General features: G+C 38.3%; 94 protein-coding genes and 1 tRNA gene (1 of these 95 running past the window's edge). 70 read left to right on the top strand and 25 right to left on the bottom strand.

What is annotated here, in order from left to right:
- The 17 genes from JL102_RS08250 to JL102_RS08170 all read left to right on the top strand — a co-directional run.
- Nucleotides 1-866, top strand: the final stretch of a protein-coding gene (locus tag JL102_RS08250) for a SusC/RagA family TonB-linked outer membrane protein (protein ID WP_202243912.1). The gene continues 2,248 nt to the left of window position 1, outside the view; only the last 866 of its 3,114 coding nucleotides appear in the window; its start codon lies off the left edge, out of view; the stop codon is at nt 864-866.
- Between the two features lie 22 nt (nt 867-888).
- Nucleotides 889-2,517 carry a RagB/SusD family nutrient uptake outer membrane protein gene (locus JL102_RS08245; RefSeq protein ID WP_202243911.1) on the top strand — a complete coding sequence of 543 codons (1,629 nt, stop codon included), beginning with the start codon at nt 889-891 and terminating at the stop codon, nt 2,515-2,517.
- Between the two features lie 199 nt (nt 2,518-2,716).
- Nucleotides 2,717-6,007: a SusC/RagA family TonB-linked outer membrane protein gene (locus tag JL102_RS08240; RefSeq protein WP_202243910.1), complete on the top strand. Its 3,291-nt coding sequence runs from the start codon at nt 2,717-2,719 to the stop codon at nt 6,005-6,007.
- 18 nt (nt 6,008-6,025) lie between these two features.
- Nucleotides 6,026-7,828 carry a RagB/SusD family nutrient uptake outer membrane protein gene (locus JL102_RS08235; protein WP_202243909.1) on the top strand — a complete coding sequence of 601 codons (1,803 nt, stop codon included), beginning with the start codon at nt 6,026-6,028 and terminating at the stop codon, nt 7,826-7,828.
- A gap of 24 nt (nt 7,829-7,852) precedes the next feature.
- Nucleotides 7,853-9,487: a DUF4957 domain-containing protein gene (locus JL102_RS08230; protein ID WP_202243908.1), complete on the top strand. Its 1,635-nt coding sequence runs from the start codon at nt 7,853-7,855 to the stop codon at nt 9,485-9,487.
- Nucleotides 9,488-9,559: 72 nt separating this feature from the next.
- Nucleotides 9,560-10,942 carry a pectate lyase family protein gene (locus JL102_RS08225; protein WP_202243907.1) on the top strand — a complete coding sequence of 461 codons (1,383 nt, stop codon included), beginning with the start codon at nt 9,560-9,562 and terminating at the stop codon, nt 10,940-10,942.
- Nucleotides 10,939-12,261, top strand: coding sequence for a glycoside hydrolase family 88/105 protein (locus tag JL102_RS08220; RefSeq protein WP_237390516.1), 1,323 nt, complete (start codon nt 10,939-10,941; stop codon nt 12,259-12,261). Before JL102_RS08225 ends, JL102_RS08220 begins: the two co-directional genes overlap by 4 nt.
- Nucleotides 12,262-12,266: 5 nt before the next feature.
- Nucleotides 12,267-13,313: a pectinesterase family protein gene (locus JL102_RS08215; protein WP_202243905.1), complete on the top strand. Its 1,047-nt coding sequence runs from the start codon at nt 12,267-12,269 to the stop codon at nt 13,311-13,313.
- Between the two features lie 119 nt (nt 13,314-13,432).
- Nucleotides 13,433-14,686, top strand: coding sequence for a DUF4861 domain-containing protein (locus JL102_RS08210; RefSeq protein WP_202243903.1), 1,254 nt, complete (start codon nt 13,433-13,435; stop codon nt 14,684-14,686).
- A 15-nt stretch (nt 14,687-14,701) separates the two neighbouring features.
- Entirely contained in the window at nt 14,702-16,432 is a 1,731-nt protein-coding gene (locus JL102_RS08205; protein WP_394369236.1) for a glycoside hydrolase family 28 protein, read from the top strand.
- Between the two features lie 6 nt (nt 16,433-16,438).
- On the top strand, nt 16,439-17,179 hold the full coding sequence (locus JL102_RS08200) for a rhamnogalacturonan acetylesterase (protein ID WP_202243901.1): 741 nt from the start codon (nt 16,439-16,441) through the stop codon (nt 17,177-17,179).
- 3 nt (nt 17,180-17,182) lie between these two features.
- Nucleotides 17,183-17,977 (top strand): rhamnogalacturonan acetylesterase, encoded by a 795-nt coding sequence (locus JL102_RS08195; RefSeq protein ID WP_202243899.1) that lies wholly within the window; start codon nt 17,183-17,185, stop codon nt 17,975-17,977.
- Between the two features lie 24 nt (nt 17,978-18,001).
- The gene (locus JL102_RS08190) at nt 18,002-19,015 is read left to right on the top strand and encodes a pectinesterase family protein (RefSeq protein ID WP_237390515.1); all 1,014 of its coding nucleotides are present in this window, start codon (nt 18,002-18,004) and stop codon (nt 19,013-19,015) included.
- Between the two features lie 118 nt (nt 19,016-19,133).
- Complete coding sequence (locus JL102_RS08185; RefSeq protein ID WP_202243898.1) at nt 19,134-20,192, top strand: oxidoreductase; 1,059 nt, start codon at nt 19,134-19,136, stop codon at nt 20,190-20,192.
- Nucleotides 20,161-21,141, top strand: a complete 981-nt coding sequence (locus tag JL102_RS08180; protein WP_202243897.1) for an alpha/beta hydrolase — start codon at nt 20,161-20,163, stop codon at nt 21,139-21,141. Before JL102_RS08185 ends, JL102_RS08180 begins: the two co-directional genes overlap by 32 nt.
- Before the next feature lie 101 nt (nt 21,142-21,242).
- The gene (locus JL102_RS08175) at nt 21,243-21,629 is read left to right on the top strand and encodes a VOC family protein (RefSeq protein WP_202243896.1); all 387 of its coding nucleotides are present in this window, start codon (nt 21,243-21,245) and stop codon (nt 21,627-21,629) included.
- Nucleotides 21,630-21,718: 89 nt separating this feature from the next.
- Nucleotides 21,719-23,173, top strand: coding sequence for a bifunctional metallophosphatase/5'-nucleotidase (locus JL102_RS08170; RefSeq protein WP_202243895.1), 1,455 nt, complete (start codon nt 21,719-21,721; stop codon nt 23,171-23,173).
- Between the two features lie 21 nt (nt 23,174-23,194).
- Here the strand turns inward: JL102_RS08170 and JL102_RS08165 are convergent, their stop codons facing one another.
- Complete coding sequence (locus JL102_RS08165; protein ID WP_202243894.1) at nt 23,195-23,632, bottom strand: acyl-CoA thioesterase; 438 nt, start codon at nt 23,630-23,632, stop codon at nt 23,195-23,197.
- An 80-nt stretch (nt 23,633-23,712) separates the two neighbouring features.
- On the bottom strand, nt 23,713-24,744 hold the full coding sequence (locus tag JL102_RS08160) for a sodium:calcium antiporter (RefSeq protein WP_202243893.1): 1,032 nt from the start codon (nt 24,742-24,744) through the stop codon (nt 23,713-23,715).
- A 173-nt stretch (nt 24,745-24,917) separates the two neighbouring features.
- Between JL102_RS08160 and JL102_RS08155 the strand changes: the two genes are divergently transcribed.
- Entirely contained in the window at nt 24,918-25,505 is a 588-nt protein-coding gene (locus tag JL102_RS08155) for a porin family protein (RefSeq protein WP_202243892.1), read from the top strand.
- Between the two features lie 60 nt (nt 25,506-25,565).
- Nucleotides 25,566-25,994 (top strand): nucleoside deaminase, encoded by a 429-nt coding sequence (locus JL102_RS08150; protein ID WP_202243891.1) that lies wholly within the window; start codon nt 25,566-25,568, stop codon nt 25,992-25,994.
- A gap of 115 nt (nt 25,995-26,109) precedes the next feature.
- Here the strand turns inward: JL102_RS08150 and JL102_RS08145 are convergent, their stop codons facing one another.
- Both JL102_RS08145 and JL102_RS08140 read right to left on the bottom strand, forming a co-directional pair.
- The gene (locus tag JL102_RS08145; protein ID WP_202243890.1) at nt 26,110-27,756 is read right to left on the bottom strand and encodes a UxaA family hydrolase; all 1,647 of its coding nucleotides are present in this window, start codon (nt 27,754-27,756) and stop codon (nt 26,110-26,112) included.
- A 174-nt stretch (nt 27,757-27,930) separates the two neighbouring features.
- Nucleotides 27,931-28,620, bottom strand: coding sequence for an NUDIX hydrolase (locus JL102_RS08140; RefSeq protein ID WP_202243889.1), 690 nt, complete (start codon nt 28,618-28,620; stop codon nt 27,931-27,933).
- Between the two features lie 281 nt (nt 28,621-28,901).
- Here JL102_RS08140 and JL102_RS08135 point away from each other — a divergent pair, with 281 nt between their 5' ends.
- The 11 genes from JL102_RS08135 (at nt 28,902) to JL102_RS08085 (ending at nt 47,023) form a co-directional block, all read left to right on the top strand.
- Nucleotides 28,902-32,015, top strand: a complete 3,114-nt coding sequence (locus tag JL102_RS08135; protein ID WP_202243888.1) for a SusC/RagA family TonB-linked outer membrane protein — start codon at nt 28,902-28,904, stop codon at nt 32,013-32,015.
- A gap of 19 nt (nt 32,016-32,034) precedes the next feature.
- Nucleotides 32,035-33,600 carry a RagB/SusD family nutrient uptake outer membrane protein gene (locus tag JL102_RS08130; RefSeq protein ID WP_202243887.1) on the top strand — a complete coding sequence of 522 codons (1,566 nt, stop codon included), beginning with the start codon at nt 32,035-32,037 and terminating at the stop codon, nt 33,598-33,600.
- 367 nt (nt 33,601-33,967) lie between these two features.
- Nucleotides 33,968-35,941, top strand: a complete 1,974-nt coding sequence (locus JL102_RS08125) for an alpha-L-arabinofuranosidase C-terminal domain-containing protein (RefSeq protein ID WP_202243886.1) — start codon at nt 33,968-33,970, stop codon at nt 35,939-35,941.
- Nucleotide 35,942: 1 nt separating this feature from the next.
- A complete protein-coding gene (locus JL102_RS08120; protein ID WP_202243885.1) occupies nt 35,943-36,938 on the top strand; it encodes an arabinan endo-1,5-alpha-L-arabinosidase in 996 nt (331 codons plus the stop codon).
- Between the two features lie 13 nt (nt 36,939-36,951).
- Entirely contained in the window at nt 36,952-37,941 is a 990-nt protein-coding gene (locus tag JL102_RS08115) for a glycoside hydrolase family 43 protein (protein WP_202243883.1), read from the top strand.
- A gap of 143 nt (nt 37,942-38,084) precedes the next feature.
- A complete protein-coding gene (locus JL102_RS08110; protein ID WP_202243881.1) occupies nt 38,085-39,644 on the top strand; it encodes a family 43 glycosylhydrolase in 1,560 nt (519 codons plus the stop codon).
- A 313-nt stretch (nt 39,645-39,957) separates the two neighbouring features.
- Nucleotides 39,958-41,655, top strand: a complete 1,698-nt coding sequence (locus tag JL102_RS08105) for a ribulokinase (RefSeq protein WP_202243880.1) — start codon at nt 39,958-39,960, stop codon at nt 41,653-41,655.
- Entirely contained in the window at nt 41,648-42,349 is a 702-nt protein-coding gene (locus JL102_RS08100) for an L-ribulose-5-phosphate 4-epimerase (RefSeq protein ID WP_202243879.1), read from the top strand. Before JL102_RS08105 ends, JL102_RS08100 begins: the two co-directional genes overlap by 8 nt.
- Before the next feature lie 32 nt (nt 42,350-42,381).
- Nucleotides 42,382-43,890, top strand: a complete 1,509-nt coding sequence (gene araA, locus JL102_RS08095) for an L-arabinose isomerase (protein WP_202243878.1) — start codon at nt 42,382-42,384, stop codon at nt 43,888-43,890.
- Nucleotides 43,891-43,975: 85 nt separating this feature from the next.
- Nucleotides 43,976-45,157 (top strand): aldose epimerase family protein, encoded by a 1,182-nt coding sequence (locus JL102_RS08090; RefSeq protein ID WP_202243877.1) that lies wholly within the window; start codon nt 43,976-43,978, stop codon nt 45,155-45,157.
- 252 nt (nt 45,158-45,409) lie between these two features.
- Nucleotides 45,410-47,023: a sodium:solute symporter gene (locus JL102_RS08085; protein ID WP_202243876.1), complete on the top strand. Its 1,614-nt coding sequence runs from the start codon at nt 45,410-45,412 to the stop codon at nt 47,021-47,023.
- An 82-nt stretch (nt 47,024-47,105) separates the two neighbouring features.
- Here JL102_RS08085 and JL102_RS08080 read toward each other — a convergent pair whose 3' ends face one another.
- From JL102_RS08080 to rpsT, 8 genes are all read right to left on the bottom strand, one after another.
- Nucleotides 47,106-47,762, bottom strand: coding sequence for an HAD family hydrolase (locus JL102_RS08080; protein ID WP_202243875.1), 657 nt, complete (start codon nt 47,760-47,762; stop codon nt 47,106-47,108).
- A gap of 70 nt (nt 47,763-47,832) precedes the next feature.
- Nucleotides 47,833-49,398, bottom strand: a complete 1,566-nt coding sequence (gene rny / locus JL102_RS08075; protein WP_202243874.1) for a ribonuclease Y — start codon at nt 49,396-49,398, stop codon at nt 47,833-47,835.
- Nucleotides 49,399-49,596: 198 nt separating this feature from the next.
- A complete protein-coding gene (locus JL102_RS08070) occupies nt 49,597-49,881 on the bottom strand; it encodes a cell division protein ZapA (protein WP_202243873.1) in 285 nt (94 codons plus the stop codon).
- An 11-nt stretch (nt 49,882-49,892) separates the two neighbouring features.
- Nucleotides 49,893-50,189 (bottom strand): hypothetical protein, encoded by a 297-nt coding sequence (locus tag JL102_RS08065; RefSeq protein WP_202243872.1) that lies wholly within the window; start codon nt 50,187-50,189, stop codon nt 49,893-49,895.
- Nucleotides 50,190-50,301: 112 nt separating this feature from the next.
- Complete coding sequence (gene pheT, locus JL102_RS08060) at nt 50,302-52,719, bottom strand: phenylalanine--tRNA ligase subunit beta (protein ID WP_202243870.1); 2,418 nt, start codon at nt 52,717-52,719, stop codon at nt 50,302-50,304.
- A 292-nt stretch (nt 52,720-53,011) separates the two neighbouring features.
- On the bottom strand, nt 53,012-53,617 hold the full coding sequence (locus JL102_RS08055; RefSeq protein ID WP_202243868.1) for a DUF1684 domain-containing protein: 606 nt from the start codon (nt 53,615-53,617) through the stop codon (nt 53,012-53,014).
- A gap of 3 nt (nt 53,618-53,620) precedes the next feature.
- Complete coding sequence (gene radC, locus JL102_RS08050) at nt 53,621-54,316, bottom strand: RadC family protein (protein WP_202243866.1); 696 nt, start codon at nt 54,314-54,316, stop codon at nt 53,621-53,623.
- Between the two features lie 113 nt (nt 54,317-54,429).
- Nucleotides 54,430-54,681 carry a 30S ribosomal protein S20 gene (gene rpsT / locus JL102_RS08045; protein ID WP_202243865.1) on the bottom strand — a complete coding sequence of 84 codons (252 nt, stop codon included), beginning with the start codon at nt 54,679-54,681 and terminating at the stop codon, nt 54,430-54,432.
- A gap of 123 nt (nt 54,682-54,804) precedes the next feature.
- Here rpsT and JL102_RS08040 point away from each other — a divergent pair, with 123 nt between their 5' ends.
- The gene (locus tag JL102_RS08040) at nt 54,805-55,782 is read left to right on the top strand and encodes a zinc dependent phospholipase C family protein (protein ID WP_237390513.1); all 978 of its coding nucleotides are present in this window, start codon (nt 54,805-54,807) and stop codon (nt 55,780-55,782) included.
- Between the two features lie 4 nt (nt 55,783-55,786).
- Here JL102_RS08040 and JL102_RS08035 read toward each other — a convergent pair whose 3' ends face one another.
- Nucleotides 55,787-56,308, bottom strand: coding sequence for an SRPBCC family protein (locus JL102_RS08035; RefSeq protein ID WP_202243863.1), 522 nt, complete (start codon nt 56,306-56,308; stop codon nt 55,787-55,789).
- Nucleotides 56,309-56,429: 121 nt separating this feature from the next.
- Between JL102_RS08035 and JL102_RS08030 the strand changes: the two genes are divergently transcribed.
- A complete protein-coding gene (locus JL102_RS08030) occupies nt 56,430-58,310 on the top strand; it encodes an ABC-F family ATP-binding cassette domain-containing protein (protein WP_202243861.1) in 1,881 nt (626 codons plus the stop codon).
- A gap of 124 nt (nt 58,311-58,434) precedes the next feature.
- Here the strand turns inward: JL102_RS08030 and JL102_RS08025 are convergent, their stop codons facing one another.
- Nucleotides 58,435-59,901 carry a S8 family serine peptidase gene (locus JL102_RS08025; protein ID WP_202243859.1) on the bottom strand — a complete coding sequence of 489 codons (1,467 nt, stop codon included), beginning with the start codon at nt 59,899-59,901 and terminating at the stop codon, nt 58,435-58,437.
- A 46-nt stretch (nt 59,902-59,947) separates the two neighbouring features.
- On the opposite strand from JL102_RS08025, the gene JL102_RS08020 reads away from it, so the two are divergent.
- On the top strand, nt 59,948-61,237 hold the full coding sequence (locus JL102_RS08020; protein WP_202243857.1) for an aminopeptidase P family protein: 1,290 nt from the start codon (nt 59,948-59,950) through the stop codon (nt 61,235-61,237).
- 41 nt (nt 61,238-61,278) lie between these two features.
- On the opposite strand, the gene JL102_RS08015 is transcribed toward JL102_RS08020, so the two are convergent.
- A complete protein-coding gene (locus tag JL102_RS08015; RefSeq protein WP_202243855.1) occupies nt 61,279-61,485 on the bottom strand; it encodes a hypothetical protein in 207 nt (68 codons plus the stop codon).
- 56 nt (nt 61,486-61,541) lie between these two features.
- Between JL102_RS08015 and JL102_RS08010 the strand changes: the two genes are divergently transcribed.
- A complete protein-coding gene (locus JL102_RS08010; protein WP_202243853.1) occupies nt 61,542-61,964 on the top strand; it encodes a RidA family protein in 423 nt (140 codons plus the stop codon).
- A 98-nt stretch (nt 61,965-62,062) separates the two neighbouring features.
- Nucleotides 62,063-63,904, top strand: coding sequence for a hypothetical protein (locus tag JL102_RS08005; RefSeq protein WP_202243851.1), 1,842 nt, complete (start codon nt 62,063-62,065; stop codon nt 63,902-63,904).
- Nucleotides 63,905-63,956: 52 nt separating this feature from the next.
- On the opposite strand, the gene JL102_RS08000 is transcribed toward JL102_RS08005, so the two are convergent.
- Nucleotides 63,957-64,283 carry a HesB/IscA family protein gene (locus JL102_RS08000; RefSeq protein ID WP_202243849.1) on the bottom strand — a complete coding sequence of 109 codons (327 nt, stop codon included), beginning with the start codon at nt 64,281-64,283 and terminating at the stop codon, nt 63,957-63,959.
- Between the two features lie 12 nt (nt 64,284-64,295).
- The gene (locus JL102_RS07995; protein ID WP_237390511.1) at nt 64,296-64,709 is read right to left on the bottom strand and encodes a hypothetical protein; all 414 of its coding nucleotides are present in this window, start codon (nt 64,707-64,709) and stop codon (nt 64,296-64,298) included.
- A 117-nt stretch (nt 64,710-64,826) separates the two neighbouring features.
- Between JL102_RS07995 and mce the strand changes: the two genes are divergently transcribed.
- Complete coding sequence (gene mce, locus JL102_RS07990) at nt 64,827-65,237, top strand: methylmalonyl-CoA epimerase (protein ID WP_202243847.1); 411 nt, start codon at nt 64,827-64,829, stop codon at nt 65,235-65,237.
- Nucleotides 65,238-65,591: 354 nt separating this feature from the next.
- Nucleotides 65,592-66,626 carry a thiamine-phosphate kinase gene (gene thiL, locus JL102_RS07985; protein WP_202243846.1) on the top strand — a complete coding sequence of 345 codons (1,035 nt, stop codon included), beginning with the start codon at nt 65,592-65,594 and terminating at the stop codon, nt 66,624-66,626.
- A gap of 57 nt (nt 66,627-66,683) precedes the next feature.
- On the opposite strand, the gene JL102_RS07980 is transcribed toward thiL, so the two are convergent.
- Both JL102_RS07980 and JL102_RS07975 read right to left on the bottom strand, forming a co-directional pair.
- Nucleotides 66,684-67,052, bottom strand: coding sequence for a hypothetical protein (locus tag JL102_RS07980; RefSeq protein WP_202243845.1), 369 nt, complete (start codon nt 67,050-67,052; stop codon nt 66,684-66,686).
- Between the two features lie 88 nt (nt 67,053-67,140).
- Nucleotides 67,141-67,725: an acyl carrier protein phosphodiesterase gene (locus JL102_RS07975; RefSeq protein ID WP_202243844.1), complete on the bottom strand. Its 585-nt coding sequence runs from the start codon at nt 67,723-67,725 to the stop codon at nt 67,141-67,143.
- 612 nt (nt 67,726-68,337) lie between these two features.
- On the opposite strand from JL102_RS07975, the gene JL102_RS07970 reads away from it, so the two are divergent.
- From JL102_RS07970 to JL102_RS07950, 5 genes are read left to right on the top strand one after another with little or no spacing between them, the layout of a single operon-like run.
- Nucleotides 68,338-69,030: a class I SAM-dependent methyltransferase gene (locus JL102_RS07970; RefSeq protein ID WP_202243843.1), complete on the top strand. Its 693-nt coding sequence runs from the start codon at nt 68,338-68,340 to the stop codon at nt 69,028-69,030.
- Nucleotides 69,031-69,063: 33 nt separating this feature from the next.
- Nucleotides 69,064-70,401 (top strand): ethanolamine permease, encoded by a 1,338-nt coding sequence (eat, locus tag JL102_RS07965; protein ID WP_202243842.1) that lies wholly within the window; start codon nt 69,064-69,066, stop codon nt 70,399-70,401.
- Between the two features lie 4 nt (nt 70,402-70,405).
- Nucleotides 70,406-71,785, top strand: coding sequence for an ethanolamine ammonia-lyase subunit EutB (locus JL102_RS07960; RefSeq protein ID WP_202243841.1), 1,380 nt, complete (start codon nt 70,406-70,408; stop codon nt 71,783-71,785).
- A 2-nt stretch (nt 71,786-71,787) separates the two neighbouring features.
- The gene (gene eutC, locus JL102_RS07955; RefSeq protein ID WP_202243840.1) at nt 71,788-72,549 is read left to right on the top strand and encodes an ethanolamine ammonia-lyase subunit EutC; all 762 of its coding nucleotides are present in this window, start codon (nt 71,788-71,790) and stop codon (nt 72,547-72,549) included.
- Nucleotides 72,550-72,584: 35 nt separating this feature from the next.
- Nucleotides 72,585-73,862: a metal-dependent hydrolase family protein gene (locus tag JL102_RS07950; protein WP_202243839.1), complete on the top strand. Its 1,278-nt coding sequence runs from the start codon at nt 72,585-72,587 to the stop codon at nt 73,860-73,862.
- 37 nt (nt 73,863-73,899) lie between these two features.
- Here the strand turns inward: JL102_RS07950 and JL102_RS07945 are convergent, their stop codons facing one another.
- The gene (locus JL102_RS07945; RefSeq protein WP_202243838.1) at nt 73,900-74,433 is read right to left on the bottom strand and encodes a DUF4924 family protein; all 534 of its coding nucleotides are present in this window, start codon (nt 74,431-74,433) and stop codon (nt 73,900-73,902) included.
- A gap of 169 nt (nt 74,434-74,602) precedes the next feature.
- Here JL102_RS07945 and lepA point away from each other — a divergent pair, with 169 nt between their 5' ends.
- From lepA to JL102_RS07835, 22 genes are all read left to right on the top strand, one after another.
- The gene (lepA, locus tag JL102_RS07940; RefSeq protein ID WP_202243836.1) at nt 74,603-76,387 is read left to right on the top strand and encodes a translation elongation factor 4; all 1,785 of its coding nucleotides are present in this window, start codon (nt 74,603-74,605) and stop codon (nt 76,385-76,387) included.
- Nucleotides 76,388-76,421: 34 nt separating this feature from the next.
- Nucleotides 76,422-77,315, top strand: a complete 894-nt coding sequence (locus tag JL102_RS07935) for a bifunctional 5,10-methylenetetrahydrofolate dehydrogenase/5,10-methenyltetrahydrofolate cyclohydrolase (protein ID WP_202243834.1) — start codon at nt 76,422-76,424, stop codon at nt 77,313-77,315.
- A gap of 61 nt (nt 77,316-77,376) precedes the next feature.
- Nucleotides 77,377-79,284: an OmpA family protein gene (locus JL102_RS07930; RefSeq protein ID WP_202243832.1), complete on the top strand. Its 1,908-nt coding sequence runs from the start codon at nt 77,377-77,379 to the stop codon at nt 79,282-79,284.
- A gap of 164 nt (nt 79,285-79,448) precedes the next feature.
- Nucleotides 79,449-82,466: a SusC/RagA family TonB-linked outer membrane protein gene (locus JL102_RS07925; RefSeq protein ID WP_202243830.1), complete on the top strand. Its 3,018-nt coding sequence runs from the start codon at nt 79,449-79,451 to the stop codon at nt 82,464-82,466.
- Nucleotides 82,467-82,478: 12 nt separating this feature from the next.
- Nucleotides 82,479-83,909 carry a RagB/SusD family nutrient uptake outer membrane protein gene (locus JL102_RS07920; protein WP_202243819.1) on the top strand — a complete coding sequence of 477 codons (1,431 nt, stop codon included), beginning with the start codon at nt 82,479-82,481 and terminating at the stop codon, nt 83,907-83,909.
- Complete coding sequence (locus tag JL102_RS07915) at nt 83,909-85,147, top strand: hypothetical protein (RefSeq protein ID WP_202243817.1); 1,239 nt, start codon at nt 83,909-83,911, stop codon at nt 85,145-85,147. The genes JL102_RS07920 and JL102_RS07915 overlap by 1 nt, the downstream gene beginning before the upstream one ends.
- 617 nt (nt 85,148-85,764) lie before the next feature.
- Complete coding sequence (locus JL102_RS07910; protein ID WP_202243816.1) at nt 85,765-88,896, top strand: SusC/RagA family TonB-linked outer membrane protein; 3,132 nt, start codon at nt 85,765-85,767, stop codon at nt 88,894-88,896.
- Nucleotides 88,897-88,909: 13 nt separating this feature from the next.
- Entirely contained in the window at nt 88,910-90,499 is a 1,590-nt protein-coding gene (locus tag JL102_RS07905; protein WP_202243814.1) for a SusD/RagB family nutrient-binding outer membrane lipoprotein, read from the top strand.
- A 69-nt stretch (nt 90,500-90,568) separates the two neighbouring features.
- On the top strand, nt 90,569-91,516 hold the full coding sequence (locus tag JL102_RS07900; protein ID WP_202243811.1) for a DUF1735 domain-containing protein: 948 nt from the start codon (nt 90,569-90,571) through the stop codon (nt 91,514-91,516).
- A gap of 345 nt (nt 91,517-91,861) precedes the next feature.
- Nucleotides 91,862-92,338 (top strand): Lrp/AsnC ligand binding domain-containing protein, encoded by a 477-nt coding sequence (locus JL102_RS07895; protein ID WP_202243810.1) that lies wholly within the window; start codon nt 91,862-91,864, stop codon nt 92,336-92,338.
- A 115-nt stretch (nt 92,339-92,453) separates the two neighbouring features.
- Entirely contained in the window at nt 92,454-93,899 is a 1,446-nt protein-coding gene (gene sufB, locus JL102_RS07890) for a Fe-S cluster assembly protein SufB (RefSeq protein ID WP_202243809.1), read from the top strand.
- Nucleotides 93,900-93,973: 74 nt separating this feature from the next.
- Nucleotides 93,974-94,735: a Fe-S cluster assembly ATPase SufC gene (sufC, locus tag JL102_RS07885; RefSeq protein WP_202243808.1), complete on the top strand. Its 762-nt coding sequence runs from the start codon at nt 93,974-93,976 to the stop codon at nt 94,733-94,735.
- Nucleotides 94,736-94,747: 12 nt separating this feature from the next.
- Nucleotides 94,748-96,079 (top strand): Fe-S cluster assembly protein SufD, encoded by a 1,332-nt coding sequence (gene sufD, locus JL102_RS07880; protein WP_202243805.1) that lies wholly within the window; start codon nt 94,748-94,750, stop codon nt 96,077-96,079.
- 3 nt (nt 96,080-96,082) lie between these two features.
- A complete protein-coding gene (locus tag JL102_RS07875; protein WP_202243804.1) occupies nt 96,083-97,330 on the top strand; it encodes an aminotransferase class V-fold PLP-dependent enzyme in 1,248 nt (415 codons plus the stop codon).
- Nucleotides 97,330-97,764, top strand: coding sequence for a SufE family protein (locus JL102_RS07870; protein WP_202243803.1), 435 nt, complete (start codon nt 97,330-97,332; stop codon nt 97,762-97,764). Before JL102_RS07875 ends, JL102_RS07870 begins: the two co-directional genes overlap by 1 nt.
- 12 nt (nt 97,765-97,776) lie before the next feature.
- Entirely contained in the window at nt 97,777-98,106 is a 330-nt protein-coding gene (locus JL102_RS07865) for an SUF system Fe-S cluster assembly protein (protein ID WP_202243802.1), read from the top strand.
- Nucleotides 98,107-98,132: 26 nt separating this feature from the next.
- Entirely contained in the window at nt 98,133-98,549 is a 417-nt protein-coding gene (locus JL102_RS07860; RefSeq protein ID WP_202243801.1) for a BrxA/BrxB family bacilliredoxin, read from the top strand.
- Nucleotides 98,550-98,639: 90 nt separating this feature from the next.
- Complete coding sequence (locus JL102_RS07855; protein ID WP_202243800.1) at nt 98,640-99,593, top strand: ion channel; 954 nt, start codon at nt 98,640-98,642, stop codon at nt 99,591-99,593.
- 170 nt (nt 99,594-99,763) lie between these two features.
- Nucleotides 99,764-100,486: a carboxypeptidase-like regulatory domain-containing protein gene (locus tag JL102_RS07850; RefSeq protein ID WP_202243799.1), complete on the top strand. Its 723-nt coding sequence runs from the start codon at nt 99,764-99,766 to the stop codon at nt 100,484-100,486.
- A gap of 207 nt (nt 100,487-100,693) precedes the next feature.
- Nucleotides 100,694-100,993 (top strand): hypothetical protein, encoded by a 300-nt coding sequence (locus JL102_RS07845; protein WP_202243798.1) that lies wholly within the window; start codon nt 100,694-100,696, stop codon nt 100,991-100,993.
- A 2-nt stretch (nt 100,994-100,995) separates the two neighbouring features.
- Nucleotides 100,996-102,882, top strand: coding sequence for a TonB-dependent receptor domain-containing protein (locus tag JL102_RS07840; protein ID WP_202243796.1), 1,887 nt, complete (start codon nt 100,996-100,998; stop codon nt 102,880-102,882).
- A 22-nt stretch (nt 102,883-102,904) separates the two neighbouring features.
- Nucleotides 102,905-104,386, top strand: coding sequence for a hypothetical protein (locus tag JL102_RS07835; protein ID WP_202243795.1), 1,482 nt, complete (start codon nt 102,905-102,907; stop codon nt 104,384-104,386).
- A gap of 58 nt (nt 104,387-104,444) precedes the next feature.
- On the opposite strand, the gene rfaD is transcribed toward JL102_RS07835, so the two are convergent.
- A complete protein-coding gene (rfaD, locus tag JL102_RS07830) occupies nt 104,445-105,407 on the bottom strand; it encodes an ADP-glyceromanno-heptose 6-epimerase (RefSeq protein WP_202243793.1) in 963 nt (320 codons plus the stop codon).
- Nucleotides 105,408-105,499: 92 nt separating this feature from the next.
- On the opposite strand from rfaD, the gene JL102_RS07825 reads away from it, so the two are divergent.
- Nucleotides 105,500-105,916 carry a 6-pyruvoyl trahydropterin synthase family protein gene (locus JL102_RS07825; protein WP_202243792.1) on the top strand — a complete coding sequence of 139 codons (417 nt, stop codon included), beginning with the start codon at nt 105,500-105,502 and terminating at the stop codon, nt 105,914-105,916.
- Nucleotides 105,917-105,923: 7 nt separating this feature from the next.
- The gene (gene lpxB / locus JL102_RS07820) at nt 105,924-107,033 is read left to right on the top strand and encodes a lipid-A-disaccharide synthase (RefSeq protein WP_202243790.1); all 1,110 of its coding nucleotides are present in this window, start codon (nt 105,924-105,926) and stop codon (nt 107,031-107,033) included.
- Between the two features lie 16 nt (nt 107,034-107,049).
- On the opposite strand, the gene clpX is transcribed toward lpxB, so the two are convergent.
- From clpX to JL102_RS07800, 4 genes are all read right to left on the bottom strand, one after another.
- Nucleotides 107,050-108,285: an ATP-dependent Clp protease ATP-binding subunit ClpX gene (gene clpX / locus JL102_RS07815; protein ID WP_202243788.1), complete on the bottom strand. Its 1,236-nt coding sequence runs from the start codon at nt 108,283-108,285 to the stop codon at nt 107,050-107,052.
- 6 nt (nt 108,286-108,291) lie between these two features.
- Nucleotides 108,292-108,963 (bottom strand): ClpP family protease, encoded by a 672-nt coding sequence (locus tag JL102_RS07810; protein ID WP_262896851.1) that lies wholly within the window; start codon nt 108,961-108,963, stop codon nt 108,292-108,294.
- 131 nt (nt 108,964-109,094) lie between these two features.
- Nucleotides 109,095-110,432, bottom strand: coding sequence for a trigger factor (gene tig / locus JL102_RS07805; protein ID WP_202243786.1), 1,338 nt, complete (start codon nt 110,430-110,432; stop codon nt 109,095-109,097).
- A 94-nt stretch (nt 110,433-110,526) separates the two neighbouring features.
- Nucleotides 110,527-110,608: transfer RNA gene (locus tag JL102_RS07800), tRNA-Leu, on the bottom strand.
- 99 nt (nt 110,609-110,707) lie between these two features.
- On the opposite strand from JL102_RS07800, the gene JL102_RS07795 reads away from it, so the two are divergent.
- The 4 genes from JL102_RS07795 to JL102_RS07780 are packed head-to-tail and all read left to right on the top strand — an operon-like array spanning nt 110,708 to nt 115,111.
- Complete coding sequence (locus JL102_RS07795; protein WP_202243784.1) at nt 110,708-112,918, top strand: RelA/SpoT family protein; 2,211 nt, start codon at nt 110,708-110,710, stop codon at nt 112,916-112,918.
- Nucleotides 112,919-112,976: 58 nt separating this feature from the next.
- Nucleotides 112,977-113,450: a Fur family transcriptional regulator gene (locus tag JL102_RS07790; protein ID WP_202243783.1), complete on the top strand. Its 474-nt coding sequence runs from the start codon at nt 112,977-112,979 to the stop codon at nt 113,448-113,450.
- A gap of 17 nt (nt 113,451-113,467) precedes the next feature.
- Complete coding sequence (locus tag JL102_RS07785; protein WP_202243782.1) at nt 113,468-113,812, top strand: STAS domain-containing protein; 345 nt, start codon at nt 113,468-113,470, stop codon at nt 113,810-113,812.
- Nucleotides 113,813-113,827: 15 nt separating this feature from the next.
- Nucleotides 113,828-115,111, top strand: a complete 1,284-nt coding sequence (locus JL102_RS07780) for an adenylosuccinate synthase (protein ID WP_202243780.1) — start codon at nt 113,828-113,830, stop codon at nt 115,109-115,111.
- The last annotated feature ends 232 nt before the right edge of the window (nt 115,112-115,343 follow it).

Genomic DNA, 115,343 nt, shown 5'->3' with positions numbered 1-115,343 from the left:
AAACCGGATATTCAGCCATAAATTCTAATGCCGCATCAGTAAGGAATAGTGGTGTAGAAGTGCTGTTGACTACCACTAATATTAGAAATGAAGCGCTTACCTGGGAAACCACTTTCACCTTTACTAAAAATACCAATGAAATCTTAAGTATATATGGACAAAAAGAAAATGATGATGTGGCCAATGGCTGGTTTATAGGAGAGTCTATTGATGCCCATTATAATTATGAGTTTGCAGGTATATGGCAGGCTGATGAAGCAGATCAGGCAAAGGCTTATAACCAAACGGTAGGACAGGCAAAAGTGACTGATGTTAATAATGATACAGAAATCAAACCTGAGGATGATAGAATTATTTTAGGTAGCGCTAACCCTGATTGGACCGGAGGGCTTATCTCGCGCTTAAATCTTTTCAATTTTGATTTTACCTTCTCATTATCAGCTGTACAAGGAGTGCTGGCCTATAGTAACTTCCATTCTAATTTTGAAGATGTGAGAGATAGAGGTCGCCAGAAGCTAGATATAGCTGATTGGTACATTCCGGAGAATAATGTAGGCGTACCTGCTCAAACATCTAATTCTTACCCTCAACCCAGAAATGAAGGAGCCTATTGGAGAAATAATGGAGTAGGGTATTATAAAGATGCTTCATATGTGAAAGTGAATAATATATCTCTGGGGTATACCATTCCTCAAAACCTATTAAATAGATGGAATGTGGAGCAATTGAGGGTATATGTAAATGTGCTGAACCCATTTGTTTTCACAGATTATACCGGTTATGATCCAGAATGGGCGGGTGCTTCTTTAGGAGTTGGCCGTGTAAGTAGTGTTACTACTCAGTTTGGTCTTAGTCTGAAATTTTAATCCTCAAAAAAAGTAAAAAGACATGAAAAGAATAGCAATAATATTCATGATGGCGTTAACGATATTCTCTGGGTGTTCAGACTTTCTTGAAGAGGAGAATAAAAGTTACATTACAGCGGAAGAGTTTTATATTACTTCAGCCGGATATAATAGTTTAATCACCTCTAACTACACCATGTTAGGGCAGATTTTCGGTCAGGACCCTTGGCTCTTTATGGCAGGTACTGATATGTATATGGAAGGTAGAAATGCTGAGCCCGTAGGCTTGAGTCAGTATACGGAGTTAAACTCACAGTCTGAAGGCATAAGCTTTTTATACAGTTTGTGTTATCAGGCTATACAAAGAGCAAACACGGCTATTTACTATGCTGATATTACAGAGAAGACCGATATGGTTGATAGATATGTGGCCGAAGTAAGATTCTTAAGAGCTCTTTCCTATTTTATGCTAGTGCAAACATATGGTGGTGTGCCTATGGTGGAAGACTACTATGATGGGAAAGAATTAGTTTTTGAATTTGCCGGAGCTAGTGCAGAGAAGATCTATAGTTACATCATCTCAGAGATGGAAGCGGTACTACCAGTGCTTGCAGTAAGTAATAAAGATGGAAGAGTGAATAGCAGAGCTGTGCAGCATTACTTAGCTTTAGTCTATTTAACCCGAGCCTACGAAAGCTTTGCGGCGTCTGATGACTTTGAAAAAGCCGCTACTTATGCAGATGAGGCCATTGCAGGTCAGCCATTAGATATTCCATTCGATCAGCTATGGAAACCAGGGAATGAGCGAAATGCAGAGGTGCTATTTTCTGCCCAATATAGTCAAGCTTCAATAAGTACTGACCCTCAGAATTTGGGTAATCAGCAACAAAACTTCTTTGGTCCTTATCTTGGAGGTAATGAAGTGAATGGCAAAGCACCTTATAAATCATATACTTTATGCCCTACCAGGCATGCTATTGATCTTTTTGAAGAAGGAGATGAGCGTTGGGATGCTACCTTTATGGTAGAAGTGTATACTCCTTATTATGCTTATTTCAGAGAATCGGATTTGTCTGAAATACCAGTAGCTCACTTTTATGAGCCTAAGTGGTTTGATGCTACAGACAGTATCAATTATAGATTAGAGCATCCGGATGCTGAGTATCATTCTTATGGTACTTATGACCCCGAAGGAGGCAATGTGTCGCTAGACTATAGTACTATAATAGTGAAGAAGTTTGATGATCCTAATTCTATTTATGCTGGTGATGGAGGTAGAACTAGTGCTCGTGATTTTATAATGGCTCGTTTGGGAGAAACATATCTTATTGCGGCAGAGGCTTATCTGGGAGCAGGTGATGCAGGTACTGGTTTATTGAGATTAAATGAAGTAAGAAGGCGCTCAGGAATGCCAGAAGCACTTATTTCTGACTTTAATATTAATTATATACTAGATGAACGCGGCCGTGAATTATTAGGTGAGTACAAGCGGTGGTTTGATCTGAAGAGAACGGGTAAGTTGGTGGAAAGAGCTTCTGCTTATAATCCATTGATAGAGCAAAGTAACTTTAGCGGTAACGGAGGAGAGCTTAAAACCCTAAGACCTATTCCTCAAGATGCTTTAGATCTTAATAGAAATGATAGCTTTCAACAAAATCCTGCATATAAATAGGCTTTGACTTAGGTGACGATTGCACGATGACTTAATGTTAACATTTTGTTAAATATTAATTGTGCAATCGTTTACATTTCTGTTGAAAATTAAATTTTATTTTATACTTTTATATACTCTCAAAATGAAAATAAGCTGCTTTTATTTATGAAATCGATTGCGCAAATGAATCTATAGTTTTAACGCAACCTTACACGCTATGAGTAAAATACTACTACTGTTAAAAAATGAACTTATGGTACTTATCCTGCTTTGTGCTTGCCTACTGCCTTATACAGGTAGTGCTCAAAGCAGCATGGTCTCAGGTACTGTGAAGGATACCGAAGGAGAAATACTTCCGGGTGTTTCTGTAATTGTAAAGGGCACTACTAATGGCACTACTACTGACTTTAGTGGTGAGTTTCATGTTAAAGTGAAATCAGGAGATGTTCTGGTTTTCTCTTTTATTGGTATGCAATCCCAGGAAGTGGAGGTAGGTAGTCAATCTACTTTAAATATAACCCTGGAAGAAAACGTAACCCAGCTCGATGCTGTAGAAATAGTAGATGTAGGCTATGGAAAGGTAAAAAAGACAGATCTAACGGGAGCTGTAGCCTCTGTAAGTGCCGAAACGCTGCAGAAAATACCGGTAGCTAGTGCTGCGGAAGCCATTACGGGTAGGCTACCAGGGGTAAGGGTACAAACCGCTGATGGTTCACCTGATGCAGAAATAGTAATTAGAGTAAGAGGTGGAGGCTCCATAACACAAGATAACACGCCTTTGTATGTGGTAGATGGCTTTATTATGGAGAGCATCAGAGATATTCCACCTACAGATATTGCCAGTATAGACGTATTAAAAGATGCTGCCGCTACTGCTATTTATGGCGCCAGTGCTGCTAATGGTGTGATCATTATCAATACCAAAAAGCCTAAAACAGGCCGACTTTCAATTAATTATAACGGCTTTGGCAAGTTCAACACCTTTCCTAAAAACAGAAAATACGATGTCCTATCTCCTTATGAATATGTGATGGCTAACTACGAAAGGGCCAAGCTAAGATCAGATCAGGATGTGGAAAATTTTGAAAAATATTATGGTAAGTATGATGACCTTGAGCTTTATAAGCAAAAACGTGCCACCGACTGGCAGGATGAGCTTTTTGGAGATACCCGCTTCTCTCAATACCATAATTTATCATTAAACGGAGGTACTGAAAAAACTAAAATATCACTAAGCCTTACTAATAATGATGAGGAAGGACTTCTTTCAGGATCTGGATTTACCCGTAACTCACTCAATTTTAAACTTGGGCAAGAGGTAAGTAAAAGGTTGAATTTTGATTTTGGAGCCAGGGTAACCTACACCCAGGTAAATGGAGCCGGAACATCTGGAGGCTCTCAGTTGAGGGTGAAAGATGCGGTGTTGGCCAGACCTGTGAATGGAGTGGCTGACGAATTGGATCTTGACCTTAATCAGATTGATGGTAATGATGATTACCAATCCTTCTTATTAAGCCTAATTAACCCTAATGAGCTGGCAGAGCAAGATTGGAGGAAAAGATCAGATAAAAATTATGCTTTTAATGCTGGGATAGAATGGAACGTCATAGATGGGCTTACCTTTAATACAGTACTAAACGGTACTACTAAATTCAGAGAAGACCTAAGGTTTTATGGGCCACTGACCAGCCGTGCTCAGCAAGAGGGAAGTGGCTTGCCTATTGGTATGAAAACCGACCGTGAAAACTGGAATTACAGATGGTATAATACCGTTAATTATGATTTTTCAAACCTGGGTAGGCATAAGCTTAATGTACTTCTGGGGCATGAAATTAATGCCTCTGGAGGTAACGCTGAATCTATTACAAGAGAGGAATATAGGGTTTCTATAACTCCTGAAGAGCTTTTTGCCAACATGCAGCTGGGAGAGGGAGATATATTTCATAACACTGAGGAATTTCTGAAAGTAAGCAAGTTTTCGCTATTTGGAAGGGTTAACTACCAGTTTAATAACAAATACCTGTTAACAGCCACTATCCGTAGAGATGCCAGCAGTAGGTTTTTGAAAGATAATAGAGTAGGCGTTTTCCCTGCGCTCGCCTTGGGTTGGAAGATCAACGAGGAGTCGTTCATGTCAAACGTATCCTTTGTGGATCAGCTTAAGCTCAGAGTGAGTTATGGTGAGATAGGAAACGACAATGTAAATGCTGATGCTACTCGTTTGCTATTTAGCCCAGCTACTGATAACGGACCTGGTTTTGGTAATGAATACGGTATTTATTATTCACCCTCGTCTGATATTTTATATAACCCATTTATAATCTGGGAAACTACTATAAGTAGAAATGTTGGGGTTGACTTTTCTTTATTTAAGGCCAGGGTAACAGGTAGCATAGATGCTTATTATAACTCTACTACAGACTTACTTTTAGATAAAGCAATAGCCCCAAATTCTGGTTTTAAAACGCAGTGGGATAATATAGGAGAGACTTCTAATAAAGGGATTGAAATGGGACTTGAAGGCTATATCATAGATAAGTCTGATTTTTCTCTTTCAGCTAATGTAAACTTTGGCGTCAATCGATCTACTATCGAAAAGCTGGATGGTACCAGTGAACGTTTTTTCCAATCTAACTGGGCCAGTACCGACCTCAAAGACCGAAATGATTACCTCCTAAGGGTAGGAGAAAGTATAGGCCTTATTTATGGTTATGTAAGTGATGGCATGTATACCGTAGATGATTTTTCTGGCTATAATGAAGCCACAGGACAGTATACTTTAAAAGAAGGGGTGCCTAATAGTGGAGCCACCTTGGGAGTAGGAACTGATGGTTTAAGGCCGGGCTACATGAAAATCAGAGATATTAGTGGTGACGGAAAAATAACCAGTGAAGATAGAAAAGTGATAGGAAATGCGCTACCTAAAGCGCAAGGTGGTTTTGGTTTTAATGCCCGCTATAAAGGTTTTGATGCTTCTATATTCTTCAACTGGTCTTATGGTAATGATATTTATAACACCAGTAAAATCGAATTTAACCAAATGTATCGCACCACTTATGGAAATATGCTAAACACCATGAATTCTAATAATCGCTTTACTTATATAGATGTAGATGGCTCTTATACCGGTACCGCCGGTGAGGTAGTTACTGATCTGGAACAGCTGCGAAAAATGAATGAGGGTAAAACCATGTGGAGTGGGAATAATTCATTTAATAGTGCTACACCTGTACTTACCGATTGGGCAGTGGAAGACGGTTCTTTTATTAGGCTTAATAACCTAACCATAGGTTATACGCTGCCAGTTTCATTAATCTCTAAATATAAAATCACACAGTTTAGAATTTATGCCACAGGCTATAATCTCGCTTTGTGGACTAACTACTCGGGTTATGACCCCGAAGTAAGCACCAGTAGTGGAGCCTATCAGCTGCTCACTCCTGGGGTAGATTATTCTTCTTACCCCAGAAGTAGATCATATACAGTAGGTGTCAATATCACTTTTTAAGGCAAAAAAATAGAGGATATGAAATTGAAATATATACTTATCACCCTTCTGGCATTGTCATCTTTTTCATGTGACGATTATTTGGAGTCAGAACCCATCTCTTATTTCGATTTGGATTATGTGTATTCTAATTCGGAAGAGGCGAGAAGAGGCGTAAATTCTATTTATGTGCACTTTAGTCATGATGGATTTCGCTCAAGGTTATCTAACAATATGACGGGTAATACAGATATTGAACATCAGAGTGGATGGAGTAGTGATGGTGCTCGTTATCAGATTTGGGATCTTAATGCGCAAATAAATAATGGGGACCTTGATTATGTGTGGACCATAGCCTATCAGGCTATCAGAGATGCCAATTTTGCCATAGAGGCTATACAAGCTAGCGAACCTTATAATTCTACTGATGCAGTGGAGGTAGAGAAAATGAGTCATTTGCTGGGCGAAGCTTATACCCTGAGAGCATACTGGTACAGCATATTGGTTTTCTATTTTGGAGATGTACCTTTTCTGGTAGAGGCACCTAAACCAGGGGTAGAATTTAATGTGGCTAAAACAGATAGAAATGAGATCCTGTCCTATGTGATTCATGATATGATTAAAGCTGAAGAGGGAATGTATTGGGCATCTGAGGCTCCTTATGGTATAGAGCAGGTGAACCGTGATTATACCTTGGGTATGATTGCCCGGCTGTCGCTCCAAAGAGGAGGCTGGTACCTTAAGCCAGACTTAACCATGGATAGACAATCAGACTACCTTAGCTACTATGATACGGCCAGGATGTACTCTAAAAAGCTGATTGACCTGCAAGATCGTCAGTTACCGCAAGACTATAAACAGATGTTTATGAATCTGGCCAAATTTAATCAGCCTGCAGGAGATGCCAGTGATATTCTTTTTGAAGTGCCTTTTGCCATAGGAGAGGGTGATGTCGGTTGGAATATCGGTGTTAAGGTGGAGTCAGGGCCATATGGAACCAGTAGTAATTATATGAGTATTCCTGCTACTTATTATTATTCATTTGATTCTTCAGATGTACGTAGAGATGTTACCTGTGCTTTATACCAATACCCCAATGAAACTACCAATACCGAAGATTTGGAGCCCCAGGAGTTGGTTGGTATTAATGGTATTGCTCAGGGTAAATTTAACAGAGTGTGGTTAGACACCCCTCCGGGGTCAAATACCAATAAAGGTACGGGTATCAACTGGCCTATGTTAAGGTATGCCGATGTATTGCTTATGTATGCTGAAGCAGAAAACGAAATCAATGGCCCTACGGCAGATGCTCAGGAGATGCTAAAAAGGGTAAGACAAAGGGCATTCCCAGAAGCAGAGAGGTCTGCCAAAGTGGATGATTATGTGAATGCCGTTTCATCTAGCAAAGAGGCCTTTTTTGATGCGCTGGTTGATGAACGGGCATGGGAGTTCGGAGGCGAGATGATTCGTAAATATGAACTAATTAGATGGAATATATATGCAGAGAAGGTTCAGGAAACAGTGGCAGGACTTAAGCGCATGGCCGATAATGCTGTTGCTGGAACAGGGCAGTATCCTGCTCGCCTATGGGTAAGAAATGAGGGTGACGAACTGATTATTTATGATACCGATACTAAAGCGGTGCCTGCTGATATTGAGAACTGGGAGCAGAGAGATTGGCTTTTGGGTCTTTCTGATGACGCTCAGCCAGATGGCTATCAAGAATGGATAACTCATGACTGGGCCAGGTATACTCACCCCGTAAGGTATATATTTCCTATCCCTGCTATTGGTATTGATAATAGCCAGGGAGTATTGCAAAATGATGGTTATGGCTTTTGAGAATAGAACAGAATTGAAAAGGTTATGAAAAAATTAATAAATATATCCAAAATTTGTTCGCTACTGGCCTTGATGGTACTGCTGTTCAATGCCTGTAAGGATGATGATGAAAATTTCGAAAGAACCCGTCTCTTTAGACCGGTTTTGAATGAGACTTTGTATACAGAAGGGAATACTATCATTGTAAATATGGGTTCGCTCAGACAAGCGGTGTCCTATACCATGGAGGTAAGCAGAGATACTTTTCAAACTATAGATTATTCCTTTTCTTCAGATACTAGTTATATGGAGATCAACGGCAGTTTGGTGGGTGAAGAATTATTATGGAATACTTATTATCAGGTGCGAGCTACTGCTCATGCCGAAGATGCTCAGTATGATAGCAGACCGTCAGATTTAGGGAGTGTGAAAACTAAAAAATTCCCTGGTCCTCAAGGTACTCCCAATATGCAGTTTGATGTTACTGATACCCGAGCCAGGGTATTTTGGACTGCATCGGGAGCTCCCATTGTCAAGGTCAAAGTCTTTGCTGGTAATGATTTAAGGCTAAAGTCACCCTTGCAGGATCTTGATTTGACTGATGAGCAAATAGCTATCAATGAAGCTGTAGTAGCGGGGCTTACTCCTGCTACAAAATATCAAATAGCCATATACTCTGAAGATACTATCAGAGGCTGGGAAGTATATGAGACTAAGCCCACCCTGGATTTTGGAGATGCTCCTGTTTACGACCTAATAGGTATAGATAATGAAATGATTCTTTATGATACGCTTGCTGATGTAGAAAATGGGGCCGTAATTATTCTGGACCCAGGTAGAACCTATCAGACGGGAGGATATGCTTTTAATAAGTCGGTACTAATAGTTAGTGGTTATGGTTTTACACCTTCCTTACCTATAATCGAATGTACCCCCAATTATAACATTGAGGCTGGTGCAAGTTTAGATTCAATAACTTTTAAAAATATTAGGTTCCAGGGCAGGTTTAAGGATGATTATGTGTTCAATATTGATCAATCAGGGACTCTTGGAGAAATAAAATTTGAAGGTTGTCAGATGCATTCGCTGAGAGGAGTTACCCGCATCAAAGGAGGTACAGGTACTATTCAGGATTATACGGTGGTAAATTCTGTAGCGGATAGTATTAGAGACTACGGTATATTTTATGTAGATACTGATGGGTGGCAGGCGAATAATGTTTCGCTCACTCATTCCACGTTCTCAAAAATGCAATATTTCCTCGCTAGTAGAACTAACACAACAGGATCTATTGATATAGAAAGTTGCACCATAGACCAAGCTCCTGAGCAAGGTAGGCAAATGTTTAGATGGAGAGGAGGAGATGGCAAGGATAATGTTTTAGGAGGCATCAAAATCAGTAATACCATTTGGGGGCCAGGCTGGAATATGAGCGGAGGAGAAATTTTTGCTGTGGTAGGTACTGAAGGGTTGGGCTCAACATCTTTCAATGTAGTGAATAGTTGGGTTACTTCTGATTTTGAATTTTCTTCGAATGAGATTTCGGGCTTTCCATCATTTATCTACAATGGTTCCGCCAATGGCTTATGGGAAGATCGAGAAAACCTTGATTACAGTATAAAAGACAGAAGCTTCTCCGCTAGTAATAGCGCGGGAGACCCCCGATGGAGACCAGAATAATAGTTTAGTTTCTCATGTAAGAAGTGTGGCTGTAGCGGCCACGCTTCTTTGTTTATTACTCATTACCGTTTCATGACATTGAATTTTCTAACCATACATGTTTTATTATTGAGTCTGCTTTTCTTTAAAAGTGATAAAGACTCAGGTGATGAATATGACCATGCTCTAGCTGAGTCAGCAAGTGGGAGGAAGGTTGCTTCAGGAGGGACTTTAGCGTTTCCGGGAGCTGATGGTTTTGGGAAATATGCAACAGGAGGCCGAGGCGGCAAGGTATTAGTAGTTTCAAATCTGAATGATCAAGGAGAAGGAAGTCTTAGAGAAGCTATAAAATCTAAAGGCCCCAGAATAATCATTTTTTCGGTTTCAGGTACAATAGAGTTAGAGTCAGAGCTGCCTATCGATAATGGCAATATTACTATTGCCGGACAATCGGCCCCAGGGCAGGGTATATGCATAAAGAATTATCCCATAAGAGTATCTTCTGATAATGTGATTGTGCGATATATGCGCTTTAGACTAGGCACAGATAAAAAAATAGAGGAAGATGCCTTTAATGGCCGTCGACATAAAAATATTATTATAGATCATTGCTCCATGAGCTGGTCTACTGATGAGTGTGCTTCCTTTTACGGAAACGCAGATTTTACCATGCAGTGGTGCATTATTTCAGAAAGCCTTAATAATTCAGTTCATCATAAAGGTGATCATGGCTATGGAGGCATTTGGGGTGGAAAAGGAGCTTCTTTTCACCATAATTTACTGGCCCACCACAGTAGTAGAAACCCACGTTTCAGTGGTTCGGCCACAACCCCTAATACAACCGATGAGGTAGTGGATTTTAGAAACAATGTAATTTATAACTGGGGGCATAATAGTGCCTATGGAGGAGAAAAGGGGAAGTATAATATGGTGAATAACTATTACAAGCCCGGGCCAGCTACCAAAAAATCAATAATGGATAGAATTATAAATCCTAGCGAGCCTTACGGTAAGTTTTTCGTGAAAGGGAATGTGATTATTAATAATGAAAAAGTGAGTGCTGATAACTGGAATGGGGGGGTGCAGTGTGATGATCCTACCGCCGCCAAGGCTAATGAACCTTTTGATACGATGCCTTTAAAATATGAAGAAACGGCTGAGGAGGCTTTCTCCTCAGTGTTGAAATATGCAGGTGCTAGTCTCAAAAGAGATGGTGTAGATGAACGGATAGTGAAAGAAGTGCGAACAGGTACAGCTACTTATGGAAATGGTATTATAGACACCCCTCAGCAGGTGGGTGGGTGGCCTGTACTCCTAGCTGAAGAGGCTCCCATAGACAGTGATAATGATGGCATACCTGATGCTTGGGAGATGGTGCATAAGCTCAACCCTGAAGATAGTAGTGATGCCGCTATTTTTAGCCTAAATAAGGATTATACTAATGTAGAAATATATTTAAATGAACTTGTGAAATGAAAAACCTATTCCTTGCTATATTTTATTTTTGGAGAGCAACCCGTTTACAACGGATGGCTAAGAGTTTTTATTTTTTAAAAGCCTTTACCTTCATGGGGTTGGGCATAATTACATTAATTTCCTGCTCAGGATCACGATCAGAATCAGCTCAAAGCTCTGATCATACGGCTTCCGGCCCAGTACAGTCAACTAAGGCAGAGCATACAGATATGGCAGTGCTAATGGCTGAGTCTGAAATGAAACGCACACCAGACCCCCAATATCTTGACTTCAGGCCGAAGCCTAAATGGGAATATACCCACGGCCTTATTTGCTCAGCTATGCTTAAAGTATGGAAGAAAACAGGTGATGAAAAGTTCTTTAACTATGCTAAATCTTATGCTGATTCTATGATCAATAAAGAAGGCGAAATTAAAACCTATAAGCTTACTGATTATAATATTGATAGAGTGAATCCCGGTAAGTTTCTTATTGATTTATACAAAGAAACAGGCCAGGAAAATTATAAAATAGCTATAGAAACATTGCGTAGTCAAATGAAAGATCACCCCAGAACCTCAGAAGGAGGCTTTTGGCATAAAAAGCGTTACCCTCATCAAATGTGGTTAGATGGCATTTATATGGGATCTCCCTTCTTAGCCAAGTATGCAGTTAATTTCAATGAACCTCAGCTTTTTGATCATGTGGCTAACCAGATTTATCTCATAGACAAGCATAATTATGATTCAGAAACAGTCCTTTACTATCATGGATGGGATGAGAGCCGTGAGCAGAAATGGGCCAATAAAGAAACCGGGTTGTCAGAAAATTTCTGGGGCAGGGGTATGGGCTGGTTGGCTATGGCTTTGGTAGATGTGTTAGACTATTTTCCTAAAGATCATCCCAAAAGAGAAATGATATTGCAGGTAGCTGATAGAATGGCCCAAGGCATTGTCAAGTATCAGGATGAAAATAGTGGCGTGTGGTATCAGGTGCTTAATAAAGGAGGGCAGGAAGGTAACTACCTTGAGGCTTCTGCTTCAAGTATGTTTTGCTACTTTTTGCTAAAAGGAACCGCGAAAGGTTACATCGATGAGAAGTACGTACAAGCTGGGGTAGCAGGTTATCAAGGCATATTAAAAGAGTTTATAGCCGAAGGTGCTGACGGAAATATTAACATTACTAATGTGTGTGCTGTGGCAGGTTTAGGCGGAGACCCCTACCGCAGCGGCACTTATGAATATTATATTAATGAAACCAAAAGAGATAATGACCCCAAGGCGGTAGGCCCTTTTATTATGGCATCTCTATGGTATGATCAGCTAAACGATAAAATGTAAGTGAAATGAAAAGACTTTTGTTTTTCGTATTTCTTCTGAGTACATCTTCATACGGCTTTTCAGCTAGGGCTGGGCATGATTTCAATTCTGAAAATGCACATCAAGGCAATATTAAATTCAGGCCGAATGTTCTCGCCATAAAGTATGATTTTGTTGTAGCTGCTGATGGCAGTGGTGATTATACTACCATTCAAAGTGCTATTGATGCAGTGCCAGATATGAGAAAGAAAGAGACAATAATTCTTATAAAACCAAGCACTTATAAAGAGAAATTAGTGCTTCCGGCATCTAAAACTAATGTTACCTTTTTAGGAGAAGATAATAAGAAAACTATTATCACTTATGATGCTTATGCTGCCAAAAAGAATGTTTTTGGTGAAGAAATTGGCACTTCTGGTTCTTCGGGCTTTTATGTTTTTGGAGATGGGTTTATGGCCAGAAACATCACCTTCGAAAATTCATCAGGTCCGGTAGGGCAGGCAGTAGCTGTTCGGGTAGATGGTGACAAGGTGATTTTTGATCACTGCCGCTTCCTTGGCTTTCAAGATACGCTCTATCCTCATGGTGATGATAGCAGGCAGTACTATAAGGATTGCTATATAGAAGGAACTACTGATTTTATTTTTGGCTGGTCTACTGCAGTATTTGAAGATTGTGAGGTTTTCACTAAAGAAGGAGGCAGCTATATTACGGCTGCGTCCACGCTTGACGATACAGAATATGGCTTTGTATTTATTAACTGTAAGCTCACTGGTAATGCTCCTGAGCAGTCGGTCTACTTGGGCAGGCCTTGGCGTCCTTTTGCGCAGACTGTATTTATAAACTGTAATATGGGCAAGCATATTAAGCCGGAAGGCTGGCATAACTGGAATAAACCAGAAGCAGAGCAAACTACCTTTTATGCAGAATATCAGTCAAAAGGCCCTGGCGCTGGAGGTGAAAGGGTGTCATGGTCTCACCAGCTTACGGACTCACAGATGGAGAAGTACAACCTGGAAACAATATTTAGAGATTGGAATCCGAAAGATAAACTGGAGAATGAAATGAATTGAAGGACTTCCATGCATTTTAATACTATAAACCTATTCTTAACCAGTGAAATAAGAAAATCAACTATTCAGAATATGCCAATTACGATTGGTTCCGAGTTAAACCTATAAAATAATTATCTATGAAAAGAAACTTGATATTAGCATCGTTTATAGTGCTGTTGGGGTGTAATAACGCATCAAAAAAAGAGAGCCAAGAGACCTCAGATTTAGAAGCGCTCTCTTTTAATGTGAATGTTGCTAATCCGACTGCCGCTGATAGGACAGGCGTACTGGTTATGGTTAAAGAGAGTGAGCTGCCATCAGATTTTAATCATCAGGCCTTCACGGTTATGGATGGAGAGACTGAAATCCCTTCACAGTATAATGAAAAAGGAGAGAAAGGATTAGCCTTTGTGATTGATGAGTTAGCAGCAAGTGCAAAAAAAGAATACACTGTAGAGTATGACAAGGAAGGCGCCAGAACACATAACTATACTAAGAGAACGCAAGCGGAACTTTCTATTAAAGAAGGTGGGGAATGGAAAGGTAAAGAATATATAGGAGGCACTTTCAAAAATGTTGATTCTCTTAGAAAGCCAGATGAGCATACAGATCATTCCTGGTATATCCGCTACGAAGGTCCGGGCTGGGAGTCTGATCTTGTAGGATATAGGTTTTATCTCGATTGGAGAAATGCTACTGACGTATACGGTAAAACAGGAAGAGACATGGAGCTACAGCACGTGGGGCAAGATGGCTTTGATTCTTACCATAATTTTAATGACTGGGGCATGGACGTGCTGAAAGTAGGTAAGTCTCTTGGCGTGGGCTCTATTGCTACTTTCCAAGAAGGAAAAGCTATGCGAGTGGCTGAAACAGATAGCATTATCAGTAAAATTTCAGAAAATGGCGATGTGTACTCAGAAATACAGACAGACTATTACGGTTGGAAAGTGGCTGGTAAAGATCTCGATCTAAAGTCGGTAATTAGTATTCATGCGGGTACGCGCCTTTCAAAAGAGCACCTGGAATTAGAAAAGGAATTAGAAAATATTGCCACAGGCTTACATAAAGATGAAAATGCTAAACTGTTTTCTTCTGAGGGAGATGCTAATAGTTGGGGCTACCTGGCCACGTATGGAGCTCAAAGCTTAAATCAGGATAACTTGGGTATAGCCGTGCTTTTCTCAAACAGTGATTTTATGAGTTTTGAAGAAGATGAGTTCAGTCATATAGTTACGCTAAAACCTACAGGCAAAAAGGTTGATTATTACTTTTTGGCAGCCTGGGAAAAAGAGAATGGAGGCATTACCACAGAAGAAGAATTTCTTCAATACCTGAAAGATACCGCTGCAGAGCTGGCTAAGCCAGTACAGGTGTCCATTACACAATAAAATACTGTGAATTGCATGACTAAACTACTTTCAATACCTATTTCAGATACGAATATAATCATCCGCTTGCTAAGTCGGCGGATGGTTAATTTGCTATTAGCAGCTGCTACACTCATGGCTGCTAGTACCCTAGCTCAGGCTCAAACCGAACAAGACTTGTATGATCAAGTGGAGTTTGATATGCCTAAGGTGGTAGAGCCTACTTTTCCTGATAATAAGGTTTCTATTGCTGATTATGGAGCTATAGGAAATGGCCTTTTTGATAATGCTGAAGCCTTTGCCAAAGCTATTGCAGCTGTAGCAAAAAAAGGTGGGGGCAAGGTAATAGTGCCTAACGGTATTTGGCTCACAGGACCTATAGAATTCAAGAGCAATATCAATCTGCATACAGAGCAGGGAGCCCTTATCATTTTCAGTGAAGATAAAAGTAAGTATCCTGTAATAGGCACCAGCTTTGAAGGCCTGGAAACTTACCGGTGTCAATCTCCTATTTCGGGCAGAGACCTGGAAAATATTGCCATTACAGGGAAAGGTGTGATAGATGGTTCTGGCGGCGTATGGAGACCTGTGAAAAAGGATAAAATGTCTCCTTCTCAATGGAAAGCTTTAGTGAAGTCTGGAGGAGTGCTGAGTGATGATGAAAAGGTATGGTATCCTTCTAAAGCCTATGAAAAGGCCAATAAGCTTACTAAAAACTTTAATGTGCCTCCTTTTGAGACCAGAGCTGAGTTTGAAGCTATTAAGGATTTCCTAAGACCGGTAATGGTCAGTTTTATTCATTGCAAAAAAGTACTTTTAGACGGTCCTACTTTTCAGAACTCACCCGCCTGGAATTTACACCCATTAATGTGCGAAGATGTGATCATCAGAAATGTTACTGTTCGTAATCCATGGTATTCTCAAAATGGAGATGGCCTTGACTTGGAGTCTTGTAAAAATGCACTTATCTACAATAATACTTTTGACGTAGGTGATGACGCTATCTGTATTAAGTCAGGTAAAAATGAAGATGGCCGCAAGAGGGCAATTCCTACAGAGAACGTAATCATAAAATACAATACCGTTTACCATGGTCATGGTGGCTTTGTAGTAGGTAGCGAAATGTCAGGAGGAGTCAAAAATCTTAAAGTTTCTCACTGCACTTTTATAGGTACGGATGTTGGCCTAAGGTTTAAAAGCACCAGAGGTAGAGGCGGAGTAGTAGAGAATATTTACATCTCTGATATTGATATGATCGATATTCCTACTGAGGCTATTCGCTTCAATATGTTTTACGGTGGAGAATCTCCCATACCTGAAGAAGGACAAGATGGTATAGCTGCGGAAGAAGTGCCTGCCGTAGAGGTAACAGTAGAAACGCCTTCCTTTAAAAATATTTTCATGAAAAATATAGTGGCTACAGGGTCTGGTACTGCTGCTCTGTTTCAGGGCCTACCCGAAATGAAACTCATGAACGTGAAATTAGAAAATGCCCTTTTGGAAGCTGAAAGTGGCATCACTATGATAGATGCAGATCAGCTAGAGCTCAAAAATGTTAAAGTAATCAATAAAAAGGGAAAGACCCTTACCATATACAACAGTGCTAATGTGGCGGTAGATAAATTTTCTTTCGAAAGTAACTCTAACCAAGCTATCCTTGTGATAGGGAGTCAATCCAATAAAATAAGCTTTACCAATAGTGAGGTGAAAGAGGAGTCTATCGTAAAAGGTAAAGAGGTGAAGAAAAAGGCAGTGAAGCTAAAATAGAAAATCATGAAAAGCTTTATACTGTTAATATTTTTAATGCCTTTGAGTATCCTTTGGCAAGGAAATGATATTACCATTTTTCTGGTAGCAGACTCCACGGTGGCCGATAAACCTTATAAAGATGGTAATCCTGAAAAAGGTTGGGGACAGGTCTTTCCGCTCTATTTTAAAGAAGGAATACAGGTTGATAATCATGCTGTAAATGGCAGAAGCACTAAAAGCTTTATGGATGAAGGACGTTGGGATAAGGTTTTGTCATTAATAGAACCGGGCGACTACGTAATCATAGAGTTTGGGCATAATGATGAGAAAGAGCATGATCCTAACCGATATGCAGACCCTGATAATGCTTACCGCGCTAACCTGAAAAAATACATAGCTGATGCCAGAGTCAAGGGAGCCAAGCCAATTTTAGCCACCCCAATAGTGAGAAGGAAATTCAATGAGCAAGGAGAGTTTGTGGAGTCTCATGGTAAGTATCCTCAGGTGGTGAGAGAAGTGGCTAAAAGTGAGAAAGTGCCTCTGCTAGATATGCAGCGAGAAACCAAAGCATTGCTGATGACTTATGGAGAAGAAGGTTCAGAAAAGCTTTTCTTACATATAAAACCAGGAGAATACCCATTATTGCCAGAAGGTAGAGATGATGATACTCACTTGTCACCTTATGGAGCCTTTAGGGTAGCAGATTTGGTAGTAGCAGAGATTAAAAAGAATGTGCCTGAATTGGCCTCGTATTTAAAAGAATAGCAGATGAAATTTTGTATAGCATTCATTTTAATGTTAGTGCCTCAATGGCTTTTTGTAGATGATGTTGTGCACATATATCTTATTGGAGATTCTACAGTGGCTAATTACGCTGATAACTATGATCCAGGGAAAGATTATATGAAAACCAGATATCCGGTTACGGGCTGGGGGCAAGTTTTTCAGCCTTATGTTACTGCTGATAGCTTAAGCAGCATTTCCATTATAAAGGCCGATAGTGCTGTGGTAGATGACAGAGCCAGAGGAGGCAGAAGCACCAGGACCTTTTTTCAGGAAGGTAGGTGGAGGAGTGTCTACAAGCAGTTAAAGAAAAATGATGTAGTCATTATGCAGTTTGGTCATAATGATGCTGCGGAAAACAAGCCGGAGCGATACGTGGACATAGAAGGTTATAAGGAGTTTTTGCGTCTTTACATAGAGCAGACTTTACAGAAAGAGGCCATTCCGATAGTGTTGACTCCCGTTTGTCGTAACTATCCTTGGGAGAATGGGCACCTGGAAAATGTGCATGGAGAATACCCTGACGCTGCTAAAGAAGTGGCTAATGAATATGATGTTCCGCTTATAGACCTTAATCAGCTCTCTATGGATGCTTTTAGCAAAAAGGGTCAGGAATATGTTTCTGAGCATTATTTTATGAATTTACCAGCAGGAAAATATGAAGCTTACCCTGATGGACAAAACGATAATACTCATTTTCAACCTGAAGGAGCTAAGATAATTTCACAATTGGTGTTCAATGCTTTGAAAAATATACAATGGGAGTATAAATCTTTTTAAATTGATTGTAAAAGAAATCGAATTATGAATACTCTTGAAAAATGTATAGGCCTAAGTAAAGTGTTTACAGTAGTTCTGCTATTGATTCCTCTTTTGTTTTTACAATCAATGAAGGCTAAAGCAGCAGAAATTGATTACTACATCACTGTGGCAAAAGATGACTCTGGTGACTATACTACCATTCAAGAAGCTATCAATAGTGCTAAGGCTTTTCCTGATAAACGCATTACTATATATGTGAAAAAAGGCATTTATCATGAAAAGGTGAAAATACCCTCATGGAATAATCTTATCACTATTCAGGGCGAGCATCGAGATAGCACTATCATTACTTATGATGATTATTTTGATAAAATAGACAAAGGCAGAAATAGTACTTTCATCACTCCAACCATGCTGGTTCAGGGCAGAGATTGCGTTTTAGAAAACTTGACTATAGAAAATACAGCAGGGCCTGTAGGACAAGCGGTAGCACTGGCCATAGAAGCTGATCGCTGTGTGGTAAAGCAGTGTAACCTGATGGGTAATCAGGATACTTTTTATGCTGCAGGTGAGGGCAATCGTCAGTATTTGATTAACTGCTACATAGAAGGTACCACTGATTTTATTTTTGGGGAGGCTACAGTGGTTTTTGAGAAATGTCAAATTCATGCTAAATCCAATTCTTATATCACGGCAGCTTCCACGCCACAGCACGTGCCTTATGGTTTTGTTTTTTTAGACTGCGGCCTTACAGCAGATAGAGATGTGAATAAAGTATACTTGGGTAGGCCTTGGCGCCAGTATGCTAAAACCGTGTTTGTTCACTGTAACCTGGGTGACTTTATATTGCCAGAAGGGTGGCATAACTGGTCTAACCCAGCCGCAGAGCGCACTGCCTTTTATGCTGAATTTCAAAATAATGGAAATGGCTACCATCCACAGAAGAGGGTGCCATGGTCTCACCAGTTAAGAAAGTCGGAGGCAAAAAAATATACAGTAGATCAGATATTAAACATCAAAACATTGAAAAATGAAAAAGGGTGGTACCTGAAATAAGTAGAAAATGTAACCAAAGCGTAAGTGTGCTAGTTGGTATAAAGATGAAAGAACTGTTCTCAGTGAGCAGAAAATTGAACTTACGCTTTGATTAACAGAGGGTACTAACGATTTAATTATGGAAAGAATAAAAGCAGGCTTAATAGGATTTGGATTAGGAGGTAGAGTGTTTCATGCTCCCGTTATAGATTTTTTAGAGGAATTTGAGCTGGTAAAAATCAGAGAGACCAAAGAAGATAAAATTCAGATCATAGAAAAAAGATATCCTGAGGTAGATATAGTCTCCGATTCAGATGAGATTATCAATGATCCTGAAATTGATCTGGTAGCCGTAATCATTCCTAACAAAGCACATTATAGTGTAGGTAAAGCAGTGTTGGAAGCAGGGAAGCACTTGGTGATAGATAAGCCATTTACCGTAACCACAGCAGAGGCAGATGATCTTATTGCTTTAGCTAAAGAAAAGAATAAGCAAATATTTGTATTCCAAAACAGAAGATGGGATAGTGATTTTCTGACCCTGAAAAAACTGATATCTGAGGGGGAATTAGGGAGAATTGTAGAGTTAGAAAATCATTTTGATCGTTTTAGAAATACGCTCAAAGAGAATAGCTGGAAGGAAGAAGGAGACCTGGGTACGGGATTAGTCTACGATCTGGGATCACACCTGATTGATCAGGCACAAGTGCTTTTTGGTTTACCTAATGCCGTAACCGCCTTTATGGCTAAGCAGCGTACTAACAGTAACATAACCGATAATTTTGAGCTGCTGCTTCATTATGATGATCTAAAAGTAACCATCAAATGTGGCATGCTGGTGAAGGAACCCTTGCCTAAATATATTTTATTGGGTGAACAAGGTTCTTTTGTGAAATATGGATTAGATATACAGGAAGCCACATTAGATAAAGCCGAAAAATCCTTATCAGATGCTGATTGGGGAGAAGAGCCGGAAGAGCAATGGGGAGTGATACACTATGAAGAAAATGGAGAGAGTATAAGGAAGAAAGTGAAAAGTGAGCGAGGAAATTATCCAGCCTTTTATGAAAATGTCTATCAGGTAATAACAGAGGGAGCAGAGCAGAAGGTAAAACCTGAGGAGGCTAGAAATACCATAAGAATAATAGAGTTAGCCATACAAAGTGATGAAGAAAAACGTACTATACCGTTTTCATAAAGAAATAATAATAACCACTATTTTATTGCTGAGCATATGTTCCGCACGTGCTCAGCAATACCCACGGGATACATCTTATTCTATTCACAGTGCCTATCTTAAGATCAAGAAGAACTACCCTGAAGTTACGCCAATAACTCCTCAAAAATTAACGACAATAAAAGAAAAAAGAGATGAGGTTTATGCTCATGTAGGCGGTAGAGACCTTACGCTAGATGTTTTCTACCCTAAAAAGAAAAGAAAAGGTGGATACCCGGGTGTAATCCTTGTTTTTGGAGGAGGCTGGAGCTCAGGATCAAAAGCGAACCAAGTACCTATGGCGCAAAAACTGGCTGATGCAGGGTATGTAGCTGTGGTGCCTGAATACCGGCTCAGTCCGGAGATTGCCTACCCGGCTGCAGTACATGATTTGAAAGCTGCCATCCGTTATATGCGTGCTCATGCTGATAAGTATAATTTAGATACCACTCAAATAGCCTCTTTGGGCTGTTCGGCAGGAGCTCAATTAGCCACTTTGCTGGGCGTAACCGGTGATTTGCCCAAGCTGGAAGGGGATGAAGGTAATAATGACCATTCTTCTGATATTCAAGCTATTGTGAATATAGATGGCATCGTCTCTTTCATTCACCCTGAATCGGAAGAAGGGACATATGCAGCTAGATTTCTCGGCGGAACTAGAAAGGAAGCCCCCGAAATATGGAAAGAGGCTTCCCCCTTGGAGTATGTAGGGCCAAGCACACCGCCCACCTTATTCATCAACAGCTCCCAACCTCGCTTTCATGCAGGGAGAGATGATATGATTAAGATTCTAAATGATAACAATATTTTCAACCAAACCCTTACATTAAACGATGCTCCACATTCATTTTGGCTGGTTAACCCCTGGTTTGAACCTACCTTTAAATACACAGTGGAGTTTTTGAATAGTGTTTTCACTAAGGCTTTCTAATAGCCTTATTGAAGGCTAGAGATATTTTGTTTCACACCCTTACGTTGCAACCCATTTAATTTATATATAGCTTTAAAACCGAACTATAAAACCAAAATTCAATGAAATTAGAACATTTTGCTGTTAACGTGAAGGAGCCTGTGGCTATGGCTCAATGGTATGTAGAAAACATGGGTTTAACCATAGTAAAACAAGTGAAGGAAAGTCCATTTATGACTTTCATGGCGGATGATAGTGGGCAAATAATGATAGAAATCTATAGTAATCCAGCGGCAGCTGTGCCTGATTATAAGAATCAAAGTCCACTTATAGTACATTTTGCTTTTGTTTCAGAAAAGCCTGAGGAAGATAGCAAAAGGCTGCAAGCTGCAGGAGCGGAAGAAGTGACAAATGATCAATTTGAAGATGGATCACATATAATAATGATGCGCGACCCTTGGGGCATTCCCCTGCAATTATGCAAGCGAGGCGTACCAATGTTGAAATAAATAACAAAATGATAACATAAGGGTCAGGTGCTGTAACCTTAATTTATGGAATGATTTATATATCCTTGCACCTGTTTTGATTAATTATCATGAGATTATCCATTTCCATAATTCTTATCTTTTTCATAAGGTTAACCTCTCTTAGCTTTATTGAGAATATTAGCCCTACTACATCTGCTGACCCTGCAGATGAAAATCCGGTTGCTATAGTAGACTCCCTCACCATTTTCTTTATGAATGATATGCATGGGGAGATTCGAAATTTTGCCAAAGCTAAGCACATTATTGATAGAGAACGTGAAAATAAAGAAGTGCTAGTGCTGTGCGCCGGCGATATATTTTCTGGTAATCCGGTAGTAGATCAGTATGACCCTAAAGGAGAACCAATGGTAGCTATGATGAATGAAATAGGTGTGGATGTAGCTGTGCTGGGCAATCATGAATTTGATTATGGAATAGATGTGCTGAAGGATCGCATGGAACAGGCTCAGTTTAGCTGGATTTGTGCTAATATGAATACCGAAGGTTCGGTATTACCTCAAACAGAGCCTTATGCTATCAAAGATATTGATGATTTGAAGATAGCCGTGTTGGGCGTGGTAGAAACCAATGGAAAAGAAGGAGATACCATTCCGTTAACGCATCCTTGGAGAGTAAGAGATGTGCAATTTACCCCTTATAATGTGGAGCTTTCCAAATATGGTAGTCTTGAAGCTGATACTGATGCTGATTTATCTATACTTCTTACTCATCTGGGTTCTTCTGTGGACAGTCGAATAGCGGAGGGAAATCATAATTTTGATATAATAGTAGGTGGCCATTCGCATGAGGTGATAGATCGTAAAGTTGATGATATTCCTGTGGTGCAGGCTGGTGCTAACTTTGAGATGCTAGGACGGATGGATCTGATAATTTCGGAGGGTACTATAGCAAGCAGCGAGGTCCGCTTTATAAATTTAGGAGAATACGAGCAGTATGATGAAGCTCTCCAGGCTAAAATTGATGACTATATAGGAGAAGTACATTTAGATGAAGTGATTGGGTATTCGAAGAATGATATGAGTAAGCCTAATATGGGATGTTTTTATACTGATGCGCTAATGAATTATCTTCAAACAGATGTGGCTTTGCAAAATACAGGTGGAGTGAGGTCTACTTTCGATGCAGGAGACATTACCATGGGAGAGGTGTTCGATATGGATCCGTTTAGCAATCATTGCGTTATATTTAAAATGGCGGTTAGTGAGCTTGAAACCTTTTTCATGAATGCTGACGAAGGATTTCATGTGAGTGGAATGCAATTCGGCACTGATCATACAGGTTTTGCCCTTTATGATACTGAAGGACATGTGCTATCAGAGACCGACTCGTTAATGGTTGGAGTGAATGATTATATCCCGGCTGTTCATGACAGGTATTTTCCTTATGATAGGGCTGATATTAAAGACTATACTACGGCTGAAGCTATAATTAAATACCTGCAAAATGCATCTGAGGAGATTGATTATGCAGGGTGTGATAATTACCAGAGATATAGGAATTAATCAATAAGCTGGAGAGTTGATCTATTCTTCAATAGAAAACTCTTCAGCTTTTGGTAAGCTCAAAAATTTCTCGCCCCAGTCTTCTGGTAAAGCAGCAAGTTTCCTTTTAGTTAGGTCTAACCATGCTCCGTCTACATTGATTTGAGCTGCTTTTACACCATCACTTCTAAAAATTTCATGCTTTATACTCCACCTGGAACCGTCTTTCCTGCATTTCACCATTTCTACACTTACTTGAATCGTATCATTGGGAGTAACTTCTCTTAGATAAATCATTTCTTCACGAAAGAGGATAGGTCCTATTTTTAGTTGATGAAAAACCTTCATATCAAAGCCGATACTTTCTAAGGCTATAACCCTGGCTTGAGCTCCAAAGTCTGCATAGGCGGAATGTCTTAAGTGCTGATTAGCATCTATTTGAGACCAAAGAATACTGAAGGGATAAGTGGTTTTACTCATAAGAAAAATTGTTATGCATGACGAGCAAATATAACCTAAATATTTTCATTTTCAGTAGCTGAATACTGGAAAAGCAAAGATTAACCGCCTTGGCTTTCACTCAGTAATGACATGCCTCCAAATGTTTCTAATATCATCCAGACGATAAACAGCACATAAAGCAATAGTAAAATCCAGCTTTCTGCACTAGAGAGTATGAGCTTAGTACGCAGCATGGCGAATAGCAAAATAGTGGCAAAAGTAAGGAAGAGCATTAGAGGAACTGCCAGGGCAAAATCTACTTCAGATGAGCCTGCAATTAAAACACCTACAGGTATGGCTACAAGTAGGTCGAAAATGTTGCTTCCAATTACGTTAGCCAGACTTATTATTCCTTCGCCCTGTCGAGCCATTTTCACACTCACAAAAGCATCTGGTATACTTGTGGCGGCAGCTATAACAGTAATACCCCAAAAGAAACTAGGTGTTTCTAAATACTCCCCAAGAAAGAGCGCTCCTCTAACCAGTCCTTCAACACCACCTACTATAAGTATCAAGCTGCCCAGGAGCTTGAGCCATTCTTTACCTGCTTTTATGTTCTCAACCTTGTCTTTAGATTTACTTTTTTGGTAATCAGCCGTTTCCTGTTGCTGAAGAAAAATATATAGAACATATAATAAAAGAGGAACCATGGCTATTTCGCGAGTCATGCTTCCCACCAGCTCCTTATTAGGCACCGGGTGATAGATTACAGCCAGTGAAAAGGTCAGTAAAAGTACCGCAACCGAAGTGATGTAAAACTGAGCGTCTTTATAAATTAAAATTCTGTCTGCGGATAGTTTTTTGCTGGTTAGACCAGACAAGGCCGGTATCATAAGTATATTGAATATAGCTGAGCCTACAATAGCTCCCACCCCCAGCTCAAATTCTCCATGCAGTAGGGTAGACAGTACCGTAGTGGATAACTCTGGGAAGCTGGAACCAATAGCAGTAATGATAGCACCTTGCACTACCGCAGGTAACTTATAATAGGTAGCCAACCGCTGAGAACTGCCTTCCAGCAAGTCACTACTTTTCCATACTACAATAGTTGAAATTATTATTAAGCCTATGTATAAGAGTAAAGTGGTCAAAGCAATCTGTTTAAAAGTCTTAATTGGTTAACTTCTTATAAGTGAAACAGTTTTTAATTCTTTCACTTTAAAACTATTTCAACCCATGTTGGAATAGTTACTGATTTCAGTTTCTTAATCGGTAATATTTGTATATCATTACAGCATAATTCATAAAATGTAATAGAGATTAAATGAAGAAGATTGTACTTACGTTGTTTGTTGCTGCGGCTTTTTTTTCAGCAGTTAAGGCTCAGGTTTCAGGAGGAGTAAAGGGTGCTTTGAATTTTGCTACCACCGTTTCTCCAGAGAATGATTTTGATACCGATACTAAAATAGCGCCCGCAGCAGGTGGCTTTATCGAGTTTGGTTTGGTAGATAAATTGTCTTTTCAACCAGAATTGCTATTGTCATTTCAAGGGTCAAGAACCAAAAGTGGTGGAACCACATCTAAGCTGAATTTGACATATATCAACATTCCACTCATATTTAAATACGAAATAGTAGGTGGTTTACATGCTGAGCTAGGTCCTCAGCTGGGGTTTCTTATAGCGGCTCATAGTAAAGTTAAAAATGATGGTTATGAAGAGAAGAGAGATGTTAAGGATAACCTTGAAGGAACTGACTTAGGATTAAATATTGGTCTTGGATATGAAGTGCAGAATCTGATCTTTGATTTAAGGTATTATTGGGGTTGGTCTAAAATTTATGAAACAGGTAGAAACAATGAACCTGTCAGAAACTCTTTATGGCAACTAGGAGTTGGCTACAGATTATTCTAATAAGAAATAAAATAGAGGAGCATGAAAAGTGCTCCTTTTTTATGCTATAAAAATTAGTCAATGAATTATTATAAAGAAGCATTAGCACAGGCTAAAAAAAGCTTATCAGAGGGCGGTATTCCCATCGGTGCAGTTTTGGTTCAAGAGGGTGAGATAATAGGCAAAGGGCATAATCAACGTGTACAGCAAGATAATCCCATACTCCATGGAGAAATGGATTGCATGCAAAATGCAGGAAGACAGCAAAGCTACGCTGGTGCTACCATGTACACCACGCTTAGTCCGTGTATGATGTGCACTGGCACTATTTTGCAATTCAAAATCAAAAAAGTAGTGATTGGTGAGAATGTTAATTTTGAAGGGAACATACCTTTTTTACAATCTCAAGGAGTAGAAGTAGAGTTGCTGAATGATGAAGAAACTATTAATATGATGGCTACCTTTATTAAAGAAAACCCTACCCTCTGGAACGAGGACATTGCTGAATGATATTGAGCTACCCTGGTATGTTCTATCTGCACTTTGAAGATAAATTGCCATTCTAAGTCATCATAAAAAAAGCCACTTCTTATAGAGAGTGGCTTTTCAATATGGATCGAAATAATTAAAGCGATACCCCTCGCTTCCAGGGTATGAAATCAGCCTGATCAAGTTTCATAGCCTTAGTTTTTATATTACCGCTGGCTACCTCAATAATATGATCTAATAAAACTGTTCCCATTTCTTCTATCGTTTTTTCACCAGCAATTACTGGTCCTGTATCTACATCTATAATGTCAGGCATTTTCTCGGCTAACTTAGAGTTAGAAGATACTTTAATTACAGGTGTAACAGGATTGCCAGTAGGTGTGCCCAGTCCTGTGGTAAAGAGAATGATATTGGCACCAGAACCAGCCATAGCTGTTGTGCTTTCTACATCATTTCCAGGTGTACAAAGCAGGTTAAGCCCTGGTTTGGAGGCATATTCAGTATAGTCAAGCACATCCACTACAGGAGAAGTGCCTCCTTTTTTAGCCGCTCCGGCTGATTTAATAGCATCGGTAATAAGGCCATCTTTAATGTTGCCTGGGCTGGGGTTCATATCAAATCCAGAGCCAACCGCTTCGGCAGCATGTGCATAAGCGCGCATAAGTTCAGAGAATTTGTCCGCTGTCTTATCATCTACGCATCTATTGATTAGTTCCTGCTCTACACCGCATAATTCAGGGAATTCAGACAAGATGGATTTGCCTCCCAGAGCTACAATAAAGTCAGATACTTGGCCTACAGTAGGGTTTGCGGAGATACCTGAAAAACCATCAGAGCCACCACATTCCAGCCCTATTACCAGCTTGCTTAAAGGAGCCGGTTCTCTTTTAAGTTTATCAGCTTCTATTAGTGCCAAAAAGGTTTTTCTTATGGCCTTGGCTAGCATTTCTTGTTCAGTACCTTCTTGCTGTTGTTCAAGAATGATTACTGGCTTGTTAGGGGTGTCGTTAAGCTTGTTTAGTTTTTCTTCTAATATGCTTATTTGGGCATTTTGGCAGCCAAGGCTGAGTACAGTGGCCCCAGCTACATTAGGATTATTGATATAGCCCGCTAATAAGCCACAAAGCATTTCAGAGTCTTGCCTGATGCCCCCACAGCCTCCTTCATGTGTTAAAAATCGGATGCCATCAATATTGTCAAACAATTTGCTCTGCTGGCTGAGCTCGGTTTCTTGAAATGGTAATGTTTCTATTTCGGCCGTTTTACCAGATTGATATAGAGATACCATTTGTTGTACGTATGATTTATACACATCCTGATGACCAAAACCCAGTTCATCCATAAAAGCCTGCTTGATGGTGTTTACGTTTCTGTTTTCACAAAACACCAGTGGTATCACCAGCCAATAATTAGCAGTACCTACCTGTCCATCCGCTCTGTGAAAACCCATAAAAGTTTTGTCCTTCCACTTGCTTACGTCTGGAGCTGACCATTGGAAGCCATCAGTACGTTTGGTGAAGGAGGAGGCTTCATGTTTTACATTAGAGGTAGTTAAAACTTCCCCTGATCGGATATTTTCTACGGCTTTGCCTACCAAATTGCCATACATTAATATTTTATCTCCAGGTGTAAGATCCGATTCTGCAAATTTGTGCTTAGCAGGTACCGCATAGACAAGTGTTATTTCCTTACCGTTATAAAGTACTTTTTCGCCAGCAGACAAATCGTCTAATGCTACTATGGCATTATCCTTAGGGTGTATTTTTAGTATTTTGTGAGCCATAATGAGAATGGTTGAAATTATGCGCAATCGATTGCGCATATACAATAATACAAATATTTTGAAGAATAGAAAATTCTTTTACCGCTAGTTAGTTACTTAAATAAAGGCAAGTACAAAATGGAATGCTGCAGAATGGGCAGAGCAGGTTAATCGAGTACCTATAAAAAGGTCAATCTATACTTTGAAGGAAAAGCCATCCATTACTTTCTTTTTATATTTCTGTTCATCAAATTTAAAAAGGAAAGAGCCTTTTTTAGAGGAGGTCATATCTTTTTCATCCAGCCTCACTAAAAGATCCATCGCGTTAATCTTTTTAGTGAAGTTCCTTTTATCCAGTTCATGATCAAATATAGCCTCATAAAGCTTTTGCAATTGGCGCATGGTAAATTTTTCAGGCAATAGCTCAAAACCAATGGGTTGGGTCGCCGTACGGTACCTGAGCCGCCTTATAGCATGTTTTACCATAGCATTATGGTCAAATATGAGTTCGGGCATGTCTTCTAAACCAAACCACTGAGCCGAGTGGCTTTCTGATAGCTCGCTATTGTGATCTGCTATATTAATTAAGGCAAAATAAGCTACGGAAATGGTACGCTCCACAGGGTCACGATCTATTTTACTGAAGCTATATAACTGCTCCATATATACATCGTTTAAACCCGTTAGGTGCTGCAATACCCTGCTGGCGGCTTCGTCCAGCACTTCGCTTTTCTTTAAAAAACCTCCCATCAAACTCCACTTTCCCTTTTCGGGTTCGAAGTCTCTTTTGATTAAAAGAAGCTTGAGCTCTTCATTGTCAAAGCCAAAGATTATACAGTCAACAGCTAATAACACTTTGTCTTCGTCTTTATATTGATTTATCATCAGAGTGCAAAAAAATTAAATCTAAAAGTCAAATGCCAGTTAAATTAAAGATTTAATCATTAGAGAAGGTAGGGAATATTCAGCGGTTTAGCTATAGTTTCGATAATAAAAAAACAAAATTAAATCTTCTCACAATTTTAATGTAGATCGTTTGTTAGTAATGAATTGTCAGTATCAAACGATTGCAAATTGAATAATTTCAAATATTCATTTGTATTTATGGAAAATCTTTAAGTAATTTATAAATGTAATTAATACACTTATTTATAAACGCTTAATTTATGATGAAAAATCTACTACTAAGTTTTTTCTCTTATCCATTCCATCGATGGTCGATGGTTCTTGGGGGACTTATATTTTTATGTTTCTCAGAAGTGATGGCCCAAGAGGGTTCTATGGTATCAGGTAAAGTAATATCTGCCGAAGATAAAGAGCCTCTTCCGGGAGTGAATGTTTTAATAAAAGGCACTAGTAAAGGAACCGTAACTAGTGTTGATGGATCTTTTAGCTTGAAGGCTAGCGGTTCAGATGTTCTTATTTTTTCTTTTGTAGGCTATTCTAGTCAGGAAGTGGAAGTTAGAAATCGTACTCAAATTGATGTTGAACTTCAGTCTGACCTCAAGGCATTAGATGAAGTAGTAGTGGTGGGGTACGGTACTCAGCAAAAATCTGATATCACAGGTTCTGTGGGTATAGTTGATGCTGTTGAAATGAAAAAGTTTGCTACTAGTGATGTATCACAGCTCATGCAAGGTAGGGTAGCAGGGGTGCAGGTCAATAGCGATGGGCAGCCGGGAGCCGCTCCAAGCGTACGCATTAGAGGTTATAGTACCTTTGGGAATGCCCAACCACTGTATGTTATTGATGGTGTTCCTATAGGCACCTCACCAAGAGATTTTAACCCTAATGATGTTGAATCAGTTCAAGTGCTAAAAGATGCTTCGGCAGGAGCTATTTATGGATCTAGAGCTGCTAATGGAGTTATCATCATTACCACAAAAAAGGGAAAGCAAAATATGCCCTTGAAAATTAGTTACAGTGGTTATTATGGTATAGATAAAGTATGGCAAAGGATTCCTGTGCTGGGTAGGGAAGACTATCAGATGATTGTAAATGAAGTAAGAACTAACGCAAATTTACCTTTGTTGCCAGGAAATGACCCTTCTTCACCTCTTTTTATAGACGATATCAATACAGATTGGCAGGAGGAAGGATTAAAAACCGGTTCCAGACAAAATCATAATATAGGTTTTACAGGAGGCGGGGAGCACATGACCTATAATGTCTCTCTTGATTATTTTGAGAACAAAGGAACTTTTGTAGGTAATGGGCCAGATTATAAGAGATATTCGGCGAGAATAAATACCACTACAGAAAAAGGCATATTCAAATTTGGTCAGTCTTTTTACTATGCACATTCGCATGAAAATACCTTAAACTATAACAATACCGTGCTAACAGGAGGTAGACCCCCATTGATTGTAGATTTAGTGGAATCCGTACCTACTATGCCTATTTATGATGAAAATAATGAAGGTGGTTTTGGGGGTACAGAAGCCGAAATTCATAATGTCATATCCCTTAATGGTATCGGTATGAATAGTTTGTTCGAAAATTATACAGATGTAGATAGGATTTTGGCTTCTGGTTATGGAGAGCTCCAACTTATAGATACAGAGAAGCATAAGTTAAAGTATAAACTTAATTTGAGCTATGATAAAACTATAGCACACGATTTCTCATTCATTCCTGCTTTTAGACTTGGCTATTTCTTCAGCCTTAATGATGCCCAATTAGACGAAGGAAATAGAACTTATACCACAGGCCTGGTAGAAAATACGCTAAACTATAATTTGTATTTAGGGAAGCACACTTTTGATATACTAGTAGGCCAAATGTATCAAAATAATCAATTTTATGATGCTTTTGGTCATACAGAACAACTCCCAAAACCTTATTTTCCTGTTTTGGATAATGGCACTAATAAGGTATCTGCAGGAACTAAGACCGAGGCAGTCCTATCTTCCTATCTAGGTAGGGTTAATTATAATTATGATGAGCGTTACTTAGTTACCGCTACCTTTAGGAGAGATGGCTCTTCAAGGTTTTCTCCAGAAAACAGGTTCGGTAACTTTGGTTCAGTAGCAGTAGGATGGAGAGTTTCCAATGAAGAATTTATTTCGTTGCCTGAATTTGTTGATAACTTGAAATTAAGAGCAAGTTATGGTCAATTAGGTAATCAAAACATTGAGGATTACCTATACTCACCCTATATCAACTCTAATATTCCCTATAATTTTAATGGAGAAAAAGTTGTAGGGGGCTTACAGACAAGTGTGGTTTCCGATTCCATTAAATGGGAGGTGAAAACATCTTCTAATATAGGTTTTGACTTATCCATGTTTAATGGTAAAATAGACTTCTCTGCAGAATATTATAATAGTAAAACAGAAGACCTTTTAGTAGGGGTACCTATTCCTTTTTCTGTAGGTTCTGTAGATTTTACCCCTCTGGTGAATGCCGGAAGTATGCGTAACCATGGTTTTGAGTTTGTGCTTGGCTATCACGAGAATAGCGGAGACTGGAGTTTTGATGTTTCTGCTAATTTAACAACACTTAAAAATGAAGTCCTCTCATTAGGAGGAAATAACGAACCTATTTATGGAACAGGCTCTAAAACAGAGGTGGGCAGTGAGGTAGGCCAGCACTTTGGTTATGAAGCTATAGGTATTTTTCAAAGTGAAGATGAAGTAGCCAACCATGCTATACAAGAAGCTGGTACTGCCCCAGGAGATATTATATTTAAAGATCAGCTTACTGTAGATACTGATGGTGATGGCATACCAGATGCTCCTGATGGTAGAATTGATCAAGCGGATAGGGTCTTTCTAGGGAGTGCTATTCCCAGTTTAAACTATGGGCTAAACCTTACGGTGGGCTATAAGAATTTTGATTTAACTGTATTTACTTCTGGAGCTTCAGGCTTTAAGATAAATAGTAGAATGTATAGAGATCTTATGCTTACTACAGATTATATCAACAGGCACGAAGATATATTAGATAGATGGACTCCTGAAAATACAGATGCAGATTACCCTAGAGTTATAAATGGTGATCCAAATATAAACCAGCGAAATTCTGACAGAAAAGGGTATTTACAGGATGGTAAATATTTAAGAATTAATACTGTTTCTATAGGTTATAACTTGCCAGATGGTTTAATCAAAGGAATAACAAGTGCACGAGTTTATTTTACAGCTCAAAACTTATATACCTTCCAGGCATATAAAGGGTATAATCCTGATTTTACTTCAGATGTATTTTCTCCAGGATTCGATTTTGGATCATTTCCAAAACCAAGAACTCTAATGTTAGGTGTTCAATTAAGTTTATAATTATTAGATCATAAGAACAATGAAATTTATAAAATACAAATTACTCTTTGTGGTGCTGATAATGATAGCATCAGCTTGTGATGACAAACTAGATGTGGTTAATCCTAACTCACAAACAGCAGAGAATTATTGGAAGAATCAGGATCAGGCCGTAGCTGCGGTAAATGCAGTGTATACGGGCTTCATTACAGATGGAGGGTATATGAGAATGTATCCTGCATTAACAGATGGAAGAGGTGATGATTTTACAGGAGATAGCCCTTGGCAAGATTTAGTTCAAGTAGCTAATTTCACCATATTTCCTACCTCAGACCCGGTTAGATGGATCTGGGAAGCTCATTATCAGATTGTATACAGAGCAAATCAGGTTTTAACTTATGTTCCTGATATAGAGATGGAAGAAGACTTGAAGCAGAGACTATTAGGACAGGCCTACTTTTTGAGAGGACTAGCCTTTTTTAATTTGGCGAATACTTATAAAGAAATTCCCATAATCACTGTGATACCTGAGTTTCAAGATGATTATTATCCTGAAACAGATACTGAAGAGGTAATTTGGTCGCAGATTTTTGATGACTTTGAGAAGGCTAAATCTCTTCTTCCGATTTCTTACAATAGTGTGGTAGGACCCGATCAGGGACAAATGGGAAGAGCTACAAAGGGAGCGGCTACGGGCATGCTGGGAAAAGCCTTACTTTATAGAAAGGAATGGAAAAGAGCGATAGAGGAATTTAAACTTTTGGTAGAAGGCCCTGAGTTGAATGTCTATAGCTTAGTTCCTGATTATAGAGATAATTTTAAACCATTTAATGAGAATAATTCAGAGTCATTATTTGAAATTCAATTTGCTGATCCTAATACAGTAGGGGGCTCAATTTATAATTATGGAGGAGAGCCTCAGGCTAATTGGAGGCAGGTGAGTTCCGTTGGACATACTTACGCTATGGAGGGTGTAGGCTATTCAGATTTTCTTCCTACTCACTGGATTTTCGAAGAATTTAAGGAAGAGAAAACTCTAGATGGAGATTATGACCCCAGGCTTTTTTCTACTATTTCTTTTTATGAAGAAGGTGTGTCAGAAATCGCATATGGAGGTAGATGGATCAACCCGGAAACTAGTATTTATCCCAAAAAATACACACATGATGGTATAGAAGGTTATACTAATGAAAACAACGGTACAGAAAACTCTGGTATCAACTATAGGATTTTGAGATATGCAGATGTACTGTTAATGTATGCCGAAGCATTGAATGAAGATGGTAGAACGGACGAAGCATATCAGTATATTCAAGAGGTTAGAGATAGGGTAGAATTACCAGATTTGACAACTGTAAGACCTGATATGACAGCGGAAGAGATGAGAGATCAGATTGCTCATGAAAGAGCTCTTGAATTGGCCATTGAAAGCATTAGGATTCATGATATTATTAGATGGGGATGGCTCTACGACTCTGAAAAACTAGCAGAATTGAAAGCTCACGATAGCGATTTTGACAGTTGGACACCAGGAAATGAGTATTTACCTATACCTCAGATAGAATTGGATGTTAACAAAAACTTAAAGCCTAATTCCGCTAATTAAGTAATGGCAATTAAGTCCTCATGTTGAGTTATAAACTGAGGACTTAACTCTGCTATTCAATTATATCTTAATGGAATTAGAGATCAAAAGATTAAAGAAAAGTGATAGATGTAAATAAGGCTAAGTATATCCACGTATAGTTTATGAGCGTATATTAGTGATTGGATTTATATCTATTATTGAAAATTTCAAATTCAAACCAGAAAATTAAGTTTAAAAAGGAAGTCGTATCAAAAGAAACTGTTAAGTCAGATTGTGGCTCTAAATCATCTCTATTTCAAAGATATTATGGCCAGGAGCTTCTATCTGAAATTCATAAAGTTGCTGCTTTTGATACAGCCTTATAGTGTTAAAATAAACGTTAAATATGAGAATAACTAAATATATTGTTGCAGCCCTAATTGGCGGCTGGGGCGGTTCTGTTTTCGCTCAGGATGCCCAATGGCAACTAGATCCTAAGCCTGTAGCTAAGATACAGCCCACCATGTATGGTATCTTTTTCGAGGATATCAACTTTGCCGCTGATGGAGGTATCTATGCCGAATTGGTTAAAAACAGGTCTTTTGAATTTGATGAACCCATGATGGGCTGGAAAGAGCCCAATAGTGACAGGCATTCCCTGAATGAGAAGTCTGGTATGGCCAAGGTTATAAAAGAAGGTAATGAACCAAATAACCATTTTGCTAGAATCGAGGTGAAAGATGCTAATGGTTATAAGCTGATCAATGAAGGCTTCAGAGGGATGGGACTTAGTGAAGGAGCTAACTACAATTTATCGCTTAGGGCCAAGGCCAACCAGCCGGGTATTAAAAAAATCAATATCGCCTTAATAGCTGAAAATAATAAAGCTATAGGAACTGCTACCATTACCCCTGAAGGGAAAAGCTGGGAGGTTTATAAGGCTAGCATTACTGCTACAGCTACGGTTTCAAAAGCACGAATGCTCATCACGTTTGAAGGAAATGGAGAGATAGACTTAGATATGATTTCTCTCTTCCCAGAAGACACGTGGAAGGGAAGAGAAATGGGGCTCCGCAAAGATTTAGTACAGTTGCTAGATGATCTTAACCCTGGTTTTTTAAGGTTTCCCGGAGGCTGTATTGTAGAAGGTAGAACCTTGGATAAGCGCTACCAATGGAAAAAAACGGTGGGTGACGTAGCAAATAGAGAAATGATCGTTAACCGCTGGAATACCGAGTTTGGACATAGACCTACTCCAGATTACTATCAAAGTTTTGGCGTGGGCTTTTTTGAATATTTTCAATTAGCTGAAGATATGGGAGCAGAACCTTTGCCTATTCTAAGCTGTGGTATGGCGTGTCAGTTTAATACAGGTGAGTTGGCTCCACTGGAGGAACTAGACCCTTATGTGAATGATGCGCTGGATCTGATAGAGTTCGCTAACGCTGATGTGGGTACGAAATGGGGGAAAGTAAGAGCCGATATGGGCCACCCAAAACCTTTTAATCTTAAATATATAGGAGTAGGTAACGAGCAGTGGGGTCCTCAGTATTTCGAAAGGCTTAAAGTCTTTATCAAAGCGATAAAAAGTCAGTATCCTGAAATGATTATTGTATCTGGAACAGGGCCTTTTCCTGAAGGGGAGCAATTTGAATACGCTGAGAAGGAGCTAAAGAAACTAAATGCTGAAATAGTAGATGAGCACTATTATAAAGATCCTGAATGGTTTCTGGATAATGCTGATAGGTATGATGACTATGATAGAGATAGTTATAAGATTTTTGCAGGAGAGTATGCGGCTCAAAGTGTAGACATAGCTAGCCCAAAAAATAAAAACAGCTGGCAGTGTGCCCTATCAGAAGCGGCCTATATGACAGGGCTTGAAAGAAATGCTGACATAGTTTATATGACTTCTTATGCTCCATTATTCGCTCACGTAGATGCCTGGCAGTGGACACCGGATTTGATATGGTTTGATAACCTTAAATCATACGGCACACCCAATTATTACGTGCAAAAGCTCTTTTCAACCAATAGCGGCACAGACCTACTTTCTTTAACAGGAAACAATCAACCGGTGAAAGGGCAAGAGAGGTTATACGCTTCGGCTGTTATGGATGAAAAATCTGGTGAGGTGATTATAAAAATGGTAAATGCTAATGCTGCAGCTAAAGAAATATCACTGGTTCCTAAAGGAAAGAAATTCGCCTCTAAGGCTACACAGCTGCTACTAAAGTCTGATGACTTGGATGCGGTTAACTCATTGGATACACCAAAAAATGTGAGCCCGGAGAGCAGCGAAATAAAAATTAAAGGCGGAACCTTGAAAATGACATTAGCGCCCAATGCTTTTTATGTCATCAGAGCTAAGCTCAAATAACATGAAAAGAACAATAATATTATTGTCATTTATCTTGTTGCTGCCATTGTTAGGTTGCACACAGAGCAGTGATATTATAGTGCATGATCCAGTGGTGGCACAAGAAGGAGGTAAGTATTATCTGTTTTGCACCGGCTGGAGTATTGCTGTTTATAGCTCAGAAAATATGAAAGATTGGAAGAAGGAGGCCTCGGTTTTTGCCGAGCCTCCTTCTTGGGCCTTAGAAACCGTTAAAGAATTTAAAGGTCACATCTGGGCACCTGACATTTCCTATCATAACGGCTGGTATTATTTATATTATTCTGTTTCTGCTTTTGCTAAAAATACATCTGCCATAGGGGTAGCTGTGAACAAGAGTTTAAACCCTTCTGATAAGGATTTTAAATGGGTAGATAAAGGGATGGTGGTGCAATCAGTGCCTAACCGTGATTTTTGGAATGCCATAGACCCTAATTTGGTGGAAGATGATGAAGGAAATCCTTGGATGAGCTTTGGCTCTTTTTGGGGAGGACTGAAGTTGGTTCGGCTTAATAATGACCGTACTTCTCTGGCTGAGCCTCAAGAATGGTATACTATAGCTGCTCGCAAAAGAACGGATTTTTTGGATGATAGTGCCCCGGGAGATGCTGCCATAGAAGCGCCCTTCATCTTTAAAAAGAATGGATATTATTACCTGTTTGCCTCTTGGGATTATTGCTGTAGAGGTGCAGAAAGTACTTACAAAATGGTTGTTGGTCGTTCTCAAAAGGTTACAGGTCCATACCTAGATAAAGAAGGGAAAGATATGGCCAAAGGGGGAGGTACAATACTATTAAGAGGAAACAAAAAATGGCCCGGAGTAGGGCATAACTCCACCTATACTTTTGATGGAAAGGATTATCTGGTATTTCATGGTTACGACATGAATGATGACGGTAAACCAAAATTAAAAATCACTAAAATTAACTGGGATAAAGACTTCTGGCCAATGGTAGATCAGAGTGTTTTGTCCAAATAAGAATTAAAGAACTATGAAATTAAATATATGCTATTTAGTACTGTTGGTAACTGCTTTATGCTCTTGTAAGAATAAGGAAAAATCCAAGGAGGATACATCAGTTGAAAAGCAAGATAGCGTGAAAGCTTATAATCCTGTTATTAAAGATGTATATACCGCTGACCCTGCTGCCATGGTTTATAATGACACAGTATACCTATATACTGGGCATGACGAGCAGGAAGCAGGTAAAGATGGATATTTAATGAATGACTGGTTGCTCTTCACTTCTACAGATATGAAGAACTTCGAAAATCATGGTCCAGTATTAAAAACTACTGATTTTTCGTGGGCCAAAGGAGACGCCTGGGCTGCTCATGTAGTAGAAAAAGGAGGCAAGTTTTATTGGTATGTTACTTTGGAGCATGCTGCTGTACCTGGTAAATCTATAGGTGTAGCGGTGGCAGATAGCCCAAGGGGTCCATTTAAAGATGCTATAGGTAAAGCTTTGATTACTAATGATATGACAACTCAAACAGATATTACATGGGATGATATAGACCCAGCGGTATTTATTGATGATGATGGTCAGGCTTATATTTATTGGGGCAATACAGTATGTAAATGGGCTAAGCTTAAAGACAACATGATAGAGATAGAGGGGGATATCCACGTGATTGATTTACCTAAATTTACCGAAGCCCCATGGGTGCATAAAAGAGGTGAATACTATTACCTAAGCTTTGCTGCTGATTTTCCTGAATACATAGATTATGCTATGGCTACAAGCCCAGAAGGACCGTGGGAATACAAAGGCCGATTAAATGACCGTGTACCTAATTCTGGCACTAATCATCAGGCTATAGTGGAATATAAAGATGATTGGTATTTCATCTATCATAACGGTAAACTTCCTGATGGAGGAGATTTCAGACGTTCAGTATGTGTTGATCATCTTTATTATAATGAAGATGGTACCATCAAACAAATTGTACAAACAGAAACAGGTATTCATCCTGATTAAAGCTAAACCTGTAAGCAGTGCTTACTTCAAGTACCATTAAGATGTTTTTAATGTTCAACCAATATAAACCTAAGATGATGGGAAAATTTAAAAACAAATCAATTCAATGTTTTAGGAAATGGCTATTCGTTATTTCCTTTTTAATGATTGCGGTCGCCTCTTGGGCTCAATACCCACCAAGTCATGATCCTTCCACAATGGTCAGAAATGTCGATGGAAGATACTGGATTTTTACCACAGGAAATGGCATTTGGGCCATGTCATCCAGTAATGCTAATTTTAGTGACTGGAGACCAGAGCCAACACCTTTTGCTCCAGGTACCTGGCCAGGATGGATAAGCAATTATGTAGAGGGCTTTAATGGGTTTTTCTGGGCACCAGATGTGATTAAAGTAGGTAATACGTACTTTCTTTACTATTCATGTGCAGGCAATGGGGCTCCCGCAGCTATAGGAGTGGCTACTGCTACTAACCTTGCTGGTCCGTGGACAGATAGAGGTATGGTCGTGGCAGGTAATAACGCCATAGATCCAGCTTTACTTTTAGATAATGGAAGACTATGGATGTCTTGGGGAAACTGGCAAAGTGGAATAGATATAATTGAGTTAAGCACTAGTACAGGAAAACCAATATCAGGCAGTACCCATTTAGTATCCGGCCAAGTAGAGGGGCCAGGTCTATATAAATCTGGAGGTTATTACTATCTATTTTACCAAAGAGGATTATGCTGTAATGGCGTAAATTCTGGTTATTACATGGTGGTAGCCCGTTCAACCAATATTACAGGGCCATACACAGGAGAAAGAGTGTTTTTGCCTAATAGAAATGGAAACATTATAGGACCGGGACATTTTGGATATGGACAGGGAAGACTTACTTACCACTTTTATGACGGAAATGATAGCGGTAATGCCAAACTCATGGTAAGATCAGATTTTGGAGTTGCAAACGGATGGCCCTATGTAGGTACACCGCCTTCAGGTCCTGGAGTACCTTCAGGTACATACCGTATTACACCAAGACATAGCGGAAAAGCGCTAGATGTAGTAGACTGTGGTAACACAGACGGAACTAATGTACAACAGTGGTCTTGGTTGAATAATAATTGTCAAAAATGGAATTTTACGCAAATGGGAGGGGGTTACCGTATTTCTCCGGTCAGTGCTCCAAATCAAGCACTTGATTTAGAAGATTGTAATAATGCCAATGCGACCAATGTTAGACTTTGGAGCTGGCTCAATAATGATTGTCAAAAATGGGAATTGGTAAATAGAGGTAGTGGCTATTATTCTATTAGATCAGTGGCTACTGGCAAATGTTTAGACGTAAACAGTTTCTCTACTGATGATGGTGCTAACGTGTTTCAGTATGATTGTAACTCACAAAGTACTAATCAGCAATTCAGAATGGATGCTGTATCTGCCAGTTTACAGACTGTACGCTTAGATCAAGGAGAAGTCAGTAGTGAGCCTTCAGGCGTTTATCCTAACCCTGTTATTGATCAGGTTAATATTTTATTGCCTAAAGCAAGCGAGGGAGTTACTACGCTTAAAATTATGGATGTAGAAGGTAAGCTGATGAAACAAGAGAGCTTTAAAGGAAAAGCTCATCAAATAGATGTCTCTGCTTTACCAAAAGGAGTATACATTCTTTCTTATGAAAATATAGATGGTTCATACGTGAAGAAAATCAGTAAACAATAAAATTAGATTTAATTAAGAAAAGGTATGGATATGAATCCTTAGCTGTAAGTTAATTTTAATTTATTCGGCTTATCATAAGCCAATATTGGATGTGTGCTGGCAATCTTAAGTTTTTGACCAGCTCGCATCCTTTTTCTTTGTAATCTCATTAGAGATGATACCCAATCAAACAAAGTTAAAATTTGATTTATTTCAATTTGCGAGGTATGATTGATCGGATTGAATGTACAATTAAATTTTAATTGTAAAAAATACACTTATTTAATTATTTTTCTTACTTTAGAAAAAAGTAAATAATTTTTGAGCAAGCGCTATGAAGAATGACTACGTAATAGGTCTTGATTTCGGGACTGATTCAGTACGTGCTGTATTGATCAATGCAGCTAATGGAGAGGAGTTGGCCTCTCATGTTCATTGGTATGAAAGGTGGAAGCAAAAAAAATATTGTAAGCCAGAGGATAACCAATTTCGTCAACACCCTTTAGATCATATAGAAGGATTAGAAGCTACTATTAAAGAAGTAGTGAAGCAATCTAAAATAGCACCTGAATTGATCAAGGGTATTTCTATAGATACTACCGGTTCATCTCCGGTTCCTATGTATAAAGATGGTCGGCCACTAGCGCTGGTAGAAGGTTTTGAAGAAAACCCTAATGCCATGATGGTACTTTGGAAGGACCACACCGCTATAGACGAAGCCGCGGAAATAAACCAATTAGCAAAAAGCTGGGGCGGAGAGGACTTCACTAAATACGAAGGAGGTATATACTCTTCTGAGTGGTTTTGGGCTAAAATTTTACATATCATAAGAGAAGATCAATCCATAAGTGATAATGCCTGGACCTGGATGGAGCATTGTGATTTGATGACTTACTGGATTATTGCAGATACAGATATGCCTTCTTTCAAAAGAAGCCGCTGTGCTGCCGGACATAAAGCCATGTGGCATGCAGACTGGGGAGGTCTTCCAGAAGATGATTTTCTTTCTAAGTTAGACCCTCGCTTAATCACCCTAAAAAGTAACTTGTACAAAGAAACCTATACCTCTGATCAGGTAGCAGGCAAGCTTAGCAAAGAGTGGGCTGAGAAGTTGGGACTCACTGAAAATACAATAGTGACTGTAGGTACTTTTGATGCTCACTCTGGAGCTGTAGGTGCAGAGGTAGAGGAGCATACTTTAGTAAGAGTAATGGGTACTTCTACCTGTGATATCATAGTGGCTTCTAATAAGGCAGTAGAAGATAAGTTGGTAGAAGGTATCTGCGGACAGGTAGATGGCTCTGTAATACCGGGTATGGTAGGGCTAGAAGCAGGTCAGTCTGCTTTTGGTGATGTTCTGGCCTGGTTCGGAGATATTCTTAACTGGCCTGTTAATCACTTACTTGCTCAGTCTGAATTAATAGATGAAGATACTAAAACTAAGCTGGTTGCTGAGATCAAGAATAACCTGATCAAAGATTTGTCCTTGGCTGCTGAAAAGATATCTGTTTCCGAGAGTGCGCCTGTAGCGCTTGATTGGGTAAACGGAAGAAGAACTCCTGATGCGAATCAGGCTTTGAAAGGCGCCATGATGAACCTTACCTTAGGTACGCAGGCTCCCCATATTTTCAGAGCACTGGTAGAAGCTATTTGCTTTGGAGCTAAGAATATAGTAGACCGCTTTGTAAATGAAGGGGTAAGAATAGATAAAGTGGTAGGCATAGGGGGAGTGGCTAAAAAGTCGCCTTTTATAATGCAAACCCTGGCTAACGTTTTAAATATGCCGATTAAAATAGCCGTTTCGGAGCAGGCACCTGCTCTGGGCGCGGCTATGTATGCTGCTGTTGCTGCTGGCGTTTACTCCAACATACAAGAAGCTTCTCGCCATATGGGTAGCGGCTTTGAGGCTGAATATTTGCCTCAGGCTGATCAGGTAGAGCTTTATAAAGGCCTCTTTGATAAGTATTCCAAGCTTGGAGCCTTTGTAGAATCAATGACGTTGAAAAATCAAAAAGAACAAATACATGAGTAAATATAAAGAGCTGAAAAGGGAGTGCTATGAAGCTAATATGCAGCTTCCTGCTCTTGATTTGGTAATATACACTTTTGGAAATGTGAGTGCAGTAGATAGAGACGAAAGCGTATTCGCCATTAAACCGAGCGGTGTTCCTTATGATGATTTGAAACCTGAGGACATTGTAATTGTAGACTTTGAAAATAACTTGGTAGAAGGATCAATGAGACCTTCATCAGATACTAAGACTCACGCCTATCTCTATAGCCAGTGGGAGGATATCGGAGGTATAGCTCATACACATGCTACTTACTCAGTAGCTTGGGCCCAAGCACAACGAGATATACCTATTTTCGGCACTACCCATGCAGATCATTTGGTGGCGGACATTCCCTGTGCACCTCCTATGCCTGATGAATATATTGAAGGAGACTATGAGCACATGACTGGGAAGCAGATATTAGATTGCTTCGCAGACAAGGGCATTTCTCATAAAGAAGTAGAAATGGTGCTACTCGGTAATCATGGACCATTTTCATGGGGTAAAACTGCTGCTAAAGCGGTGTATAATAGCAAAGTAATGGAAGAGCTGGGCCGTATGGCATATCTCACTTTGCAAATTAACCCAGAAGCTCCTCGCTTGAAAGATGCCTTAATCAAAAAGCATTATCAAAGAAAACATGGTAAGAATGCTTACTATGGACAAAATTAAACAGTAATTAATAAAACAGATTATAAAATAAGATGATCGATATTTCTCAAAATGAAGTATGGTTTGTAACAGGAAGCCAGCATTTATACGGAGACGAAGCACTTAAGCAAGTGGCCTCTCATTCTGAAGAGGTGGTAAAGGGGCTTAACGGCAGCAGTAGAATACCAGTGAAAATCGTATACAAGGGGTTGCTTACAACTCCTGAAGAGATACAAAAGCTTATGCTTGAAGCAAATTCTGCTACAGCATGTATCGGTATTGTAGCTTGGATGCACACTTTCTCTCCTGCTAAAATGTGGATCTCAGGACTGAATATTCTTAAAAAGCCAATGGTGCATTTGCATACACAGTTTAATGCTGAGATCCCATGGTCTACCATTGATATGGACTTTATGAACCTAAACCAATCGGCTCATGGAGACCGTGAGTTTGGTTTTATGATGTCTCGTATGAGAAAGAACCGAAAAGTAATAGTAGGTCACTGGGAGAGCGATTCTGTACAGAAGAAATTAGGAATATGGTGCCGCGTAGCCTCAGGCTGGGCCGACTGGCAAGGAGCTAAATTCGCACGTTTGTGTGATAACATGAGAGAGGTAGCCGTAACCGAAGGAGATAAAGTAGAAGCTCAAATGAAATTTGGCTTTTCTGTAAATGGTTATGATATTCCTGATCTTGAAAAGCACTTGAACGAAGTGACCGATGATCAATTGAAAGCCTTGCTTGAAGAATATGAGTCTTCATATAAACTTACTGATGCTTTGAAAGCTGGCGGAGAAAAAAGATCTGCATTGGAAGAATCTGCTAGGATAGAGTTAGGCCTTAGAGCATTCTTAAAAGCTGGTAACTTCAAAGGGTTTACTGATACTTTCGAGAGCTTAGGTGGTCTCAAGCAACTTCCAGGGTTAGCTGTGCAAAGGCTTATGGCTGATGGATATGGTTTTGGTGCTGAAGGAGATTGGAAAACAGCTGCCTTGCTAAGAGCTATGAAAGTGATGAATGCCGGCCTTGATGGTGGTACGTCTTTCATGGAAGATTATACTTATCATTTTACTCCTCATAAATCATACGTTTTAGGTTCTCATATGCTTGAAATATGTGAATCTATTGCAGAAGGAAAGCCTTCGTGTGAAATTCACCCATTATCAATAGGAGGAAAAGAAGATCCTGTTCGTTTGGTATTTAATACCGCACCAGGAGATGCTATCAATGCATCATTGATAGACATGGGCAATAGGTTCCGTTTGGTGGTGAATGAAGTAGAAGCCGTAAAACCAATGGGCGAATTACCAAAATTACCGGTAGCTCGCGTACTGTGGGATGCTAAGCCTAATTTAGAAGTAGCTGCTACTGCATGGATTTTAGCAGGTGGTGCTCACCATACTGTATTCAGCCAGGCACTTACTACAGAGTATATGGAAGATTTTGCAGAAATGGCAGGTATTGAGCTGCTGGTTATCGATGAAGATACTAAAATCAGAGACTTTAAAGATACTGTGCATTCTAATGAAGTATATTATCACCTTTTCCAAAATGGTATGTAAATAAATATTATGCCACTATAAATATGTGATTTCCCTTCGGGAATCATATATTTATGGCTCGGCAGATCATTAAACTATGAACCTTATGAAAACTAAATCTGCTGTTTATGCGATAGTTTTATCGCTACTAACTTGTTTTATGATAACTTCATGCTCTAATAATTCCAGTAATAAAGAGCAGAAAACAACATCTTCAGATATGAAAAAAGACAGTACTGCTATCTCCAAAAGTGATTTTGGAACTACTCCTGATGGAAAGAAAGTTGAACAATATACACTAACCAATGCAAATGGCATTGAAATGAGTGTAATTACTTTAGGTGGGATTATTACTACTTTAAAAACTCCGGATAAGGATGGAAATATGGGTGACATAGTACTAGGTTTTGATAACGTAGATACTTATTTGGAGAGCCCTTACATTGGAGCATTAATAGGTCGTTTTGGAAACAGAATAGCCAAAGGAAAATTTAGTCTTGATGGAGAAGAGTACACATTGGCTACTAATGACGGATCTAACCATCTGCATGGCGGAGATAAAGGCTTCGATAAAGTAGTATGGGAAGCTCAGGAAATTACTAATGCCAGTGGTGTAGGTCTTAAGCTTACTTACTTGAGTAAAGATATGGAAGAAGGTTACCCTGGTAACTTAGAGGTGACTGTTACCTATATGCTTACTAATGAAGATGATTTAGAAATAGATTATACTGCTACTACAGATAAAAAAACAATAGTAAACCTAACTCAGCATACTTACTTTAACTTGTCTGCAGATCCTTCTCAAGATATATTGGATCATGTGCTTAGTGTAGATGCTTCTGCATTTTTACCAATAGACGGTACGCTTATTCCTACAGGAGAGCTAAGAGATGTAGCCGGAACTCCTTTTGACTTTACGTCACCTAAAAAAGTAGGAAAAGAGATAGCCGTTGATAATGAACAGTTGAAGCTGGCAAAAGGATATGATCACTGCTGGGTACTAAACGGCGATGGAGGCATGAAAGAGGCAGCTACTCTTTATCATGAAAAGAGCGGAAGGTTTATGAAAGTACTTACCACGGAACCTGCTATTCAGGTGTATACAGGAAACTTCCTGGACGGAACACTTACAGGAAAAGAAAAGGTGAATTATGCAGAAAGATCTGCTATATGCCTTGAAACTGAGCATTATCCAGACGCTCCCAATAAAAGCGAATTCCCTAGTGTAGTGTTAGAACCCGGCCAGACATATAATACTAAAACCACATATAGCTTTTCTTTAAAATAGGTGAAAATTTTTTTGAAGAAAATTCCTATTAAGTTTTTTGCAATCGTTTGTTTTTAACATATTGCACATCGTTACATATACTTATGGTCAAAAGTACCAAATAAGAAAAGTTTCATAAATTGAAGCTATCATCGGTGCACTATGACAGAATTATTTAAACTAATTAACTCATGAAATAAGCTTACTCTTTAATTAATGGATTCTCATAGTTAAAGTTTGTCGCCATTTCTAAGTGACCTAAATTAATTTTATATGAAAACATTAGACACCCTCGATTGGGTATTTATTGGTATTTATTTTCTGGTGCTCTTTGGGGTAGCCGTCTGGGTTATTTTAAAGAAGCAGAAAAATACAGAAGATTACTTTTTAGCGGGAAGAAATGTGGGGTGGTTTGTAGTAGGAGCGTCAATATTTGCTTCTAATATTGGATCTGAACACGTAGTGGGGCTGGCAGGTGCCGGAGCCGGAGATAAGTTCCCAATGCTCATTTATGAGCTACATGCTTGGGTCGTACTTATGTTAGGTTGGGTTTTCTTGCCTTTCTATGCACGTAGTGGTGTATTTACTATGCCGGAGTTTCTGGAAAAGCGATTTAGTGCTAAGTCCAGATGGTTATTGTCAGTATTTTCTTTGTTAGCGTATGTGCTTACTAAGATCTCTGTTACTATTTATGCTGGTGGTGTGGTAGTGTCTGCACTGTTAGGTATCAACTTCTGGGTAGGAGCCTTGGCAACGGTTATTCTTACCGGACTTTACACCGTTTTAGGTGGTATGAGAGCTGTAATTTATACTGAGACATTACAAACTATAGTGCTAATTATAGGTGCGGCTACGCTTACCGTAATGGGGGTAAATGCTGTTGGTGGTTTCTCTAGTATGAAAGAGACATTAGGACCAGAATATTTCAATATGTGGAGGCCCGCCACCGATCCTGATTTCCCTTGGCCTAGTTTATTAATGACTAGTACCATTGTAGGTATATGGTATTGGTGTACTGACCAGTATATAGTGCAGCGAGTTTTAACGGCCAAAAATATAAAAGAAGGTAGAAGGGGTACTATATGGGGTGGATTCTTGAAATTATTACCAGTTTTCTTATTCTTAATCCCTGGTGTGGTAGCTTTAGTATTAAAGCAAAGAGGTGAGTTGCAATGGGATTCTCCAGATGAGGCTTTCCCTGTTTTGATGAGTAATCTATTGCCCTCTGGTTTAAGAGGCCTTGTAGCAGCAGGACTTTTGGCGGCTCTTATGAGTTCACTAGCTTCAGTATTTAACTCTTGCTCTACTTTATTTACAGTAGATATTTATAAAAAGCTTAAGCCAGATACTCCTGAGCATGAGCTTGTTAAAATCGGCCAGATTGCTACTGTTATTGTAGTGATTTGTGGTATCGCCTGGATTCCTATTATGGCTAACATCTCAGGTGTACTTTACGAATACTTGCAAAGTGTACAAAGTTATATAGCTCCTCCAATTACAGCGATTTTCTTACTAGGGATATTCCTTAAGAGGATAAATGCTGCAGGAGCCTATACTACTCTAGTAGTAGGTTTGATAGTAGCTGCCATAAGAATTACTTTAGAGTTGGTAAAATCTAATTTGAGTGGATTTTTGTTCGAATTGGCCGATATGAACTTCCTTACTTTCGGAGCTTATTTCTTCTTATTCTGCGTGGCACTTACTATTGTAGTAAGTTTAGCTACAGCTCCTCCTCCTGCAGAGAAAACAGCAGGGCTTACTTTTGGTACGCTTAGTGAACAAGATAAGAAAGATAATAAAACTAGTTATGGATGGGTAGATATCGCAGCTTCTCTTGTAGTGCTGGCGATGGTAATAACCGTTATGGTTTACTTTAACGGAAAATAAGAGCTGTATTCGTTTAACAATAAAAAAGTTCTGACTGGGCAACCGGTCAGAACTTTTGTTTTTTAAGGGCAGTGAAAGATCACTACATGATGTTTTCTAATGCAGAAGGTGTGAGCATACTAAAATCTCTAATGATCAAATCGCAATGTTCTAATTCTTTCTCAGTGTGGGTAGTAGTAATGCCTACTACTTTGCAACCTGCCGCTTTTCCTGCCTCCACTCCCGATAAAGAATCTTCAAATACAATGCAATTTTTGGGATCATAACCTACTGCATGACATGCCTTCAGGTATATCTGTGGATCTGGCTTACTCTTGGTTACATGTGCTGAATGTAATATGGTTTCGAAATAGCTTTCTATATCTAGTCCTTGTAATATGAAATCAGCGTTCTCTACTGGTGCAGAAGTGCCTACTGCCATTTTAATGTCATCTTGCTTCAGATGAGCTAGAAATGCCTTGATGCCTTTTACTGGTGCTAGGTCGGCTCTGTAAATCTCTCTGAAGAGCTCTTCTTTTTCATCTGCATAAGCTTTAAGCTGATCATGCTCCAGCTTGCCAAATACTTCTGGTATCCAATCTTCATTGGTTCTTCCATATACCTTTTCCTTAAGGAAGTTATCAGAAACATCTTTACCATATTTTTGGCAGAATTGCTTAATAGATTTTTGATGGAATGGGTTGGTGTCAGCGATTACGCCATCCATATCAAAGATGGCTGCACAAAATTTTTTAGACATGGTATTTCTTAAAATTAAAAAAGCTGTTTTATCTCTAAAACAGCTTTAAAATATAATGGTTTTGAAAAGATTATTTAGCGTAAGCTACTGACCTCATTTCTCTGATTACGGTAATCTTTATTTGCCCAGGATACTGCATGTCTTTCTCTATCTTCTGAGATATATCAAAAGATAGCTGGCTTGCTCTGTCATCGCTCACATTGTCAGCATCTACCATAACTCGTAATTCTCTACCTGCTTGTATAGCATAGCATTTATGTACACCGTCAAAGCTAAGGGCTAGCTGCTCAAGCTCTTTAAGACGCTTAATATAGCTTTCCATTACTTCTCTTCTGGCTCCTGGCCTAGCGCCAGAGATGGCATCACAAGCCTGTATGATAGGGGCAATCATAGAAGTCATTTCAATTTCGTCATGGTGAGCTCCAATAGCATTACATACAATAGGGTGCTCTTTGTATTTTTGAGCTAGCTCCATACCTATGATCGCGTGAGGCTTTTCTGGCTCGTCTGGCCATACTTTACCAATGTCATGGAGTAATCCTGCTCTTTTAGCTTGTTTAGGGCTTAGACCCAGCTCTGAGGCCATTGTAGCGCAAAGGTTAGCTACTTCTCTGGAGTGTTGTAATAGGTTTTGTCCGTATGATGATCTGAATCTCATACGACCAACCATCTTAATTAGCTCTGGGTGCAAACCATGGATAGCAAGATCAATCACTGTTCTTTCACCAATTTCAATGATCTCTTCTTCTATGTTTTTCTTGGTCTTAGCTACAATCTCTTCAATTCTGGCTGGGTGAATACGGCCATCTACTACTAATCGGTGTAATGATAGTCTGGCTATTTCTCTTCTTACAGGGTCGAAACCTGAAATGATGATAGCTTCAGGGGTGTCATCAACTATAATTTCAACACCGGTAGCAGCTTCAAGAGCTCTGATGTTACGTCCTTCACGGCCAATGATTTTACCTTTGATATCATCACTTTCAATATTGAATATAGAAACGCAGTTTTCAATAGCATGCTCAGTAGCGGTACGCTGAATGGTTTCTAATACCACCTTTCTGGCTTGTTTTGTAGCAGAAAGTTTGGCCTCTTCTAAAATATCTTTGATGAATGATGACGCCTTGGTTTGGGCTTCATCTTTAAGTGATTCTACCAGCTGCTCTTTAGCCTCTTCCGCTGTGAGGTTAGAGATTTTTTCAAGAATGGCTACTTTTTGTTGGTTGAACTTATCTAGTTCAGCCTTTTTATTGTTTACCACGTCTATCTGTGCTGCAAGCTTATCTTTTAGCTCTTTTATCTCAGACTCTTTTCTCTTTACCTGTTCAAACTCTTTAGAGAGATGCTGCTCTCTTTGTTTAAGCTTGTTTTCATTGGTAATAATAATGTTCTTCTTTTTAGATGCCTCTTCTTCAAACTCAGCTTTTAGTTTTAAGAATTTTTCTTTTGCTTCTAAAATCTTGTTCTTTTTGATGTTTTCGGCAGATAGTTCTGCCTCTTTTACAATACTTTTTGCCTTCTCCTCAATTTCAAGCTCTTTTTGGGCGTTTATTTTATTAATAAGAGACTTGCCTATCATTATACCAATACCCAGGCCTACTACAGCTGCGAGTATTACATAAATTATTTCTGCCATTATTTATACGTTTATTATGTTAGGTTGTGGTGTGGGTAAGACAGAAGCTAGGCAGATAGCCCAATAAGCTAAATTGGTTAGATTTACCTTTATTTTTATAAATGTATAAGCCATATATTTCCTTTCCTTCTGTAACTAACACGCACTGTTAATCGAATTACAGAAAAAGGTAAATCCAGCTAAAGTGGAAGGAAAAATTTATAAAGATTGGTTGATCAGGTTGTTAAGTTGTTTTACTTTATCAACTACACTGTCGTCTATATTATGTTGTTTTTCATCAGACTCCATTTTGTCAACCAGACAATCGAATGCTACCATGGCTAATAGATCTTGTTTATCATCTATGCCAAATTGTTCTCTATAAGATCTAATTCTTTCATTAATTTGCTTACCGGCACGGCGCACCCTAGCCTCATCCTCCACCTTTACCTTCATGGGGTATTCTCTATCGGCAATTTTTATTCTTATTGAAAGTTCGTCCATATGGAGCGGTATTATTTACTTAAGTGTACAATACACTTATCAATCTCCTTTATATAATCGTCTATCTTCCTCTTTAACTCAGAAGTGTTACCTTCTTCCGTATCTATATTATTTACAATCTTACTAATTTTAATCTTATTTTGAAAGTTGTTGATCTGCTCATCTTTCTGCTTAAGCATACTATGCAACTCTTGGTTTTCTTCCTGAAGCTTAGAAACCTCCAGTTTTAGCGCTTTATGGTCACCCAATAATAAATTAATCTTGCGTTCAAGAGTTTGTAAACTAGCTTTGAGCTGATCGTTGTTCATTGTTATTTATAATTGACCTCCATTATTACATTTTGAGTGTTCTAGTGTAAGCATTATCAACCAATGTTACTAGTAATTTAAAATGTAAATTAAAGATTAAACTTTACTTATCCTACTTCCGGATAATAGCATTAAGATTATTTTCAAATAACCGGATCAAATTGTTCATTGTTTTATCAATGACCTTATCTGTTAAGGTTTTTTCTTTATCCTCTAAAGTGAAATTGATAGCATAGGCCTTTTTGTCTTCGCCAATGTTTTCACCTTCATAAACATCAAAAACATTAATAGCCTTAATAAATTTCTGATTTTTTCCGGTAGCAAGGGCTTTGATCTCTTCAAAGGTTACTTTTTTGTCTATCACTAATGAAAGATCTCTTCTTACCTCAGGGAATTTGGATACTTCTTCAAAAGTTACGCTATTAGAAGCCTTTTTCATTAAAAGGTTCCAATCTATCTCAGCATAGAATACTTCTTGTTTGATTCCTGCTTTTTTACAGGTGGAGGCATTTACTTTTCCAATTTTTGCCAATTCCTTCTGGCCTAGTTTTATTACTAAACCGTATGCAAAAGGTGAATCATGAGTAACATCGGTGGTTACTTCTTTAGCGATTAAACGGCTAATAACAGAGGTCACGGTTTGGTATAGGTCTTGGAAAGTGACTTTTCTGCTCTTGTTAATCCAGTTTTCGCTTTCAATATCTCCGGTAAGATAAATGGCAAGCTTCTGTTTTTCTACATAACTATCTTCAATATGGAAGTAGCTTTTGCCAAATTCAAAAAGCTTTAAGTTAGACTGTCTTCTGTTGATATTGTAAGCCGCTACTTCAAGTCCGGTATGCAGTAAGCTTTGTCTTAGTACAGCTAAATCTTCACTAAGCTTATTAAGAATTTGTACGCTCTCTTTTTCATCAAGCTCAGGAGCATTGGCTGCATACTGGGGCTTAGTGAGAGAGTTAGTTAAAATCTCATAGTACCCTTGGCTTACCAGCATTTCAGTGATGGTTTTCTGTATTTTATCCTTGTCACTAGCAGGGAACTCTGCTAAATAATCACTTTGTACATGATCTGGCAGGTCTACATTATTAAAGCCATATACTCTTAGAATCTCTTCTACTATGTCAGCTTCTCTCTGCACATCAACTCTAAACGGAGGAACTAGCGCTAAGAAGCTGTCTTCTGTTTCCTCAGTTATTTTGATGTCAAGAAGTGTTAATATTTCCTTTATTCTATCCTTATCAATATCCTTACCTATGAGTCTGTGAATATTTTTATATTTCACAGGTACTTTAAAGTCTTCGATAGGAGTAGGGTAAATGTCAGTAATTTCAGAACTGATTTCCCCTCCGGCCAATTCTTTTATAAGTAATGTAGCTCTTTTTAAAGCATATACGGTTATGTTCGGGTCCGTTCCTCTTTCATAGCGGAAAGAAGCGTCAGTTTTAAGCTGATGGTGTTGAGCAGTTTTACGAATGTAGTCAGGAGAGAAGTAGGCACTTTCGAGAAATACATCGGTAGTGCTTTCTTTAACGCCAGATCCTTTTCCTCCAAATACTCCGGCGATACACATGCCATTGCCTTCGCCATCACAGATCATAAGATCGGTAGCTTTTAATTTTCTTTCTTTATCGTCAAGAGTAGTGAATTTGGAGCCTTCAGTTAATGTTTTTACTACTACTTTATCCCCTTTTATCTGGCTGGCATCAAAAGCGTGTAGTGGTTGTCCTGTTTCATGAAGAACAAAGTTGGTGATGTCCACTACGTTATTGATAGGCTCTAACCCTAAGGTTTTTAGCTTTACCTGAAGCCATTCAGGAGATTCTTTTACGGTTACATTGCTGATGGAAACGCCAGAATAACGTGGGCAGGCCTCTTCATTTTCAATAGAAACGGTGATCTTACTATTGGTATTGTCTACAGAAAACGCAGATACATCAGGCCATTTTATATCCTGCTTGAGGGCTGCTTTCAGGTCTCTGGCCACACCTATGTGAGAAGCTGCATCGGCTCGGTTAGGCGTAAGGCCTATTTCTATGATGGTATCATCAGTGAGGTCGAAGTATTCGGCAGCCGGAGTTCCATTGGGCAAGTCAGTATCTAGTACCATTATGCCTGCATGGCTTTTACCAAGGCCTATTTCGTCTTCAGCACAGATCATTCCTTCAGATACCTCGCCTCTTATTTTTGCCTTTTTGATTTGAAAGGGGGCATGTCCTTCGGGGTAAAGTGTGGCGCCTACTGTGGCTACTATCACTTTCTGTCCTTGAGCTACATTGGGAGCTCCACAGACAATTTGAGTAGGAGCCTCGCCGCCTAAGTCTACGGTAGTAACTTTCAGTTTGTCTGCATTGGAGTGAGGTACGCATGTGAGTACTTCTCCTACCACTAGTCCTTTTAGGCCTCCTGGTACCTGCTCAAAAGGATCTAGTCCTTCTACTTCCAGGCCAGTGTCAGTTAGAATTTTACCAAGTTCCTCAGGTGACTGATTTAAATCTATATATTCTTTAAGCCAGTTTAAAGATATTTTCATGCTTTAAAGTGCCGTTTATTTGCTAAAATATTGAATCTGCAAAATTACACATTTATAGCTTTTAAGGAGAGTTAAATGATTTTTTTTAGAATGTTATTTAAAGTGCTTGTGATCAGTGACTTAAATTGGATTAATGTTTGGTGATTGTTTTTTGCAAATTAACTACGTGCTGCTAGAGTGTGTTACGACCAAAATTATGATAGCTCGTTTTTGATTGAAGTGATTAGAAAATCAAGAATTTTGATGGACATATCCGATGCCTAGCTTTTGGAAAGTCCATTTTTCTGCATTCTTACAGTTCTTTATAAGTCTTCTCTCCAGCTCTAATTGCTACGGTAAGCAAGTTCTCCTTAGGGGGCAGCGGGCAGCTGTAGCCGGCAGTGTAAGCGCAGTAGGGGTTGTAAGCCAGGTTAAAGTCTAATAATATGCTTTTGCTTCCATCGTGCTTAAGCTCAAGGTATCTTCCGCCACCGTAGGTCTCATCTGCGCTGGTCTCATCAGCAAAGGCAAGAAAAAGTACCCCTTCTTGTACGTTTTCCAGGATAATAAGCTGCTGTTCCTTGTTATCAAGCGTAAAGATAGCATAACCATACTCTAGGTATTCTTCTGGTTCACCTTCGCTGGTGGCAAGTTCTCTTACTTCAGGGTTTTCTTTTGCGGTAAAGCGAGCTCTGATTTTATATTTTTGATTAGGAGGATAAAATTTGAGTCCTTCAAATTTTATGTTTTGCTCTACAAAAGGAGATTCATTTGAGTTGCGCATAAATGATTCCTGAGCATCTCTCTTCTTTTCTATCTCAGCTTTGTATGATTCAGGCGATTGCCCTTGAAAGGAATATATAAATATGATGATAACCACTACTACTACGGCGCCAATTATCCCCTTGTTTCTACTCATATTTTAAAGTATGTTTTCATCTGAGAAGCTAAAATAGCCATTGTCAGTGAAAATGATATGATCTAGCACAGGGATTTCTAAAAGTCTTCCTCCTTCTTTGAGTTTTTTAGTGAGGGAGATGTCCTGCTGGCTGGGTTGGAGGTTGCCTGATGGATGATTGTGAATCAAGATGATGCCACAAGCCAGTTCTTCCAGGGCTGATTTAAATATGATTTTTGGGTCGGCTACAGTTCCTGATACGCCGCCACTACTAATAAGCTGCTTTTTGATGACCATATTCCTTCGGTTGAGCAATAGAATCCAAAATTCTTCATGGCGGTTATCTAGTAACTCAGGGGCTATTATTTTGTAGACATCTTCGGAGCAGGTGATCTGTGGTTTTTTTACTACTTCGCTTTCTTTTCTTCTTCGGCCCAGCTCTAATGCACTAACTATGCTTATTGCTTTGGCTTCTCCTATGCCTTTAAATTTCATTAGGTCTTTTACAGAAAGCTTGGCCAGCTGGTTAAGATCGTTTCCGTTTTCGCTTAAGATGTGCTTGCTTAAATCTACTGCAGATAGAGATTTAGTGCCAGATCCGATAAGTATACCTATCAGTTCGGCTTCAGAAAGTGCCGCCCGGCCTTTGAGTAGAAGTTTTTCTCTGGGGCGGTCTTCTTCCGCCCAGCTTTTGATGTTTAAGTAATCTGAGGTGCTCATATATCATCCGCTAATGGTTGGATGATATATAAGTTATTACTTTTTGAGATAAAATGATAATAAAAAAGCCTTACCTCTAATGAGATAAGGCTTTCAATATCTTTTCTTACTAATTAAAGGCTATTAACTAATTTCATTAGTTTAGACTTTTGGTTAGCAGCTTTTTTGCGGTGAATTACATTCTTCTTAGCTAGTTTATCTAGCATAGATGTAACCTTTTTCAACAATTCCTGCGCCTCAGATTTATCAGTAGTATCTTTTAACCTTCTAACGTAAGTTCTGGTTGTTTTATGCTGATACTTGTTTCTTAATTTTTTTGCATTATTAGATCTGATTCTTTTTAATGCTGACTTATGATTTGCCATATCTGATATTTATTCGACTTCGCTCTTGTTAATTTTGAGTGTGCAAAGATAGAGGTTATTCTATTATATGCAAAATCTATTCTAAGAATAATTTTTCAATAAAGGATGTATACCCCTGGTTAAATGAGAATTTTCTACAAAAATATTGTCTTTTCGCTGCTTTTACTAATACTTTCTGGTTTTAATCAGTATTGGGGATTTTATGGTCATCAGAAGATTAATCGGTTGGCTGTATTTACGCTTCCCGTAGAAATGATTGGTTTTTATAAACATAATATCCGCTATTTAACAGAAAATGCAGTCAATCCTGACAAAAGAAGATATGCTGTGGAAGGAGAGGCTCCCAGGCATTTCATTGATGTGGATGTGTATGGAGATAGTGCTGTGTATAAAATGCCTAGATATTGGAAAAATGCAGAGGAAAAATATACAGAAGACACCTTGCAGGCATATGGAATAGTGCCTTGGCATGTATTTAGAATGAAAGGTTGGCTTACAGATGCCATGCGGATCAGGGATGGTAAAAGTATTTTGCGGTTATCGGCAGAAATTGGACATTATATAGCTGATGCTAATGTGCCTTTGCATACCACTGAGAATTATAATGGTCAGCTTACCGGACAGAGAGGCATTCATGGTTTGTGGGAGTCTCGCTTGCCGGAGCTTTTTTCTGAGGACTATGATTTTTTTGTGGGACAAGCCGAATATATAGATAACCCGCAATTGGCCATTTGGCAAGGGGTGGTTCATGCCCATGAGGCTTTAGATTCTGTTCTTTCTATGGAAATAGTAGTTTCTGAAAAAATGAAGGAGGATAAAAAATATAGTTTCGAAACCAGGGGTAATGCTACTATAAAGGTGTATTCAAGGGAGTTTTCTAAAGAGTATCATCAAATGCTTGATGGTATGGTGGAGCTGCAAATGCGGCGTGCAGTTAAAATGGTAGGCGATTTTTGGTATACCTGCTGGGTAGATGCCGGACAGCCAGACTTACAAGGTATTATAGATGTAGAATTTACAGAGGAGGAATTAAAAACTATGAAAGAAGAACTCAAGCAATGGAAAGAGAAGAGATATAACACGCGGCAGCATGAGGATTAAAATGTTATTCCATTATTTTCTTGAGGTTTTTAAGGCCTTGCTCATAGTCTGGAGCTAAAACGGCATTCAGATCTATAAAGTGATACATCATGCGAGCGACTAACCCTGGCTTTTCCTCGTAAGTCCAGGTGACAGAGGTGCCTTCGTTTAATGGTTTTAAAAGAAATAAGGCATGCGTTTCGCCTCCATAACCAAAATCCATTTCCATATCCACTTTTTTGTCTTTCTCTATATCCACAATCCATATTGCCCCAGAGCCCATCTCTACACTCTCCCAGACCATTTTGGCTCCTGCACCACTATCTGGGCCTTCAAATGAATACTTGGCATGTGGATCCATCTCATACCAGGGAGACCAGCTATTGAATTTTTTTATGTTATTTAAGGTGTTATAAACACTATCTACAGGGCTGTGAATAGTGATGGACCTTTTCATGAATACTTTTGAAGGCCCTGTGACAAGTAAAATTATGGCGAATAGTAATATAGTTCCAAATATGGAAATAAGAACTTTTCCAGTTTTCATATTTCTTAGGTTTAGTTCAATATAGTAATTATTAGCTCTTGTAGCAATAACTTATTCTGCAACGTATTTAATAAAATCGTCTAATGTTAAAACTGCGTGTAAATTCCTTTAGTTTTGTCTTATGAATTACTTATCAGTAGATAAAATATCAAAGTCATTTGGAGCCAGGGTGCTCTTTCAAGATATATCCTTTGGAATAGAACAAGGGCAGAAGGTTGCTTTAGTAGGAGTAAATGGTAGCGGTAAATCTACCTTGTTAAAAATACTGGCAGGAGTGGATGTACCTGACTCTGGTGAAGTAGTGGTGGCTAATGATGTTAAGGTTACTTTTCTAAATCAACAGCCTGAATTTGATAATTCTCTTTCTGTGATAGAAGCTGTTTTAGATAGCGATGAGCCTGTGGCTAAGCTGGTGAAGGAGTATGAGCGGTTACTTGTGAAATCGGCTACAGATCCTGATGCCACCGATCAGCTTACTACACTAATCACTCGTATGGATGAACTAGATGCTTGGAACTATGAGAGCCAGGTGAAGGAGATATTAGGTCGATTGGGTATTCATGATCAACAACAAAAAATAGAATCACTCTCCGGAGGACAAAAGAAAAGGGTAGGGTTGGCTAAAACACTACTGGAAAAGCCAGACTTGGTAATTTTAGATGAGCCAACTAACCATTTAGATCTTGAGGCTATAGAATGGCTGGAAGAGTACCTTTCTCAAAGTCAGATGGGTATTATCATGGTTACTCACGATAGATATTTTCTTGAAAGTGTTACCAACGAGATTATAGAATTAGATCAAAATAAAATTTTCAAATATTCAGGCAATTATTCTTACTTTCTGGAAAAGAAGGCTGAACGTGAGCAACAGCAGGTAGCCGAGAAGGAAAAGGCAAAAAACCTTTATGGTAAGGAGCTAGATTGGATGAGAAGACAGCCAAAAGCACGAGGCACAAAAGCTAAATATAGAGTAGATGCTTTTGAAGATATCAAGAAAAAGGCTCATCAAAATCTAGAAAAGCAGCAGCTGGAGCTGGAGGTGAAAGGTAGAAGACAAGGAGGGAAGATTTTAGAGATTGATTCTATTTCAAAGTCGTTTGGAGAAAAAGAGCTCTTTAAGCATTTTTCATATATTTTTAAAAAAGGAGAGCGTGTAGGTATAGTAGGGAAGAACGGGACAGGAAAATCTACTTTTTTAAATACGCTTACCGGTAGTATTAAGCCTGATGAAGGAGAAATACTGAAAGGAGCTACAACCGTTATGGGCTACTATAAGCAAAAGGAGCCTGAGTTTAAAGCGGGAAGTAAAGTGATAGATGTGGTTCAGGAAATAGCAGAGGTGATAACCATGGCCGATGGTAGTACAGTAACTGCATCGAGATTTTTGACACTCTTTAATTTCGCTCCTGCTGCTCAGCATGATTTTGTAGATAAGCTTAGTGGAGGAGAAAAAAGACGTTTGCAGCTATTATGCGTGCTAGTGCAGAATCCAAATTTTTTAATACTGGATGAGCCTACAAACGATCTTGATCTAATCACATTGAGAACTTTGGAGGACTTTCTTAGTCAGTTTCAAGGGTGTTTGATTATCGTTTCTCACGACAGATATTTTATGGATAGGCTGGTTGATCATCTATTTGTATTTGATAAGACCAATGAAATTCAGGATTTCCCTGGTAATTATTCGGTGTACAGAGAGTATGCTAAGGCCAAAGAAGAAGCTGAAAAAGCAGGAGTAGCTAAGGTAGAGACAGAAACGAAAGCGGCAAAAGTAAAAACTGAAGAGGGCCGAAAGATGTCCTATAACGAAAAGCGTGAGTTTGATACTTTAGAAAAGGAAATGGCGAAACTCAATAAAAAGAAAGAAGAGCTCCATGACTTGATGAACTCCGGAGAACAGGATCATGTGAAACTGGCGGGATGGGGTGCTGAACTAAAAGCGATTGAGAATGAGCTTGATGAAAAGGAGATGCGCTGGTTAGAATTATCTGAGCTTTCGTAATTATTAGGCCTTTGTTTTAAATACCATTCAATGTAATCAGTTTATTTATAAGCTTTTAGGCAGATAAAGGAATTTCATCGGGAGGTTTTAGGTAAGTATGCCTGAAGCTTTCCGCTGTTAAAGATTATTTCCAGATGATTTCAACGATCTTATCGGGAGTAGCCAGAGTGGTTCTTTGGACATTGTCTTCTCTTTTTACCGTTACAACACCTTTTTTGTGCTTCATGATTTTTTGAGAAATAACATTTGTTTTATCTGATTTATGAAAGGCCACTATATTATCGTTAGTTAGGGTAATTTTTATTTCACTGGTTTTTGATGTAATAGTTTCTGATGATACAGGTGAAGGCTCTTTGGCAATAAGGCTCAGCAGATGATGAGCGTTGGGAACGCCACTACCAATATAATTATTGGGAAAATCGTGTAGATGGCAGGAAGCTTTTAGCATTTTAATAAGTGTTTTATGGCTTAGGGTGGGGTGAGCGCCTTTAATCGAGGCTATTAACCCCGTAATAATTGGAGCGGAGAAGGAGGTGCCAGAAGCGGAGAAGCAGGAGAGATCTGGCTTTACATAAGATAACGCCTCAGGCCCAATAGCACTATAAAATTGTTTGTTCCATTCCTGATACCCAGTAGCCCCAACGGTTATCACACCTTCGGCATCAGCAGGAAGAGACACTACTTTGAACTTGTTTCCTCCATCATTTCCGGCTGATACTATAATGATCATCCCTTTCTTTTTAGCGGCAATAGAGGCAGCACGAGATATTGCACTGAATTTGCCATTAGCATTTTCCGGAGAGTAGTTTTCTTTTGGATTAGTGAAGCCTGTAGAATAGCCTAGTGAAGAATTTACCAGAGTTACACCTTGTTCATGCATCCACTCCAGGGCAGCGACCCAATAGTCTTCTTCTCCGCGGTGCTCTTTGTCTCCCTGGTCTGTTCTGGCCAGGTAATACTCAGCTTCTGAGGCAAGGCCAAAGTATTTCTCTTTAGAAGAAGAATAACCCCCGATGCATTTCCATACTTTGGTGCCATGATGATCTTGAAATCGCTTTACACCTACATAGGGATCGGTGATGCTTTCTTCAATATAATTTTTGTAAGCAATAACCCGTTTTTCGTCAATTATAGGAGATAAGGTTTCTTCTTTGTTGGCACCCAGAAATCCCCCATCAATAATTCCGATCTTCACTCCTTGAGCATGCCAATGCAGCTTAATGAGTGTGTCAGCTTTTATTTGCTCCAAAGCCAGGTTGTTATCTCCAAACTGTGTCGAAGACAGTACTTTTATATTTTCATTTACTGGACTAATGGATTGAATAAAGCCTAGTTTTTGTAATTCAAGTTTCTTTTCTGGGGTGAGGTGAGCAGTTACGGCGTTAAGCCATTTCGATTGATATTGTATGGCAACTCCTAGAGCCAATAGGCTGTCTTGATAAAGGGAGGAGATGGGAATATCAAAGTAATCCGATGTGGCTTTGTGAGACGAATATACTATTTTGTCTTTGAAGTATATCCAGTATTTTTGTTGAGCACAGCCGGTCAGACTATAGAATAATATAAAGGTAAATAGTATGAGTTTTTTCATTATATCTCTAAGGCCTGTTTAATCTTCATCATTTAAAAATAATGCTATGCGTTACCAACCTATAAATAAAGAGCTTTTTGTTAGAAATAGAGCAAGATTAGCAGATTTATTAAAGCCTAATTCGATCGCTGTTTTTAACTCTAATGATATTATGCCTACCAATGCTGATGGCACCATGGCTTTCAGACAAAATAATGATATTTACTATCTATCGGGTATAGATCAAGAAGAGAGTATTTTGGTGATATATCCAGATTTTCATAGTGAAAGGCTTAGAGAAATACTTTTTTTAAGAGAGACAAATGAGGATATAGCGATATGGGAAGGGCATAAGTATACCAAGCAGGAAGCAGAAGAGGCTAGCGGCATTTCATCCATTTATTGGCTTACAGATTTTGAAGGTGTTTTTCAAACGCTGATGGCAGAGGTGGAGCACGTTTATCTAAACACTAATGAGCATATCAGGTCTGCGGCTGATGTGGAAACCCGAGATGCCCGCTTTATTAAAAAATGCAAGGAAAGATATCCGCTACATAAGTATGAACGGGCGGCTCCTTTGATGCATCATTTAAGAGCTATTAAATCAGAATTGGAAATAAATGCATTGCAAAAAGCTTGTGACATCACCGAGCAAGGATTCAGAAGGGTCCTTAATTTTATGAAGCCAGGGGTGATGGAGTATGAAGTAGAAGCCGAATATATTCATGAGTTTGTAAGGAACGGTTCAAGAGGGTTTGCGTATTCTCCCATTGTGGCTTCAGGGGCTAATTCTTGCGTGCTTCATTACATTGAAAATAGCATGGAGTGTAAGGAAGGCGATTTATTGCTTATGGATGTAGGTGCAGAATATGCTAACTATAATGCGGATATGACCCGTACTATACCTGTTTCGGGAAGATTTACAAAAAGGCAAAGGAAAATATATGAGGCAGTACTTAGGGTTATGAAAGAAGCTATGCAAATGCTGGTACCCGGCAATATAATAGCTCATTATCATAAAGAGGTAGGGCTTTATATGCAAAGTGAGCTGCTAGAGCTAGGTTTGCTGGACAAAACGGATCTTAAAAACAGTACTGAGATGCAACCAGCGTATAAAAAATATTTTATGCATGGCACATCTCACCATTTAGGTTTAGATGTGCATGATGTGGGCAATATTTATTCTGAAATGAAGCCAGGAATGGTCTTTACCGTGGAGCCTGGCATTTACATCAGAGAAGAGAATCTGGGCATCAGGTTAGAAAACAATGTAGTGATCACCGATGATGGGGTAGTTGATCTTATGGAAAATATTCCTTTGGAAGCTGAAGAGATCGAAGAGCTTATGAACTCATAAAAGCTTTGTGGAATAATTTTCCTGATTGATTCCAAAAATCATCAGTTAACTTCAGTGTGCAACTCTGAAACGGGTTCGGTTTTATTAGAGTTTTTGTTCCAGTTTTTACTTGCAGGCATCACGGCAGTTATTTTTAGATTAGCTTTTTCTTTCCATTCTGCTATGCTAGAGGCTTTTTTCTTAGCGTATCTGTATAAAACATAAAGAGCAATACCACTATATATAAACGTTAATATTGTTACGAACATAATTTCATCAGTTTAAAGGTTCAATAATTATTATTCAATATAAGTGCCATAATATTATGAATGATCCAAATAGTATAATGAACTCAGACAAAGCACCAGAAGCCGTAGGACTTTATCCTCATGCAAGAAGGGTGGGGGGATTGCTTTTTCTCTCAGGGGTAGGTCCTCGAAAAAAAGGGAGCAAAGAGATTCCAGGTGTTACTCAAAATGAAGCAGGAGAAGTCGTTTCTTATGATATAGAGGCGCAGTGCCATTCGGTATTCGAAAATGTGAGGCATATCTTGGAAGATGCGGGTAGCAGCTGGAGTAAGCTGGTAGATGTTACGGTATTTCTTACCAATATGAAGGATGATTTTGCCACTTATAATAAGGTTTATGCTCAGTATTTTAAAGATAATCAGCCTTGCCGAACTACGGTAGAAGTGAATGCCTTACCCACTCCAATAGCCATAGAGCTGAAGTGCGTGGCGGAGGTGTGATGAAATGTGGCTGTACTTTTTTATTAATTGATTGTTTTTGTAATCAATTATATATTATTTATTAATATTTTATAAAATATTAATTTAAATTCAACTTCATGAAGCTCGAAAAAGTACTGGATAAGTTAAATTCATTTGAGAAAAATTCTTTTCTGAAAATAATAGATGGGATCCTTGCTACAAACCCTGATAGTGCAAAGAAAGTAGATAAGATAATTAGTGAAAGTGCAGATTTAAAAAGCGTTGATAATCAAAATATAGCTGAAGTTTTTAATTTACTGGAGCCAGATTTTGCAGAGTGCGTAAAGGCTGAATTTGTTTATGTTACTTCTCAACTTGATATTTTAATGGATATAATTACTAGAGATGGTAATTGTATAATGAAGCAAGACTGGCTTTCTAGATTGTATGAACTTGAGCTGAAAGGAATAAAGCAAAAGATAAAAGATTTAAAAAAGAGTTTCGAGGTTGATGATGAAAGTAATCTAAGAAAGAGGGATTATTTAATATATAAGGCCTGTGTGGATACAGCCTACAATAATGATCGAGATAATAATCAGGATTCTAAAATTACTCAAGATGAACAATTAATATTATCTACTTTATCTAATAAATTGGAGCTATCACAGGAAGAGATAAAGCTCATTAATTATATGGTTGTCCCTGTTGAAACACTACGAATTGAAGAGGTCATTGAGTTGCTTAAGAATATTGGAGTTATTTTCTTTTCTAGGAAAAGTAATACCATTTATGTAGCTGATGAGGTGGTAAGAATGCTGCGAAAAATTAGAGGGAAAGAAATTGCTGATAAATTTTATCGAAGAGTTTTGCGGCAAATAAGAGAGCCACAGATTAACATGGTTTGTAAAAAACATAATATGGATTGGAGACAACCCTTTGATGTTAAAGTGAAGGGTATTATTCAGGATGGGATCTCTTTTTCTACTGTTTTGTCGAATAGTTTATTTAAACCTGAAACAAAAGTTTCTGATAGGAAGAAATTCATAAATGAACTGTGTGATAAGCAATTGAATATCTCTCCCTCTCTTAAAGGAGCTACTTTAGAAGAGAAAATCGAGAACTTAATAAAATATTTTGAGGATATAGAAGGTGATCAGAAAGTAGGTATTTCTCATGATGGATATGAAAAGCTTTTATCAGAATTAAAAGAATATATACCTAAAGTAAATGAGGTTTTAAGAAAGGAGTTTGAACTTCAAGATGAAAATGTTCTTAGTAGTGAATATCTATTGGATTATAATATTAAGCCTAGGGATATCTTAGAAGTTATTAACGAAAAAGATCTTGAAAATTTTTGTTCTCAGAAGGAAATAAAGACTAGAGGTGATCTTGTTACTAATATTCTTGAGATCTTCAAAGATTCTGAGAATATGTACTTGGAGAACTATGAATATTTTGGGTATAGAGATTTAAAAAATTTAAGGGATAATGGCATTCTGATAAAAGAGAGTGAGTTAGGGTTAAAGGTTGAAAACCTTACGGAAAAAATATTTGAAAACCTTGGCTTACATGTTGATTTTGAAATCAAAAAGAAAATTAATACCAAAAAGGACAAGGTAGATATTATAGTCAATTTAGGGAATGAGGAGTTGATAATTGTTGAATGTAAGACAGTAAAAGATAAGGGCTATAATAAATTTAGTTCTGTAAAAAGACAGCTAAAGGCATATTCAGATATAGCGAATAATCATGGCTACAAAGTAATTAAGTCTTTATTGATAGCGCCGGAATTCAGTGATGATTTTATAAATGATTGTGGATTGGAATATGAGTTGAATCTTTCTTTAATATCTGCGTCCTCATTATTAGAAATAATGCATGGTTTTAAGAAGTCAAAACTTAAGCAATTTCCACACAACCTTCTCATGAAAGATGTCTTAATTCAAGAAGAAAGGGTTCTTAAAGCTATTTTAAAATAAAAAAAGCCTCCAAAAGGAGGCTTTTTCAATAATTTGACTAATTACTTAAGGGTTATACGGCAAAGCTTTCTCCGCAACCACATGTACGAGTGGCATTGGGGTTAATAAACTGAAATCCTTTACCATTAAGTCCGTCTGAGAAGTCAAGAGTGGTGCCCAGTAAATATAAAAGGCTCTTCTTGTCTACTAATATTTTTATTCCTTTGTCTTCAAATATTTCGTCTGAAGACTGAACTTCTGCATCAAACTTAAGATCGTACATCAGGCCAGAGCATCCTCCTCCCTGTACTAATACCCTTATGTTATGATCAGTCGATTTCCCCTCTTCTGATCGAAGAGATACTATTTTTTCCTTTGCTTTATCAGTTACATTAATCATAATTTCTTTTATTTAAGCTACTGGGTTTAGAACCACACTAAAAACCGTGATAGTATTGGAGTCACGGCCATAATATAATTTATCCAAAGCATCATATACACCGCTTGCCCTGAAGTAAGAGGTATTAAGCTCTTTGTCTCCTTTGGCTATCCACTGTATAGTGTAGCTACTTTCTTTTTCTTTGTAGTGCTTCACATACTCTAGCATCTTTTGCAGAGCATCTACCTTATCAAAGCCCATTACAGAGTGAAAAAGGAACGATTGATTATGCCTTGGGTTAATGGTGATCAGATCTAACTTTACTTTGCCCTCCATATTGCCGTACTCAAACATGAGAGCATTGCTCCTTAAGCCTAAGTGGCTTTTGATTTCTCTCTGAATTCGAGCTGCCTCTACATGAATATCGCCTGAAGTTTCCATCATCATAGCAGTAATCCTAATTCTTTTTCAATAAATTTAAAATAAAAACTTTACCCCAATTTAAAAAGTTTCAAATCTTAAGCAAAGTTAGTTAAAACTAGACTTATCCCTAAACGTAATTCTATGATAAAAGTTGAGCACATAGGCATAGCCGTGAAAAATATTAAGGATTCTAATGATATTTTTGCCAAGCTATTTGGCCAGCAGCCTTATAAACGGGAGTCTGTAGCGTCAGAAAAAGTAAGTACCTCTTTTTTTCAATTGGGAGACACCAAAATAGAACTATTAGAGGCAACGGATGAGGATTCTCCCATAGCTAAGTTTATAGCTAAACGAGGAGAGGGTATACATCATATTGCTTATAAGGTGGAAAATATAGAAATGGAAATGAAGCGACTGGCGGAGGAGGGTTTTACCCTTTTAAATGAAAAGCCTAAAAAAGGTGCTGATAACAAACTTGTTTGTTTCTTGCACCCTAAATCTACCAATGGTGTATTAGTAGAGCTATGCCAGGAAATTACTTCTGACGTTTAAAGCTTTTAAAAGTTTTAGGCGAGCTATTGCCGTACTGAACAGAGTTATAGTGCTTGAGCTTTTTCTTTCCTAAGGAGGTTTTGTATTGTGGTTTGGGCCCACAGCTGGTAAGTAATGCCAAGCTTGTAAGTAATAAACAGAAATATTTAATGGTAGTCTTCATCTTCTTTCCTCGCTTTCAGTTTTATAATATGTTACCTGTAGGTAATCAATAGGTGAATAGGCTAAGGAGACACATTTGTAACCTCTAATTATAGTGGATTGAAGATATAGACTTACCTTTGTAAGATAAATGACGAAATACATCGACGAGTGGGAGGCTTACGGCCTTCTTCATCATTAAAAAATATTGAAATGAGCGAAAAACGGACGGAAATAGGTCAATTAGGTGAGTTTGGATTGATTGATAAGTTAAGTGAGGGTTTCTCAAATACTAATAGCGAAACGGCTTTAGGTATTGGAGATGATGCGGCGCTGATAGACAGTGGAGATCATTATACGGTGCTATCTACTGATATGCTATTGGAAGGAATTCATTTCGATCTATCATTTATGCCATTGCAGCATTTAGGGTATAAGGCTGTGGCTGTGAATGTTTCTGATATTGCTGCTATGAATGCTGTTCCTAAGCAAATTACCGTAAGCCTAGGATTGAGTAACCGGTTCTCAGTGGAGGCGGTAGAGGAGCTTTATAAAGGAGTGAGGGCAGCTTGTGATAGTTTTAAGGTTGATTTGGTAGGAGGAGATACTACTTCTTCCGGTAGTGGCCTGGTAATATCAGTAACGGCAGTGGGCGTAGCAGATAAAAGCCTGATATCTAAAAGAAGCGGTGCTCAGATAGATGATGTGATCTGTGTTACAGGTGACTTAGGAGGTGCTTACATGGGGTTACAAGTGCTAGAAAGAGAGAAGCAGGTGTTTATGGCTAACCCTAATATGACCCCACAATTAGAAAAGTACGATTATATAGTGCAAAGGCAATTAAGACCTGAGGCTAGAATGGATATCATACATGAGTTGAAAGATCTGAAAGTGGTGCCTTCGGCGATGATTGATGTTTCTGATGGGTTGGCTTCAGAGCTGTTTCATATCAGCAAGCAATCTCAGGTGGGTATGAAAATTTATGAAGATAAGTTGCCTATAGATAAGCAGACGTATGATACCGGTTATGAACTGAATATTGACGCTACTACAGCTACTTTAAATGGAGGAGAGGATTATGAACTTCTGTTTACAGTGTCTAAGGCGGATATGGAGAAGTTGAAAAAACACCCTGATATTCATTTTATAGGCTATGTGCAGGAGCAGAGTGCTGGTAATATCATGATCACTAAAGGCGAGAGAGAAGTGGCCTTACAAGCACAGGGCTGGAATCACTTTAATAATTAATGAAATTATAATGAGTTATCTCTAAAGCACAGCTAGCCTTAGAGATAACTTATTTTTTTAATCTATAGGATAAGGGATATAGACGAAATTGGTGAAATCCTCATCTATTACAAAAAGGCAGCAAAACTCATCAGGATCTTTGTAAGCTTCTTTAAATTGCTCAATAGCTTCATCACTTACTATTTCTCTTTGTATAAACTCATCCAAATAAGAGGCATTATAGTTCCAATTTACAGCTAGCTCAGTTTTTCCAATTAATAATTGGCCAATAGGTAGCTCTATTTTTGATATTGGGAATATAGGATAATCAGAGAACTTTCTTTTTCTAATCTGGTAGGAGGCTTCTTTTAGTGTGTCAGCCACCACCACAAAGTCTTCCGAGATTTGGCCCAGATACTTTCCGTTTAGTTCCGGATCGTTGTTCATAGCAATTTCTGAATTTTAGTGATATGCAAAATTAATAAAACCATTGGTTTTAGCAGTTATTCTAATTACGGTGTATGCAGAGAATTGTTTAATTGTGGCGCATCCACTCTTCAGTAAAGGCTTTTATCTGCGGAAAAAATTCATCAAACTCTTCTTTAAACTCTTTATTAAAAGCTACCAGGTCATCTGCTGCTTGTTCCATTTTAGAAAGAAACTTAGTGCGGTGAGAAAGTCCTGTTAAGGCACTGTCTATGCCTTTAACCTCCCTATAGTTAAGCAACCAGTTGCCACGCTCCATGTAACCAAACATTTCATTAGCTTTTGCAGGTATTAGTGTAGATAGTTTGTTTATAGATTGATATACCTGAGAGGAGAAATCTTCTAAACTGGCGTGGTGGTATTCTTGCCATTGAGATGCTAGGAAGTAATCATAGAATAAGTCTACAATTACGCCGCTGTAATGCCTGTATTTTTCAGAAAGGCGTCTTTTACTTTGGATTACCACAGGGTGCGTGTCAGTGTATTCGTCGATTTGCCTGTGCAGTAAAATTCCTTTTTTTAGATCACCTGCATATTGCTCATACCTTTTACCTTTCACAAAATCACCGATAAGGTTTCCTACCAGTATCTTAGTGTTGTCTCCTGATAAATAAGCGTGTGCAAGTAAATTCATAATAAACGTTAAGCGATAAAGTAAATGATAATCTTGAATAATGTCATCATGAGACCTGACATTTGTTTTGGTCGCACCAAGAAGAATGACATATCATTAGATCGAAAGAATACATCAATCCATTGTTTTAAGGTAGATTTTCACAAATACCAGCCAACTTGGATTGTCTAGTCTTTGCATTCCATTGCTTAGGGTCCTTACTTTTTGGCAATAGATCAAAAAAGTGACAAAAAACTCTTTCTTGCTGAGAGGTCTTCCGCTTACTGAAATATTTCATAGCCATGAACTGCCACTAAGGACTTGAGAAAAGCCTGTTTTTCTATATTATTTCACCTCAAGGCGGTACAGCAAGATGAAAACACAGCCGTGTCAAAATGTGGACGATCGGTAGTGAGTCATAATTTGATTACACCTCAATAGTTTCGGCCTTTTCATATTACGTGCTATTTGCTTATGTTTTCACAGTACTGTCATTAGTCAAGGCAGGTTGTTTCATGTTAATTTCAGGTAGATGCTATAATTAGTGGTATAATTAATGAAATTCAGATATATTTATCGCTGATCCTTTCATAGCAGTATTGATAAGGTTATATTTATTAAAGTCACGTTTGTATGCCAGAAGATGTATATGGTCAAGCATTGTTAGATTATCATAACGGTACTTTTGAACCACCTCTCCTTATTCATAATAATTACGGAGAGCCCGAAGAGATGCCAGTGGAGGTGTTTTTTAGGGAGCCGGATGATCTTTCTGATATGGAAAATTACGCTATTGAATTATGTGATGGTGTGGTGCTTGATGTAGGAGCTGGAGCTGGTGTTCATACCTTGATATTACAAGATATGCATCATACTGTGGCTTTAGATAGCTCTAAGAAAGCATGTAAGGTGATGAGTCAGCGGGGAGTTAAAAATATTGTACATTGTGATTTGTTGAAATATCGTCCAGATCGTAAGTATGATACTATCCTTATGCTGATGAACGGAACCGGAATATTAGGAACACTACGGGCATTTAAAAATTTCCTCACTTTTGCCAGAACGCTACTTGCTGAAAATGGCCGTATAATTATAGATTCCAGTGATATTGAATACCTGTACGAAGAAGGAGAGTATCCAGATTATTATTACGGGCAAGTAGAATATCAGTTTGAATACAAACAGGAACAAGGAGAGCTTTTTAAATGGCTTTATATTGATCAGGATACCTTGCAGCGTGTAGCTGCAGAAGTAGGATGGGCTACTTATGTGGTATTTGAGGGAGAGGAGGACGAGTACCTGGCAGTACTTCAGCCGTTTAGTTGATTAGAAGAAACTAAACCTAAAACCTAACCTTTTATGAATGATAAGTCCGAAGAACCCGGTCTAAGGAAAGTACTGCGTCCGGTCCATTTATGGGCTATAGCCGTTGGCCTCGTTATTTCAGGAGAATATTTTGGGTGGAATTATGGCTGGGGTGTATCAGGAACCGTTGGTTTTCTGATAGCTACTCTCATAGTTACTCTCATGTATGTCACCTTTATATTTAGCTTTACTGAGCTTACCTCTTCTATACCTCATGCCGGAGGTCCATTTGCCTATTCTTATCGCGCCTTTGGCTTTATGGGAGGTTTTATTGCTGGCTATGCCACTTTAATAGAATTTTTATTTGCCCCGCCGGCCATAGCGCTGGCTTTGAGTAGTTATCTGCACTTTTTGCATCCAGCCATTCCTATTTTGCCTACTGCTATACTATGTTTTGTGGTTTTTACAGGTGTTAACTTATTAGGGATTAAGGAGTCTGCCGTTTTTTCTTTGATAGTTACTCTGCTGGCTGTGGCTGAGCTCATGTTGTATATGGGGTTGGTGGCTCCTGATTTTGAAATAAACACTTTTATGAGCGAGCCTATGCCTTTTGGCTGGTCAGGTGTGTTTGCTGCGTTACCTTTTGCTATATGGTTTTATCTGGCTATAGAAGGTGTGGCTATGGTGGCTGAAGAGGTGGAAGATCCTAAAAAGAACATCCCGAAAGGGTATATTTATAGTCTTATTACACTGGTTTTACTCGCGCTGGGAGTAATGTTGCTTACAGGAGGAGTAACCAGCTGGAGGAACCTGAGTGATATAGATTACCCACTTCCTGAAGCGCTAAGTGTAGTGCTGGGTAAAGATAATTCTTGGACTAAATTATTTGCGAGTATTGGCTTATTCGGATTGATAGCTTCTTTTCATGGTATAATTATAGGTTATTCCAGGCAGCTATTTGCCTTGGCTAGGGCAGGGTATTTACCATCTTTCTTAGGTAAAGTAAATCAAAAATTCAGAACGCCACATTGGGCTTTGGTAGCTGGCGGCGTAGTTGGCTGTCTGGCTTTGCTATCAGGAACTACCGATCAGGTGATAATCATGAGTGTGCTCGGAGCTTTAGTGATGTATGTCATCAGTATGGTCAGTCTTTTTGTGTTAAGAAAAAAAGAACCAGACCTTGAAAGACCCTTTAAGGCGCCGTTTTATCCTTTGTTTCCTGCTATTGCATTATTGCTTTGCTGCGTAAGTCTAGGTGCTATTATTTGGTATAATCCATTTCTTAGTTTGATTTTCTTTCTATCGCTGATCGTTATTATGATTGTGTATGTTGTGTTAGGTAAGCATAAAAACAAAATAAAGGCAGATTTATTATTGGAAAAAGAAATTTAGGGTTATGATTTATAAGTATACCGTAAAAAATAATACCTACAATTTTGAGAGCCTTCGGGAGCTCATGGCTAAAGCTTCACCGCATCGTTCAGGTGATGTGCTGGCAGGTGTGGCAGCTAAAACCTATGAAGAGCGCATTGCAGCACAGATTGTGCTGGCCGATGTGCCTTTAAAACAATTCCTCATCGAGCACCTTATTGATTATGAAAAAGATGAAGTGACCCGTCTTATTATAGATACGCATCATAAAGAAAGATTTGAAAAGGTGAGTTCTTTTACGGTAGGCGATTTAAGAGATTGGCTGCTTTCTGAAGAAATTGCAGGAACAGATATTGCTGACTTATCGCCTGGATTAACCCCGGAAATGGTGGCGGCAGTAAGTAAGCTTATGAGAAATCAGGAGTTAATTGCTGTGGCTAAAAAGTGTGAAGTGGTAAGTCGCTTTAGAAACACATTGGGCTTAAAAGGCTGTTTTTCTACCCGATTGCAGCCTAATCACCCTACGGATGATATAAAAGGAATAGCCGCCAGCATTTTAGATGGACTGATGTATGGCAGTGGAGACGCGGTAATTGGGATTAACCCAGCTAGCGATAGCCCATCAAGAGTAAGGCAGTTACTTGAAGTGTTGGATATGTTTATTCAAAAATATGAAATACCTACTCAGACCTGCGTGCTTTGCCATGTTACTACCACCATGGAAATTATAGAGGCTAAAGCGCCAGTAGATCTTAATTTTCAATCAATAGCAGGAACGGAAGCTGCCAATAAGAGCTTCGGGATTGATCTTAAACTTTTAGATGAGGCTTTGGAAGCCACTCGCTCTCTAAAACGAGGCACGGTAGGGGATAATGTCATGTACTTTGAAACAGGTCAGGGGAGCTGCTTTTCGGCAGGAGCTCATCATGATCTGGATCAGCAAACTTGTGAAGTAAGAGCTTATGCAGTGGCCAGGAGGTATAGTCCGCTGCTAGTTAATACTGTGGTAGGTTTTATTGGTCCAGAATATCTATATGATGGTAAGCAGATTATAAGAGCAGCCTTAGAGGATCATTTCTGCGGTAAGCTAATGGGCTTGCCTATGGGGGTGGACATTTGCTATACGAATCACGCGGAGGCCGATCAGGATGATATGGATAACCTGCTGACACTGTTGGGAGTGGCAGGCTGCAATTACATTATGGGCGTTCCTGGTGCCGATGATATTATGCTGAATTATCAGTCTACGTCTTTTCATGATGCCCTGTATGTAAGGCAGGTGCTGGGCTTGAAGCCCGCTCCGGAGTTTGAAAAGTGGTTGCTAAACTTTGGTATCATGGATGAACAAGGTAAGATAAGTAATGCTCAATCGGCACATCTTTTAGAAAGTCTAAACCATTTATAATTATGGATAAACCTGCGCCTAATAATCAACCAGACCAATGGAAGAGCTTGAAAGAATATACTTCAGCCCGAATAGTTTTAGGGAGAAATGGCACTAGCATACCTTTGAAAGAGTCGTTGGCTTTTCAAATGGCTCATGCACATGCCAGAGATGCCGTTTATTCTCATTTAGATATTGAAAAGCTAAAAGTGGAGGTGGAGGCCTTGCCTCAGCAGGTGATTTGTGTAAGCAGTAAGGTCGAAAATAGAGAGCAATATTTAAAACGGCCCGATCTAGGCAAATTTTTAAATGATGCCTCTGCTAAGAAATTAGATGAAATTAATGATTCAGGCTCTGAAGTGGTGATCATCCTGGCAGATGGACTTTCTTCTTCAGCGGTGAATAAGCATGCAGTACCACTATTAAAAGAGTTGCTGCCGAAACTACAGGACGCTCATAAAACAGTAGCACCTATCATTATTTCAGAGCAGAGCAGGGTAGCTTTAGCTGATGACATTGGAGAAAGGCTAAATGCAGGACTTTCGCTCATACTTATAGGGGAAAGGCCTGGGTTAAGCTCCCCGGAGAGCCTTGGTGCTTATCTCACCTATAAACCTAAAAAAGGCCTTACTGATGAAAGTAGAAACTGTATTTCCAATATCAGGCCTAATGGCTTGGTGTACCCGGCTGCGGCAGATAAAATCTTTTATATTATTCAGGAGGCCTTTTCTAAGAAAATATCTGGCGTGAAACTCAAAGACAATATGGGGAATCTCAATGCCTGACTTGTGATATTGGTTTTTTGATTATATTTTACTTTATGAAAAAGATCTACCTACTCCTATTGAGCTTATTGATGGTGAATGCTCTCTATGCCCAACAAACATTGATTTATTGTGGAAACCTGATAGATGGCAAAAGTGACAAGGTGCAGCAGGAGATGACTATTTTGGTGGTGGATGAAGAAATTGTAGAAGTAAAAAAGGGATACGCTAAGCCAGCCTCAGGAGATCAAATCATCGATCTAAAAGACAAAACAGTTTTGCCAGGACTGATGGACATGCATGTTCACCTGGAGGGAGAGGCCAGCCCAACTTCTTATATTGATGAGTTTAAGTTAAATGAGGCTGATATTGCTTTTAATGCCACGGTATACGCTAAGCTTACGCTAATGGCTGGGTTTACTACGGTTAGAGATCTGGGTGGAAGCGGAGTTAATACGGCTTTGAGAGATGCCATTAATTCAGGCAAGGTAATAGGGCCTAGAATATATTCTGCAGGTAAGTCCATAGCTACTACTGGCGGCCATGCGGATCCTACTAATAGTTACAGACATGATCTGATGGGAGACCCAGGCCCGCATGATGGTGTTATTAATGGGCCATATGAGGCAAGAAAAGCGGTGCGCCAGAGATATAAAAATGGAGCAGATGTAATAAAAATAACCGCTACAGGTGGCGTACTGAGTGTTGCTAAAGATGGCTCTGGCCCTCAATTTCAAATGGATGAGTTGGAGGCCATTGTACAGACGGCTAATGAATATGGAATGATCACCGCAGCGCACGCACATGGAGCTGAAGGGATGAAACGTGCCGTACAGGCAGGAATTACTTCTATTGAGCATGGTACCCTAATGACTCCTGAGATTATGGATTTGATGAAAGAAAAAGGCACCTATTATGTGCCTACCATTTCGGCTGGCAAGTTTGTAGCGGAAAAGGCAAAAATTGAGGGTTTTTATCCTGCGCTGGTAGTGCCTAAAGCATTAGCTATTGGCCCGAAAATACAAAGCACCTTTGCAGAAGCTTATAAAAGAGGTGTTAACATTGTTTTTGGTACAGATGCAGGAGTATTCCCTCATGGAGATAACGGAAAGGAATTTGGATATATGGTGGAAGTAGGAATGCCTCCGATGAAGGCTATTCAGGCTGCAACCATTATTCCTGCGCAAATGCTTAGAATTGATCAGAAATATGGCTCTATTGAAAAAGGTAAAATGGCAGACATTATAGCTGTAAATGAAAATCCATTAGAGAATATCCACACTATGGAAGAAGTGGTGTTTGTGATGAAGGGCGGTGAAGTTTTAAAGAGGTAGGGTAGGCAGAGGATTTATAGCTCTGCCAGGTGATTCTTTAATTATCACTCAAAAAATTCTTCTGTTTATATTTAAAACTCAAGTATGAAAGAACATCTCCAAACGAATTGATGCCAGGCATAAGCTCCTGAGGAACCTCACGGCCATTCATGCGAGCCAGTAGCAATCCATAAATCCCATTTAAGCATATTTGAACTTCATCTGTAATTTGCCCTTGAGCTATTTCAAGACTTTCTTTTATATAAGGAGCAGCGTTATCATAAATTTTTTTAAACTCTTCATTGCTAGTCTTTAGATCATCCATCATTCTTGATAGGTGTTCTACATATTTTTGTACGGTTGATAAATGGCCCTTTTCATGTATCTCTTCCTTTTTCATTTGAGCCATTATTTCTAGGTACCACTCTGCCATTTCAGCCTTCTCTTCCTCACTTACGGGGAAGTGTTTTATTACGTATTGTTTAATGAGCTCAATGTCAAATTCATATACTCTGATCAGATCTTCGGTCTGGTACATGTAAATAATATATTCTGAAATGTTGTTCTGCTTTTTATTTTCGGCTATGTTCATACTGATCAGTTTTTTGAAAGAAATACAAATATTAAAAACTTGAGATTAATGACTTTAATTTTCTGTTAATAATTAGTATTCTGCAATGTTAGTTAAGTACATATAAATATCTACCTTTGCACTTTTAAATTCTGCCAGTTAGAATCATATAGAGAGGAAACATTCATACATGGAGCAAATAAGAAACTTTTGTATAATAGCCCATATTGACCACGGTAAAAGTACGCTGGCCGACAGGCTTTTACAATCAACAGGAACTGTAAACGAACGCGATATGCAGGCGCAGTTGCTTGATGATATGGATTTGGAGCGTGAGCGTGGTATCACTATTAAAAGTCATGCTATTCAGATGGACTATGTTCATGAAGGGCAGACTTATACTTTAAACCTGATAGACACTCCAGGGCACGTAGACTTTTCTTACGAAGTGTCACGTTCTATAGCTGCCTGCGAAGGCGCTTTGCTCATAGTAGATGCCGCTCAGGGTATTGAGGCTCAGACTATTTCTAACCTTTATCTGGCTTTAGAACACGATCTGGAAATAATTCCTGTGCTTAATAAAATTGACCTTCCTAGCGCTATGCCTGAGGAGGTTACTGATGAGATTGTAAGTCTTATCGGGTGTGATCCTACTGACGTTATTCATGCCAGTGCTAAAGAAGGAATAGGTATTACTGATATCCTTGAGGCTATCATTCATAGAATTCCTGCACCCAAAGGCGATCTTCAAAAACCATTAAAGGCGATGATCTTCGACTCTGTATTTAATCCATTCAGAGGAATAGAAGTATACTTCAGAGTATTTGATGGTGAAATTAATAAAGGAGACAAAGTAAAGTTTGTAAATACAGGTAAAACCTACGAAGCAGATGAGATTGGGGTGCTAAAATTACAGCAGCAGCCAAAAGATACCATCAAAGCCGGCAACGTAGGATATATCATCTCAGGTATTAAAGTGGCCAAAGAGGTGAAGGTTGGAGATACCATCACTCATGTTAATAAGCCATGTGAGGCTGTAAAAGGTTTCGAAAATGTGAAGCCAATGGTATTTGCGGGTATTTATCCTGTAGAAACTAGTGAGTTTGAAGAGCTTAGGGCTTCTATGGAGAAACTTCAGCTCAACGATGCTTCATTGATATGGGAACCTGAAACATCTGCCGCTCTGGGATTTGGGTTCCGATGTGGTTTCCTGGGAATGCTGCATATGGAAATTGTGCAGGAAAGGCTTGAACGTGAGTTTGATATGACGGTAATTACTACCGTTCCTTCAGTTCAGTTTCATGCAGTGAAATCAGATGGCACCATTATTAAAATTAATGCTCCTTCAGAAATGCCGGAGCCGAATACTATCTCTCATATAGAAGAGCCTTTCATAAGAGCTCAGATAATCACTAAAGATGAGTTTATAGGTAATATCATCAGTCTTTGTATGGACAAGAGGGGTATTATTAAAAATCAGGTTTACCTAACTACAGAAAGGGTAGAGCTTACTTTTGAGCTGCCTCTATCTGAAATTGTATTTGACTTCTTCGATAAACTAAAGACACTGTCTAAAGGATACGCTTCTTTGGATTACGAACTTATTGGTTTCAGGCAATCTACTATGGTGAAACTTGATATTATGCTTAATGGTGATAGAGTAGATGCTCTTTCAGCCATTGTGCATAGAGACAAGGCGTATGAATGGGGTAAGAGATTGTGCGAAAAACTGAGAGAGCTTATCCCTCGTCAAATGTTTGAGATCGCTATTCAGGCCTCTATTGGAACTAAAATCATCGCCAGAGAATCAGTGAAAGCCATGAGAAAGAACGTATTGGCAAAATGTTATGGTGGTGATATTAGCCGTAAGAGAAAACTTCTGGAGAAGCAGAAGAAGGGTAAGAAGCGTATGAGACAGGTCGGTAACGTAGAGATACCGCAAGAGGCATTTATGGCTGTATTGAAATTAGATTAACATTTTATATTCAAATAAATAGTAAATATTTCTAATGTCTGGAGAAACTATCATTCTTGACGGTAAAAAAGTTGCCGATGATATTAAAGAGGAGATTGCAGAACAAGTAACAAAAATAGTTGATCAGGGAGGTAAGAGGCCTCATTTGGCTGCTATACTAGTAGGGGATGATGGTGCTAGTCATACCTATGTAAATAATAAGATTAAGTCTTGTAAAAAAGTAGGGTTCGAATATACGCTGCTTAATTTTCCTGATAGCATTAGTGAAAATAAACTCATGTCAGAGATTGAGCGTATAAATGCTGATGATGATATTGATGGTTTAATAGTGCAGTTGCCATTGCCAGAGCATATTTCATCTACTAAGGTTACAGAAAGAATAATGCCTGAGAAAGATGTAGATGGTTTTACTAACCTTAATTATGGTAAAATCACCTCCAAAAACCCTGGGTTAATGCCTGCTACTCCTTACGGAATTGTGGAGCTATTGAAAAGGTATGATATAGATATTCAGGGTAAGCATTGTGTGATGGTGGGTAACAGCCGCACAGTGGGGGCGCCAATGAGCATTATCATGTCTTACCATGAAAATGCTACAGTCACCGTTTGTCATATTCATACCAACAATCTTGAAGAGCATACAAAAAAGGCAGATATCCTCATTGTAGCAACTGGTAAGCCAGGTCTTATTAAAGGAGATATGGTGAAAGAAGGGGTAATTGTGGTAGACGTAGGTATTACCAGAATAGCTTCTGATGAAGCCTCTAAAGGGTATGTTTTGAAGGGTGATGTTGAATTTGATGAGGTAGCGCCTAAGTCAAGCTACATCACACCTGTTCCTGGTGGAGTAGGTCCTATGACTATTGCTTCTTTGTTGCTAAACACTTTAAAGGCGTCTCAGAGTAGAGCAAAGAGTAAAGTGGTTTAATTCCTTTTTCTTTATGGTATTTCTCGTTTCAGATTCATAAGTTTACTATGAACGAAACAACATGAAATTTTTTACCATACTAATAGGTTGCCTTTTTTGCTTTTTAGGGTCTTCTTTCGCTCAGTTTCATACTAAGTCAAAGAAGGCTATTGCGTATTATAGAGAAGCGGATAATCACCGTGTAAGAGCTCAGTATCAGGCCGCTGAAGAATTCCTTCGGCTGGCCTTGAAAAAAGATGATGAATTTCAAGAGGCGTATATGCTTCTGGCATTGGTTTATCAGTCTACTGGCCGGCTAGAGGAAGCAGAGAAGCAAATGACTCATGCCATCTCTCTAGATGAAAAAAATCCCCTAGTATTATTTGAACTATCTAAGCTCTATTTAAGGCTTGGGAAGTATCATGAGGTGCTTGAAACCATAAATAGCTATCTGGCATCTTCACCTACCAATAGAAATCGAATAAGAGATGCAAAAAAGATAAAGGAGAATGCAGAATTTGCTGTTCAAAATTTGAATGACCCTTCTTTATTTAATCCCCATCCGCTAAGTGATACTGTTAATGCCTTTCCTACGCAATATTTTCCGATAGTTACAGTAGAACAAAACGCTATTATATTTACTCGCAGGTTAGGAGCATCTATGGATTATGATGAAGATCTGGTTATAAGCTATAAACAAGAAGATGGTAGCTGGGGCTTCGCTAAGGGCTTGTCCAGAACTATTAATACCGATGGTAATGAGGGAACCTGTACCTTGTCGGCTGATGGGCGAACTCTGATATTTACCTCATGCTTTGGTAGACCTGGTTATGGTAGTTGTGACCTATATATGAGTAAAAAAATCGGAGATGATTGGACTGATCCTATTAATCTAGGGCCAAAGATTAATACTCGGGCCTGGGAGTCTCAACCCTCGCTTTCGGCTGATGGTCGCACACTTTATTTTGTCTCCAACAGACACCGTGGAGACGTGGGTCATAGAGATATATATGTAAGTTATAAAGATGAGAACGATGAGTGGACATCTCCAGAGAACTTAGGAGAGGCTGTAAATACTATTGGAGAGGAGGTCTCGCCTTTTATTCATCCGAATGGAGTAACATTATATTTTGCCTCTAATGGACATACAGGTTTTGGTGGGTATGATATTTTTAGTTCTGAGAAAACAGAAGATGGTTGGTCTCCTGCTAAAAATGTGGGATACCCTATAAATAATAGTGAAGATCAGCTGTCGCTATATATTACGGCGGATGGTACTAAGGGGTATTATTCGCATGAAGATTTGTTAGTTGATCAAAGGAGAAGCATACTCTATGAGTTTGATGTGCCAGCTGATTCAAGGATAAAATATAAGACTTCCTACGTTAAAGGTCAGGTGTTCAATGCTAAAACCAAAGCTCCCATCAGTGCTAAAATTGAACTATTTGATTTGAAAAGAAATAAAAAAGTCTCTCAAGTAAGTTCTGACTCAATAAGTGGAGATTACCTTATCGTTTTGACAGAGGGAGCTCAATACGGGCTCTATGTTGAGAAAAGTGGCTATTTGTATAAAAGCCTTTCCTTTAACTATGAGAAACGAACCGAAGAACCTGTTACTGTGGATATCTATCTTGATCCAATTAGTTTAGGAATGAAGGTGGTATTAAACAATATTTTCTTTGAGTTAGATAGCTATGAGTTGCATAACGCATCTTCAACTGAATTAAATAGATTAATAGATTTTTTGGATAAAAACCCCTCTGTAAAAGTGGAAATCGGTGGTCATACCGATGATTTAGGCTCGAAAGAATATAATCAGAAGCTTTCATTGAGAAGAGCTCGGTCTGTTTATGATTACTTGATAAAAAATGGAGTTACTCCCAAAAGACTTACTTACAAGGGATACGGACAGTCTATCCCGGCTTACCCTAACACCACCGATGAAAACCGTCAGCTCAATCGTAGAATAGAGTTTAAAGTGATGAATTAAGGTAAAACGCCCTTATGTGGTAAAAAGCTTTCTTTTACCATATTTTGTTTTGTTTTTGAGGTTATTTTCGATAAAATATTATTTAATTTTTGAATATTTCATGAAATAATATTTATATTGAATGCAGATGTACTAACAAACATTTAAAAACTAAACAAAACAATATGAAAAACTTTTTACTATTGAGCTTTTTGCTGCTGTTTCTATTCTCGTCTAACCAGACGTGGGCGCAGCAACGAACGGTCTCTGGGAAGGTGACCTCATCGTCCGACGGCGTTGCTCTGCCGGGAGTCAATGTAGTCGTGAAGGGTACCACCACAGGTACGGTAACTGATATTGATGGTAACTATACTTTATCCGTTCCTTCTGACGGGGGAGTACTTACATTTTCTTTTATAGGATTAGCGTCTCGTGAAGTACAAATAGGTTCACGATCATCCATAAACGTTGAAATGGATGAGGATGCGAAGCAATTGAATGAGGTGGTGGTTCAAGCCTATGGTCAGCAATCTGAAAAACTTAATATTCAGCAAGTTGAAACTGTTGGATCAAATGCCATAGAAAATAGACCAATACTGAGTCCTCAGGAGGCTTTGCAAGGGCAAGCTGGAGGTGTTCAGGTTATGGGGTCTTCTGGTACGTTAGGTACGGCTCAAAATGTGAGGATTCGAGGTGTAACCTCGATAACTTCTGGAACACAACCATTATATGTAATTGATGGAGTGCCTCTTAATGATAACTCAGCAGGAGGAACGGGTTATTCTGGGACAGCAGGAGGTGGTTCTGCTCTAAACCCAATATTTGACCTTAACCCCAATGATATTGAGTCTATGACGGTTTTGAAAGATGCATCAGCTACCGCTCTTTATGGGTCAAGGGGTGCTAATGGGGTAATAATTATTACAACAAAAAAAGGTGCACGAGGTGAGAAAACTAAATTCTCAGCTAACTATTTTACTGGTTGGTCAGAGGCTACGGTATTTAAAGATGTACTAAGCGCAGATCAATTTAGGCAATTCCGAGCTGACTACAGTACAGCTACTGGTACTCCAGCAACTCCGGAAGATTTTAATCAAGGCGGATTTGATTGGTTAGATGGTGTTACTAAGACAGGAAGAACGAATTCATATAGTATGTCTGCCAGAGGAGGAACTGAAAAAACAGCTTTTTATGTAGGAGGTACATACATGAATGCTGATTCATATCAAATAGGAAATGAAGTAGAAAAGTTGAATGGTCGCTTTAATTTGTCACATCAAGCGAGCGATGCAGTAAGCTTAGGTTTTAACTTAGGTATTTCTAGATTAGATAATGATAGATTTTTTCAAGAAAACTCTACAGGTTCACCTTTAACAGTAGCTTATTTACAGCTACCATATGTGGAGCCTTTAGATGAAGATGGCAACCCCACGAATGCTGGTTATGGTAACCCTATTTACGAGCAAGAAATGAATAAATTTCAGTTTATCTCTAGAAGGAATACTGGAAATATTTATTTGCAGGTGAAGCCTATAGAGAATTTGATTTTGAAAACAGACTGGGGAATTGATATGATCCAAACAGAAACAACTTCTCGTGATGTTGACTTCTTTAGTCCGGGAGGATATGCATATAAAGCTGTTGTGCAGGATAATAAATGGTTAAATACGAATACAGCAAATTATAATTTCGGCTTTGGGGAAAGTAATTTTTCTGTATTAGCAGGATTTAGTTTTGAAACCTCTAAAAGGAATGATATTACTGTTGAAGGGTCAGGTTTCGTTTCTGATGAATTGCCAAATGTTGGTTCTGCAGGTACTCCAACTACAACTTCGGCTACAGGGGCAGAATGGGCCCTCTTCTCAACATTCGGTCGTTTAAATTATGATTTAAAAAATAAATATCTTTTCGAGGCAAGTATCAGAAGAGATGGTTCTTCAAGATTTGGAAGCGGCAATAGATTTGGGGTGTTTTGGGCTGTGTCTGGTGGATGGTTGATTAGTGATGAAGATTTTTTTCCTGAATCAGGACTAATTAGCTTCTTGAAGTTGACGAGTAGTTATGGTACGAGTGGTAACGATAGGATAGGGAACTATGCTTCTTTAGGACTTTACACTGGGGGTAGAGACTACAATGGTAACCCTGGTATAGAAGCTTCTCAAGCGGCTAACAGTGATTTGACTTGGGAGCAAACAGCACAATTGGATATAAGCTTAGATGCTAGGTTTTTCAGTGATAGGTTGAGAGTTAATGCTAGTTGGTATCAAAAAAATACGACTGACTTACTTTTGTCTGTTCCTGTTCCAAGAACCACTGGCTTTACTTCTAGAATCCAGAATATTGGAGAGGTGGTAAATAGAGGTATTGATCTTACTATAGCAGGTGATGTCATTGACAACAATGGGTTGAAGTGGACAATAACGGGTAATTTAGGTTATTTGCATAATGAAGTGTTGTCTCTTCCTGAAGGAAGTAGTGAAGATCTTGATGGTAATAAATTCGTAACTCAGGCATCATTTAGTTCTCAAAGAGCAGTAGAGGGTAGATCAATCAATGAGTGGTTTTTAGTTAGATATAAAGGCGTTAATCCTGAAACTGGAGACCCCGAATGGCTTGATAAGAATGGAGAGGTTACGAATACACCGAATAATCCTGATGACCGTGTATTCGCTGGATCTGCCTTGCCTAAGTTTACAGGAGGTTTAACAAACCAATTATATTATAAAGGCTTTGACTTGAGAGTTTTTGTGAATTTTGTTTCTGGGGGTAAAACTTACTTAGCAGATAATGAATTCTCGAATAATATAGCTAGTGGTGGGTTTAACCATACTAGAGATGTGCTTAATTACTGGACTAAGCCAGGAGATAAGACTTTCGCTCCTTACCTTGGTAGCGAATACATAGCTAACTTTGACAACGAGTCAACATTACACTTATTTGATGCTAGTTATATAAGGGTGAAAAATATTACTTTAGGCTATAAGATTCCTCAGAATATCCTTGAAAAAAGTCGTTTCTTATCAGATGCCAGAGTATATGCTATGGTTCAAAATGCATTTACATTCGCGAGTGATTTGATGGATGAGGGGACAGACCCTGAAGTTAGTAATGGAGGAACTTCAAGTAATTCAGCTCAAGCAGAATCTTTCTATACTTCTCCACAATCTCGAACATTTACCGTAGGTGTTTCACTAGGATTTTAATTGATGAATATTATGAAATATAAATTTATATATATCGTATTAGCACTATTGGCAATTCAAGCTTGTAGTGAAAAAGATTTAGAATTGTTCCCTGAGCAATCTTTGTCGGATGAGTCTGCATTTGCAGATGCGAATGCTGCTCAAGGGGTTTTATTTGGGACTTATAATCTATTACAAGATTTGCATGTCTTTGGTTCACAGCCACAAATTGTGTCAGATTATTGTACGGATAACGTGAATTTTGTAGGCTCGTTCCCCTCGCTTCAAGAATTTAACCTATATACAGTGGCGGCAAGTAACTCTACTGTGACTGAAGTGTGGCAAGATACCTATGAAGCGATCTTATCGTCTAATGCAATAATTGCTAATGTTCCTAATATTGAAGACCCTACTTTAACTGAGGAAAGGGCTAATTCTTTAATCGGAGAAGCTCACTTTATTAGGGCTATTTGTTACTTTTTATTGGCGGATATATATGCTCAGCCTTATCAGGTTGAATCGGGAAATAATCTGGCGGTTCCATTAGTAACAGAACCATTTACAGGAGAAATTATTCTTTATGAGAGGGCTACGCTAAATCAGATACACGCATTAATCGAATCTGATTTATTAGAGGCCCAAGCGTTGCTTCCAGAAGTTATAGCGCAGGGAAGGGCCTCAAGTATAGCTGCTGCTGCTTTATTAAGTAGGTTAAAACTGTATAGAAATGAGTATGCTAAAGCTATTGAGTATGCAGATGTTGTAATGGCGTCTAGTAAGTATAGTATGGCTACTGATTTTACTTTCTATAATAGGTTAAGTCCAGAAATTATTTTTTCTATAGAAAATACAGCCATTGATTTTGAAAATCAAGGAGATGAAGAGTCTGGTTCAGGATCTTGGGATGACTATTATGTTGGAAGTACTGATGGTGGTAGGGGAGATTGTCCTTTTTCTAAAGATTTAATGAATGCTTTTGAGGCTGAAGCGGGTGATAGGAGGTATGATTTAAAGGAGCCAGGTAAGACGTTTAGTGGAGAAGATGCCATTTTTACAACAAAATATAATGATGGTGTAAATAATACTAGTGATCCTGCCTTGATAAGATACACCGAAATTATGCTTAATAAAGCCGAAGCTTTGGCTGAGCTAAATGGAGTGGATGCTGAGGCTATTTCTTTGCTCAATATGGTTCGATCGAGAGCTGGGCTTGAGAGTAGAACAGTAGCTGATTTTGGTAGCGGTTCTGCTCTTGTAAGTGCAATTTTGCTTGAGAGGCGTAAAGAGCTAGCTTTTGAAGGTCATAGAAGAATGGATTTGTTAAGAAAAGGTTTGCCTTTGAGGACATCCTCATCTGTTCCTGCTAGTGTAAAAGGTTCTCCAGGTGTTAACGTAACAGCAGGTGACCCGTTAGCTATTTGGCCCGTGCCACAGGCGGAACGTGACGTTAATCCTAATTTATAATGAAGAATATAATTGATATGAATAAATATTTGAAATATTGTATACTGGCAGTAGCTGTCTTGGGGGTATTTAGCTGTGGTGATGATGATGATGATTATCCTGCATCACAATTAGTTCCGGAATTAGGGATAGTGTATAGTGAAGGCTCACTTGGAGGTGAAGATGATGATTTGATGTTTGCGGAAGGTGATACCGCTGTCATTGTAGTAGGCTTATTTAGTGGTAGGTTAGCAACCAGTGACATTGATATTAACTGGAGTGAGAATGGAGGGCTAGATAGACGAGGTACTGTGACTATTACAGAGGGTACTAGTAGAGCAGAAATTAGATTGATTTATCCCGAGAATGAGGTGATTAATGAAGATATGGATATAGAGCTTTCTATTTCTAGTGATGGAGATATACCTGTTAAGGCAGAAAATGGTAGCTCAATAAGTTTTGAGGTTAAAGATGATAAAAAGTTTTTTTCATTAGGAAATAGAACTAGTGTTAAAGTTGATACTATTTCTATATTAGAGTCTGCTGGTATGGTGAAATTGCCTTTAAATTATCTGAGTTCCGTAAATGAAGCAGTGGATGCCAATATCACATTTACTTTTGAAGTAGATGCTGCAACTACTGCAGGGAGTAATACGGATTATAGGTTTTCTAATACTACATACTCCTACCAGGTAAACCCGAAAGATCCTAAAGATCCTTCTGTAATGATTGATTTAATAGATGATTTTGATGACGATGCTGTGGTTTATTTGAAAATAAACTTGAAGAGCGTAACAAGTTCTAATGAAGAAGTAATTTTTGTTGATTCACTTGCAAATAGTGTGGTTTACAAAATAGAAAATGATTATAAGGATTTTTCTTTTCAATCAGGTGATACGCTAATGATCAATAGTGCTGGGGTGTTCAATTTGCCAATGGCCTATACAGGAGACTTGCAAGAAAAGGTTGCTTCGGCAACCATAGATTTGCGAGGACCAGATGTTGCTGATGTTGATGAGTATTTCACCTTGGTTAATCCTGTTGGTTTTATTCAAGGAGACTCTGAAGGTGAGTTTTCTTTTGAGATTGACGGGGCTCTGTTTACTGAATTAGCTGCCGAGGAAGAAGCTACTACATATTATGTGAACTTATTTATTGCAGATATTCAGACTACAGTGGTTAGTGATGAGGTTCGTATAGCCACTGAAAATAGCGTCGTTCCAATTAAAATTATTGTGCCTCCTATAAAGAAAGAATAGTGCATAAATGCTGTTTTATGCGATTAATAATAAAAAAGGAGACCTTTTGGTCTCCTTTTTTATTAAAATATTGTCCCGTCCTAAAATGGAGTATACTTATTATTGGTCATTCTTTAACTTCTTTTAATTTGAGATCAGGTTTTTAGAATGATCTAAATTCTATAGAGAATATCCTGTCTAGTTTGTAGGCAAGCGTTATGTACGTATATAAACGCAATAATTAGCATCTTACTCTAAAAGTTTTTTTAACTATATTACTCGTAATTATTTTTGCTGAAATAGTTTCCTCATAAAACGAAGTAAATAGTCCCTTTTCTACTTATTTTTTTACTTCCTTGGCCCTGAGAGATTTCCAATACCTCTTTAAATTTCTTTGCCAATTTTAATGATTCAGAAATAGTAGTTCAGTGCATTTTTTGACTCATCTAAGTTTTCTCTATTATGATTTTTCTTGCAGGGCTTTAAATCCAAATTAAAAGTTTGATTATTGTTAAAATAAAATATAAAATTCTAACAATATGAATTAATTCAAAATAATAGTTTGATTATTATTCGTATTTAATACGTTTATCATATAGATTAGTTACGTAAAATTATTTTCTACCTAAACAAAACAAATGAGAAAGTTTTTACTACTAATTTTCATGATTGCGTCTTTGATTCTTGAGAAGGATCTATATGCGCAAGGAAAAGCGGTGTCAGGTACAGTCACTTCAGAAGAAGATGGTTCTGCGCTTCCTGGGGTCAATGTAGTACTTAAAGGTACTACAACAGGAACGGTGACTGATCTTGATGGCTCTTTCCGGTTAAATATTCCGGAGGAAAATGGAACGCTAGTGTTTTCATTTATTGGATTAAGAACCAAAGAAGTGGAAGTGGGCTCGCGTTCGAAGCTGGATGTTAAAATGTCTGCTGATGTTACGGAATTAACTGAAGTGGTTGTTACTGCGGGTGGTGTTGAGGCCCGAAAAAAGGAAATGGGGTACAGTGCTACCACCTTAAAGACGGATGATATCACTAAGGCAAAACCTGTAAATGCTGCTCAAGGCTTGACGGGTAAAGTAGCAGGGTTGCAAATTAATACCATTTCCAGTGGTGTTAATCCGAATGTAAGAGTGGTGTTAAGAGGTAACCGATCTTTAACGGGTAACAATGAAGCGTTGATAGTAATTGACAATGTTATTGTGCCTAATGATGTGTTGAGTACTTTGAATCCGCAAGATATTGAAGAAATGACAGTGCTTAATGGAGCTACGGCCGCAGCTCTATATGGTTCTGCTGCTTCTAATGGTGCATTGGTTATTACAACCAAAGGTGGCCAGGCGGGAAAACCGAAGATAAGCGTGTCGCATACGGTGAATGTTGAGAGAGTGAGTTTCTACCCTGAAATGCAGAATCAATTTGGTTCTGGTACAGCCGGCGGTTATCCTACGCAATATGTACCTTACGAGAATCAGCAATATGGACCTGCTTTTGATGGTTCTATTAGGCCGATTGGCAGAACGTTAGAAGATGGTAAAACTATTCAAGAAGTAGTTTATTCTCCTAATGATGATAAGAAAGATTTTTGGGATACGGGTGTTACTAATCAAACAGATTTTTCAATAGCTGGTGGGAGTGAGAAATCTCAAACTTATTTTTCAGTTCAATATTTAAAAACCAAAGGAACTACTCCTGAAGATGAGTACACAAGAGCTTCTTTTAGGCTAAACGGATCTCAGGATTTTAGTGATAATTTTACACTATCATACAATACGAGTTATATCAGAAATAAGTATGATATCACCACGGCTACAGCTGTTCTTTATGATAATCTTCTGCAGACCCCAGCGCACATTCCTTTAACAAAGTACGAAGATTGGGAGAATGATCCTTTTGCTAATCCTAATGGATATTATAATGAATATTATGATAACCCTTATTGGACGGTAGATAACAATAGAGAGGATAGAAAAGATAATTACTTTATAGGGAACCTTCAGCTAAAATATGATCCTTTAAAATGGTTAGGTGTTACCTATAGAATTGGTGTTACTTCCAGAACCAGAACATCCAAATATAAGTACGGTAGTTTTACTTTTTCTGATTATACTAAATCGATTTCCTCGGCTAAAACTGATATTGTTGGAGGTATGAGTGACTATAGTTTTACTTCTTCTCAAGCTATTTCTGATTTGCAAATTTTGCTAAAAAAATCTGTTGGAGATGATTGGTTCTTTAGCTTTTTAGCGGGTAATACCATAAGAATTAATCAGTCTAAAGCAATGAGCATATCAGGAGATGGGTTGGTGACTCCGGGTTTATACAATATTTCAAATAGGTTAGGTCAGCCATCAGCTTCTGAGTCAAATTATGAAGCGCGTCAAGTGGGTACTTATGGGCAATTTAAAATAGCGTTTAAAGATTATCTGTTTTTAACCGCTACAGGAAGAAATGATTGGGTTTCAATTTTGGCTCCTGATAATAGATCTTTTTTCTATCCTTCTCTAGCTCTTTCATATGTAGCCTCTGATGCTCTTGCTATTATTTCAGAGAGTAATTTTATTGATCAACTCAAGTTAAGAGCTTCATGGTCTAAGGTAGGACAGGTGAACCTGGGTAACAAAGATAATTTTGGAGCTTATGCTTTGTCCTCTACATTTAGTCCGTCAGATGGATTTCCTTATGGTAGTTTAGCTGGCTATGTGCTAAATGATCGTATTGTGTCTCCGAGCCTTAAGCCTGAGATGACTACCGGATACGAGGCAGGCGTAGACTTCTCTGTTTTAGACAACAGAGTGTCAGGTTCAGCTACATGGTATAAAACAGCAACTACGGATCAGACAGTGGCTACAGGAGTATCAACTACCACTGGCTTCTCTTCATATTTACAAAACACGGGCGAAGTTGGTAACGAAGGAATAGAAACTTTGTTGAATATCGTTGCCTACAAGAATGATAATATTCAGGTAAATGTTGGAGCCAATTATACTTATAATGATAATTGGGTGGAGTCTATTAGTAGTGACCTTACTCGCCTTCAGCTTTCTACAGGAGGAAATGCTCAGGTTTATGCCGTGAAAGGGGAGTCGTTTCCTGTCTTATTAGGAACTAGCTATAAAAAAGATGATCAAGGTCGTGTAATTGTGGATGCTGAAACCGGTTATCCTTCAACTAGTGATGATTTGGTTAATTTAGGAAATACTGTGCCTAAGCACAGATTGGGGCTAACTGGAGGTCTCAATTATAAGAATTTTAGTTTATCGGTACTCTTTGAGTATAGAGGAGGCTATAATATATTATACAATGGAGGTAGTAGTTATGATTTTTCTGGTTCTGCTATTACTACTACTTATTATAATAGAGAAAGATTTGTGTTTCCTAATTCGGTATATGAAGATCCGGAGAACCCTGGTTCGTATATCGAGAATACCAATATTACCATTGAAGATGGAGGTTCTACGTTCTGGTCAAGTGGTAGTTATCGTAGAAACGTAGCTGAGAATTATGTGGTGTCAGGAGATTATTGGAAGTTGAGAGAAGTGGCAATTAGTTATAACCTACCTGCGTCCATTTTAGCCAAAACTAAAGTGATTCAAAGTGCGAGTTTGACTTTGCAAGGTCGTAACCTGTTTTTATGGACTCCCAAGTCTAATATTTATACTGACCCTGATTTTAATTTCAGTGATGGTAATGCAATAGGGATTGTGACTTTGTCTTCTACTCCGCCTACTAGATTTTATGGAGCCACCCTTTCTCTTACATTTTAAAGAATTATAGCTTATGAAATATATTAAATACTTATTTGTCTGCGCTGCAGCACTGATAATCGTATCTTGTAATGATTTTTTAGGAGATAATGAAAATCCTAATATTCCTACAGAAGCCTCTCCTGAAGTAATTTTACCTAATGCTTTAACTAGTACGGCAGCATCCACTCGGTATTTTAGCTCAACTGCCGGATGGGTGGTGGGGATATTCGTTAATGCGGGTGGTTACGGCGGCTGGGGAGATGTGGTTTACTATAACTACACTACAGGTAGTCATTCTGGTCCTTGGGAAAGTGTTTTTGATGATCTTAATAATTATCAATACATAATAGAGCAGACAGAGGCAGATAGCACGCAAGCTTATGCTAATGGTATAGCCAAAGTAATGAAGGTTTACAATTATCAGATGCTGGTAGACTTCTATGGAGATGTGCCATATACGGGTGCATTAAGAGGGTCGGATAACCTAATGCCGACATATGATCCTCAGGAAGAGGTGTATCAAGATTTAGTTCTTACCTTAAATGAAGCCATTGATCAATTTCAAAATTCTGAGTATTCTAATTCTCCTGAAAAAATAGATGTTATCTTTAAAGGAGATATGAAATCCTGGATTCTATTTGCTAATACCTTGAAGTTGAGATTATTGATTCGGGTGTCAGGTACTACTCTTGCCTCATTTGCGAAAGCCCAATTTGCAGGTATGGAAACCATTGGTTTCTTGGATAAAGATGTAGTGGTTAATCCTGGTTATGGAGAGGTGTCTGGTCAGCAAAATCCGTATTGGGAAACATATGTGCAAAATGCTAGTGGTACTGCCTCTGGCTCAGGAAGGTCTAGTATAGCAAGTAAATATGCCTACACTTTTTATGATGGAACGAAAATAAGTGACAGGTATAGAGGTAAGGTAGTTTACAGAGAGTTTGGAGAAACTCCAATTGGTCAGCTAGGGGAGCTTAATAATAATCCAACTGCGCCAGATTCACCAAATCCAGTTTGGTTGAGTAATTATAAGAATCATGTAGGAGTGCTTAAAGGTCCTAATGCAGGTGTAGCGCTGATGTTAGCTTCAGAAAGCTATTTTCTTCAGGCAGAAGCATATTTAAAGAACTTTCTGCCGGGAGATGATGAAGCGGCTTTTAATCGTGCAATAAAAGAGTCATTCAGGTATTTATATGAAGATGCTTCAGGTAATATTGGTGCTAATGAGGATCTTGATGAGAAGGAGGAGGTAGTGTTTAATGTAGATACTGATCTGGCTGCTTATTTACAAGAGAATGATGAAAACCGCTTGGTCGATTATTCAGCCGCCGCCACCAATGAAGAGAAGCTGGAAGCTATTATAACTCAGAAATACATAGCCCTTAACTTTTTAATGGCACAAGAGGCTTGGAGTGAGTTTAGACGTACAGGTTATCCATCAGTAGCCAATGGATCAACCAACCCTGAAGCCACTTTTGCCTCGTTGTTATCTACATCACCAAGGGCTGATAGATTGCCCATCAGATTTTTATACCCGGCGAGTGAATTTCAACTGAATAGTGGTAACGTGCCTTCAGGCGTTAGTCAATTTACCACGCCTATATTCTTTCAAGGAGAGTAGTTATAATAAATCAAAGAAATTGAAAACATGAAAAAAGTAAAATGTAAATATTTAATAATGTTATTATCTATGTCTTTGATAATAACATCTTGCTTGGACGAAGATCCCATGATGGATCCAGGTCAAACCGAGGGTATTGTGGAGCTGTTAGATATATCGGCCTTAACGAGTAATATAACGGGCTCCAACCTGCCTCATATATATAATAACTCATATACTATATTAGAGAAAACATCTTTTGACGTTATTGTTAGCTACTCTGGGGCTTATACAGCTCCAGAGGATTTATCTATAGAGATTGATATCGATGAGGAGCTTTTGAATAGCTACAATGAGGATTTGAAAGCGTATCAGGATGAAAATCCGGATGAAGATATTCAGTTATTTCAGTTGCTACCCGAATCTTTATATACTTTGCCTGAGAATGGAACCTTTAATTCGCTAATTCCGAAAGGTGAAAAGAAAGATAGTATAGAAGTTATTTTGCATACCCCTGATTTTGAACCTGGGGTGAGTTATGCCATTCCATTAACTATAAAATCTTCTTCAGCAGGTACAGTTAGCGGCAATTTTTATCAGGCCATCTATGTGGTAAGTGCAAGAAATCAGTACGATGGTATTTATGAAATTATCGCAGGCTCTATTACCAGGAATTCGGCTAGTGGGCCTGATCCTAACCTGGGTGGAGAGTATAAGGAAGGGTTAAAAATGAATTTGGCTACACGAGGGGCAAATAGTTTATTGATTGAGCCTAAGTGGCGTGATGGAAGCAACGTTGGAGGGGTAGATAATACGCAAATATCAGTGGCTAGTAATAATGAGGTTACTGTCTCTTCAGATAATGACACTATGAAAAATACTACAGGGTCGCTAAACGTGTATTATCCAGATGGTTTGAGTGACGATTCGCAAGACAAGAAGGCTCCGACATTTGTTTTAAATTTTGACTGGGGAAATGATCCTAATACCAGGGTGATTCAAGAGCTTACTTTAAGATACGTGGGACCAAGAGATTAATGATTCGTTAATCTTTAACAATAAAAAAGGAGGCTTAAAAGCCTCCTTTTTTATTGAATTATAATTAAGATTTGAGCTAGCTGTAGGGGGAGGATTCGAACCTCCACGGAGCAGTTAGTTCCTATTGCTATTGGATGCATTAAGGACTTTATCCTCTATTCTCCACCCTCGAGACCGGAGGGCATGTCTGCCAGTTTCAACACCCTACAGTGTTTGTTTTTGATAGTTCAAAGGTAATAAAGTGGCTTTATTTTTAAAAAAATATTAACTAATAGCTTAAATATTTGCAATATTTTTAATATAATTGAGTAATGAATAAAAGCTACACAATTAAAGAATATTTTTATGCCAGCGAATTACGAAATTGACAATGTAGATCTTAAGATTCTGGAAATCTTATTGAAAAATGCAAAAAAACCATATACAGAAGTAGCCAAGCAAGTATTTGTATCTGGCGGTACTGTGCATGTGAGGATGAAGAAATTAGAGGATATGGGGGTAGTGGAAGGGACAACTCTCAAAATCGATTATACTAAACTGGGATATGATATTACTGCTTTCATTGGCATATTTCTATCTAAAAGTGAACTGTATGATCAGGTGATAGCAGCCTTGAAACAAATTCCAGAGATTATCAATGTTCATTATACTACAGGTAATTATAGCATGTTTGCTAAAATTTACTGTAAAGATACTCAGCATCTCAAGGATGTGCTCCATGATAAAATACAGCGAGTGGAGGGTATTGTTAGGACAGATACCATGATTTCATTAGAAGAAAGCATAAATAGAAATATTCAGCTGGAAATGAAAGAACATTGAGTTTACCTATGAATCCATAGCATTTATCAATCTCAAAAAAGGCTTAATTTGGAACCTTAAAGTATAGATTTTGTTGTACATTTGCGTATCAATTTGACATTAGTCTAAATACTGTATGAGCAAAGACAACGAAATTTTAGAACAGTTTACCTCTAAAGAATATGAGCACGGATGGAATATTGATCTGGAAGCAGATCAGGCTCCTAAAGGACTCAGTGAAGAGATAATACACTTTATTTCAGCCAAAAAAGAAGAGCCACAATGGCTACTTGATTGGAGATTAAAGGCTTATCGTGCCTGGACTAAAATGGAAGAGCCAGATTGGGCTAACGTAAAGTTTCCTAAGATAAACTACCAGGATATTATCTACTACTCTGCTCCTAAGCAAAAGGTTAAGCCTAAAAGCTTAGATGAGATCGATCCTGAGTTATTGGATACTTTTAAAAAACTTGGTATTTCTTTAGAAGAACAAAAAAGACTTACAGGTGTAGCGGTAGATGCAGTTTTAGATAGTGTGTCAGTAGCTACTACCTTTAAGGATAAACTAGGAGAACTAGGAATTATCTTTTGTTCTTTTAGTGAAGCGGTAAAGGAACATCCGGAATTGGTTAAAAAATACCTCGGTTCAGTGGTTCCCCAAGGAGATAACTATTTCTCAGCATTAAACTCAGCAGTATTTACTGACGGCTCATTTTGTTATATTCCTAAAGGCGTTAGATGCCCAATGGAATTAAGTACATATTTCAGAATTAATGCGGCTAACACAGGTCAGTTTGAGAGAACTTTGATCGTAGCAGAGGAAGGTTCATATGTGAGTTACCTTGAGGGCTGTACAGCTCCTCAAAGAGATGAAAATCAGCTTCATGCCGCTGTAGTTGAAATTTACGTTCAGAAAGATGCAGAAGTAAAATATTCAACCGTACAAAATTGGTATCCTGGAGATAAAAATGGTAAAGGTGGTATATATAACTTCGTTACCAAAAGAGGTATATGTGCAGGAGACAATGCAAAACTTTCATGGACACAAGTAGAAACCGGCTCTTCGGTAACTTGGAAGTACCCTTCTTGTATTCTCAAAGGAGATAATTCTACTGGAGAGTTTTATTCTGTTGCTGTTACCAATAATATGCAACAGGCTGATACTGGTACCAAAATGATTCACATTGGTAAAAATACCAAGTCAAGAATTGTCTCTAAAGGTGTATCAGCAGGTAAGTCTCAAAACAGTTACAGAGGCCAGGTTAAAGTAATGAAAAGAGCTGAAGGTGCTCGTAATTTCTCTCAGTGCGATTCTTTATTGATGGGAGACCAGTGTGGAGCGCATACTTTCCCCTACATAGATGTAGAGAATAAATCAGCACAGGTAGAACACGAAGCTACCACTTCAAAAATTGGAGAGGATCAAATCTTTTATTGTACCCAAAGAGGCATAGATGAAGAAAGTGCTATAGCACTTATTGTGAATGGATACTGTAAAGAGGTTCTTAACCAGCTGCCAATGGAATTTGCTGTAGAAGCGCAAAAACTGTTGGCCTTAACTCTTGAAGGCAGCGTGGGATAATGCCCATTTAAACGAACTTATCACTAGTTCTGTATTTAAAGTAAATCACTTAGAAAATAACATACACTTATAGAATGCTTAAGATAAAAAACTTACACGCATCGATAGAAGGCAAGGACATACTCAATGGTATTAATTTAGAAATTAAGCCTGGAGAAGTTCATGCTATCATGGGACCTAACGGATCAGGAAAAAGTACGTTGGCTTCTGTATTAGCAGGTAGAGAGGAATATGAAGTTACTGATGGCGAAATCGAGTATCTTGGAAAAGACCTACTTGATCTTTCTCCTGAAGATAGAGCGCGTGAAGGTGTGTTTTTGGCATTTCAATACCCTGTAGAAATACCGGGGGTAAGCACTACTAATTTCTTGAAGACTGCTATTAATCAGATTAGAGAGTATAGAGGACAAGAGCCTTTAGATGCCGTTTCTTTTCTAACTACAATGAAGGAGAAAATGAAATTGGTAGAGATCGATCAGGCTTTGCTTAGCAGATCTCTAAATGAAGGGTTCTCAGGAGGAGAGAAAAAGAGGAATGAGATATTTCAGATGGCTATGCTTGAGCCTAAGCTTTCTATATTAGACGAAACAGATTCAGGTTTAGATATTGATGCTCTGAGAATAGTAGCAAATGGTGTTAATAAACTTAAAACAAGTGAAACCTCTACCATCGTGGTTACTCACTATCAGAGGCTTTTAGATTATATTGTTCCTGATTTTGTGCATGTATTGTACAAAGGAAAAATTGTAAAAAGTGGAGATAAAAACCTTGCTCTGGAGCTAGAAGAAAAAGGTTATGATTGGATTAAAGAAGAGGTAGATACTGCTACTGCGTAGAACAGTTATAACATGAGTGAAATCTTAAAAGAAACAAGTCTGGAAGATAAATTTATTACTCATTTCAACGAACTTGAGTCTAGGATTAATGGAGAGAGTAAGTCAGCTTTTCATGATATAAGAAAAGAGGCACTTGAGTCATTTAAGACCCTAGGGCTACCTGATAAACGAAATGAAGAATATAAGTACACCCCAGTGCAAAGGGTGCTTAAAAAGAACTTTGATTTTGGTGTAGTTGGTGAGCAAGCAACCCTTTCTGCAGATGAGATAAGGGATAACTATATCCCAGGGTTGAAAACTAACACCTTGGTTTTTATCAACGGTGTATTTTCAGAGAAGCATAGTGAGATTATTAGTAAGGATATCATCATCAAAGATTTTAATCTTGCATTAAAAGAGAATAAGGAAGATATAGAAACTTATTTGGCTAAATATGCTGATTATAAGGAAGATGCTTTTGTTGCCTTAAACACAGCTTTGGCAGAGAACGGTTCATTTATAAAGTTGGAAAACAACAAAGTTATTGAAGAGCCTATCGCTTTATATTTTATAAATGATGCTAAAAGTAAGGAGGTGCATTCTCAACCAAGAAACCTCTTTATCGCGGGTAAAAGTAGTCAGGCTTCATTTATAGAGGTGTTTAAAACTACAGGAGAGCAAGCAAGCTTTACTAATGTAGTAACAGAAGTAGTGGTAAATGAAAATGCTCATATTGACTATTTCAAAATTCAAAATAACGAAAATACGTCCTATCATGTAGGTACTACTCATGTATGGCAAGATCGTTCTAGTTATTTTGCAGGTTATACTTTTACCCTAAGCGGTGCTTTGGTAAGGAATAACCTCAATATCATTATTGATGGAGAAGGCTGTGAGTCGCATATGTTTGGATTATACCTTTTAAATGGTAGTACTCATGTGGATAATCATACAGCAGTAGACCATAGAAAGCCCAATTCATTTAGTAATGAGCTATACAAAGGCATTTTGGAAGATCAATCACATGGCGTGTTCAATGGTAAAGTTTACGTGCGTCAGATTGCTCAAAAAACCAATGCTTTTCAATCTAATAAAAATATATTATTAAGTAATGAAGCAATCATAAACACCAAGCCTCAGCTGGAAATATGGGCTGATGATGTGAAATGTTCACATGGTTGCACTACAGGTCAGTTAGACGAAGAAGCATTATTTTATCTTCAATCTAGAGGAGTAGGTAAGGAAAGGGCCAGAGTATTGTTACTCTATGCTTATGCTGCCGAAATTCTTGAGAATATAAAATTAGACCCCCTTAAAGACTACCTGGAAGGCTTAGTGTCTGAGAGATTGCATAAAAATTTTTAAAATATGGCTGAAGTAAGTCAGGAAAGTAAGAAAGTTCTTGATATACAGGAAATTCGTAAAGAATTTCCTGTTTTAGATCAGGAAGTAAATGGAAAACCTCTTGCCTATTTTGACAATGCGGCTACTACACAAAAACCTCTACAAGTTATACAAGCTTTAGAGGATTATTATAAAGGCTATAACGCTAATATTCACAGAGGCATACATACACTGGCAGAGAGAGCAACCAAGGCTTTTGAAGAAACCCGTGTAGTATTACATCAGTTTTTAAATAGTAAAGAGAAAGAAGAGATCATCTTTACAAAGGGTACTACTGATTCAATTAATCTTGTAGCTTCTTCTTTCGGAAGGCGATTTATCAATGAAGGCGATGAGATTATAGTTTCAGGTTTAGAACACCATTCTAACATTGTTCCTTGGCAGATATTGGCAGAAGATAAGAAGGCAACTATAAAAGTGATTCCTGTTCTGGATAACGGGGAGCTTGATTATGAGGCTTTTGAAAAACTGATTTCCAAGAGAACCAAAATGGTAGCGGTAAATCATGCCTCTAACAGTTTAGGGACTATTAATGATCTGCCAAGAATAATAAAAGCAGCTCACCAGGTAGGAGCTAAGGTGCTTGTAGACGGTGCGCAAGCCACTGCTCATATAGCATTGGATGTGCAGTCTTTGGATTGTGATTTTTATGCAATATCAGCTCATAAGTTTTATGGGCCTACTGGTGCCGGTGCATTGTATGGAAAGAGAGAGCTTTTAGAAGAGATGCCTCCTTATCAAAGTGGAGGGGAAATGATAAAAGATGTAAGCTTCTCTGGAACTACCTTTAATGATATTCCGTATAAGTTTGAGGCAGGAACGCCAAACATAGCAGACATAGTGGCACTCAAGGAAGCTGTTAATTTTGTTAATCGACTAGGCAAGGAAAATATAGCATCGCATGAGATGAACTTGCTTAAGTATGCTGTGGAGGGGTTGTCCACTATCAAAGATCTGAAACTTGTAGGTACTGCCGCTGAAAAGGTGAGTGTCCAATCTTTCATAATAGATGGTGTGCACCATTTTGATATAGGGCAGATGTTAGATGCAAGAGGTGTAGCCGTGAGAACAGGCCATCACTGTACACAGCCCTTAATGGAGAGTTTCGGAATAGAAGGAACCGTAAGAGCTTCTTTCGCCGTTTATAATACTGTAAGTGAAATAGATAGTATGATTGAAGGGCTTGGAAGGATAGTAAAGTTTATGAAATAATGGCAGATAGCGTAAAAGATATTCAAGATCAAATTATAGAGGAGTTTTCTATTCTGGATGGGGATATGGAAATGACCAACTTCTATATTATGGAACTTGGCCAGAAGCTGGATCCTATGGACGAGGAAAAGAAAACTGATGATAATATTGTGAAAGGATGTCAATCAAAGGTATGGCTTACTGCATGGCTGGAAGAGAATAAAGTGTTTTTTAGTGCAGACAGTAATACAGCCATTACTAAAGGGCTGGTAAGCTTACTTACCAGAATATTCTCAGGACAGACTCCAGATGATATTATTAATGCAGATCTTTATTTCCCTCAGGAAATAGGCATGGACCGATTCATTGGTACTCAGAGATCTAATGGATTTGGTGCTATGATTAAGCAGATGAAGCTATATGCTTTAGCGTTAAAGAGTAAGATAGAAGCCTAAACTTGAATTGATATGAGTGAAGAAACTAAGCAGGTAGAAGAAACCTTACGGGATAAGGTGGTAAATGCACTAAAAACAGTGTATGATCCTGAAATTCCTGTTGATATATATGAATTAGGTCTCATTTATGAGATTAGTGTACACCCAATTGATAATGTGTACATTTTAATGACCCTTACATCTCCTAATTGCCCTGCAGCAGAGTCAATCCCTGCCGAAGTAGAGGCAAGTATAAAGAGTATTGAAGGAGTTAATGATGTGAATGTAGAAATCACTTTTGATCCTCCTTACACTCAAGATATGATGTCTGAGGCAGCCAAATTAGAATTAGGATTTTTATAAATAATTAGAATAAAAAAAATAGAGATATGTACCCAGAAGAATTAGTAGCCCCAATGAGAACTGACCTTACTCAGGTTGGTTTTAATGAGCTTACAACAGCGGAAGAGGTTGATAACCATTTGAAAGATCATAAAGGAACTACTCTTTTAGTGATCAATTCTGTTTGTGGTTGTGCAGCTGGAGCCGCTAGGCCAGGAGTAAAGTGGGCCGTTCAGCAAACTGATAAGAAGCCTGACAACTTGGCTACAGTATTTGCAGGAGTGGATAAAGAGGCAGTGGAGAAAGCTAGAGAGTATACCTTACCTTATCCTCCTTCTTCTCCATCTATAGCCCTTTTTAAGGATGGTGAGTTGGTGCACTTTGTAGAAAGACATCATATTGAAGGAAGAAATGCAGAAATGATCGGCAATCACTTGCTAGCAGTCTTCCAAGAGTTTTGTTAAGCACTTGCCAGATTAATTAATGAAAGAGGAAAGCTTTTGAAGCTTTCCTTTTTTATTTTAGAGCACTGTTAGATTGGTTAATTACTTGAAATGTCTGAAATAAAATTAGATTCATCGAGAACTGAAGATCCTGGTACAGGAACGCAGTATACTATAAATTCAAAAAGGCTGATCAATAGAGACGGCTCTTTTAATGTTATAAAGTCTGGACTAGGATATAGTACGCGCAATATATATCAGTCTTTAATTAAAATGTCTTGGACTCGTTTTTTTCTGATTATATTCTCTTTTCTGTTTGGAGTCAACGTGTTATTTGCTGCATTATATACGCTAATTGGAATCGATCAGTTAGGTGGTATTACTTCAGTTCAATCTTTTAATAACCTTCTAGAGGCGTTTTACTTCAGTTTGCAAACTTTTACCACAGTCGGTTACGGTGTTTTACATCCTGTAGGGCATTTGGCTAATATAGTAGCAGGTGCTGAGGCCATTTTGGGATGGATGTGTTTTGCGCTGATTACAGGTATTCTCTATGGTAGATTTAGCAAGCCTAGTGCAAGACTTATGTATAGTGATAAAGTGTTAATATCTCCATATAAGAATGGGTATAAAAGCCTTCAATTTAGAATCGCTAATATGAGAAACAGTAATCTATTAGAGATGGAGGCTACTGTTCTACTTGTCTTGGTAGAGAAAAATGAAAATAATACTGGGGTGGCAAGGCGCTCATTCATAGATCTCAAATTAGAGCGGAGTTCAGTTATGTTTTTCCCTCTTAATTGGACTATTGTACATATTATTAATGAAGACAGCCCATTTTATGGAAAAACACAAGAAGATTTCAATAGCATGGATACGGAGATAGTAACCATTATTAAGGGGTACGATGATACTTTTAGTCAAACCGTACATTCTCGCTATTCTTACAAGTGTGAGGATATTGTTTGGGGAGGTAAGTTTAAGTCGACATATAAAACGGTTAAGTCTGGAGATATTATTCTACATTTTGATAAGATGAGTGATTATGATAGGGTCGAATTTTAGCCTGTTATTTTTAATATTTAATTTTTTGATTTAAAAAAGGTTTGTTTATAACTTATTAGTTTTATTGGCAACGATTTCGGTAATATTTGATGTATTCATATAATTGAGGTTGTGTAATTTTTTTATATTGTTTGTTCGATTAATATTTAACTATTAACTAAACAAACAACATGAAAAAATTTTTATTATTGAGCCTTACTATGCTCATGCTTCTTGGAGCAAAGCTCCAGGCTCAAAACCGAACAGTTACTGGTAAGGTAACTTCCCAAGAAGATGGCAGTGCACTTCCCGGTGTCAATGTAGTTTTAAAAGGAACTACTTCTGGTTCTGTAACTGATATCGATGGTAGTTATTCCGTCGATGTTCCTCCGAGTGGTGGAGTTTTGGTGTTTTCATTCATCGGGCTAGAAACTCAAGAAGTTGAGATAGGCTCACGGTCTACTGTAAACCTAGAGATGTCTGATGATGTAAAGCAACTGAACGAAGTGATAATTTTCGGTGTAGCAGGAGCTACTCCAAAGGAAAAATTAACCGTTTCCGTAACAAAGGTAGGGGAAGAGAGGTTGAATGCCGTTACAGGTATGTCTTTAGCGACTTCACTTACAGGTAAAGTTGCAGGAGTGAGAATTAGCACGCCTAGTGGGTCTCCTGGTGAGAATTCTAACATACAGCTGAGGGCTGATAACAACCTTAATGGAGTTAATTCAGATCCGCTCATTATTATTGATGGCCAAATAATGGTGGGTAATCTGGTGGATATTAACGCAGATGATGTTGAGTCTATGGAAATTATAAAGGGAGCCTCAGCTTCGGCTTTATATGGATCCAGAGCAGGTAATGGAATCGCCATTACTACGAAACGGGGCTCAAGATTGAAAAACGGACAAGTATGAGTCACTGTTAGGAATGAGCTTGGTATACAGCAAATAGCTAATGAGTTATACCTCGCCACACATCACCCTTACGCACTAGCAGATGATTATCAGAATTATATAGGTCAGTATACTAAATATGATGGAGTTACTTACCCTGATGGGTATAGAGATGGCGGCTGGCATCCTGATATAGCAGGTAACAGGGTAATCGATGAGGATCATTATATGGATAATGATTATGGAGTATTACGAGACCAGCAAGATTTATTTTTCCAAACTGGTATCAACTATACCAACTATGTATCAGTAGCTTCTGGCAGTGATAAAAGTAGTTTGTTCGCTTCTTTTGAAAACAACTCTCAAGAAGGTATTATCATGAATACTGATGGTTATGATAGACAAAACTTTAGGGTTAATTATGATTTGGAAGTCAAGCCATGGTTGAGGCTTTCAACATCTAATTTATTTATTAATACAGAGACTAAAATTATCCTGGCAGTGGCGGAGGAGTATTTTTTAATATAGCCTTGGCTGAGCCTGATGCTAACCTGGAAGCTCCTAACCCTGATGGACAACCATATTATCTTAGAATGAACCATTTTAATGGAGAAACCGTCAATCCACTGTATACACTTTATCAGGCCGAGAGAGAGGATAAGTCTCGCAGGTGGATGGGAAATTATGCTGCGCACATAGACTTCACAAATTGGTTAACCTTAGACTTGTCTCAATCTATTGAAATACAAAATTCGAGATATAGTTTAAATAATCCTGCTAATACTTGGACTACCAGTGGGGGCACTGATGAAACCTTTGGCATGTCTTATACCGGCGGCTCATTGACGAAGAATTCAAGAGAAAAAATAACCAAAAACACTCAAGCAACGCTGAATTTCAATCATAAATTTGGTGACTTATTAATAAAGGGTAAACTATCTTATTTATTCGAAGACCGAAATAATGAAATGTTTGAAATGTATGCTAGTGACTATAGCTTCAAAGGAACTCCTGATTTTGATAATTTCGTCACTATCAACGATGGCAAGTCAGAAGATTTTACCGAACGAGCCCAGAATTACTTTGCTATTTTAGGATTTGACTGGAAGGATAAGATCTTACTAGATGGTATGTTTCGTTATGATGGATCTTCTTTATTTGGACCAGATGCTAGATGGAACCCTTATTACAGAATCTCTGGTGCTTATCGTATTAGTCAGGATTTCGACATACCAGGTATTAATGAGTTAAAGGTGAGAGCTGCATATGGTACTGCAGGAATGAGGCCTGGCTACAGTTTTCAGTATGAAATTTATAAAATTGATAATGGAGGCTTTACTCAGGATCAATTGGGAAATAAAGGTTTAAAACCTTCGATAACTAAAGAAAGGGAATTAGGGTTAAATGTTACTTTTTTGGATAAGTTTAGTTTTGAAGCTATTTATGCTAAATCAGTTACTGAAGACCAATTTCTTAATGTACCATTATTTGCACCAGTGAATGAGGGATTTAAATCTCAATATCAGAACGCAGGTACAGTAGAGTCAAATACTATTGAAATGTCGCTAGGAGCTAACTGGTTAGCTAATAGATCCGGTTTCTCTTGGAATACGAACATTGTATTTTCAAGAGTTAGACAAAAAATAACCGAATTGCCTATAGCTCCTTATGTATTTGGAGAAACGGACGGAGGTGCTCCAAAAATATTTTACGTTAGAGAGGGTGAAACCTATGGCTCAATGTATGGTCATACATGGCTGAGGTCATTAGAAGAGATGGCGCAGCAGTTGCCGGAAGGAGCTTCTATTAGTGATTATGAAATCAATTCTGATGGATACGTAATTCCTGCCGGAACGCAAGGAACACCTGAAGAGTTGGCTATAAAAAAATTAGATGAACTGGGTAACCCACTATATACCAAAATAGGAGACGGAGTACCAGATTTCAATATGGGTATAGCCAATACTTTGAGCTATAAGGGGTTTACACTTTACTTTTTGTTTGACATAAAACATGGAGGTGATGTTTACAACGGAAAAGGACAATGGGTGACCAGAGACTTACGGAATGAAGTGATGGATATGAGCGGGGTACCCGAAGGACAAAAGAAAGCATACGATTATTATGTGAATTTTTACGATACGAATATAGCTAACTCATACTGGGTGGAAGACGCCAGTTTCGTGAAATTGAGAGAGTTGTCTTTAGGATACAGAATTCCTACTGCAGCCTTAGCATCCTTTGCTAAAGGAACATTTAAGGGGGCTAATATCAAGTTTGTAGGCAGAAACCTTTTGACTTTTACTGATTATTCAGGATATGATCCAGAAGTGGGATCTATACGTCAGCCTTATGATGGTACATACAAGTACCCCAATTTTAGAAATATGGCAGTTTCTTTAACTCTAGAATTTTAAGTTCACCTAAATCATTGAAATAATGAAATTATTGTTAAAATATATATTGATATTGTTAATTGTAGTGGTGTCAGCCTGTGATACTTCTCTAGAAATTGATAACCCTAATGATCCTGATAGGGAACGTCTATTTGCTGATTCTGATGATGTGGAAGGCTTGGCAGGTAGCTTGTATCAAAATATTTACCAAGGAGCACATGATTATGATGGAATAGAATTGATGCTGGCAACGTCATCAGATAATGTATCTTGCTCTTGGGGAAATGCTGGAATGAGAGATATGTCTTGGGAGCCACGAAATCAGGCTTGGGTAAATACCCCATCATATGGTTTTGCAGCTAATACAAAGTATTTATTTGATAAAATGTATAGTTCGATAAATACATCAGCTAATATAATAAATGCGGTGGATATGGATCTCGATATGGGTGAGAGAGAGGCTAGAATTAAAGCCTGGTGTAAATTCATTCAAGGGGTTGCTTACGGGAATTTAGCTTTAGTATTTGATCGGGCTTTTTTAGTTGATGAGACTCAAACAGTTGATCCTGAGTTGAAGTCAGCCGTTGATTATGATGAAATAATGAAGGCAGCCATTGGTTATTTAGAAGAAGCTCTTAGATATGCCAAAGAAAATGAACTTAGTATTCCGAATAACTGGTTGGGGCAGGAATCTGAAGTGAGCAATGAAAGATTTATTCAGATAATTAATACACATGCCGCTAGATTTCTCGCATATATGCCGCGTAACTCCAGTCAGTTAGCAGCAGTAGATTGGAATGCTGTGAAAAAGTATGCAGATAATGGAATTACTGATGATTTTGAGGTAGTTAATGATAATGGTGTTAGTTGGTACGCGGAAGGAGCAGACTACCTCACAGCTAACGGCTGGGGGGTAACGGATATGTATGTGGTAAATTTAATGGATCCTACACAGCCGCAACACTGGGATGATAACCCTGCCTTTGCTCATCCTCCTAAATCAACCAGCCCTGCAGATCATAGGTTAGAAACAGACTTTTCTTATTTGGCTTCAAATTGGTTTCAGGCCGCTAGAGGTTACTATCATTATTCTAACTACAGAATGAGCCGCTATGATGAGTTTTATGTAAATGCAACGGGTCCTAAGTCAGAAATAATGTTGTCAGAGAATGATATGCTTCGAGCAGAGGCTATTGTATACTCAGGCGGAAGCCTATCCGAAGCTGCTGATATTATTAATGCAGGAACTCGAATAACTAGAGGTGAAATGGAAGAGGTGGGGCCAGATATAGATGAAATTATTCAGGCTATACATCATGAAAGACATGTGGAAATGATGCTTACAGGAATGGGACTTCAATTCTTTGAAATGAGAAAATTAGATCTTTTGCAGAAAGGAACCCCTTTACATTTACCTCTTCCTGCGGAGACTCTTCAAACCTTACAGGAGCCTCAGCCTTATTATACTTTTGGTACAGTAGCAAAGGCTGATGGTACTAATACCTCAAATGGAGGTTGGAGGTAGTAGAATACGTGTATATAAAATCTAAAAAGAGGCCTTTAGGCCTCTTTTTAGATTTTTCTTAAAGAGATAATTTACTCAAATGTCCTTGCACATATTTATTGACGCCATCTTCTAGCTCGTGGAATTTTTTAGAATAGCCAATAGATCTTAATTTTTCCATGTTCGCCTCTGTAAAGTACTGATATTTGTCTCTTATGTCTTCAGGGGTGTCAATAAAGCTTATATTTTCTTCTTTACCCATGGCAGCAAATACAGCTTTTGTTAAGTCCAAGAATGTTCTGGCCTTACCACTGCCTAAGTTATAAATGCCTGAGTTAGTTCTATGATGCATGAGCCAATAGCACACATCCACCACATCTTTTACATATACAAAATCTCTTTGCTGTTCGCCGTCTTTAAACTCAGGATTATGAGAGCGAAATAGCTTCATCTCTCCGGTTTTGTTAATTTGGTTATAGGCATGCCAGATTACAGAGGCCATTCTCCCCTTATGGTATTCATTAGGACCATAAACATTAAAAAACTTAAGTCCAGCCCAAAAGAAAGGCTTCTCTTTTTGAGCCAGCGCCCAAACGTCAAAATCCTGCTTAGATTGGCCGTAAGGATTTAATGGTTTTAATTCGCTGATGTGGTTTTCGTCATCATCATAGCCATGTTCACCCAATCCATAAGTCGCCGCAGAAGATGCATATACCATCGGAATTTGATATTTAACACTTCTTTTCCATACCTCTTTAGTGTAGTTAGTATTAAGCCTTTCCAAAAGCTCAATATCAAAAAGGGTGGTGTCAGTTTTAGCTCCGATGTGATAGATAAACTCAACTTCTTCATAGTTCACGTCTAACCATTCCATGAGGTTATCTCTGTCTACCTTCTCTTTTATTTTTAAACCTTCTAGGTTTTTATTTTTTATCTCGTTATCGAATTTATCTACAGCTATTATATAGTTGTAATTTTCTTCGTTAAGCTTATGTATTAGTTGGCTTCCTATAAACCCTGCTGCACCTGTGACGATAATCATGTCTTTTTGTGACAAAGTAACCCAATCACACACTTATTGTAAAGCAGTCAGTCCAAAATCTTACGTATATTTGCAACTTGAATATTAAGACTATGGTTTTTTTAAGTAGGAAAGAGCATTTTAACGCAGCACATAAGTTATATAATCCTAACTGGTCTGAGGAAAAGAATGTAGAAGTTTTTGGGCCTTGTGCAAATGCTAACTGGCATGGACACAATTTTGAGTTAATAGTTACGGTAAAAGGAGAGCCAGATCCTGAAACCGGTTTTGTGGTAGACCTCAAAAAATTAAGTAGGTTGATCAGAGATGAGGTCATTGAAAAGGTCGACCATAAAAACTTAAATATAGATGTCGATTTTATGCATGGTAAAATGGCAAGTACTGAAAATCTGGTGATAGAATTTTGGAAAATTTTAGAAGAGAAATTGCCCAACATAACAGATAACGGAAAGCTTCATAGCCTTAAACTCTATGAAACACCAAGGAATTACGTAGAATATTATGGTTAAGTAGTTGATGAAATATTATATAATAGCGGGAGAGCGGTCTGGAGATTTACACGCAGGGAATTTGATAAAGAGTGTAAAAGAGCGAGATAGCGATGCGCAGTTTCGGGGGTTTGGAGGAGATTACATGTCTGAAGCTGGTGCTGAAATATTGGTACACTACAAAGACCTTGCTTTCATGGGTTTTTTGGAGGTACTCCTTAACATCAGAAAAATCAACGGTTATTTAAAGCAGTGCAAGGCTGAAATCAGTAACTATAATCCTGATGCTATTATTTTAGTAGACTATGCAGGTTTTAATCTTAAAATAGCGGATTTCGCTAAAAAAGAAGGTATTCCTGTTTTTTATTATATATCACCTAAAGTCTGGGCATGGAATCAAGGACGCGCTAAAAAGATAAAGAAGCGAGTGGATCATATGCTTACCATAATGCCTTTTGAAAAGGATTTTTATAAGAAGTATGATTGGGAGGTTGATTACGTAGGTAATCCTGTGCTTGATGCAGTGAATGGCTATGAGTTAGATCCTTCTATAATGGGAGATCTACAAGATTATGTTGCTGTATTGCCAGGTAGTCGAAAACAGGAGTTACAGGGAGTATTGCCTACATTGAATGAATTAGTAAAGCTTTTTCCTCAAAGGCAATTTGCTATAGCTGCTGTTAACAATTTGCCAGATGAACTCTATGCAGAAATCAATAGTAATGATAATGTTACCCTAATAGAAGGTCACACCTATGAACTACTGGCAGGAGCAAAGGCAGCGATAGTTACTTCCGGAACAGCTACATTAGAAACAGCCATGTGGGAAGTTCCCCAGATGGTAATATATAAGACCAGTACAATTTCTTATGCTATAGCCAAAAGCTTAATCAAGGTTCCATATATTTCTTTAGTTAACTTAATAGCAGATAAGTTAGTAGTTAAAGAGTTGATCCAAAAGGATTTGAACGTGAATGAGCTTCAAAAAGAGTTAACTCTTTTGCTCGAGGATGACAATTATAGAATGGAAGTGATGAAGAGTTATAAGGATATTAAAAAAGAGCTGGATATAGGAAGAGCTTCTGATAATGCCGCTGATATAATCGTAAGAGAAGTAAAAAAAAGAGAGCAGTTATAAACTGCTCTCTTTTTTATTAAGCTACTTTTAGCTTACTGTATTTTGATTTGCTGAATTGCTCCTCAGCATAAGATCTGTCTATTTTGAGCTTTTTAGCTTTGTCATCTGATGGCATTTCAAACATTGCATCATTAATGATTGCTTCACAAATCGATCTGAGACCTCTGGCTCCAAGTTTATATTCTACAGCTTTTTCTACTATAAAATCTAAAGCTTCATCCTCAAACTCAACCTTGATATCTTCCATTTCAAAAAGCTTCTGATATTGTTTAATCAAAGCATTTTTAGGTTCCGTTAGAATCTGACGCAATGCATCTCCATCTAATGGATTAAGGAAGGTGAGTACAGGCATTCTTCCAATAAGCTCAGGTATAAGTCCAAAGCTCTTAAGATCTTGCGCTGTAATATATCTTAAGAGGTTGTCATTCTCTACATCAAGTGGTTTAAGAGCGTCACCAGAAGAAGCAAAGCCCATAGGGCGTGTATTGATCCTCTTGGCAATATTTCTTGAAATACCATCAAAAGCTCCACCACAAATGAAAAGGATATTTTCAGTGTTTACAGAGATCATTTTTTGATCAGGATGCTTACGCCCACCTTGTGGTGGTACGTTTACGGTAGTCCCTTCTAATAGCTTTAAAAGTGCCTGTTGCACACCTTCACCACTTACATCTCTGGTAATCGATGGGTTATCAGACTTTCTGGCTATTTTATCAAGTTCATCTATATAAACTATGCCTCTTTCAGCAGCCTCTGTGTCATAATCAGCCGCTTGTAATAGTCTGGTTAAAATGCTTTCTACATCTTCACCTACATATCCGGCTTCTGTTAACACTGTAGCATCTGCTATACAAAAAGGAACCTGAAGTATCCTCGCTAAGGTACGAGCCAAGTAAGTTTTTCCGGTTCCGGTTTCGCCTACCATTACGATATTAGACTTTTCTATAGTCACATCATCGTCAGCTTTTTGTTGCATTAACCTTTTATAATGGTTATATACAGCTACTGAGATTACTTTTTTAGCCTCATCTTGCCCTATTACAAACTCATCCAGGTAGCTCTTCATCTCTTTAGGCTTAACCAAGTTGAAATTAGGCGTGCCGTCAGATCCGGTATTGGCTTTTTTCTCCTCCGAAAGAATTTGATTTGCCTGAGTTATGCATTTGTCACAAATGTGAGCGTGAATGCCTGATATCATCAAATCAACATCTTTCTTATTCCTCCCACAAAATGAGCAAGTTACTTCTGCCATAATTTTTTATTTCTTTCTTTCTAATATTTCATCAATAAGACCGTATTCCTTGGCCTCTTTTGCCCTCATCCAGTAATCTCTGTCAGAGTCGTGTTCGATCTTATCATATTTTTGGCCTGTATGATCTGCCAAAATTTGGTAAAGATCTTTTCTTAATTCCTGCATTTGCTTTAAGGTAATCTCCATATCGCGAGATTGTCCTTGCATACCACCACTAGGCTGGTGAATCATTATTCTTGAGTGAGGTAATGCAGCTCTTTTCCCTTTTTTTCCTGATGACATTAATACAGCAGCCATTGAAGCAGCCATACCTGTACAAATAGTTGCCACATCAGGGTTTACATATTGCATGGTGTCATAAATACCTAAACCTGCGTAAACAGATCCACCAGGACTATTAATATACATAATAATATCCTTTTTAGGATCGCTAGACTCTAGGAATAGCAACTGGGCCGTAATGATATTCGCTATTTGATCATCCACACCCATACCCAAAAATATAATTCTGTCAGAAATTAAACGGGTAAATACATCGATAGCTCTGAAGTTCCCAGGACGCTCTTCAATTACATATTGAGTCATGTTCTCAACAGTGCTCGCGTAGTCGTCAAAAGTATGACCGCTAATGCCCTGGTGCTTTACCGCGTATTTCCTAAATTCTTCTTTGTTTATCATCGTTTCTTTAATTCTTAAGTTTGCATAATCCGTTATACTCAATTATAACAAGATTTTATTAAACATATCTACTATTACAAAAAAAAGCCCTAGATAGGGCTTTTATAATTACGTTTTATGTAGCGGGTTGTTTATTTTTCAACAATTTTTTTAAATCCTTCCACATCTACTTTCTTCTCTGTTATGGTCACTTTTTCCTTAATGAAATTAAGAATCTTCTCATCTCTTACCTCTGTGAAAACTTTCATATAGTTTTGTCCATTTTCAGCTTTCAGGTAGTTATCGGCAAAAGCATCCATATGATCTTTTAATTGCTCAGCAGCACCAGCTCCTCCAAGTTGCTGAAGAATCATAGATTTTGCTTTGTCTACTACTTCTTCGTTTTCAACTTTTATTTCGTTGTCTTCAGCAATTTTATTTTTAATCAAATCCCATTTTAGAGATTTAACATATTCATCAAATTCTTTGTCAAGATCTGCTTGGGTAATGTTTTCGTTGGTTCTTAGTAACCAATTTTTAAGAAATTCCTCGGGAATCTCCATTTTTGTTTTACCTACAAAATGATCTTTGATGGTTTGGTCAAGGAAAAAATCAGTTTCTCTTTTGTAGTTAGCTTCTACTGTTTCCTTTACCTTATTTACAAACTCCTCTTCGCTGCTTACAGCATCTTTGCCAAAAACTTTGTCAAATAACTCTTGGTTTAGCTCAGCAGGTTCAGTTCGGTTGATGTTTTTTACTGTAAGTGTGAATTTGCCTTTAAGATCATGGGCTTCATCATGTCCTATGTTTAGTAGGTGCATTACCGCATGAGGATCTTTAACTACTTTTTCAATGTCAAACTCTACAGTGTCATCTTGCTTGAGACCTGTGAATTTTTTTTGATCCTTTTTAGTGATGTTATCCCAGTCTAACTCTAGTAGGGCCTCGTTAGAGATTTCTCCATCCACTTGTTCAAATAAGCCGTAAAGTGCATCGCCTTCTTCACTGGCTTCAGGATTAACACTATTGCCAAATTGTTTTTTAACGTTGTCAAGTGTTTGTTCCAGAGTCTTTTTATCTAACTCTATAGTATAAGAAGCGATTTTTTCTTTTTCAGAAAGATTGTATTTGAAGTCATCAACCATTCCAATGTTATAGTCGAATTCAAATTCTTTTTGAGTTTCCCAATCAATCTGAGCTGCTTTTTCTTCGTCAGGAAGAGGCTCGCCTATAAGTTGAATGTTTTGTTCTTTAATATATTCAGATAGTGATTTTGAAAGTATATTATTAATTTCTTCTACCACTATTGATTTACCGTACATTTTCTTGATAAGCCCTGGAGGAACCTTACCTGGCCTGAAACCCTTAATACTAGCTTTCTTAGCGTAATCCTTTACTTTTTCTTCTACATTGGGTTGGTAATCACTCTCCTTTAATGTAACTTTAATTGCGGCTTCTGTGGGGGTTTTTTTGTCTAATGTGATATCCAAAGCTGTAATCTTTAACAGTGATAAATGTGATAAATAAAAACCCTCAATCTCGATCTCGTATTGCTATGAGTTCTGGACTGAGGGTAATTAATAGTGCGGATGGAGGGACTCGAACCCCCATGCCCGGAGGCGCTAGATCCTAAGTCTAGTGCGTCTACCAATTTCGCCACATCCGCTTGATGTAAATGGAGTGCAAATGTATAGATTATATTTTACATTGCAACCTTTTGGTGAAAAAATTTTGAAAAAAAAATAATGAACTATAAAATTGCCTTATGATAGCGATTGATGTAGAGGAAGAAAATAAGGAAATAATAAGGAAATACAGACAGCTCTTAAGAAGAGCTAAACCTATTTTAAAGGAAGGGGATTCTAAAATTATTAGAAAGGCCTTTAAGACATCTATGGATGCTCATCAGGGGATGAGAAGAAAATCCGGAGAGCCATACATTTTTCATCCGCTGGCTGTGGCCAAAATTTGCGTGGATGAAATTGGTCTGGGTACTACGTCAATAGTAGCGGCACTGTTACATGATGTGGTGGAGGATACAGAATGGACAACCGAAGATATAGAACGTGATTTTGGTAAAAAGATAGCCCGTATTATAGATGGCCTTACCAAGATTTCAGGGGTATTTGAGCATGGCAGTTCTCAGCAGGCAGAAAATTTCAGAAAAATGCTGCTTACACTGTCCGATGATGTCAGGGTGATTTTGGTGAAGCTGGCTGATAGGTTGCATAACATGCGTACTTTGGATAGTATGCCAGTTAATAAACAATACAAAATAGCATCGGAGACAATATTTTTATACGCGCCTTTAGCTCACCGATTAGGGTTGTACTCTATAAAATCTGAAATGGAGGATTTATACCTAAGGTATACAGAGAATGAAACCTATTCTGGTATTATAAGGAAAATAGCTTCGACCAAGGAAGTAAGGAACCGTTTTATCAAGAGTTTTATTAGGCCGCTGCAAAAAGAGCTTAATGATCATAACCTTGATTATATCATCAAAGGCAGGCCTAAGTCAGTCTATTCTATTTGGAATAAGATGAAAAAGCAGAACATTCCTTTCGATCAGGTGTATGATCTGTTTGCCATCAGGATAATAATAGACACCACTCCTGAAAATGAAAAGGCAGCCTGTTGGTTAGTATATTCAATCGTTACGGATTATTACAAACCAAACCCAGATAGGCTACGAGATTGGATTAGCACCCCTAAGGCTAACGGTTATGAATCTTTACATACTACTGTGATGGCTCGAAACGGCCAATGGGTAGAAGTGCAGATTCGCACCAAGAGAATGGATGAAATTGCGGAGAAAGGTTATGCTGCACACTGGAAGTATAAAGACAATAGTCATGGGGCTTCGGGCTTAGATCAGTGGATTAACAAAGTGAGAGATATGCTGGAACAGAATGACTCCAGCGCTCTTGAGTTTGTAGATAACTTCAGAGGGAACCTCTTTAACGAAGAGGTTTTTATATTTACACCTAAGGGAGATTTGAAAACATTGCCGCATGGAGCTACTGCACTAGACTTTGCTTTTGATATTCACACAGAAATAGGAGCCCGCTGTATCGGAGCCAAGGTGAACCAAAAATTGGTACCTATAAACTATGAGCTAAAAAATGGAGATCAAGTAGAAATACTCACCTCTAGTAAACAAAAGCCAAATGAAGGTTGGCTTAGGTTTGTCGTCACTTCAAAAGCTAAAACTAAGATCAAAGATGAGTTAAAGGAAGATAAGAAGTTTATCGCTGAGGAAGGAAAGGAAATTACCTTAAGAAAACTTAAACATCTCAAAATTGAGGCTTCCAGAGAAACCTTTGATCGTCTCAGGGCTTATTTTAATGCTAACACTCAGTTTGAATTATTCTTTAAGGTAGGAACGGGTGAGATTGATTTTAAAGACTTGAAGCGCTTTAAGGATTTCAAGCCCTCCAATACTATAAAATCACATAGCAATAATAAGGTCTCTGATGCAAAGTCCTTCGAGAAGGAAATAGTAAAAGTAAAAGAAAGTGATGTTCTCCTCATAGGGGAGGATATGGATGTTATAGATTACAAATTGGCGAAATGTTGTAATCCTATTCCAGGTGACAATGTGTTTGGTTTTGTTACCGTAAATGAAGGAATTAAAATTCATAGAACTACTTGCCCTAATGCACCTGAGTTATTAGCAAATCATGGCCATCGTGTGGTGAAAGCTAAATGGACATCTCAGCATGCTTCTTCCTTCCTGGCAGGATTGAAAATTATAGGTACGGATAGAGTAGGTTTAATAAATGATGTCTCCTCTATTATTTCAGATGAACTAAAAGTAAACATGAGGTCTATGTCTATTGATACAGACTCGGGTATTTTTTCAGGTGATATAATGCTCTATGTAATAGATACTGTACATTTGGATCTACTAATTCACAAATTAGAAAAAGTTGAAGGAGTAGTGAAAGTTTCGAGATTTGATTATAATGATTAAGCAGGTTCTTTCATTCCTAAAAGAAATCCTATATTTGTATCCTTGAGAAGGAGATCTAATGGCACTTAACGAGAAAGTTTACGCGGAAGTAAAAAAAATATTCACAGCATATCTGGAGAATAAAGGGCTGAGAAAAACCCCTGAAAGATATGCTATCCTGGAAGAGATTTATTCTCGTGATGGACACTTTGATGTAGAATCACTCTATATAAGTATGAAAAACAAAAACTATAGAGTGAGTAGGGCTACCGTATATAATACACTTGACTTACTGGTTGAGTGTGATTTGGTTAGTAAGCATCAGTTTGGAAGAAATTTGGCTCAGTACGAAAAATCCTATGGTTATAAGCAACATGATCATTTGATTTGTACAGAATGCCATAAAGTGGTTGAGTTTTGTGATCCACGAATACACAATATTCAAACCATGGTAGGAGACCTTCTAAATTTTGAGATCCTTCACCATTCTTTAAATCTTTATGGAATCTGTGGAGATTGCCAGGCCAAATTGAAGAATGAACAGTCATCTTAATTAACCCCTGTAGTTTTATGAATGTAAGTCATGAGTTAAAAGATCAGGTCTTTATCCTGAAATTGGAAGGTGATTTGATTGGTGAAGATAATGGCATTGGCATTATGGAAATTATTAATGATCATATTCAAAATGGCGTTCGCCTGTGTATGATTGATATATCCGAGCTGAGGTACATTAACAGTAGTGGCATTGGCGTTCTCATCACCATACTTACCAAATTTAGAAACAAAGGAGGAGAGGTATGTTTGTTAAAGCCTTCTGAGAGTGTGAAGAAACTTCTGATCATTACAAAACTGAACGCTATCTTTAGTATCGTTGATAGCCAGGAGGAAGCATTTGAAAATTTAAAAAGCGCATAATTATAATATATACCAATGAAAATGGATGTGTTACTAGGGCTCCAGTGGGGAGATGAAGGTAAAGGAAAAATAGTTGACTTTTTAGCTACGCAATATAATTTGGTGGCTCGTTTCCAAGGAGGCCCTAATGCTGGTCATACCTTGGAGTTTGATGGAATTAAGCACGTTTTGCATCAAATCCCATCCGGAATCTTTAGAAAGGACATAGAAAACATCATAGGAAACGGTGTAGTTCTAGATCCATTGATTTTTAAAAAGGAAGTAGAAGCACTGGGTAAGTTTAACTTAGATGTGTATACTAATTTATTCATTTCTAAGAAAACACAGCTAATATTACCTACGCATAGGCTTCTAGATGCGGCTTACGAAGAGGCTAAAGGTAAATCAAAGATAGGATCAACCCTAAAGGGAATAGGACCTACTTATCAAGATAAAATAGCTAGGATGGGACTTAGAGTAGGAGATGTTTTGTCTCCTAATTTTAAGGATAAGTATCATAAACTAGTGGCTACACATATTGAAATACTTAAACAGTATAATGCTGTGCCTGATATGGATCCATTAGATAAGGAGTTCTTTGCCGCTATTGATTTCCTTAAGAAGTTTCAGTTGATAGAAAGTGAATATAAGATTAACGAAGTCCTTAACAGTGGCTCTAAAGTGCTTGCTGAAGGAGCTCAAGGATCATTGCTAGATATAGACTTCGGAAGTTATCCTTTTGTAACAAGTTCAAATACTACTACTCCAGGTGCTTGTAGTGGTTTGGGGGTAGCTCCTAATAGAATAGGGGAGGTCTTCGGAATTTTTAAGGCTTATTGTACTCGAGTTGGTAGTGGACCTTTCCCTACCGAATTGTTTGATGATGATGGTAAGAACATGCAAGCAGAGGGTAATGAGTTTGGAGCCACCACGGGTAGACCAAGAAGATGCGGATGGTTAGATTTACCGGCCTTAAAGTATGCGATTATGATTAATGGGGTTACCCAGTTGTTTATGATGAAGGCGGACGTGCTAAGTATCTTTGATAAGATAAAAGTATGTACTCATTACAAAAGAGAGGATGGTACTGTTAATGATATATTCCCTTTTGAGATTGTGGACGAAAAAGTAACGCCTATATACAAAGAAATGGAAGGATGGGGGACGTCGTTGAGGGATATAAATGAATACGACGCGCTACCAGACTCCTTAAAAGATTATATTAGCTTTATAGAGACAGAATTAAATACGCCTATTAATATTATTTCTGTTGGTCCAGATCGAACTTCTACCATACTTAGAAACGGGGTAACAGCATAAAATGAAAATGGTTTCTGAAAATTTAAATTATTTTTTCAGAAACCATTTGTTTTATTAAAAAAGTTCCTAAATTCGCACTCCCAAAACGGATAAGCCGCAGGGAAAAATCAGCCATAAGGTTGATTTAAGATATTGAAATACTGCAGATCAGCACTAAAAAATGCTGAAAAAAAACGACAAAAAGTAGTTTATTAAAAGCAAAGAGTTGTTATCTTTGCAACCCATTAGAAAG

This window comes from Fulvivirga sediminis, from assembly GCF_016757215.1.
Lineage (GTDB): Bacteria > Bacteroidota > Bacteroidia > Cytophagales > Cyclobacteriaceae > Fulvivirga > Fulvivirga sediminis.
The sequence above is the reverse complement of the archived record's forward strand: the minus strand, read 5'-3'. Positions and strand labels throughout refer to the sequence as shown.

What these genes read in the sequence shown, in the direction of transcription:
- JL102_RS08245 (WP_202243911.1), top strand. Translation starts at nt 889, where the DNA reads ATGAAAAGAATAGCAATAATATTCATGATGGCGTTAACGATATTCTCT.
- JL102_RS08240 (WP_202243910.1), top strand. Translation starts at nt 2,717, where the DNA reads ATGAGTAAAATACTACTACTGTTAAAAAATGAACTTATGGTACTTATC.
- JL102_RS08235 (WP_202243909.1), top strand. Translation starts at nt 6,026, where the DNA reads ATGAAATTGAAATATATACTTATCACCCTTCTGGCATTGTCATCTTTT.
- JL102_RS08230 (WP_202243908.1), top strand. Translation starts at nt 7,853, where the DNA reads ATGAAAAAATTAATAAATATATCCAAAATTTGTTCGCTACTGGCCTTG.
- JL102_RS08225 (WP_202243907.1), top strand. Translation starts at nt 9,560, where the DNA reads ATGACATTGAATTTTCTAACCATACATGTTTTATTATTGAGTCTGCTT.
- JL102_RS08220 (WP_237390516.1), top strand. Translation starts at nt 10,939, where the DNA reads ATGAAAAACCTATTCCTTGCTATATTTTATTTTTGGAGAGCAACCCGT.
- JL102_RS08215 (WP_202243905.1), top strand. Translation starts at nt 12,267, where the DNA reads ATGAAAAGACTTTTGTTTTTCGTATTTCTTCTGAGTACATCTTCATAC.
- JL102_RS08210 (WP_202243903.1), top strand. Translation starts at nt 13,433, where the DNA reads ATGAAAAGAAACTTGATATTAGCATCGTTTATAGTGCTGTTGGGGTGT.
- JL102_RS08205 (WP_394369236.1), top strand. Translation starts at nt 14,702, where the DNA reads ATGACTAAACTACTTTCAATACCTATTTCAGATACGAATATAATCATC.
- JL102_RS08200 (WP_202243901.1), top strand. Translation starts at nt 16,439, where the DNA reads ATGAAAAGCTTTATACTGTTAATATTTTTAATGCCTTTGAGTATCCTT.
- JL102_RS08195 (WP_202243899.1), top strand. Translation starts at nt 17,183, where the DNA reads ATGAAATTTTGTATAGCATTCATTTTAATGTTAGTGCCTCAATGGCTT.
- JL102_RS08190 (WP_237390515.1), top strand. Translation starts at nt 18,002, where the DNA reads ATGAATACTCTTGAAAAATGTATAGGCCTAAGTAAAGTGTTTACAGTA.
- JL102_RS08185 (WP_202243898.1), top strand. Translation starts at nt 19,134, where the DNA reads ATGGAAAGAATAAAAGCAGGCTTAATAGGATTTGGATTAGGAGGTAGA.
- JL102_RS08180 (WP_202243897.1), top strand. Translation starts at nt 20,161, where the DNA reads ATGAAGAAAAACGTACTATACCGTTTTCATAAAGAAATAATAATAACC.
- JL102_RS08175 (WP_202243896.1), top strand. Translation starts at nt 21,243, where the DNA reads ATGAAATTAGAACATTTTGCTGTTAACGTGAAGGAGCCTGTGGCTATG.
- JL102_RS08170 (WP_202243895.1), top strand. Translation starts at nt 21,719, where the DNA reads ATGAGATTATCCATTTCCATAATTCTTATCTTTTTCATAAGGTTAACC.
- JL102_RS08165 (WP_202243894.1), bottom strand. Translation starts at nt 23,632, where the DNA reads ATGAGTAAAACCACTTATCCCTTCAGTATTCTTTGGTCTCAAATAGAT.
- JL102_RS08155 (WP_202243892.1), top strand. Translation starts at nt 24,918, where the DNA reads ATGAAGAAGATTGTACTTACGTTGTTTGTTGCTGCGGCTTTTTTTTCA.
- JL102_RS08150 (WP_202243891.1), top strand. Translation starts at nt 25,566, where the DNA reads ATGAATTATTATAAAGAAGCATTAGCACAGGCTAAAAAAAGCTTATCA.
- JL102_RS08145 (WP_202243890.1), bottom strand. Translation starts at nt 27,756, where the DNA reads ATGGCTCACAAAATACTAAAAATACACCCTAAGGATAATGCCATAGTA.
- JL102_RS08140 (WP_202243889.1), bottom strand. Translation starts at nt 28,620, where the DNA reads ATGATAAATCAATATAAAGACGAAGACAAAGTGTTATTAGCTGTTGAC.
- JL102_RS08135 (WP_202243888.1), top strand. Translation starts at nt 28,902, where the DNA reads ATGATGAAAAATCTACTACTAAGTTTTTTCTCTTATCCATTCCATCGA.
- JL102_RS08130 (WP_202243887.1), top strand. Translation starts at nt 32,035, where the DNA reads ATGAAATTTATAAAATACAAATTACTCTTTGTGGTGCTGATAATGATA.
- JL102_RS08125 (WP_202243886.1), top strand. Translation starts at nt 33,968, where the DNA reads ATGAGAATAACTAAATATATTGTTGCAGCCCTAATTGGCGGCTGGGGC.
- JL102_RS08120 (WP_202243885.1), top strand. Translation starts at nt 35,943, where the DNA reads ATGAAAAGAACAATAATATTATTGTCATTTATCTTGTTGCTGCCATTG.
- JL102_RS08115 (WP_202243883.1), top strand. Translation starts at nt 36,952, where the DNA reads ATGAAATTAAATATATGCTATTTAGTACTGTTGGTAACTGCTTTATGC.
- JL102_RS08110 (WP_202243881.1), top strand. Translation starts at nt 38,085, where the DNA reads ATGATTGCGGTCGCCTCTTGGGCTCAATACCCACCAAGTCATGATCCT.
- JL102_RS08105 (WP_202243880.1), top strand. Translation starts at nt 39,958, where the DNA reads ATGAAGAATGACTACGTAATAGGTCTTGATTTCGGGACTGATTCAGTA.
- JL102_RS08100 (WP_202243879.1), top strand. Translation starts at nt 41,648, where the DNA reads ATGAGTAAATATAAAGAGCTGAAAAGGGAGTGCTATGAAGCTAATATG.
- araA (WP_202243878.1), top strand. Translation starts at nt 42,382, where the DNA reads ATGATCGATATTTCTCAAAATGAAGTATGGTTTGTAACAGGAAGCCAG.
- JL102_RS08090 (WP_202243877.1), top strand. Translation starts at nt 43,976, where the DNA reads ATGAAAACTAAATCTGCTGTTTATGCGATAGTTTTATCGCTACTAACT.
- JL102_RS08085 (WP_202243876.1), top strand. Translation starts at nt 45,410, where the DNA reads ATGAAAACATTAGACACCCTCGATTGGGTATTTATTGGTATTTATTTT.
- JL102_RS08080 (WP_202243875.1), bottom strand. Translation starts at nt 47,762, where the DNA reads ATGTCTAAAAAATTTTGTGCAGCCATCTTTGATATGGATGGCGTAATC.
- rny (WP_202243874.1), bottom strand. Translation starts at nt 49,398, where the DNA reads ATGGCAGAAATAATTTATGTAATACTCGCAGCTGTAGTAGGCCTGGGT.
- JL102_RS08070 (WP_202243873.1), bottom strand. Translation starts at nt 49,881, where the DNA reads ATGGACGAACTTTCAATAAGAATAAAAATTGCCGATAGAGAATACCCC.
- JL102_RS08065 (WP_202243872.1), bottom strand. Translation starts at nt 50,189, where the DNA reads ATGAACAACGATCAGCTCAAAGCTAGTTTACAAACTCTTGAACGCAAG.
- pheT (WP_202243870.1), bottom strand. Translation starts at nt 52,719, where the DNA reads ATGAAAATATCTTTAAACTGGCTTAAAGAATATATAGATTTAAATCAG.
- JL102_RS08055 (WP_202243868.1), bottom strand. Translation starts at nt 53,617, where the DNA reads ATGAGTAGAAACAAGGGGATAATTGGCGCCGTAGTAGTAGTGGTTATC.
- radC (WP_202243866.1), bottom strand. Translation starts at nt 54,316, where the DNA reads ATGAGCACCTCAGATTACTTAAACATCAAAAGCTGGGCGGAAGAAGAC.
- rpsT (WP_202243865.1), bottom strand. Translation starts at nt 54,681, where the DNA reads ATGGCAAATCATAAGTCAGCATTAAAAAGAATCAGATCTAATAATGCA.
- JL102_RS08040 (WP_237390513.1), top strand. Translation starts at nt 54,805, where the DNA reads ATGAGAATTTTCTACAAAAATATTGTCTTTTCGCTGCTTTTACTAATA.
- JL102_RS08035 (WP_202243863.1), bottom strand. Translation starts at nt 56,308, where the DNA reads ATGAAAACTGGAAAAGTTCTTATTTCCATATTTGGAACTATATTACTA.
- JL102_RS08030 (WP_202243861.1), top strand. Translation starts at nt 56,430, where the DNA reads ATGAATTACTTATCAGTAGATAAAATATCAAAGTCATTTGGAGCCAGG.
- JL102_RS08025 (WP_202243859.1), bottom strand. Translation starts at nt 59,901, where the DNA reads ATGAAAAAACTCATACTATTTACCTTTATATTATTCTATAGTCTGACC.
- JL102_RS08020 (WP_202243857.1), top strand. Translation starts at nt 59,948, where the DNA reads ATGCGTTACCAACCTATAAATAAAGAGCTTTTTGTTAGAAATAGAGCA.
- JL102_RS08015 (WP_202243855.1), bottom strand. Translation starts at nt 61,485, where the DNA reads ATGTTCGTAACAATATTAACGTTTATATATAGTGGTATTGCTCTTTAT.
- JL102_RS08010 (WP_202243853.1), top strand. Translation starts at nt 61,542, where the DNA reads ATGAATGATCCAAATAGTATAATGAACTCAGACAAAGCACCAGAAGCC.
- JL102_RS08005 (WP_202243851.1), top strand. Translation starts at nt 62,063, where the DNA reads ATGAAGCTCGAAAAAGTACTGGATAAGTTAAATTCATTTGAGAAAAAT.
- JL102_RS08000 (WP_202243849.1), bottom strand. Translation starts at nt 64,283, where the DNA reads ATGATTAATGTAACTGATAAAGCAAAGGAAAAAATAGTATCTCTTCGA.
- JL102_RS07995 (WP_237390511.1), bottom strand. Translation starts at nt 64,709, where the DNA reads ATGATGATGGAAACTTCAGGCGATATTCATGTAGAGGCAGCTCGAATT.
- mce (WP_202243847.1), top strand. Translation starts at nt 64,827, where the DNA reads ATGATAAAAGTTGAGCACATAGGCATAGCCGTGAAAAATATTAAGGAT.
- thiL (WP_202243846.1), top strand. Translation starts at nt 65,592, where the DNA reads ATGAGCGAAAAACGGACGGAAATAGGTCAATTAGGTGAGTTTGGATTG.
- JL102_RS07980 (WP_202243845.1), bottom strand. Translation starts at nt 67,052, where the DNA reads ATGAACAACGATCCGGAACTAAACGGAAAGTATCTGGGCCAAATCTCG.
- JL102_RS07975 (WP_202243844.1), bottom strand. Translation starts at nt 67,725, where the DNA reads ATGAATTTACTTGCACACGCTTATTTATCAGGAGACAACACTAAGATA.
- JL102_RS07970 (WP_202243843.1), top strand. Translation starts at nt 68,338, where the DNA reads ATGCCAGAAGATGTATATGGTCAAGCATTGTTAGATTATCATAACGGT.
- eat (WP_202243842.1), top strand. Translation starts at nt 69,064, where the DNA reads ATGAATGATAAGTCCGAAGAACCCGGTCTAAGGAAAGTACTGCGTCCG.
- JL102_RS07960 (WP_202243841.1), top strand. Translation starts at nt 70,406, where the DNA reads ATGATTTATAAGTATACCGTAAAAAATAATACCTACAATTTTGAGAGC.
- eutC (WP_202243840.1), top strand. Translation starts at nt 71,788, where the DNA reads ATGGATAAACCTGCGCCTAATAATCAACCAGACCAATGGAAGAGCTTG.
- JL102_RS07950 (WP_202243839.1), top strand. Translation starts at nt 72,585, where the DNA reads ATGAAAAAGATCTACCTACTCCTATTGAGCTTATTGATGGTGAATGCT.
- JL102_RS07945 (WP_202243838.1), bottom strand. Translation starts at nt 74,433, where the DNA reads ATGAACATAGCCGAAAATAAAAAGCAGAACAACATTTCAGAATATATT.
- lepA (WP_202243836.1), top strand. Translation starts at nt 74,603, where the DNA reads ATGGAGCAAATAAGAAACTTTTGTATAATAGCCCATATTGACCACGGT.
- JL102_RS07935 (WP_202243834.1), top strand. Translation starts at nt 76,422, where the DNA reads ATGTCTGGAGAAACTATCATTCTTGACGGTAAAAAAGTTGCCGATGAT.
- JL102_RS07930 (WP_202243832.1), top strand. Translation starts at nt 77,377, where the DNA reads ATGAAATTTTTTACCATACTAATAGGTTGCCTTTTTTGCTTTTTAGGG.
- JL102_RS07925 (WP_202243830.1), top strand. Translation starts at nt 79,449, where the DNA reads ATGAAAAACTTTTTACTATTGAGCTTTTTGCTGCTGTTTCTATTCTCG.
- JL102_RS07920 (WP_202243819.1), top strand. Translation starts at nt 82,479, where the DNA reads ATGAAATATAAATTTATATATATCGTATTAGCACTATTGGCAATTCAA.
- JL102_RS07915 (WP_202243817.1), top strand. Translation starts at nt 83,909, where the DNA reads ATGAAGAATATAATTGATATGAATAAATATTTGAAATATTGTATACTG.
- JL102_RS07910 (WP_202243816.1), top strand. Translation starts at nt 85,765, where the DNA reads ATGAGAAAGTTTTTACTACTAATTTTCATGATTGCGTCTTTGATTCTT.
- JL102_RS07905 (WP_202243814.1), top strand. Translation starts at nt 88,910, where the DNA reads ATGAAATATATTAAATACTTATTTGTCTGCGCTGCAGCACTGATAATC.
- JL102_RS07900 (WP_202243811.1), top strand. Translation starts at nt 90,569, where the DNA reads ATGTCTTTGATAATAACATCTTGCTTGGACGAAGATCCCATGATGGAT.
- JL102_RS07895 (WP_202243810.1), top strand. Translation starts at nt 91,862, where the DNA reads ATGCCAGCGAATTACGAAATTGACAATGTAGATCTTAAGATTCTGGAA.
- sufB (WP_202243809.1), top strand. Translation starts at nt 92,454, where the DNA reads ATGAGCAAAGACAACGAAATTTTAGAACAGTTTACCTCTAAAGAATAT.
- sufC (WP_202243808.1), top strand. Translation starts at nt 93,974, where the DNA reads ATGCTTAAGATAAAAAACTTACACGCATCGATAGAAGGCAAGGACATA.
- sufD (WP_202243805.1), top strand. Translation starts at nt 94,748, where the DNA reads ATGAGTGAAATCTTAAAAGAAACAAGTCTGGAAGATAAATTTATTACT.
- JL102_RS07875 (WP_202243804.1), top strand. Translation starts at nt 96,083, where the DNA reads ATGGCTGAAGTAAGTCAGGAAAGTAAGAAAGTTCTTGATATACAGGAA.
- JL102_RS07870 (WP_202243803.1), top strand. Translation starts at nt 97,330, where the DNA reads ATGGCAGATAGCGTAAAAGATATTCAAGATCAAATTATAGAGGAGTTT.
- JL102_RS07865 (WP_202243802.1), top strand. Translation starts at nt 97,777, where the DNA reads ATGAGTGAAGAAACTAAGCAGGTAGAAGAAACCTTACGGGATAAGGTG.
- JL102_RS07860 (WP_202243801.1), top strand. Translation starts at nt 98,133, where the DNA reads ATGTACCCAGAAGAATTAGTAGCCCCAATGAGAACTGACCTTACTCAG.
- JL102_RS07855 (WP_202243800.1), top strand. Translation starts at nt 98,640, where the DNA reads ATGTCTGAAATAAAATTAGATTCATCGAGAACTGAAGATCCTGGTACA.
- JL102_RS07850 (WP_202243799.1), top strand. Translation starts at nt 99,764, where the DNA reads ATGAAAAAATTTTTATTATTGAGCCTTACTATGCTCATGCTTCTTGGA.
- JL102_RS07845 (WP_202243798.1), top strand. Translation starts at nt 100,694, where the DNA reads ATGGATAATGATTATGGAGTATTACGAGACCAGCAAGATTTATTTTTC.
- JL102_RS07835 (WP_202243795.1), top strand. Translation starts at nt 102,905, where the DNA reads ATGAAATTATTGTTAAAATATATATTGATATTGTTAATTGTAGTGGTG.
- rfaD (WP_202243793.1), bottom strand. Translation starts at nt 105,407, where the DNA reads ATGATTATCGTCACAGGTGCAGCAGGGTTTATAGGAAGCCAACTAATA.
- JL102_RS07825 (WP_202243792.1), top strand. Translation starts at nt 105,500, where the DNA reads ATGGTTTTTTTAAGTAGGAAAGAGCATTTTAACGCAGCACATAAGTTA.
- lpxB (WP_202243790.1), top strand. Translation starts at nt 105,924, where the DNA reads ATGAAATATTATATAATAGCGGGAGAGCGGTCTGGAGATTTACACGCA.
- clpX (WP_202243788.1), bottom strand. Translation starts at nt 108,285, where the DNA reads ATGGCAGAAGTAACTTGCTCATTTTGTGGGAGGAATAAGAAAGATGTT.
- JL102_RS07810 (WP_262896851.1), bottom strand. Translation starts at nt 108,963, where the DNA reads ATGATAAACAAAGAAGAATTTAGGAAATACGCGGTAAAGCACCAGGGC.
- JL102_RS07795 (WP_202243784.1), top strand. Translation starts at nt 110,708, where the DNA reads ATGATAGCGATTGATGTAGAGGAAGAAAATAAGGAAATAATAAGGAAA.
- JL102_RS07790 (WP_202243783.1), top strand. Translation starts at nt 112,977, where the DNA reads ATGGCACTTAACGAGAAAGTTTACGCGGAAGTAAAAAAAATATTCACA.
- JL102_RS07785 (WP_202243782.1), top strand. Translation starts at nt 113,468, where the DNA reads ATGAATGTAAGTCATGAGTTAAAAGATCAGGTCTTTATCCTGAAATTG.
- JL102_RS07780 (WP_202243780.1), top strand. Translation starts at nt 113,828, where the DNA reads ATGAAAATGGATGTGTTACTAGGGCTCCAGTGGGGAGATGAAGGTAAA.